This is a genomic window from Streptomyces sp. NPDC127114 (assembly GCF_042677525.1).
Classification (GTDB): domain Bacteria; phylum Actinomycetota; class Actinomycetes; order Streptomycetales; family Streptomycetaceae; genus Streptomyces.
The window spans coordinates 170,696-270,240 of the sequence record NZ_JBHXTJ010000007.1 but is presented as its reverse complement, the minus strand read 5'-3'; the positions used below and the strand labels follow the sequence as shown (position 1 = coordinate 270,240).

Here is a 99,545-nt window from a genome sequence, read left to right as displayed (position 1 = left end):
GGCACCGAGATCGGCCACAACGGCTGGCTCGCCACCGCCTGGTGCCTCGGCCTCGCAGTGCTCGGCTACCTCTGGTCCACGTCGAAGTTCGACGACCAGAAGTGACCGCCGGGACGAGCCGTCCGCGGCAGCCCACAAGCACGAACCGTGCGCACCGACCTCCGAGACGGACTTATGGAAGCCATAAGTCCGTCTTATGGGGCCATAGACCGGGGGCGGGTACTCCTCCGCGATCAGGATTATTTAGGGTGACCTAAGTGGCGGCGCCTTCGCCGCCACGTCGCTTGCGAAGGGAAACCAGTCATGCCCCGCCCCCTCCGGGTCGCGATCGTCGGCGCCGGCCCCGCCGGGATCTACGCCGCTGATGCGCTGCTGAAGTCCGAGGCCGCCGCCGAACCGGGTGTGTCCATCGACCTCTTCGAGCGGATGCCGGCCCCGTTCGGCCTCATCCGCTACGGCGTGGCGCCCGACCACCCGCGGATCAAGGGCATCATCACCGCCCTCCACCAGGTCCTCGACAAGCCGCAGGTCCGCCTCTTCGGCAACGTGGACTACGGCACCGACGTCCACCTCGACGACCTCCGCGCGTTCTACGACGCCGTCGTCTTCTCCACCGGCGCCATGGCCGACCGCGAGCTGAGGATCCCCGGTGTCGAGCTGGACGGCTCGCTCGGCGCCGCCGACTTCGCCTCCTGGTACGACGGCCACCCCGACGTCCCGCGCACCTGGGACCTCTCCGCCGAGAAGGTCGCCGTCCTCGGCGTCGGCAACGTGGCCCTCGACATCGCCCGCATCCTCGCCAAGACCGCCGACGAGCTGCTGCCGACCGAGATCCCGCCGAACGTCTACGAGGGCCTCAAGGCCAACAAGGCCGTGGAGATCCACGTCTTCGGCCGCCGCGGCCCGGCGCAGGCCAAGTTCAGCCCGATGGAGCTGCGCGAGCTGGACCACTCCCCCAACATCGAGGTCATCGTCAACCCCGAGGACATCGACTACGACGAGGGCTCGATCGCCGAGCGGCGCAAGAACAAGCAGACCGACATGGTCGCCAAGACCCTGGAGAACTGGGCGATCCGCGACGTCGGCGACCGCCCGCACAAGCTCTTCCTGCACTTCTTCGAGTCCCCGGTCGAGATCCTCGGCGAGGACGGCAAGGTCGTCGGCCTGCGCACCGAGCGCACCGAGCTGGACGGCACCGGCAACGTCAAGGGCACCGGCCAGACCACCGACTGGGACGTCCAGGCCGTCTACCGCGCCGTCGGCTACCTCTCCGACGAGCTGCCCAAGCTGCCGTGGGACACCGTCAGCGGCACCGTCCCGGACGAGGGCGGCCGGGTGATCGAGGAGGGCGGCGAGCACATGGCCTCCACCTACGTCACCGGCTGGATCCGGCGCGGCCCGGTCGGCCTCATCGGCCACACCAAGGGCGACGCGAACGAGACCGTGGCCAACCTGCTGGACGACTTCGCCAACGGCCGACTGCTCACCCCCGAGACCCCGGAGGAGGACGCGGTCGTGTCCTTCCTGGAGGGCAAGGGCATCACGTACACGACGTGGGAGGGCTGGTACGCGCTCGACGCCGCCGAGAAGGCGCTGGGCGAGCCGCAGGGCCGCGAGCGCGTGAAGATCGTCGAGCGCGAGGACATGCTGCGCGCGAGCGGCGTCGACCTCGCCTGACACCCGCCTGATGCCGGTCGATCCGGTCGGACACCCGTCTGGTGCCGGCCGGCACCGGCGCCGGTCCCGTACGGGGCCCGACAACCGTCCGGCCAGCCGCGGTTCCCTCCCGGTCCTATTCTGAAAGGGCCGGGAAGGAGCCGTCATGGCCGTTCTGGAGCGGGCCAGGAGCGCGGCGGCCCGCGAGGACTGGGCCGGTGCGTACCGGCTCCTGCACGAGGCCGACCGGCACCCCGCCGGCGCGCTGACCCCCGGTGACCTCGACGCGCTCGCGGACTCCGCGTGGTGGTCGGGCCGGGTCGACGAGTCCGTCGCGGCCCGGCTGCGGGCGCACGCGGCGTACGTGGCCGAGGGCGACTGGCGCGGCGCCGGGCTCACCGCGTGGTGGCTGTCCTTCGAGTACCGCCGCCTCGGCCGGCCGGCCGCCGCCGCGGGCTGGCTGCACCGCGCCCGGCACCAGCTGGAGGGCCGGCCCGACTGCCCCGAGCAGTGCTTCCTCGCCTGGACGGACACGGAGGAGGCCGAGGGGCACCACGACCCGGCCGCGGCCCTCGCCGCCGCCCATCGCATGACCCGCCTCGCCCTGCGCTCCGGCAGCCCCGACCTCCTCGCCCTCAGCCGCCACGCGGAGGCCTCCGTCCTCCTCGCCCAGGGCCGGCGCGCGGAGGCCTTCGCCCTCCTCGACGAGGCGATGGCCTCGGTGACGGCGGGCGAACTGAGCGGCATGGTCACCGGCCGGCTCTACAGCCTGGCCCTCACCCGGTGCATGTCGGCCGCCGACCTGCGCCGCGCGGTCGCGTGGACGGACGCGGCGATGGCCTGGTGCGCGGCCCCCGGCAACCCCTTCCGCGGCCTGTGCCGCATCCACCACGTCGAGGTGCTCGACCTGCTCGGGGAGTGGGCGCGGGCCGAGGAGGCGGCACGGCTGGTGTGCCAGGAGGTGTTCGTCGACTCGCTCGACACGGCGGCGGCCGCCTCGTACGCGGCCGGCGAGATCCAGCGGCGGCAGGGGCGCCTGGAGGAGGCGGCGCGGTCGTACGGCAGGGCGTACGAACTGGGCCGGGTGCCGCAGCCGGGGCTCGCGCTGCTGCGGCTGGCGCAGGGGCGCGCGGACAGCGCGCTCGCGGGGCTGCGGCTCGCACTCGACTGCCAGTCCGACCCGGCGCACGACCTGCTGGGCCGGGCCCGGCTCCTCGCCGCCCTGACCGAGACGAGCCTCGCGCTCGGCGACCCGGCAGCGGCCGCCGAAGCCGCCACCCGGCTCGAACGGCTCGCCTCCCCCGACGTGCCGCTGCTCACCGCGATGGCGGCGACCGCCCGGGGCTCCGTCTCGCTCGCGCCCGCGCCGCTGCGGCGCGCCCTGGCGCTCTGGCTCCGGCTGCGCGTGCCGTACGAGGCGGCGCAGGTGCGGATGCTGCTCGCGGCGGCCGACCGCGCGGCCGGGGACGAGGAGGCGGCCCGCCTCGGTCTGCTCGCCGCCCGCGCGGCCTTCGACCGCCTCGGCGCCGTACCGGATTCCCGCCGCGCCGCCGCCCTGCTGGCCGGCCGGCCGCCGCGGCGGCTGCCCGGCGGGCTGTCCGTGCGCGAGGCGGAGGTCCTGCGGCTCGTGGCCTCGGGCGCCAGCGACCGGGACGTGGCCCGGGAGCTGGTGATCAGCGAGCACACGGTCGCCCGCCACCTGCACAGCGTCTTCGCCAAGCTGGCCGTCTCGTCCCGTACGGCGGCGACGGCGTACGCGTACGCCAACGGCCTCGCGTAGCCCCGGCGAGGCCGCGTCGTGGCCGTCGCGGCCCTCAGCCGACCTTGCGCGCCGTCGCGAGCAGTCGCGCCGTGTCGTCCGCGCACAGCGCGAGCGCGTTGCCGACGGTGGTGAGGACCTCCCGCTCGGCGGGACTGTACGGGCCGTCCGCGAGGGCGATCAGCGCGCCCTGGAGCAGGATCGATTCGCGGCCGGAGGGGGCCAGGTGCGGCGAGAGCGGTTCGAGCGCCTCGTGGAGCTCGATGGCGAGGGCCGCTCCTCCGCTGCTGACGTCGGGCAGGAAGCGGCCGGTGTCGGCGGCGAGCGCCTCCACCAGCTCGACGAGCTGGAGCCCGGTGCAGTCGGCGAACCCGGCCGCCCGCACGCCGCCCACGGCGATGTCGACGGCGGTACGGGAAGACGTGCCGCCGGCCGCGAGGACGGCGAGGGCCACGGTGTGCACGGCGTCGCGCAGCATCCCGGAGAACCGGCTCGTGGTCGGGTGGGCCAGCACGTCCGTACCGAAGTGGGTGTGGCAGGCCGCGCACTCCACGACCGGGCCGGCATGGCCCCGGGGCAGCAGCGGCACGCCCAGGACGGCGAACCGGCGGCGGCCGGTGCGGCGCCGGTAGTTGCGGTCGCCGCCGCACTCCTCGCAGAAGAACTCGCCGTCGCCGATCGTGTTCCACGAGGTGCGAATTCCGCAGAGAACCCTGCTCCGGTCCCGTGACTTCCGCGCTGACCGCACGCCGCACCTCCTTAACGTCCCGGCAACACCGCCGGCGTTGGCGTGATGTTAGCCACATCGATGATGTGGCGTCAGCACCTCGTCAGCAGAACGCCAGGGAGATGGCCGAGACCCGCCGGGCTCCCGCGGGCCTCAGGAGGCCCGCCTGCGCAGCTTCGCGAAGGCCAGAAGGCCGCCACCCAGCACGACCACGCCCGCGGCGACGCCGATCGCGCCAGGTCCGAGGGACGAACCGGTCCGGGCGAGATCACCCTCCGGGGTGGACGACGGCGTGGGCGCGGGCGCCGCGGCCGATGTGGACGCTGAGGGGGTCGGGGCGGAAGTGGCCGGAGTGGACGGCTTCGGGGAGGCGGTGTCGGTGGGGGCCGAGGGGGTCGCGGGGGCCGTCGGCACCGGGGTGTCGGTCGGCTGCGGCTGCTCCGGGGTGACGACCGGGCCGGGCCGCTTCCCGCCGGGGAGGCAGCCGGTGAAGGTCATGTGGTGGGTTTCGGCACCGGGGACGGTGAGCAGGTTCCTGGCGATGACGGAGCCGTTGACGTGGCCGGGGCCGGTGTTCGCGCCGCCCATGGCGACGGTGGCGTTCGGCGCGAGGAGGGTGCCGGGCCAGGAGGTGTGGTTCTTCTTCACGCTGGTGGCCTGCGGAAAGTTCCACAGCAGCTTGGCGCGGATCTGCCGGTAGGCGTCGGCGGGCACGGAGTAGTCGTCGACGACGGGCGCGCCGCCGTCGAGGTTCTTGTAGTAGACGCCGTACGTGCCCGAGCTGCTCATGTCGTACGAGGTGCCGAGCACGTTCACCAGGGTCGAGGCGCCCACGGGGACGTCCAGGGTGATCGCGCGGGCCTTCTCCAGGTCGGCGGCGTTCACGGCGAAGACGTTGAGCCGCTTGTCCGCGCCGGTGAGGAACAGGCCGTCGCCGGAGGCGGCGACGGTGCCGGTGGGGGCGACGGCGGCCCACCCGGCGGACAGGGTGCGCAGGGAGCCGAACTCCTTGCCGAAGTCGACCGGGGACGGGCCTTCCTTGACCTTGTCGCCGTCGACTCCGAAGCCGGAACCCTTGGCGGAGCGGTCGACGACCTTGCCGGCGATGCCGGTGCCCTGGTCGAGGACGACCTGGTTGGCGTGGAGGGTGCCGCCGACGACGAGGCTGTGCCCGCCGGGCAGGGCGGCGAGGTCGGCGGCGGTCAGCTTGTGGCCGACGGAGAAGCCGTGGCCGGTCTTCGCGTCGCCGAAGTGCGCGTCGCCGCCGACCGCGACGGCGCCCTCGGAGTCCGAGTAACGGGTCGAGTCCTGCTCCACGAACTCGGCGTACCGGCCCGCCGTGCCCAGCGGGTCCGTCGCGCATTCCGTGGCGGCGGAGGCGGTGGGGGCCCAGGTGAGGGCGGCACCGGTCACGGCGAGGGCGGCGGCCACGGCGGCGGGCGTGCGCATGCGGAACTCCAGGTCGGGAGTGCGGAGAGGAGGTGTGTCCGAGGGGACGAGCCGACCTTCCGCCAGACCCTGATGTGCCGTCAACACACCTGATATGGCACCGATTCCGGCATGTCCGCACCATCTTCCTTAAGCGAACCTGAAACCGTGACGCACCTCACGAAAGCGGCCGCCCCGCGCTCCTCGGAGGAGTGCGGGGCGGCCGGGGAAAGGGCGTCGCCGCGTGGCGGAAGGGCGTCAGCGCGCGGAGCGGTTGACCGCCGAGACGACGGCCTTCAGCGAGGCGCGGGTCGTGTTGGCGTCGATGCCGATGCCCCACAGGACCTTGCCGTCGATGGCGCACTCGATGTACGAGGCGGCCTGCGCGGACGCGCCCTCGCTCATCGTGTGCTCCTGGTAGTCCAGCAGGCGGGCGTCCACGCCGATCGCCTGCAGCGCGGCGAAGAAGGCGGAGATCGGACCGTTGCCGGAGCCGGTCAGGACGGTGTCGACGCCGTCGACGACCGCCTCGACCTTCAGGGTGTCGGTGCCGTCCGTGTCGGAGGTGGACTGGCCGGAGCGCAGCTGGATGCGGCCCCACGGGTTGTCCGGGTTGGGCAGGTACTCGTCCTGGAAGACGGACCAGATCTCCTTCGGCGTGACCTCGCCGCCCTCGGCGTCGGTCTTCGCCTGGATGATCTTGGAGAACTCGATCTGCATCCGGCGCGGCAGGTCCAGCTTGTGGTCGTTCTTCAGGACGTACGCGATGCCGCCCTTGCCGGACTGCGAGTTGACGCGGATGACTGCCTCGTAGGAGCGGCCGACGTCCTTCGGGTCGATCGGCAGGTAGGGCACCGCCCACTCGATGTCGTCCACCGTCTTGCCCTGGGCGGCCGCGTCGGCCTCCATGGCGTCGAAGCCCTTCTTGATGGCGTCCTGGTGGGAGCCGGAGAAGGCCGTGTAGACCAGGTCGCCCGCGTACGGGTGGCGCGGGTGGACCTCCATCTGGTTGCAGTACTCGCTCGTGCGGCGGATCTCGTCGATCTGCGAGAAGTCGATCTGCGGGTCGACGCCCTGGCTGAACAGGTTCATGCCCAGGGTCACCAGGTCGACGTTGCCGGTGCGCTCGCCCTGCCCGAAGAGGCAGCCCTCGATGCGGTCGGCGCCGGCCATGATCGCCAGCTCGGCCGCCGCCACGGCCGTACCGCGGTCGTTGTGCGGGTGGACGGACAGGCAGACGTACTCGCGGCGGGTCAGGTTGCGGGACATCCACTCGAAGCGGTCCGCGTGCGTGGACGGCGTCGAGCGCTCCACGGTGGCGGGCAGGTTGAGGATGATCTCGCGGCCCGGGCCGGGCTGCCAGACGTCGCAGACCGCCTCGCAGACCTCCAGGGCGAAGTCCAGCTCGGTGTCCGTGAAGATCTCCGGGCTGTACTGGTAGCCGAAGGTGGTCTCCGGGCCCAGCAGCTTCTCGGCGTACTCCATCACCAGGCGGGTGCCGTCGACCGCGATCTGCTTGATGTCGTCCTTCGAGCCGCGGAAGACGACCCGGCGGAAGGTGGGGGCGGTCGCGTTGTACAGGTGCACGGTGGCGCGCTTGGCGCCCTTCAGGGACTCCACGGTCCGCTCGATCAGGTCCTCGCGGGCCTGGGTCAGTACGGAGATGGTGACGTCGTCCGGGATCGCGCCCTCTTCGATGATCGAGCGCACGAAGGCGAAGTCGGTCTCGCCGGAGGACGGGAAGCCGACCTCGATCTCCTTGTAGCCCATGCGGACCAGCAGGTCGAACATCTCGCGCTTGCGGGCCGGACTCATCGGGTCGATCAGCGCCTGGTTGCCGTCGCGCAGGTCGGTCGACAGCCAGCGGGGCGCCTTGGTGATGCGCTGCTCGGGCCAGGTGCGGTCGGGGATGTCGACGGCCTCGTACTGCCCGTACTTGTGCACCGGCATGCCCGACGGCTTCTGCAGGTGCGTCGCGTTGGTGACGGGCGTCGGACGGCTGATGAAGGGCGACTGGGACATTGCGTAGGGCTCCTCGGGGGGTCCTGCGGGAAGGACGGCCGACTGTCGAACGCAACACCGAAACCCGCGGGGAGGGGGTCGGCCTACGACTACAGGCCCTCGCCGCGGCAGCTAAGGAGAAGCAGCCCGAAACGCATGATGTGCGTCACCATAGCCCAGGACCGGCGGAGGCGGACGTCCCGTTTCAGTATGCGGGACGGCTCCCACGTCAAGGGAGAAAGGTGACCCATCACTCCATTTCGCCAATCGCCGTCGCTGCTCGTGACAGGGGGGCCACGCAGTGCCACATTGCAGGGATGACTCCCCACACGTCTGCCGACCGCCCCGTCCTCTGCTCGATCGTGCCGCCGCACATGCTGGAGCGGCTCGCCGAGTCCGACAACCCGGCCTTCGCCGAGGCCGCCCAGCGCACCCTCCTCGTCGACGCCACCCAGCGTTCGGCCCGCGAGGAGGCACCCCCGGCCCCGGCCGGCGGCGAGGCCTCCGACAAGCCGCAGCGGACCGTGTACGACGCCGAGCACGGCACCGCGCTGCCGGGCGCCGAGGTGCGCGGCGAGGGCGAGGCGGCGGTCGCCGACACCACCGTCAACCGGGCCTACGCCGGGCTCGGCGCCACCTTCGACCTCTTCGCGAAGGTCTACGGCCACCGCTCGATCGACGGGGCCGGGATGCCGCTGCTCGCCACCGTCCACTTCGACGAGAAGTACGACAACGCCTTCTGGAACGGCGAGCAGATGGTGTTCGGCGACGGCGACGGCGAGCTCTTCCTCGACTTCACGATCCCGGTCGACGTCATCGGCCACGAGCTGGCCCACGGCTTCACCCAGCACACGGCGAACCTCGCCTACTTCGGCCAGTCCGGGGCGCTCAACGAGTCCGTGTCCGACGTCTTCGGCTCGCTCGTGAAGCAGTACGCGCTCGGCCAGACCGCCGACCGGGCGGACTGGCTGATCGGCGCCGGGCTGCTCGGTCCCGCCATCGACAACGGCGTGGCGCTGCGCTCGATGAAGGAGCCGGGCACGGCGTACGACGACGACGTCCTCGGCAGGGACCCGCAGCCGGCCACGATGGACGACTACGTCCGCACGAGCTCCGACAACGGCGGCGTCCACATCAACTCGGGCATCCCCAACCACGCCTTCTACCTGCTCGCGACCGAGCTCGGCGGCTTCGCCTGGGAGCGGGCGGGCCGGATCTGGTACGACGTGATGACCGGCGGCACGCTGACCGAGGAGGCCCGGTTCTCCGAGTTCGCGCGGGCGACGGTCGCGTCGGCGCGGAGGCTCTTCGGCGACGGCGACGAGCTGGCGGCCGTTCTCAAGGCCTGGTCGCTCGTCGGGGTGCCGGCGAACTGAGAGCCCTGTAGACAGGTCCCATGCGGATTCGAGTACAGCGCACGGGAGGCTTCGCGGGCATCGGACGGTCGGCGGAGGTGGACACCGCCGGCCTGGCCGACGCGACCGAGTGGCACGGCCTGGCCGAGACCGTCCTCAGGGAGGGCGGGGGAGACGGCCGGGCCGTGCCGGACGGCTTCTCGTACGAGATCACGATCGACGGCAGGACGATCCACTGCTGCGACCCGGACCTCACGGACACGCAGCGGGCCCTGATCACGAGGGTCCTGAAGGAAGGCGCCTAGGCCGTTTCTTCCGGACCCGGCCGAGATCCGGAAGAGACGGCCTAGCAGCCCGGACCAGAAGCCCGGCTGCCTGGACTGCCGCTCAGAAGCCCAGCCGGCGGAGCTGCTTGGGGTCCCGCTGCCAGTCCTTCGCGACCTTCACGTGGAGGTCGAGGAAGACCGGGGTCCCGAGCAGGGCCTCGATGTGCTTGCGGGACTTCATGCCGACCTCCTTGAGGCGGCTGCCCTTCGGGCCGATGATGATGCCCTTCTGGCTGGGGCGCTCGATGAACACGTTCGCGTGGATGTCGAGCAGCGGGCGGTCCGCGGGGCGGCCCTCGCGGGGGATCATCTCCTCCACGACCACCGCGATGGAGTGCGGCAGCTCGTCCCGTACGCCTTCGAGCGCGGCCTCGCGGATCAGCTCGGCGACCATGACCTGCTCGGGCTCGTCGGTGAGGTCGCCCTCGGGGTAGAGCGGCGGGGACTCCGGCAGCAGCGGAATGAGCAGGTCGGCGACGAGCTGCACCTGCTTGTCGCCGACGGCGGAGACGGGCACGATCTGGGCCCACTCGATGCCGAGCTCCTTGCCGAGCTGGTCGACGGCGATCAGCTGCTCGGCGAGGGTCTTGGAGTCGACCAGGTCGGTCTTGGTGACGATGGCGACCTTCGGCGTCTTCCGGATCTCGGCGAGCTCCTTGGCGATGAACCGGTCGCCGGGGCCGAGCTTCTGGTCGGCGGGCAGGCAGAAGCCGATCACGTCGACCTCGGCCCAGGTGGTGCGCACGACGTCGTTGAGCCGCTCGCCGAGCAGCGTGCGCGGCTTGTGGAGGCCGGGGGTGTCGACCAGGATCAGCTGGGCGTCCGGGCGGTGCACGATGCCGCGCACGGTGTGCCGGGTGGTCTGGGGCCGGTTGGAGGTGATCGCCACCTTCTGGCCGACCAGAGCGTTCGTCAGGGTGGACTTGCCCGCGTTGGGTCGCCCGACGAAGCAGGCGAAGCCCGCCCGGTGGGGGGCGGTGTTCTCATCGGTCTCAGGGGTGCGAACGCTCATGGGGGCCATTGTCCCCGATGAGCGCCCGCCTCACGTACTCAGTGCCCGCCGTCGGCGCTGCCGCAGGGCGAGGACCCCGCCGGCGGCGCCGGTGACGAGGACGGCCAGCGGCAGCCAGGGCAGCGCCAGGAAGGAGACGCGGCCGGTCTCGCGGACGTCCTTGGCGGTCGCGGTGAGGGTCACGTCGCCCCGGTCGAGCTGCGGCGATCCCGTCCACCGCGCGGTGAGCCGGATCTTCTGCCGGGGCAGCAGCTCGGCGGGCAGCCGGTCCAGGTCGCGGGAGAGCAGGGTGCGGCCGAAGAGGCCGTGGGCGGTGAGGGCGACCTTGGGGCTGAGGGTGACGTTGCCGCGGTTGTGCAGGGTGTAGGAGACGACGGCGCTGCTGGTGCGGGTGCCGGGGACGAGCGGCCGGTCCTGGCTGAGGGTGACGTCCTCGACGGACAGGGCGGGGACGGTGGGGCCGCCGACCCGCAGGTAGACCCGGGCGCCGACCGCCCGTTGCACGCCGAGCGCGACGGAGCCTCCCGCGCCCTCGGCGATCCGTTCGTCGAGGGCGACGACGGCGCCGGGATGGTCGCCGGGCTCGGCGTCGGCGGGGACGGTGAGGGTGTACGGCACGGTGACGGCGGAACGCGCGGGGACGGTGACCCGGTCGCGGGCGGGCCTGATCCAGGCGCCGGCGCCGGTCTGCTTCTCCTGCCGGGTGCGGACGGCGAAGCCGCCGTCGCGTTCGGTGTTGTAGGCGTCGGCGCCGTACAGGAGGAAGGTGAGCGGCGTGGCGGTCTTGTTGGCGACGGTGACCTCGTCGGTGACGGTGGTCCCGGGGTCGGCGGAGAGGTAGAAGTACGGGCGGCTGCCGAGCCGCGACGCGGCCGGGTAGACGGCCCACTCGCCGTTCTCGGCGGCGGAGGCGGGCGCGGCGGCGGGCAGCTGGCCCAGCAGCGCCAGGGCGGTGCACAGGAGGAGGACGTACAGCGTGCGCACGGGTGCGGACCCCTTGAGGTAGGTGGCGGGCCGGCCGGGTGCGCGCCCGGCCCGCTCGACGGTCAGGCCAGGTCAGGCCTGATCCGGCCCGGTCCTGCCTGGTTCGGCCTCTGGTTCGGCCTTGTTCGGCCTGGTTCGGCCTTGTTCGACCTGCTCAGGACAGCGTCAGCGTGAGCACGCCCGCGTACGAGCCCGGCGCGGTGAACGCGGGGACGTCGAGGGACAGGCCCGCGTCGACGGTGAACTCGCCGCCGGTGAGGGTGCCGTTGGGCGTGGAGGCGAGGGTCGCGCCGGTGCTGCCGACGGCGCCCGCGCTGCCGGGCACGCAGGTGCTGGGGCTGCCGGGCTTGGTCGTGCAGGCCGGCGTCCAGCTGAGCTTGCCGGCCCCGATGGCGCCGCCGGGGCCGGTGAAGTCGGTGACCTTGCCGGTCAGGGACCAGCCCGCGGGGCCGCCGCGGAAGTCCTTGACCGTCACCGTCTTCAGCGCGCCGGTGGCCGCGCCGCCCTGCCCGAAGTCGACGGCCGAGAGTTCGACGGCGTCTCCGGCCTGGGTCATCGACAGCTCGCCGGCCCGGACCGACGCGGTGACCTTCTGGCTGTTCGGCGGGGCCGGGGTGTCGTCGATGACCTGGTACGCGACGGGGCCCGCGCCCTTGCCGGGGTCCCATGCCGCGCCCTCGTACGCCACGATCCCGGTGGTCGCCAGGTCGCTGACCCTCAGGCGTGCGGCGAAGCCGCCCTGGCTGTCCGTGGTGACGGTCATCCGGTCTGCGGTCTCGGCCGCTCCGGCCCGGCCGACGACGGTGACCTCGGTGAGCGGCGTGAACTTGCTGCCGGTGACGGTGACCCGGACTCCGGGGGCGCCGGAGGCGTTGTCGAGCTGCAGGGCCCGCTCGTTGGCGCCGGGCTGGGCCGTCGCGGTGACCGTCTCGGAGACGGGCGCGGGCGGGTTGGTCACGGTGCAGGGCGTGTCCAGCTCCATGATGTAGCTGGTGTGGATGTTGTAGTCGCCGGGCGAGAGGTCGATCGCGCCGGGCGCGGTGACCGTGAAGGTGCCCTTCATCGAGAAGGGCGGGAAGGCGCCCTTGCCGGGGACGGGCGGGTTCTTCTTCTCTCCGGTGACGGTGACGGAGCCGGTCTGGGCGCCGCCGAGGGCGACCTTGCCGCTCGGGGTCATGATGTCGGCCGGGAGGGCCAGATCGACCGGGTTGGAGGCGGCGGGCTTGGTGACCGTGTAGGTGACGGTGACCGTGTCGCCGACCTTGGGCGCCGGGTTGTCGACCGTGATCTCGGCGGTGGTGGTGCCGTCGATGGGCGGGATGCCGGCGATCGGCGGCGGGATGCAGTGGGTGGCGAACTCCACGGCCTTGGAGGCGGTGGTGAGTGCGCCGGCCGGCGTGGCGAACGCGCCGCCCGCGGTGAGCGCGAGCGCGGTGGCGCCGAGGGCGGCGGTCCAGCGACGCCGTCTTCGAGCCGCCGCGCGGCTTCGGGTCTGTGCCATGTGGGTCCCCTCCTGAGGGATGAGAGGGCGCCATTGACGGCTGCGGGCCGAGAGAAGTCAATGGAATCGAAATGCACCGACTGATGACCCATCAGATACTGTCAAGATCGGCGATGGTGACGACGTTTCCCCAGGTCAAGCCCGCTCGGACGCGACGGGACAGAGCGATGGCACAGCAAGGACCGGTACCGCCCCGGGCGGTACCGGCCGGCCGTGCGGGAAGGGCTCAGCTGAACACGAAGGGCCCGGGCGACTGCGAGGTGAGCGCGTCACAGTTCACCGTGACGCCGAAGATCACCATCTTGAGCGCGGTGCCCGCGAAGTAGGAGTTGAGGCTGTCGCCGGAGGCGACCGTCCCACCGAGCGGGCCGATGGTGACGGCCTGGTTCGCGGCGAGCGCCGGGTTCTTCTTCCCCGTGAAGACCCGGGTGCCACCGCCGGCCTTGGCCATCGTCAGCGTGGCGCTGATCTGGTCGACGCCGACCGCGATCGGCGTCTTCACCGCGGAGGTGAGCGTGATGGTCGCGGCGGTGCCGCTCTGCGTGGCGGTGAGCGTGGCACCGCCGCCGCCCCACGACCCGCAGTCGTACGTGGCCGTCGCCGAACCCGGCGACACCGCGGCGGCGCCCGGCGCGAGGACGAGACCGGCGGCGGCGAGGGCTCCGGAGAGCACCGCGACGATCCCTAAGCTGCTTCTGCTTCTCATGGCGAGGTCGAACCCCTTCCGTTTCCGATGACAAACGCAGGGGTGCGGACACTGCGTCAGGGAACTCCGCGCGGAGGGCGGAGAACTGACGGCCCGTCGGACCGGTCGCTGCTATTGACGCGCATTCTTCACAAGAGCACAAGGCCCGTGCGGGAGCGGTACCACGAGGGCCCGGCGCGTGGTCCACGCGCCGGGCCCCGGGCTTCGTACGTCACGGGCGTACGGGCGGTTCAGCCCGCCGTGACCGCCACCCGCAGCCGCCCGTCGGGCCCGGCGAGCAGCACCGGGGTCTCCGGCCCGCCCAGGTCACGCACCGCCGCGCGGTCCTCGTCGGACGCGGCCTCCGCGGTGGAGACCACGGCCGCGGCCTCCAGCGACTGCGCGCCGCTGGCCACGGCCATGGCGACGGCGGTCTGCAACGCGCTCAGCTTGAGCGACTCGAGTGCGACGGTCCCGGCGACGTACGTCCGACCGGTCTCGTCCCGTACCGCGGCGCCCTCCGCGACCCCGTTGCGGGCGCGGGCGCTGCGCGCCAGCGTGATGATCTTGAGGTCCTCGGCGCCGAGGTCGTCGTGCTCGCGGTTGATTGTCATGATCCGAGGATAGGTCGGGACCGGTCAGGACCGGGGCTCAGCCCTTGGCGGCCGTGACGAACTTGTCGGTGGCGAGCTTGGAGAGGGAGTCGAAGTCCTTCTTGCCGGCGGCGTCCGCGAGGTGCAGGAAGCGGAGGACACCGGTGCCCTGGCGGGCGACGATCACGTTCGGCTCGATCTTCATGCCGGGCGCGACCTCGATCGCGACCCCGAAGGCGTACGCCTCCTCGACGCCCTGCGGGGCGGGGAGCTTCGTCAGCGTGAGCTTCCACTTGGAGCCCTCCACCTCGGTGGTGAAGCCGGTGCAGCTCTCCAGGGCGGTGCCGATCTTCTTGGTGAAGTCGGCCGCGCCGGTACCCGGGAAGGTCGCGATCGCCTCGTCGACCTCGGAGTCGTTGTTGCCCTTGCTGAAGCCGACCTCGGCACCCTCGGTGCCGCCGTCGATCTTCCCGCTCATCAGATCGGCGATCGCCGCGCACTCGGGCTTGTCGGCCTTGTACACGGTGTCGTCGTCCTCGGCCGTGCTCGCCTTCCAGCCCGACGGCAGGTCCTTGAGCTCCAGGGCGGCCGCCTTCATCTGCGCAGCGGTCAGCGGCGTGGCCGGCGCCTCCGAGGTGGGCGCGGCGGAGGTCGTCGCGCCGGCGGCCGGCTTGTCGGCGCCGTCCTTCTTGGTGTCGTCCTTGGCGCCGCCACCGCACGCGGCGGTCAGCGAGAGCGCGGAGACGGCGAGGGCGGCGGCCAGGCCGCGGCTGATGCGAGTACGCATGGTGAACTGCCTCACGAGGGTGGGTGAACGAGCGGAAACACCTGGTCACCGGGGCCGGTGACCGAACGGCGAGGAGACTATACGGGGCCTGTGACAACGCCTCGCCGCGGGTGCCCCGCTCAGCCCGCCACCGGATACATCGCCCCGCGCCGCCCCTCCGGCGACGTCAGCCATTCCAGCTTCGCCGCCGTGTCGGCCTCCGGGAGCGGGGTGTGCAGCACGATCACCAGGTCGGGACGGGCCGGTACGCGGAGCTGGGTGGCCTCCACGTGCAGGGACCCGACCAGAGGATGGTCCAGGACCTTGCGGGTCTGGCCGCCCGGCATGATGTCCCGCTGCTCCCACAGCTCCGCGAACTCGGCGCTGGCCGCCTTCGCCTCCTCGACCACCGCCCGGAAGCCGTCGTCGTCCGGGCTCTCCGAGCAGGCCGCCCGGAACTGGGCGACGACCTTGGGCGCCAGCTCCGCCCAGTCGTTCGACCGGGCGCGGTAGATCGGGTCGGTGAAGAACGAGATCAGGCAGTTCTGGACGATCTCCGGCCGCATCCCGAGGACGAAGGACGCCGCGTCGTTGTACATGACCGTGTTCCAGTAGACGTCCATGATGTGCGCCGGGAACGGCATCCACGCGTCGATCAGCCGTCGCAGCCCGTGGCACATGTCCGCCGAACGCGGATCGACCTCCGGCGCGGGCGGGTTGAGGCCCGCGAGGACGTACAGATGGCGCCGCTCGGCGGGGCTCAGCCGCAGCACCCGCGCGACGGAGTCGAGCACCTGCGGCGAGACGGTGATGTCGCGTCCCTGCTCCAGCCACTGGTACCAGGAGACTCCGACGCCGGCGAGGACGGCGACCTCCTCGCGGCGCAGCCCCGGCGTGCGGCGCCGGGCGCCGCCCTCGGGCAGGCCGGCCTCGGCGGGCGTCACCCGGGCCCTGCGGCTCATCAGGAACTCGCGCAGTTCGGCCAGTCGGTGGGCCTTGCCGTCGGTACTCTCCAGTGCCGTGGCCACGTGTGCTTCCTCCCCCTGGATGCATGGTGGTGCCTGGTGGTGCCTGGTGGTGCGACCAACAGGATAAGTTCCCGCTCCCCACGGACATTCCCGCGGCACGAGAGTCGTGGCCATGGCAACCGTCACCTCCCCCGAGGCTTCCCCGAACGAGACCTCCCTGGCCGCTCCCGCGCTCACCGGCCGCGCCCGCCTCATCCTCATCGTGCTGTGCGCCGCCCAGTTCATGGTGTCGCTGGACTTCTCCGTCCTGAACGTGGCCCTCCCCGTGCTCGGCGCCGACCTCGGCCTCAGCACCTCCGCCCTCCAGTGGGCGGTCACCGCCTTCGCCCTGCCGTCCGGCGGCTTCCTGCTGCTCTCCGGCCGGATCGGCGACCTGTACGGACGCAAGAAGCTGTTCCTCGCGGGCCTCGCGCTCTTCGGCGCGGCCTCGCTGCTCGCCACCTTCGCCTGGAGCCCGGCCGCCTTCCTCACCGGCCGCGCCCTGCAGGGTCTGGGAGCGGCGGCGATCGTGCCGACCGGCATGGCCCTGCTGACCACGACCTTCCCGGAGGGTCCGCAGCGCGACCGGGCGCTCGGCATCTCCGGCACCATCCTGTCGCTGGGCTTCACCGTCGGCATGGTCCTGGGCGGCGTCATGACCGACACGTTCGGCTGGCGCTCCACCATGGGCCTGCTCGCCCTGTTCAGCGCGCTCGTGCTGCCCTTCGCCCCGGGCCTGCTGCCCGAGTCCCGCACCCCCGAGCGGCCCCGCCTCGACGTGCCGGGCGCGGTGACCGTCACCGGCGGTCTGCTGTCCCTGATCTACGCCCTGTCGACGGCGGCCCAGCGCGGCTTCGGCGGCGCGGACGTCCTGGTCACCCTCGTGGTCGGCGTGGCCCTGCTGGTGGTCTTCGTGGTCGTCGAGTCGCGGCACGAGGCGCCGCTGGTGTCGCTCCCGATGCTGAAGCGGCGCACGGTCGCCTTCGGCAACCTGGGCGGGCTCGTCACCTTCGCGATGATGTCGACGGTCGTCTTCGTCCTGACCCTGTACCTCCAGGAGACGCTGGGCCTGTCCGGCTTCCAGACCGGTCTGGTCTTCGGCGTCCAGGGCCTGCTGTCGATCCTCGCGGGCTCCTTCGCCGCCAAGGTGATCGGCCGGATCGGCGCCCGCCGCACCCTGGTCCTCGGCCTCACCGGCCAGGGCGCGCTGACCGCCGGGCTGCTGGCCGTCGGCTCGGACTCGGGCGCCGTCCTGGCGACGGTCGTGGTCTCGCTGGCCTCCATGTGCCACCTGGCCGCGATCATCTCGTACGGCGTGACCGTCACCTCCGGCGTACCGGACGAGGAGCAGGGCCTGGCCACCGGTCTGGTGACCACGACGCAGCAGGTCGGCCTCACGGTCGGCATCCCGCTGCTCGGCGTCCTCGCCACGACCGGCGACAGCCTGTACGGAGGCGTGCGCACGGTGCTGGCGCTGGACGCGGTGATCGTCCTGGCGACGGCTGTCCTGGTCGCGCTCGGCCTGCGGGTCCGCCGGACAGCCGCCAGGTGAGCTACGGCCGGTCGAGACGAAGCCGTACCGCCTTCGGCAGGCCGGCGACGACGAGATCGTACGAGTCCTCGACGAGCTCCCGGACCATCCGGTCCGGGAGCTCCGGCACGGTCACGGTGTTCCAGTGCCGCTTGTTCATGTGGTAGCCGGGCGCGATCGCCGGGTACTCCTCGCGGAGTCGTACGGCGTCGTCCGGGTCGCACTTGAGGTTGACGCTCAGCGGCTCGGCGTCCAGCCACGACAGCGCGAACATCTTCCCTGCGACCTTGAACACCGAGACGTCCGGGCCGAACGGGAACTCCTCCGTCGCGTCGTTGAAGTCCAGGCAGAACGCGCGCAGCTGGTCGGGCGTCACCTCTCGGCCTCCTCCTCGCCGGTCTTGCCCAGCGGTTCGACGAGCACCGTCACGATCTTGTTCCGGCGGCCGGCCGGGGACTCGGCGGTGAGTCGCAGGCTCCGGCCGTCGGGCAGCTCGACGACGGCGTGGGCGCCGGCGATCGGCACCCGGCCGAGGGCCTTGGCGAGCAGTCCGCCGACGGTCTCCACGTCCTCGTCGTCGTACTCGTCGGGACCGAAGCCGTAGAGCTCGCCGAGGTCGCCGATGTCGAGGCGGGCGGTGACCCGGTAGCGGCCCTCGCCGAGCTCCTCGACGGGCGGCAGCTCCCGGTCGTACTCGTCCGTGATCTCGCCGACGATCTCCTCGAGGATGTCCTCGATGGTGACGATGCCGGCCGTGCCGCCGTACTCGTCGATGACGACGGCGACGTGGTTGCGTTCCTGCTGCATCTCGCGCAGCAGGTCGCCCGCGTTCTTGGTGTCGGGCACGAAGGCCGCCGGGCGCATGGTCGTGGAGACCACGTCCGCCTCGGCGTCCCGGTTGATGTGCGTCTTGCGGACCAGGTCCTTCAGATACACGATGCCGACGATGTCGTCCTCGTTCTCGCCGGTGACCGGGATGCGCGAGAAACCGGAGCGCAGGGCCAGGGTGAGGGCCTGACGGACGGTCTTGTAGCGCTCGATGCAGACGAGGTCGGTGCGCGGCACCATCACCTCGCGCACCAGGGTGTCGCCGAGCTCGAAGACCGAGTGCACCATGCGGCGCTCCTCGTCCTCGATCAGCGACTCCTGCTCGGCCAGGTCGACCATGGCCCGCAGCTCGGCCTCGGACGCGAACGGGCCCTTGCGGAAGCCCTTGCCGGGCGTCAGCGCGTTGCCGATGAGGATGAGGAGCTGCGGGATCGGGCCCATGACCCGGGCCAGCGGCAGCAGCACGTACGCGGCGGCGGTCGCCGTGTTCAGCGGGTGCTGGCGTCCGATGGTGCGCGGCGAGACGCCGACGGCGACGTACGAGACGAGCACCATCACGACGATCGCGACGAGCAGCGCCTGCCAGGTCTCGGAGAACTCCTCCAGGCAGGCGTACGTGACGAGGACGCCGGCCGCCATCTCGCAGGCGACGCGGACGAGCAGCGCCACGTTGAGGTAGCGGGTCGGGTCGGAGGCGACCTGCGTCAGCTTCTCGGCGCCGCGCCGCCCGGACCGCAGGGCCTCGGCGGCGCGGAAGGCGGAGACGCGGGCGATGCCGGCCTCGGCGCAGGCCGCGAGCCAGGCGACGATGACGAGGGCGACGGCCCCGAGGATCAGTTGTGCGCTCATGACCGGCCGGGGGTCAGGAGACGGTCGGCGCCGGTGACGGGCCGGTCAGGCCCTGCTCCGCGCGCCAGCCGTCCACGATGGCGGCCTGGAGGCCGAACATCTCGGCCTTCTCGTCCGGCTCCTCGTGGTCGTAGCCGAGCAGGTGCAGCACTCCGTGGACGGTGAGCAGCTGGAGCTCCTCGTCCATGGAGTGCCGCGTCGGGGCGTCCTCGCCCTGCTTCTTGGCGACCTCGGGGCAGAGCACGATGTCGCCGAGGAGCCCCTGCGGGGGCTCCTCGTCGTCCTTCGACGGCGGGCGCAGCTCGTCCATCGGGAAGGACATGACGTCGGTGGGGCCCGGCAGGTCCATCCACTGGATGTGGAGCTGCTCCATCGCCTCCGCGTCCACGACGATCACCGAGAGCTCGGAGAGCGGGTGGATGCGCATGCGCGCGAGCGCGTAGCGGGCGATGTCGAGGATCGCCTGCTCGTCGACCTCGGTGCCGGACTCGTTGTTGACGTCGATCGACATGTGCGGTTGCTTCTACTTCCCGTTGCGACTCTCGCGACGGCCGTCGTTGCGGCTGTCGTACTTCTCGTACGCGTCGACGATACGGCCGACGAGCTTGTGCCGTACGACATCCTGCGACGTGAGCAGGGAGAAGTGCACGTCCTGGACCCCGTCCAGGATCTCCCGGACCTGACGGAGACCGCTCTTCGTGCCGCCGGGCAGGTCGACCTGGGTGACGTCACCGGTGATGACGATCTTCGAGTCGAAGCCGAGGCGGGTGAGGAACATCTTCATCTGCTCGGGGTTCGTGTTCTGCGCCTCGTCGAGGATGATGAACGCGTCGTTGAGCGTCCGGCCGCGCATGTACGCCAGCGGCGCGACCTCGATCGTCCCGTTCGCCATCAGCTTGGGGATCGAGTCGGGGTCGAGCATGTCGTGCAGCGCGTCGTAGAGCGGGCGCAGATACGGGTCGATCTTCTCGTAGAGCGTGCCGGGCAGGAAGCCGAGCCGCTCGCCCGCCTCGACGGCCGGCCGGGTCAGGATGATCCGCGTGACCTGCTTGGACTGCAGGGCCTGGACCGCCTTGGCCATGGCGAGATACGTCTTGCCGGTACCGGCGGGGCCGATGCCGAAGACGATCGTGTGCTTGTCGATGGCGTCGACGTAGCGCTTCTGGTTCAGCGTCTTGGGGCGGATCGTCCGGCCGCGGCTGGAGAGGATGTTCTGGGTGAGCACCTCGGAGGGCGTCTCGACCGCCGCTTCCCCGTTCTCCTCACGCAGCATCGCGATCGAACGTTCCACGCCATCCTCCGTCATCGGCTGACCGGTGCGGAGCACCAGCATCATCTCGTCGAACAGGCGCTGGATGACGGCGACTTCCCGCGCGTCACCGACCGCACTGATCTCGTTTCCCCGTACGTGGATGTCCGTCGACGGGAACGCGTCCTCGATCACGCGCAGCAGGGAGTCGCCGGAACCGAGCACCATGACCATCGGGTGCTTGGCGGGGACCGTGAACTGGGCGCGTGCCTGCCCCGGCGCAAGGGCGTGGGCTGTGGGTGTCTGAGTCATGGGCCGGCACTGTGGCCTGCACATACCTCCTGTTGCAGGGTTCTCGCTGCTCGACAACCTCTCGGGTACCAAGCCTACGACTCGCCCCGGACATCGCCGAAGCCTTTTACGCGAAGGGGCCCGGCGCATCCCGGTCAGGTGGCGGGGGCAGGCCGGAAGCCGATCGTCGGGACCGCGCGGCGCAGCGGCCAGGGGCGGGCCGGGCGGTCCCGGAGCAGCCGCTCCAGGAAGGCGTAGCGGTCGCGCAGGGCGGCCGGGTCCTGGCACTCGTGGCCCTGGACCTGCTGCCACCAGGCGGCGATCTCGCCCCAGGTCGGCGCGGACAGCGAGCCGCCGAACTCCTGCACGGAGAGCGCGGCGGTGAGTCCGGCGAAGGCGAGCCGGTCGGCGAGCGGCCAGCCGGCGAGGGTCCCGGTGACGAATCCGGCGACGAAGACGTCGCCCGCCCCGGTCGGATCGAGGGCGGAGACCTGGATGGCGGGCACCTCGGCGGTCTCGCCGGTGGCGCCGTCGACGGCGTACGCACCCTCGGAACCGAGCGTGACGACGGCGTACCGCACCTTGTCGGCGAGCGCACGGGCGGCGGCGCGGGGGCAGTCGGTGCGGGTGTACCGCATCGCCTCGGCGGCGTTGGGCAGGAAGGCCTCGCAGTGCTGGAGGTCGGCGAGCCCGGCGAGGTCCCAGCGCCCGGTGTCGTCCCAGCCGACGTCGGCGAAGACCTTGGCGCCGCTGCGGGCCGCCCTGGCGACCCACTCCTCGCTGCGCCCGGGCACCAGGGAGGCGACGGCGGCGCGGGCGTGCGGCGGGTAGGCGGGCAGGGCGCCGTCGAAGGGCGGGGCGGCGTGACCGTGCGACACCATGGTGCGCTCGCCCTCGTAGGCCATCGAGACGGTCACGGGCGAGTGCCAGCCCGGCACGGTCCGCGAGAGCGAGAGGTCGATGCCCTCGCCCTGTTCGAGGGCGTCCCAGCAGTACTCGCCGTAGTGGTCGTCGCCGAACGCGGCGGCGAGCGAGGTGCGCAGGCCGAGCCGGGCGAGGGCGGTGGCCATGTTGGCGACGCCGCCCGGGCTGGAGCCCATGCCGCGGGCCCAGGACTCGGTCCCGCGCACGGGGGCGGAGTCGAGGCCGGTGAAGATGATGTCGAGGAAGACGGTGCCGGTGAGGAAGACGTCGCACTCGGGGTCGGTGGGCTCGCGCAGGCACACCAGGGGGTCGACGTCGGTGTCGCGTTCGGTCACGGCAGGCTCCCCGGTCGTGGTGCGGCGGATCGGCACGTGGTGCTGATCCGGACAGTGTGCCCGAAGGGGGCGGTGAGACGGGCCTGACGCAACGAGATCGCCACGTGATACCCGCAGAATCCCGCCCCAAACCGATCGTGACCCATATCACAGACCGAATCGGGGGAATCAGGGGACAAACACCTTCTCCGCCCACTCGGATGCTTGATACACATGGTGCCGCGACCCCGTGGATCACCGGGCGCCGTCTCATTTCCCCGTTCAGTTCCTGGAACGCCCATGCCGTCGCGCCGCCCGCGTGCCCTGGGGGCGCTCGTCGCTCTCGTCGCCCTGTTCACGGCCGGTTACGTCGCCCCGTACCTGCTGCCGACGGTCGTCGGACGGCTGTCCGCCGGTCTCGGCCTCGGTCCCTCGACAGCCGGTCTCATCGGCTCGATCCTGCTCCTCGGCTCCGCCTCGGCGGGCTTCACGCTGGCCGCGCGCGTCGAGCGGACCGGCCCCCGCCGGGCCGCCCGCCTCGGCCTCACGCTCATGACCCTCGGCTACGGCACGGCCGCGGCGACCGGCCTCGTCCCCCTCGTCGTCGCGGGCGCGGTCGTCGGCGGCTTCGGCTCCGGCACGGCGACGGCGGTGGCAGCGGCGGGCATCGCGGGCCGCCCGGACCCCCACCGCGCCTCGGCCCTCGGCCTGCTGTCGGTCTCGGCGACGGCCGGAGCCCTCTACCTGACCCTGCCGCACCTGGGCGGCGGCCATGCGCTGCCGTTCGCGGCGATCGCGGCCGTGGCCGTCGTGGTGGCACCGTCGACGACATGGCTGCCGGACGGCACCCGGACCTCCGCGCCCGCCCGGACCACCGACGACGCACCGCACCACGGTCCCCTCCCCCACCGCGGCGCCGGAACCGTCCTGGCCGCCGCCATCCTGTGCTGGTCCATGGCGCAGAACGCGCTGTGGGGCGTCAGCGGACGGATCGGCCTGACGCAGGCGGGCCTGTCCGAGGTCACGCTCGGGATGGTGTTCGCCGTGGCGCTCGGCGCCGGGCTGCTCGGCGTCATCGGGGCCGGCGCCCTGGGCGCACGGCTCGGCCGGGCGGTGCCGATCGGCGGGGGCACGGCGCTGATCGCGGGCTGCGTGCTGCTGAGCTCGGCCGCCGAGGGACCGGTGTCCTTCGCGACCGGCGAGATCGCGTGGAACGCGGTCTACCCGGTCGTGCTCTCCTACCTCCTCGGCCTCGCCGCCTCGCTCGACCCGCGCGGCCGCTGGGCGGTCCTGGTCGGCTCGGCCTCCTCGCTGGGCGTGGCCTGCGGCCCGGTCACCGGCAGCCTCCTGTCGGAGGCGGCCGGCTACCCGGGCATGGGCGCGGTCCTCTGCGCCCTGCTCCTCCTGGTCGCCGCACCCATGACCGCCGTCGCCCGCCACGCCTCCGGCCGCCCGCTGGTCCCCGGCTCCGTCCGCCGCCGCGGCGGCGCACCGGCCGCGGTCCTCGCCGCGACGACCCCGCCGAGCGCCCTGGTACCGCAGATGGGCGCCCCGGAACAGGAGATCACCCCGATCCCGGTCAGCGCGGCCCGCCGCCACGTGGCGAAGTCAGCTTTCCGCCTGGCCCGCCCGACGGACCACGCGTAAGGACACCCGCCCCACCCCGACCAGCCCCGCCGGCGGATGCGCGGGGCCCGGGGCCGGAGCCCCGCCTCAGGCGCCCACCCCCGCCAGGCGCCCGAGGCGCCCGGACTGGAGCCCAGCCCCGTTCAGCCCCGCGCCCCGCCTGCGGAGGCGCGGGGTCCGGGGCGGAGCCCCGGCTCAGGCGCCCACCCGACAGGCCCCATCCAGCCCCGCCGGCGCTTGAGGCGCGGGGCCCGGGGCGGAGCCCCGCCTCAGGCGCCCACCCCACGGGCCACATCCAGCCCCGCCGACGCTTGAGGCACGGCGCCCGAGGCGGAGCCCCGGCTCAGGCGCCCACCCCCGCCAGGCGCCCGAGGCGCCGGGACTGGAGCCCAGCCCCGTTCAGCCCCGCGCCCCACCTGCGCCGCCCCGCCGCTACGCCCACCCCACGGGCCACATCCAGCCCCGCCGGCGCTTGAGGCGCGGGGTCCGGGGCGGAGCCCCGGTTCGGGAAGGGGCGGGGTGGGGAATGGCCCGCCGCAGGCGCCCCGCCTCCGCCCCCCCGCTTGCGCCTACGCTCCGCCCGCGCCGAACTCGTACGCCTCGACCTCCGCCAGGTACCGCTCCCGCCGCACCTCGTCGTCCTCCAGGAAGGACGCCAGGAACGAGTTCCGAGCGAGCGTCCTCAGGTCCTCGGGCCCGAGCCCCAACGCCTCGCGCACCGCGTCGAAGTTGTCGCCCGCGTAACCGCCGAAGTACGCCGGATCGTCGGAGTTGACCGTCGCCACGAGCCCGGCCTCCAGCATCGACCGCAGCGGGTGCGACTCGAGCACGTCGACCGCCCGCAGCCGCACGTTCGACAACGGACACAGCGTCAGCGGCACCCGCTCGCGGACCAGGCGCTCGACCAGCGACGGGTCCTCCAGGCAGCGCAGGCCGTGGTCGACGCGCTCGACGCCCAGCACGTCGAGCGCCTCGCGGATGTACTCCGCCGGGCCTTCCTCGCCCGCGTGGGCGACCCGCCGCAGACCGAGCCGCGCGGCCTCCGCGTACACCTCGCGGAACTTCGCCGGCGGATGCCCGACCTCCGCGGAGTCCAGGCCGACCCCGGTGATGCGGTCGAGATACGGCTTCGCGGCGTCCAGCGTGGCCATCGCCGACTCGGCCGGCTCGTCGCGCAGGAAGCACATGATGAGCCGGGTGGAGATCCCGTGCCGCTCCTCCGCGCGGTCGAGCGCCGCGCCGAGCCCCTCCACGACCACGCCCATCGGCACGCCCCGCGCGATGTGCGCCTGCGGGTCGAAGAAGATCTCGGCGTGCCGCACGCCCTGCTGCGCCGCCCGCGCCAGGTACGCGTCGGCGAGTTCCGTGAAGTCGTCCGCGGTGCGCAGCACCGCCAGCACGCTGTAGTACAGGTCCAGGAAGGACTGCAGGTCGCTGAAGCGGTAGGCCTCGCGCAGCGCCGCCGTGTCGGCGTACGGCAGCGTCACGCCGTTGCGCGCGGCGAGCGCGAACGCGAGCTCTGGTTCGAGGGTGCCTTCGATGTGGAGGTGCAGTTCGGCCTTGGGTACAGGCATGGTTCCCGGTCTGTCTGTGCGGTGGTACGGGGGGCTATCTCTTCGGTACGGGGACCCTCATCAGGTCCTGCGCGATGCTCAGCTCCCCCTCGAACCCGGCGGCCCGCGCCTGCCGCTCGAACTCCTCAGGGTCCGCGTACCGCTGCGAGAAGTGCGTCAGGACGAGGTGCCGCACGCCCGCGTCCCGGGCCACCGCCGCGGCCTGGCCGGCCGTCAGGTGCCCGTGGTCCACGGCGAGCTGGACGTCCTCGTCGAGGAAGGTCGACTCGATGACGAGCATGTCCGCGCCCTCGGCGAGCGCGTACACCCCGTCGCACAGCCGGGTGTCCATGACGAACGCGAACCGCTGCCCGCGCCGCACCTCGCTCACGTCCTCCAGCGTGACGCCGTTCAGGACGCCCTCCCGCTGGAGCCGACCCACGTCGGGGCCCGCGATGCCGTGCGCGGCCAGCCGCTCGGGCATGATGCGGCGCCCGTCGGGCTCGGTCAGCCGGTAGCCGTACGACTCCACGGGGTGGGACAGCCGGCGCGCGTCGAGCGTGAACGCGCCGGTGACGGCCAGCGGCCCGTCGGCCGCCACCGGCGCCTCGGTCAGCTTCACCGTCTCGCGATAGGCCGTCGCGTACCGCAGCCGCTCGAAGAAGCGCTGCCCGCTCGCCGGGTAGTGCGCGGTGACCTGGTGCGGCACCTGGTCGAGGTTGATCCGCTGGATCACCCCGGCCAGGCCGAGCGAGTGGTCGCCGTGGAAGTGCGTGACGCAGATCCGGTTCAGGTCGTGCGCCGCGACCCCGGCCCTGAGCATCTGCCGCTGCGTGCCCTCACCGGGGTCGAAGAGGATGCCGTGGCCGTCCCAGCGCAGCAGATAGCCGTTGTGGTTGCGGTGCCGGGTCGGGACCTGGCTGGCCGTGCCGAGGACGACCAGTTCGCGTACGGACAAGGGTTCTGACTCCGTCCGGTCCGTCCGGGTTACCCGGGCGGCCAGTTGAGGCCACGGCCGCCGAGAACGTGCGCGTGGGCGTGGAAGACGGTCTGACCGGCGCCGGTGCCCGTGTTGAACACGATCCGGAACCCGCTGCCGTCGACCTTCTCCTGCGCCGCGACCTCGCCGGCCTCACGCAGTATGTCGGCGGCCACGGTCGGCGCGGCGGCGGCGAGGGAGGCGGCGTCCGGGTAGTGCAGGCGCGGGATGACGAGGACGTGCGTCGGCGCCTGCGGGTTGATGTCGCGGAACGCGACGGTCGTCTCCGTCGCGCGCACGATCGTCGCCGGGACGTCCCCCTCCGCGATCTTGCAGAACAGGCAGTCGCTCTGCGGCTCTCCGGCCATGGCCCGGGCCTCCTCGCCTCCGTCGATCATCCGTACACGCGCATGCTATCGGTGCGGTCGGACAGTGCTCAGGACCACCGTCCCGGCCACGTCCGGGCGGCGTCGCTCACGACCAGCGACCGGTCCGCCCGAGGACGAGCGCCGCGGCCGCCGTGCCCGCCGTGGAGGTGCGCAGAACACTCGGCCCAAGGCGGTACGGCCTGGCGCCGGCCTCCTCGAACAGCGCCAACTCCTCCGGGGAGACGCCGCCTTCGGGTCCGACGACGAGGACGATCGAGCCCGTCGCGGGCAGTTCGGCGGTCGCCAGGGCGCCGCTCGGGTGGTCGCGGTCCTCGTGCAGGACGGCGGCGAAGTCGGCCTCCGCGAGGAACGCGGCGACCTGCTTGCCCGTCATGAGCTCCGCGACCTCGGGGAAGCGGGTGCGACGCGACTGCTTGCCCGCCTCGCGGGCGGTCGCCCGCCACTTCGCGAGGGCCTTCAGGCCGCGGTCGCCCTTCCACTGGGTGATGCAGCGCGACGCGGCCCACGGCACGATCGCGTCGACGCCCGTCTCCGTCATGGTCTCGACGGCCAGCTCGCCGCGGTCCCCCTTGGGGAGGGCCTGGACGACGGTCACGCGGGGCGCGGGCCCGGGCTCCTCGTGGACGGCGGTCACCTCGACCGTCAGCTGGTCCTTGCCCTCGGCGGCGGCGACCACGCACTCGGCCCAGCCGCCCCGGCCGTCGGTGAGCACCAGCTCCTCCCCGGCGCGCAGCCGCTTCACGGACACGGCGTGCCGGCCCTCGGGCCCGTCGAGGAGGAAACCTCCGGGGGCGGGGACGGTGTCGACGACGAAGACGGGTGCGGTCATGTCTGGTTCCTCTGGACGAGATCGTTGAGCGCGGTGGTGAGCTCGGCGGCCAGCACCTCGACGAGCCGGCCGGCCGGCAGCTCGCGGGCGAGGCGGTGGCCCTGCCCGGCCCACAGGGCCATGCCCTGCGGGTCCCCGGCGGTCGCGGCGGCCTTGCGCAGCGGGGCGGTGAGGTGGTGGACCTCGGGGTAGGCGGCGGGGGCGTACGGCCCGTGCTCGCGCAGGAAACGGTTCACCAGACCGCGCGCCGGCCGACCGGAGAAGGCCCGGGTGAGCTCGGTGTGGGTGAACAGCGGGTCGGTCATGGCCCGCTTGTGCAGCGGATGCGCGCCGGACTCGGGGCAGACGAGGAACGCGGTGCCGAGCTGGGCGGCGTCGGCGCCCGCCGCGAGGGCGGCGGCTATCTGCCGGCCGCGCATGATGCCGCCGGTCGCGACGATCGGCAGCCGGACGTGTTCGCGGACCTCGGTCAGCAGCGCGAGCAGCCCCCGGCCGCCGCCGGCGTCGCCGGGCCCGGCGGCCGGGTCGTCGCGGTGGGTGCCCTGGTGCCCGCCCGCCTCGACGCCCTGCACGCAGACGGCGTCCGCGCCGGCCCGCTCGGCGGTCCGGGCCTCCTCGACGGACGTGACGGTGACGATCGTGAACGTACCGGCCCGGGTGAAGGCGTCGAGCGCGTCACGATCGGGGCAGCCGAAGGTGAACGAGACGACGGGCACGGGGTCGTCGAGCAGGATCGCCAGCTTGGCGTCGTACGCGTCGTCACGGCCCTGGTCGGGATCGCCGAGCGCGGTCTCGTACCAGCCGGACTCGCCGGCCAGCTGGTGTCCGTACACCTCGACGGCGGCCCGGTCGGCGGGCAGCCCGCCCGGCGGCATGAAGAGGTTGACCCCGAAGGGCCGTGCGGTGAGTCCGCGGACCTGCTTGATCTCCTGGTAGAGCCCGCCGGCGGTCTTGTACCCGCCGGCCAGGAACCCGAGCGCCCCGGCCTCGCACACGGCACCGACGAGCTCGGGACAGGAGGCGCCACCCGCCATGGGGGCCTGCACGATCGGGAAACGCGAGAGATCGTTCAGTGCGGTGGACATGCAGGCATCGTGTCATGCCGCCACGGCCGGGCCGAAACACGACGGGCGCCCCGCACCAGTGCGGGACGCCCGTCGCTCACGTCCTCGGCTCAGCTGGCCCGGGGGGCGATCCCCGACCCCCGGCAGCGCGACTACCGCCCGTTGAACGCGTCCTTCAGCCGCGAGAACAGCCCCTGCTGACCGGGCTGGAACTGACCCTGGGGGCGCTCCTCGCCGCGGAGCTTCGACAGCTCGCGCAGAAGGCGCTCCTGCTCCGGGTCGAGCTTCGTCGGGGTCTGGACCTCGACGTGGACGATCAGGTCGCCCCGGCCGTTGCCGCGGAGGTGGGTGACACCGCGGCCGTGCAGCGGGATCGACTGGCCGGACTGGGTGCCCGGACGGATGTCGACGTCCTCCGGACCGTCGAGCGTCTGGAGCTGCACCTTCGTGCCGAGGGCGGCCGCCGTCATCGGGAGCGTGACGGTGCAGTGCAGGTCGTCGCCGCGCCGCTGGAAGACCTCGTGCGGGGTCTCGTGGATCTCGACGTACAGGTCGCCGGCCGGGCCGCCGCCCGGGCCGACCTCGCCCTCGCCCGCCAGCTGGATCCGGGTGCCGTTGTCGACACCTGCCGGGATCTTGACCGTGAGCGTGCGGCGGGAACGGACCCGGCCGTCGCCCGCGCACTCGGGGCACGGGGTCGGGACGACGGTGCCGAAGCCCTGGCACTGCGGGCAGGGGCGGGAGGTCATGACCTGGCCGAGGAAGGACCGCGTGACCTGGGAGACCTCACCGCGGCCGCGGCACATGTCACAGGTCTGCGCGGAGGTGCCGGGCGCGGCGCCCTCTCCGGAGCAGGTGGTGCAGACGACGGCCGTGTCGACCTGGATGTCCTTGGTGGTGCCGAAGGCGGCCTCGTCGAGGGTGACCTCCAGGCGGATCATCGCGTCCTGGCCGCGCCGGGTACGCGAGCGCGGGCCGCGCTGGGACGCCGTACCGAAGAAGGCGTCCATGATGTCCGAGAAGTTGCCGAAGCCGCCCGCGCCGAAGCCGCCGGCCCCGCCGCCGCCGGACGAGGAGAGCGGGTCGCCGCCGAGGTCGTAGACCTGCTTCTTCTGCGGGTCCGACAACACCTCGTAGGCGGCGTTGATCTCCTTGAACCGCTCCTGCGTCTTCGGGTCCGGGTTCACGTCCGGGTGAAGCTCACGGGCGAGCCGGCGGAAGGCCTTCTTGATCTCGTCCTGGGACGCGTCTCGGCGCACGCCGAGTACGGCGTAGTAGTCCGTGGCCACTTACGACTCCGCCAGGATCTGTCCGACGTAACGTGCCACTGCGCGTACCGCTCCCATCGTTCCGGGGTAGTCCATGCGGGTCGGTCCGACCACGCCGAGTTTGGCGACTGCCTCGCCGCCGGAACCGTAGCCGACCGAGACGACGGACGTGGAGGTCAGGCCCTCGTGGCCGTTCTCGTGCCCGATGCGTACGGTCATGCCGGATTCCTTGGCCTCGCCGAGGAGCTTGAGGAGCACCACGTGCTCCTCAAGAGCCTCCAGGACGGGCCTGATCGTGAGGGGGAAGTCATGTCCGAAGCGGGTCAGATTGGCGGTTCCGCCGATCACCAGCCGCTCCTCCTGCTCCTCCACCAGGGTTTCGAGCAGGGTCGCGAGCACGGTCGAGACCGTGCCGCGGTCCTCGATGTCCTCGAAGGACTCGGGCAGGTCCTGCACCAGCTGCGGCACGTCCGCGAAGCGGCGGCCGACGACGCGGCTGTTGAGCCGGGCCCGCAGATCGGCGAGGGAGGTCTCGCCGAAGGGTGCCGGGCAGTCGACGACCCGCTGCTCGACCCGGCCGGTGTCGGTGATCAGCACCAGCATCAGCCGGGCGGGCGCCAGCGACAGCAGTTCCACGTGCCTGACCGTCGAACGGGTCAGCGAGGGGTACTGCACGACGGCGACCTGCCGGGTCAGCTGCGCGAGCAGCCGGACCGTGCGGCCGACGACGTCGTCGAGGTCGACGGCTCCGTCGAGGAAGTTGTGGATCGCCCGCCGCTCGGGCGTCGACAGGGGCTTGACGCCGGCCAGCCGGTCGACGAACAGCCGGTAGCCCTTGTCGGTGGGGATGCGTCCGGCGCTGGTGTGGGGCTGGGCGATGTAGCCCTCCTCCTCGAGGACCGCCATGTCGTTGCGGACGGTGGCGGGCGAGACACCCAGCTTGTGCCGCTCGGTGAGCGCCTTCGAGCCGACCGGCTCCTCCGTCCCGACGTAGTCCTGGACGATGGCGCGCAGCACCTCGAGCCTGCGTTCGCTGAGCATCGTGCGCACCTCCAGCTGTCGATCCGGTTCCGGTTGCTCCGGTTTTGGCACTCGCCCTGTTCGAGTGCCAGGAATCCCCCGGCCAGTGTACGGCGGCCCACGTCGCTCCTGGCAAGGAGGCGGGCTCGGAGCGGTTAGCGTCACGCCATGGACTTGGACTGGGAAGCGTACGGGTGGGAACGGCTCGGGAACGGCGTGGGGAGGTGCCGGCTGGCGGGCTGGGACGCCACGTCGGGCCTGGTCATCGGGCGGGACGCGGTCCTGCTGTACGACACGGGCGCCACGCTCGCGCAGGGCGCCGAGCTGCGGTCGCAGGTGGCGGCGCTCACGGGCGGCCGGAGGGTGACGCATGTCGCACTGAGTCACCCCCATTTCGACCATGTGCTCGGCACGGCGGTGTTCGCAGGCGCCGAGGTCTTCGGGGCGGTGGGCATGGACACGCTGCTGCCGCGGGACCGCGAGGCGCTGCGCGAGGACGCGGTACGGCAGGGGGTGGACGAGGGGGCCGCGGCGGAGGCCGCCGAGGTCCTGGTGGCGCCGCGGCACACCGTGACCGGCGAGTGGACCCTCGACCTGGGCGGTCGCCAGGTCCTTCTCGCGAACGTCGGTCCGGGCCACTCGGGTCACGATCTGGCCCTGCTCGTGTCCGGGGAGCGCGAGATCGTCTTCTGCGGGGACCTGGTGGAGGAGTCGGGCGAGCCCCAGGCGGGGCCGGACGCGATCCCGTCGCGCTGGCCGGCCGCCCTCGACCGTCTGCTGTCCCTGGGCGGCGAGGACGCGGTGTACGTGCCGGGGCACGGCGCGGTGGTGGACGCTGACTTCGTGCGACGCCAGCGGGATGAGCTGGCACGCCGCTTCGAGGTGTCGTAACGTCGCCCGAATGCCGGGCGACAGAGGGGATCTGACGCCCCCTCGCCTGCGCTTCCGCCGCCTGACCGGACAGAATCGAGCCCATGCGGAGCTACAACCCCGACCTGACGCCGCCGTGGAAGCGTTCGGCGCCCGTCCCGGAGGTCCCGGCGGACCGTGACCTGGTGGTCGAGGAGGTGACGACGGGCTTCTGCGGGGCGGTGATCCGCTGCGAGGCGGGCACGGTGACCCTGGAGGACCGCTTCGGCAAGCACCGGGTCTTCCCGATGGAACCGCGCGGCTTCCTCCTGGAGGGCCGCACGGTCACCCTGGTCCGCCCCTCGCGCCCGGCACCGGCGCGCCCCGCCCGTACCGCCTCCGGCTCGATCGCCGTCCCGGGCGCCCGGGCCCGGATCGCCCGTGCGGGCCGCATCTACGTGGAGGGCCGGCACGACGCGGAGCTGGTGGAACGGGTCTGGGGCGACGACCTGCGCATCGAGGGCGTGGTGGTGGAGTACCTGGAGGGCGTCGACGACCTCCCGGCGATCGTGGCCGAGTTCGCCCCGGGGCCGGACGCCCGGCTGGGCGTCCTGGTCGACCACCTGGTGACGGGCTCCAAGGAGTCCCGGATCGCCGCGCGGGTCACCTCGCCCGACGTCCTGGTCGTCGGCCACCCCTACATCGACGTCTGGCAGGCCGTGAAGCCCGCCTCCCTCGGCATCCCCGCCTGGCCCACCGTCCCCCGCGGCCAGGACTGGAAGACCGGCGTCTGCCGCGCTCTCGGCTGGCCGGAGAACACGGGCGCCGCCTGGCAGCACATCCTGTCGAAGGTGACCTCCTACAAGGACCTGGAACCGGAACTCCTGGGCCACGTGGAAGAACTGATCGACTTCGTCACGACCCCCTAGCCCCGGGCAGCCCCCGTCAGCCCCCGGGCAGCACCCGTCGCGGACCACCACCCCGCAATGCGGTGCCCACCTGCCCGGGCGACGCCCACCGCCCCCCGTTGTGGGCATCCGTCCTGCAGGCGTGCAACCCCGTGCCCGGGCGACGCCACCGCCACCCCCCGTTGTGGGCATCCGTCCTGCAGGGCGTGCAGCCCCGTGCCCGGGCGACGCCGCCGCCACCCTCCGTCGCAGACCACCACCCCGCAAGGCGGTGCCCACCCGCCCGGGCCAGCGCCCACCGCCCCCCGTTGTGGGCATTCGTCCCGCAGGGCGGGACGGGTGGGCACAACGGGACGGCGCCCCTTGCCGGGCCTAGGCCCCCGCGCCTGGACGGTCACCCGTAGGGCGCGGCGCCCTGGTGGTGCGGGCAGGTGCAGAAGGCGGAGGCGCCCGCCAAGGGCGCCGTCCCGTGTGCCCACCCGTCCCGCCCCAGCGGGACGAATGCCCACACGGAGGATGGGATACGGCGCGGGCCCGGCGGACGGGCGCCGGCCTGCGGGACGCGGGCCCGTACGGGGGTGAGACAGGGCGCGGGCCCGGCGGACGGGCGCCGATGCCGCGGACACGGCCATGGTCCGCCGGACAGGCCCTAGTCCACCAGGTCGCGGACCACCGCGTCGGCCAGGAGGCGGCCGCGGAGGGTCAGGACCGCGCGGCCGTCGGCGTACGGGCCGGGGTCGAGGAGACCGTCGTCCAGGGCCTTCCGGGAGGCGGCCAGGCCCGCCGGCTTCAGCAGGCCCAGCTCGACGCCCTCCCGCAGCCGCAGCTCCAGCAGGACCCGCTCCACCCGCCGGTCCTCGTCCGACAGGACCTCGCGTCCGGCTCCCGGTGACCGTCCCTCGCCCAGCGCCGCGGCATACGCGCCGGGGTGCTTGACGTTCCACCAGCGGACCCCGCCCACGTGGCTGTGCGCGCCGGGCCCGGCACCCCACCAGTCGGCGCCGCGCCAGTACAGCTCGTTGTGGAGGCAGCGGCCGGCCTCCGAGGTGGCCCAGTTGGACACCTCGTACCAATCGAAGCCCGCCCCGGACAGCGCCTCCTCCGTCATCAGGTACCGGTCGGCGTGGACGTCGTCGTCGGTCATCGGTATCTCGCCGCGGCGGATGCGCCGGGCCAGCTGGGTGCCCTCCTCCACGATCAGCGCGTAGGCGCTGATGTGGTCGGGTCCGGCGCCGAGCGCCGCCTCCAGCGACGCCCGCCAGTCCTCGTCGGACTCGCCGGGCGTGCCGTAGATCAGGTCCAGGTTCACGTGCTCGAAGCCCGCCGCCCGCGCCTCCGCGACGCACGCCTCGGGGCGGCCCGGGGTGTGGCTGCGGTCGAGGATCTTCAGCACGTGCTGCCGGGCGCTCTGCATGCCGAACGAGATCCGGTTGAAGCCGCCGGCCCGCAGCTCCTCCAGATACGCGGGGCCGACCGACTCCGGGTTCGCCTCCGTCGTCACCTCGGCGTCGTCGGCGAGCCCGAACTCGTCCCGGATGACCGACAGCATCGCCACCAGGTCCGCCGCGTCGAGCAGCGTGGGCGTGCCGCCGCCGACGAAGACGGTCCGCACCGGCCGCGGGTCGTCGCCGAGCACCTTGCGGGCGAGTCGTATCTCCTCCGCGACCTGCCCCGCGTAGTTCTCCCGGGACGCGAGCACGCCTCCGGCACCGCGCAGCTCGCTCGCGGTGTACGTGTTGAAGTCGCAGTAACCGCACCGCGTGGCGCAGTACGGCACGTGCAGGTAGAACCCGAGCGGACGCTCCCCGGCCCCTCGCAGGGCGCTCGCGGGCAGCGCTCCGTCCTCGGGCATGGGCTCACCATCGGGCAGTACGGAAGGCATGAAGCCATTGTCCCGTACTGCCCGACAGTGCCGGCGAACCTGTGGATAACTCCGCGCCGAACGCGGTGTCCGCAGGTCAGGCCTCCCGCGCTCCCTCGTACATCTCGTCGATCAGGTGCTGGTAGGTCCGCTCGACGACCGGCCGCTTCATCTTCAGGCTCGGCGTGAGCTCGCCGTGCTCGACGTCGAGGTCGCGCGGCAGCAGGCGGAACTTCTTGATCGTCTGCCAGCGCTGCAGGCCCTCGTTGAGGCGGGAGACGTAGCCCTCGATGAGCTTCTCGGTCTGCGGGGCGGCGACGACCTCCGCGTAGGACTTGCCGGCGAGGTCGTGCTCGGCGGCCCAGCTCAGGATGGACGGCTCGTCGAGGGCGATGAGGGCGGAGCAGTAGTTCCGGTCGGCGCCGAGCACCACGATGTTCGAGACGAACGGGCAGACGGCCTTGAACTGGCCCTCGATCTCCGTCGGGGCGATGTACTTGCCGCCGGAGGTCTTGAACAGGTCCTTCTTGCGGTCGGTGATCCGCAGGTAGCCGTCGGCGGACAGCTCGCCGATGTCGCCGGTGTGGAACCAGCCGTCGGACTCCAGGACCTCGGCGGTCTTCTCCGGGAGGCCGTGGTAGCCCTCCATGATGCCGGGGCTGCGGAGCAGGATCTCGCCGTCGTCGGCGATGCGGACCTCGGTGCCGGGCAGCGGCTTGCCGACGGTGCCGGTGCGGTACGCCTCGCCCGGGTTGACGAAGGAGGCGGCGGAGGACTCCGTCAGGCCGTAGCCCTCCAGGATGTGGATGCCGGCGCCGGAGAAGAAGTAGCCGATCTCGGGAGCGAGGGCGACGGAGCCGGAGACGGCGGCGCGCAGCCGGCCGCCGAAGGCCTCACGGAGCTTCTTGTAGACGAGCGCGTCGGCGACCTTGTGCTTGGCGGTGAGGCCGAAGGGCGCGGAGGCGGTGCCGGTGCGGCGGAAGTTGTCCTGGGTGACCTTGGCGTACTCGCGGGCGACCTCCGCCGCCCACTGGAAGATCTTGTACTTGGCGCCGCCGCCCTCGCGGGCCTTGGCGGCCACGCCGTTGTAGACCTTCTCGAAGATGCGCGGGACGGCGGCCATGTAGGTGGGCTGCACGACCGGCAGATTGACGATGATCTTGTCGATGCGGCCGTCGACGGCGGTGACGTGACCGACCTCGATCTGGCCGGAGGTGAGCACCTTGCCGAAGACGTGGGCGAGCGGCAGCCACAGGTACTGGACGTCGTCCTGGGTGACGAGGCCGGTGGCGGCGATGGCCTTCGCCATGTACGACCAGCTGTCGTGCCGCAGCCGCACGCCCTTGGGACGGCCGGTGGTGCCGGAGGTGTAGATGAGGGTGGCGAGCTGGTCGGAGGTGATCGCGCCGACGCGCTCCTTGACGACCTCGGGGTGCTTCTCCAGGTACGCCTTGCCGCGTGCCTCCAGCTCGGCGAGCGTGAGCACCCACTCGTCGGAGGTGTCGGCGCCCTCGGGGTCGATGACGACGACGTGGTGGAGTTCCGGGAGGTCGGCGCGGCGCTCGACGGCCTTGGCGAGCTGGTCGGCGTTCTCCGCGATCAGTACGCGCGAGGCGGAGTCGGAGAGGATGAAGGCCGACTCCTCGGCGTTGGTCTGCGGGTAGACCGTGGTGACGGCGGCGCCGGCGCACATGACGCCGAGGTCGGCGAGGATCCATTCGACCCGGGTCGCGGAGGCGAGGGCGACCCGCTCCTCGGGCTCGACGCCGAGGTCGATGAGGCCGGCGGCGATGGCGTGGACCCGCTCGGCGGCCTGCGCCCAGCTGAGCGACTTCCAGTCGTCGGGACCCTGGCCGGAGGCGGCGGGTACCGGGTAGCGGTAGGCCTCGGCGTCCGGGGTCCGCTCGACGCGCTCAAGGAAGAGCGCCGCCACGGACGGCGGCCGGTTCTCGATCAGGGTCTGTGTGTCGCTCACGACGTCCTCCGGGCGGCGGCGGTGCGGTCAGGCGGGGCGATCGGGCAATGCGTGGGGGCGATGCGTAACGCGTAACTAACTGGCGAGTAACCTGCGGCGGGTTCAGAGTAGAGCGCCGGAGACTGGCGCGTAAGAGCTTGCATATAACGAAACAGGCCCCCGTACCGTCGGTACGGGGGCCTTTCCGTGTGCCTACTTCTTGCTCTTGGCGGAGGACTCGTCACTCGACAGGACGGCGATGAAGGCCTCCTGCGGCACCTCCACCGAACCGACCATCTTCATCCGCTTCTTGCCTTCCTTCTGCTTCTCCAGCAGCTTCCGCTTACGGGAGATGTCACCGCCGTAGCACTTGGCGAGGACGTCCTTGCGGATGGCGCGGATGGTCTCGCGGGCGATGACCCGGGAGCCGATGGCGGCCTGGATGGGCACCTCGAAGGCCTGCCGCGGGATGAGCTCGCGCAGCTTGGCGACGAGCCGCACACCGTAGGCGTAGGCGGCGTCCTTGTGGGTGATCGCCGAGAAGGCGTCCACCTTGTCGCCGTGCAGCAGGATGTCGACCTTGACCAGGCTGGAGGACTGCTCGCCGGTGGGCTCGTAGTCGAGCGAGGCGTAGCCGCGGGTCTTGGACTTCAGCTGGTCGAAGAAGTCGAAGACGATCTCGGCCAGCGGGAGGGTGTAGCGGATCTCGACCCGGTCCTCGGAGAGGTAGTCCATGCCGAGGAGGGTGCCGCGCCGGTTCTGGCACAGCTCCATGATCGAGCCGATGAACTCGGTGGGCGCGAGGATCGTGGCGCGCACGACCGGCTCGTACACCTCGTTGATCTTGCCCTCGGGGAACTCGCTCGGGTTGGTGACCGTGTGCTCGCTGCCGTCCTCCATGACCACGCGGTAGACCACGTTGGGGGCGGTGGCGATCAGGTCGAGGCCGAACTCGCGCTCCAGACGCTCGCGGATCACGTCCAGGTGCAGCAGGCCGAGGAAGCCGACGCGGAAGCCGAAGCCGAGGGCGGCGGAGGTCTCGGGCTCGTAGACCAGCGCGGCGTCGTTGAGCTGGAGCTTGTCGAGCGCGTCGCGCAGCTCCGGGTAGTCCGAGCCGTCCAGCGGGTACAGACCCGAGAAGACCATCGGCTTCGGGTCCTTGTAGCCGCCGAGCGCCTCCTCGGCGCCCTTGGCCTGGGAGGTGATGGTGTCACCGACCTTGGACTGCCGGACGTCCTTCACACCGGTGATGAGGTAGCCCACCTCGCCGACGCCGAGGCCGTCGGCCGGCAGCATCTCCGGCGAGTTGGTGCCGATCTCCAGGAGCTCGTGGGTGGCGCCGGTCGACATCATGCGGATGCGCTCGCGCTTGTTGAGCTGGCCGTCGACGACCCGGACGTACGTGACGACGCCGCGGTAGGAGTCGTAGACCGAGTCGAAGATCATCGCGCGGGCGGGGGCGTCCTTCACGCCCACCGGGGCCGGGATGTCGCGGACGACGCGGTCCAGGAGCGCCTCGACGCCCATGCCGGTCTTCGCGGAGACCTTGAGGACGTCCTCCGGCTGGCAGCCGATGAGGTTCGCCAGCTCCTCGGCGAACTTCTCCGGCTGGGCGGCCGGCAGGTCGATCTTGTTGAGCACCGGGACGATGGTGAGGTCGTTCTCCATCGCCAGGTAGAGGTTGGCCAGCGTCTGCGCCTCGATGCCCTGGGCGGCGTCCACCAGCAGGATCGTGCCCTCGCAGGCGGCGAGCGAACGCGAGACCTCGTAGGTGAAGTCGACGTGCCCGGGGGTGTCGATCATGTTCAGGATGTGCGTACGCCCCTGCTCCGACCCCTCGGTCGGGGCCCAGGGCAGACGGACGGCCTGGGACTTGATCGTGATGCCGCGCTCACGCTCGATGTCCATCCGGTCGAGGTACTGGGCGCGCATCTGCCGCTGGTCGACCACACCGGTCAGCTGGAGCATCCGGTCGGCAAGCGTCGACTTGCCGTGGTCGATGTGCGCGATGATGCAGAAATTGCGGATCAGAGCCGGGTCGGTACGGCTCGGCTCGGGCACGTTGGTAGGAGTCGCGGGCACGCAGGGTTCTCGTCTCGGGCGATGTTCAGAACGGATACGTAGGCTCCATCGTCCCATGACCGCGGGACCTCGGTCGGTTTGGGCGGTGTGGAGAGCGGCTGATATCGTGGACGGCTGTGTCTCGTGTGCCCTCTCAGCTGCGCGGCACATCCTGAAGAAACATCGAACCTGTAAAGGCTCTTTTCGTGGCGAACATCAAGTCCCAGATCAAGCGGAACAAGACCAACGAGAAGGCGCGCCTTCGCAACAAGGCCGTCAAGTCGTCGCTCAAGACCGCGATCCGCAAGGCCCGCGAGGCTGTCGCCGCCGGCGACCTCGAGAAGGCCACCGTGGCCGCTCGTGCCGCTTCGCGTCAGCTCGACAAGGCTGTCTCGAAGGGTGTCATCCACAAGAACGCCGCCGCCAACAAGAAGTCGGCGCTGGCCACCAAGGTTGCCTCCCTCCAGGGCTGAGCTCTGATGTGACCAGGCCGTACGGGACCCAGCGGGCCCTCTAACCGCTCCCGGCCGGCCACCCGGCTCCGTACGCGAGACGCGTTCGCCACGCGTGTACGGGCCACACCAGTTGTACGACGAAGGCCCCGCCGCCCTCCTTCCCCAGGAGGCGACGGGGCCTTCGCCGTCGGTGCTGCGGGGCGGGGCGGCGGGGCGAGTGTCAGCCGCGTCGCATGCGGGCAGCGCGGGCGATGGTGACGACGGCCTTCTCCAGGGCGTACTCGGGATCGTCGCCGCCGCCCTTGACGCCCGCGTCGGCCTCGGCGACCGCGCGCAGCGCGAGGGAGACGCCGTCCGGGGTCCAGCCGCGCATCTGCTGGCGCACGCGGTCGATCTTCCAGGGGGGCATGCCCAGCTCGCGGGCGAGATCGGCGGGGCGGCCGCCGCGGGCCGAGGAGAGCTTGCCGATCGCCCGGACGCCCTGGGCGAGTGCGCTGGTGATGAGGACGGGCGCGACACCGGTCGACAGGGACCAGCGCAGGGCCTCCAGCGCTTCCGCCGCACGTCCCTCGACGGCACGGTCCGCGACGGTGAAGGACGAGGCCTCGGCGCGGCCCGTGTAGTAGCGCCCGACGACCGCCTCGTCGATGGTGCCGTCGACGTCCGAGGTGAGCTGCGCCACGGCGGAGGCCAGTTCCCGCAGGTCGCTGCCGATCGCGTCCACGAGCGCCTGGCAGGCCTCGGGCGTGGCCGAACGGCCGAGCGACCGGAACTCCTGCCGCACGAACGTCAGCCGCTCCGCCGGCTTCGTCGTCTTCGGGCAGGCCACCTCCCGCGCGCCCGCCTTGCGGGCCGCGTCGAGGAGTCCCTTGCCCTTGGCGCCGCCCGCGTGCAGCACCACGAGGGTGATCTCCTCGGCCGGCGCGTCGAGATACGCCTTGATCTCCTTGATCGTCTCCGCCGGCAGGTCCTGCGCGTTCCGCATCACCAGGACCTTGCGCTCGGCGAAGAGCGAGGGGCTGGTCAGCTCGGCGAGCGCGCCGGGCTGCAGCTGTTCGGGGGCGAGGTCGCGCACGTCCGTGTCGGCGTCGGCGGCCCGCGCGGCCGCCACCACCTCGCGCACCGCGCGGTCCAGCAGCAGGTCCTCCTGGCCCACGGCGAGCGTGACGGGGGCGAGGAGGTCGTCGGGGGAAGACTTCTTGGTGGCCATCGCGCTCCAGCATCCCACGCGCCACCGACAGCCGGGCGTCGTCGAGAATGTGCACGTGAGCGATGTGAGACACGTACTGGTCCTGCCCGACCGCGACGCGGCCGAGGAGGTCGCCGAGGAGCTGCCCGACCGCTTCGGCGTCGCCGAGGAGCCCCAGCTGGTCCGGGACGCCCTGGCGGGCGAGGACGACGCCGAGGACGCCCAGTGGCTGGTGGTGGTCGAGGACCCGGAGGGCCGTCTCGACCCGGCGGCGCTCGACGCGCTGGCCGCCGAGTACGAGGGCTGGCTGGAGGCCCCGTAGGGCCGGCTCAGGCCGCCGGTGCGGCCTTGGGGACGATCTGGACGTCCAGGTCGATGGTGATGCTGGAGCCGACCGCCGCGATGCCGCGGGCGAGCAGCGTCTGCCAGGTGAGGGTGAAGTCCTCGCGGTGCAGCTCGGTGGTCGCCCGGCAGGCGCCGCGGGTCTCGCCCTGCAGCCCGTTCCCCAGGCCGAGGTACTGGGTGTCGAGGGTGACCGTACGGCTGACGCCGTGCAGGGTGAGCGCGCCGGTGACGGCCCAGCGGCTGCCGCCCCTGTGGACGAAGCGCTCGCTGTAGAACTCCATCGTCGGGTACGCGCCGACGTCGAGGAAGTCGCCGGAGCGCAGGTGGTCGTCGCGCATCCGGACGCCGGTGTCGATGGAGGCGGCGTCGATGACGACGTGCATCGCCGAGTGCTCCATGCGCTCGGCGATCCGGACCGCGCCCGCGAAGCTGTTGAACCGGCCGTGGATCCGGGCGAGGCCGATGTGCCGCGCGGTGAAGCCGATCTGCGAGTGCGTGGGGTCGATCTCCCAGTCACCCGGCTCGGGCAGGGCCTGCTGGGGTGCGACCTGGAGCCGCACCTCGCCCAGGCCCGCGTGACCGCTCTCCTCGACGACGGCGTTGCCGTGGTACGGGGTGTAGCCCTCGGCCGTGACCGCGAGCCGGTACTCCCCGGCCGGCACCGTCGCGAGGACCGTGCCGTACGGGTCGGTCTCGCCGGCGAGGACCTTGCGGCCGACCGTGTCGGAGAGCGTGAACTCGGCCTGGCGGACCGGCTCGTCGACGGGGTCGAGGACCCGGCAGCTCAGGACGCCCGCCGACGCGGGCAGCGCGATCCCCGCGAACGGGCCGCCCCGAGAGGTTCCCGCCCCACGCCTGCCGAACAGACCGAACACCGCACATACCCCCGGACGAACCGCTCACGTTTCCGTTTGACGAATACTCATTCGATCACTGTTGCGGCGTTCGAGGCAAACGGCGGAAGTGTTACCGGAGGTCCGAATTAAAGGTTCCGGTGACCACCGCCTGATGACGCTTACACAGGCTCGGCCACCGGCGGCCGCTCCGGCAGCTCCCGGAGGCGCGACACCGGCGAGGGCAGCAGCCACAGCACCGCGAACAGCGCGCCCACCGTCGCGATCCAGAGCGTGGGCCGCAACCCCAGCGCCGTGCCGAGCAGCCCGCCGACGAGCGCGCCGACCGGACGGAAACCGTGGTTGAGCATCCGGTAGGCGCCCATCACCCGCGACCGGACGGCGTCGGGTATCCAGGCCATCTGGAGCGATCCGCCGGCGACGTCGGCCAGCATCACGCCGACGCAGGACAGGAACTCGGCGAGGAAGAGCAGGCCGACGACCAGCGGCAGCGGACCGCTCGCGGCCGGTATGAGGAGCAGGGGCAGGGTGAAGCCCACGAAGCCGGTGACGAGCGAAGGTCCGATGCCGATCCGCCTGACGACCGCCCCGCTGAGCGCCGCCCCGATCAGCCCGCCGACGGCCCCGGCCGCGAGCAGCGCCCCCAGCACACCGGCGCTCAGGCCGAGTTGGGTGGTCGCGTAGAGGACGAAGAGGGTGTGGAACATGTAGTTGAAGAACTGCACCGTGCCCGACGCGGCGAACAGCGCGCGCATCGAGGGGTCCCGCAGCACCCAGCGCAGCCCTTCGGTGAAGTGCCCCTTCTCGACGGGCGCGGGAGGCGGCTCGACCGGGCGGATCCTGGCCAGGTAACCGGCCGAGACCAGGTAGGTGAGCGCGTCCGCCAGCAGCGCGAACGGCGCCGTGAGCACCTGAACCAGGACGCCGCCGATCCCCGGCCCGGCCAGCCAGGCCGTCGAACGGCTGCCGTTGACGAGTGAGTTCGCCTGCACATACCGCTCGGCGGGCACGAGCGCCACGAACAGCGTGGTGTTGCACGCCTCGAACAGCACGCTCAGCGCTCCCACCCCGAAGGCCACCGCGTACAGCTGACCGAGCGTCAGCATGCCGAGCAGATGGGCGACGGGCAGGGTCAGCAGCAGCGCCGCCCTGCCGATGTCGGCCGCGATCATCGCGCGCCGGCGGTGGGCCTGGGGATCGGCCCAGGCCCCGAGCGGCAGGTTGAGCAGCAGCGCGGGCAGCAGCTCGGCCGTCTTGAGCCAGCCCATCTCGGCCGCGTCGGCGCCCAGGACGAGCACGGCGGCGAGCGGCAGCGCCATCAGCGAGATCTGGTCGCCGACGAGCGAGACGGTCTGTCCGGTCCAGTACCGCCGGAAGGACCGCTCGCGCAGCAGCGCGGGTATGCGTGCGGCGATCGCCATGGGTCACTCCTCCTCGTCGCTGTCGTGGTTCTCTCGCTGCAGGTAGGCGATCCTCAGGACGCTGACCGGTCGGGCGCCCTCGGGCCGCCGGGCCGCATCGGCGTCGCGGTCCTCGTAGGGCCGCAGCAGCTCCTCCATCCGCCGCCCGAGGTCCGCGAGCTCCTCAGGGGTGAGGTAGAGCAACGAGTCGCCGAACTGTTCGGCCTCCTGCCACTCCCTGGGCAGGGTGCGCCGGTTCTCCACGGCTCGGAGGACGCGCTGGAAGTAGAGCTGGATCGCGGCTCCGCTCAGCGCGTCCGCCGCCTCGGCGACGGCCGGGTCCTCGCTGTGGCCCGGCCACTCGGTGTACCGCGCCGTCGCCTGCCAGGGCTTCTCCCGCCCCTTGCCGCCGGGTGCCTGCTCCACCAGCCCGTACTTGGCGAGTATCCGCAGGTGGTACGAGCAGCTGGCCACCGACTCTCCGGTCAGCTCGGCCGCCCGCGTAGCCGTGAACGGCCCTTCGCTCCGGAGCAGACCCACCAGGGTCATCCGCGTCGGATGGGCGTAGGCGCGCAGGGCGCGGGGGTCGGTGAGCTGGATGCTACGAGGCTGCTCCGTCATGATGAAAACATATCTTTAGAAAGACTCCTTTACAACGCTTTCTTTAGTCGAGCCCTCAGCCGGTGCCGACCACGGAGGTGTGCGCCGTCAGCCCGGCGCCCGCACCGGTGACCGCGATCGCCCCGTCCCGGTCCGTGCTCAGCACGCGCGCCCCGCCCGCCCTGAGCGCCCGCACCGTCCGCGGCGAGGGATGCCCGTAAGGGTTGTCCCGGCCGGCCGACACCAGCGCGAGCCTCGGCCGCACCGCCCGTATCAGCCCCAGGTCCTGATGGGCCGAGCCGTGATGAGCGACCTTGAGCACGTCCACGGGCGGCAACGCCGGGTACGCCCGTAACAGCCCCTGCTGACCCGGAGGTTCGAGATCGCCGAGCAGCAGCACACTCACCCCGCCGGCAGCCCGCACGAACAACGTCACGCTGGCATCGTTGACCCCGGCCTCCCCCGACCCTCCCGAGTCCCCCGATTCCCCCAGCCCTCTCGGCTCCCCCAGCTCCCTCGGCTCCCTCGCCTCTCCCGCTTCTGCCGACCCTCCCGGCTCTCCCAGCCTTCCCGGCTCTCCCAGCCCTCCCGGCTCACCCAGCCCTCCCGGCTCACCCAGCCCTCCCGGCTCACCCAGCCCTCCCGGTTCTCCCGGTTCTCCCGGCTGCCCGGCAGCCGCTGAGCCCTCCGGGCGGCCCGCGCTGCCCGGACCGGCCCGCGGCCACAGCACCCACCACTCCAGCGGGCCCAGCCTGCGTCGCTCGCCCGCCCCGGCCCGCACCAGAGGAACCCCGGCCGCACGCGCCGTCCGCCGCACGAACTCCGCCTGCCCTGGCGGCGCTTCGAGCCCGGTCGTCTGGATCGCCCCGACCGCCCGTCCCCGCAGAACCCCCGGCAGCCCGGCGACATGGTCCGCGTGGAAGTGGGTGAGCACCAGGAGCGGGATCCGGCGCACCCCGAGGTCCCGCAGGCACCGGTCCACCGGCGCCGGATCGGGTCCCGTGTCCACCACGACGGCCGTGTCACCACCGGCCGCGAGCACGATCGCGTCCCCCTGACCGACCTGACACATCGCGAACACCCACCCCGGCGGCGGCCATCCGGACACCAGCCGGACCAACGGCGGCGGCCGCACCACCGCCAGGAGCAACAGCGCCGCACAGGCCACCCCGATCCACCGCCGCCACGGCAGCCCCCGTACGGCCAGGAGCACGAGCCCGGTCAGCAGCGCGAGCAGCAGCCCGCCCCACCAGCCGTCCGGCCAGGACGTCTCCGCGCCGGGCAGCGCCGCACCGGTGCGGGCCACCTTCGCGATCCACCCGGCCGGCAGCCCGGCGAGCCAGGCCACCGCCTCTGCCGCTCCCGGCCAGACGGCCGCCAGGGCCAGCGCGAGGAATCCGAGCACCGTGGCCGCGGCCACGGCGGGCTCGGCCAGCAGATTCGCCGGCACCGCGACCAGGCTCACCCGCGCCGCGAAGACCGCCACGACCGGCGCGCACACCGCCTGCGCCGCAAGCGTCGCCGCCAGCGCCTCCGCGATCCTGCCCGGCACCCTCCGCCGCCGCAGTGCCTCGCTCCAGCGCGGGGCGACCGTGAGCAGCGCTCCCGTGGCCAGCACCGACAGCAGGAAGCCGTAACTCCGCGCCAGCCACGGGTCGTAGAGCACCAGGACCAGCACCACGGCGGCGAGCGCCGGGATGAGCGAGCGCCGTCGTCCGGTCGCGACGGCGAGCAGAGTGACGAGTCCGCAGGCCGCCGCACGCAGCACGCTCGGATCGGGCCGGCACACCACCACGAACGCCAGCGTCAGCGCTCCCCCGGCGAACGCCGTCGCTCGCAGCGGAATACCGAGGCGTGGAGCGAGCCCACCTCGCTCGGCCAGCTGCGCGGTGCCCGGCCTGCCGATGAGAAGCAGCAGCACGAGGGTGAGATTGGAACCCGAGACCGCCAGGAGATGGGTCAGATCGGTGGCCTCGAACGCCTCCTTCAGGTCGGGCTCGATCCTGGATGTGTCGCCGACGACCAGGCCCGGCAGCAACGCCCGGGCATCGGGCGCGAGGCCCTCCGTGGCGTGCCGCAGCCCGGCGCGCAGTCCGCCCGCCGTGCGCTGCAGCGCGCTCGGCGGCCCGGTGACCCGAGGCTCCCCTGAGCCGTCGACCCGCAGCACCGCGGCGAACGGGTCTCCGGAACGCGCCGGGACGGCGAGCCTCCCCGACACCCGCAGCCGGGTCGACGGCAGCAGCCGCAGCCAGGCCTCGCGCTCCTCTCCTGCCGGCACCACGAGCAGCACCGGCGCTCTGGTCCGGTGCACCGCGCCGTCCCGCTCCTCGACCCGTGTCACCTCGCCCTCCACGACCACGGACACCGGCGCCGCCCGGCTCCCGCGCACTCTGGGAGGAGTGACCCTCGGGTCGGACGTGACCACCACCTCCGCCACCACCCGGCCGTCTTCCCGGGCGAGTTCGGGCACCGGCCCCCTGTGCAGATCCGCCGCGTGGAACCCGGCGGACGCAGCCCCGGCCGCCGCGCACAACAGCACACCCGCGAAGGCGGTCGCCCGCAGCCCGCGCCGGGCGGCCGGGACCAGAAGCAGCGCCGCACCCGCCAGACAGAGCAGTACACCCGCTACCGTCCACCAGCCGGCGACGCCCACCGCGAGTGCCGCCCCGCCCCAGGCGGCGAGGGCCGGCGCCACGAGCCGCAGATCGGCCGGACCCTCGTCCCAGGGCGCCGGACGGATGTCCTCGCTCATGGCCGGACCAGGGGCTCGAGGTCCGCGAACCTGCGCGCACCAATCCCGTTGACGTCCCGCAGCTCGGCCACCGACCGGAAACCCCCGTGCTCGACACGGTGTTCCACGATGTGCCGGGCGAGTACCGGGCCGACACCGGGCAGGGCGTCGAGCTGCTCGACGGTCGCCGCGTTGAGGCTCAGCGGGTTGGCGGGGCTCGGCGGCCCGGGCGCGGAACCCGCAGCGCCCGCAGCGCCCCCGGCGCCCCCGGCACCCATGAGCGCGCCGGCGGTCGCGGGGACGGGGAGCCCGACCACGACCTGCTCGCCGTCCAGGAGGACCCGCGCCCGGTTCAGGCCGGTCAGGTCCGTGCCCGGGCGAATGCCGCCCGCCGCGCGTAAGGCGTCGGTGACCCGGGAGCCGGCAGGAAGGGTGAACACTCCCGGCCGGCGCACCTTGCCGCCGACGTCGACCACCACGACCGCACCCGCGCTCGCACGCACGCTCGCGCTCGCGCCGGCGATCGGATCAGGAAGCGAGCCCGACCCCGGAGCCGTCGGCGAAGTCGCCGCAGCTTCCGGGAACGACGCCGCCGTCCCGGGCAGCGGCCGGGCCGCCGCGACCACCTCGGGCGCCCTGACCTGCTCCGGCCGCCCCGCCCAGAAGTAAGCCCCCGCGCCACCCGCCGCGACGGCAAGGACCACCGCGAGCGCGGCCAGCGACCGTCGCTCGAGCCCGCACCGCGACTGGACCCACAGCGGCAGCCGGTCACGCAGCGCGAGCCGGACCATTTCCCCGCGTCGCACGGGCGGTTCGGGCCCGGCCCGCCCTCGCTCCCCCGACGCCACCCCCGTCGGTGGCCCCAACTGCGGCTCCGTCTCCGGTCCTGACGGCCGCGATGGCGATTCGGGCGGCTGTGAGGGGCTCGGCAGGACCGGGGAGACCGCGGAGACCGACGGGCCCTGTGCCGGTCCCGGCGCAGGCGGCGGGGCCGCGGACGGGAACAGCGCCTCGCCCCGCCGGCGTACCGCTGTCGGTCCCGCGAGCGCGCCGGCCGCCCGCCTGCGATGGATCCGGGCGGCCGCGCCCCTCGACCGGGACCTTCCGTCCGAGCCCGGAAGCCGGCCCGGCCCACTGGTCGGTCCACTGGTAGGTCCACTACGACGTGATGCGATGTGTGTGCGAAGAGTCATGACATCGACGGTAGGCCGACCGAGCACCGATCCGCCGAGATCACCGGATTCCCGTGGATAACCGACCAGTTGTGGAAAACTCCGTCACCCTCATGAGGGATGACACGTGCCAATCCCAGTGATCGGCACACGCACAGGGCACCTGCGGCATCGCACCTGCGTCAGCGAGGGGACACGACCACCGCGAGAAGCCCCGGACCGGTGTGGGCGCCGATGACCGCACCGACCTCGGTGACCTGGAGGTCCTCGACGGCCGGCAGACGTTCGCGCAGCCGCTCGGCGAGAGTGGCGGCCCGGTCGGCCGCGGAGAGGTGGTGCACGGCGATGTCGACGGGACCGGCACCGGCCCGCTCGACCGCGATCTCCTCCAGCCGTGCGATCGCCTTGGACGCCGTGCGCACCTTCTCGCGCAGCTCGATCCGGCCGCCCTCGAGTTCGAGCAGCGGCTTCACGGCCAGCGCGGACCCGAGAAGCGCCTGAGCGGTGCCGATGCGGCCCCCGCGGCGCAGATAGTCGAGCGTGTCGACGTAGAAGAAGGCCGAGGTGCTCGCGGCGCGCTTCTCGGCGGCCGCGACGGCCTCGTCGAGCGAGCCGCCCGCGTCCGCGACCTCGGCCGCCGCCTGGGCGCAGAAGCCGAGGGCCATGCCCACCATCCTGGTGTCGACGACCCGTACGGGCACCGGAGCGTCCTTGGCGGCGAGCACGGCGGCGTCGTAGGTACCGGAGATCTCGCCGGACAGGTGCAGCGAGACGATGCCGCCGGCGCCCGCCTCGGCGGCGGCGCGGTAGGTGGCGGCGAAGACCTCGGGAGCGGGTCGGCTGGTGGTCACCAGGCGTCGCTTCTGCAGGGCTTCCGCGAGCGAGCGGGCCGAGATCTCCGTCCCTTCCTCCAACGCGCGGTCGCCGATGACGACGGTGAGCGGAACGGCCGTGATGGCGTGCCGCTCCATCGTCTGGGGTGGCAGGTAGGCCGTGGAATCGGTGACGATCGCGACATGCCGGGACATGAGCGGGAGGTTACCCGCCGGGGCCGCCGCACGGCAGCCCGGGCCCCCGAGACCACCCCAGCGATCGCGGGCGCCTCAAGCGGAACGCCGCCCGGCGCACCTCCAACACGCCGGCAGACCCGGGCCTCACCCTGCCCACCGCACTTCCCCTAGCCGTAGCCGTAGCCGCACTGCCCACAGCCGCGGCCACAGCCACAGCCACAGCCACAGCCACAGCCACAGCCACAGCCACAGCCACAGCCCAGGATCCAGCCGGCCCTCAGGTAGTGGTCTCCGGCCGGGTCGACTTCTCCCACGGGTAGGCCGTGCCGCGCGGGTCGGGCGCGTTGATCGCCTGCGGCCCGACGGACGGGCCCGCCTCTGCGCCCGACCATGCCTGCCCCTGCTCGGCACCCGCCGCCGGAGCCCCGGCCGCCGGCCACCCCTGCTCGGAGCCGCCCGGGCCGCCCCGGCCGGCCGCGCCATGACGCTCGTCGCCGTCATCGACACCGTCCGCACGCGTCCAGTGCCGCAGCGCGCCCGCCTCCATGTCGATCTGGGCACTGAGCGAGGACAGGTCGTCATCGGCGAATCTGCGGGCCCGGTCGCGCGCCGCGAAACGCAGTGCGTCGGCGGAGTGGGTGATCTGCTCGGTGCGCCGGCGCAGCTCCGGCAGCTGGGCCGCGACATGGGCCCGGTCGGGTTCGCGCTCCAGCCTCTTGAGGTCTTCGTCGAGCTCTCGGCCGTGCGCGCTCAGCCGGTGGAAGAGGTCCAGGGACTCCCTCAGCGAGGCGTCCTCGGCCGCGCCCGCGTGGAGTGCGTCCTGAGTGGCGCGCATCGAGGTGCGCAGCGAGAGCCTCAGCTGGGCCAGCTCGCCCGCGACGCCGGTCTGGCCGAAGCTCTTGGCCCTCAGCGTGGTGTCCTCGACCGTGCGCCGCGCATGGTCGATGGTGCGGTCGACGCCGCGCTTGGCCGCCTTGGCCACCTTCACCGTGGCATAGACCCCGAGCGCCATGAAGGCGACGAAGAGCAGCGCCAAGATCGTGATCAAGGCTTCCATGTGGCTCGCCCCTCCGGCCGCGGTTGTGGTTCTTCCACGGTAAACGGAAGGGGCAGGCCGACGGTTCCATTCGAACCCTCAACCTGCCCCTAGCCTCCCCCTAGGGGGACCGCGCCGTCAGGCGCGCTGTGCCCGGGAGGTCAGTCGTCAGCCGGCGACGATGTTCACCAGCTTCGGCGCGCGGACGATCACCTTGCGGATCTCCGCGCCGCCCAGCGCGGCCACCACGTTCGCGTCACCCAGCGCCAGTGCCTCCAGGTCCGCGTCGCTGATCGACGGGGAGACCTCCAGGCGCGCCTTGACCTTGCCCTTGATCTGGACGACGCAGGTCACGGTCTCGTCCACGACGTAGGCCGGGTCGGCGACCGGGAAGTCCTGGTGGACGACCGAGTCGGTGTGGCCCAGGCGGTGCCACAGCTCCTCGGCGATGTGCGGGGCCAGCGGCGCGACCAGCAGCACCAGCTGCTCGGCGACCGGGCGGGACACCGCGCCACCGCTCTTGGTCAGGTGGTTGTTCAGCTCGGTGATCTTGGCGATGGCGGTGTTGAAGCGCATCGCGACCATGTCCTGGGCGACGCCGTCGATGGCCTTGTTCAGCGCACGCAGGGTGTCTTCGTCGGCCGGCTCGTCGACGACCGTGACCTCGCCGGTCGCCTCGTCGACGATGTTGCGCCACAGCCGCTGCAGCAGTCGGTACTGGCCGACGACGGCGCGGGTGTCCCACGGGCGCGAGACGTCCAGCGGGCCCATGGCCATCTCGTACAGGCGCAGGGTGTCGGCACCGTATTCGGTGCAGATCTCGTCCGGCGTGACCGCGTTCTTCAGGGACTTGCCCATCTTGCCCAGGACGCGGCTGACCTTCTCGCCCTCGTAGTAGTAGCCGCCGTCGCGCTCCTCGACCTCGGCGGCCGGCACGGCGATGCCGCGGGAGTCCCGGTAGACGAAGGCCTGGATCATGCCCTGGTTGTACAGCTTGTGGAACGGCTCCGCGGAGGAGACGTGGCCCAGGTCGAACAGGATCTTGGACCAGAAGCGGGCGTACAGCAGGTGCAGCACGGCGTGCTCGGCGCCGCCGACGTACAGGTCGACGCCACCGGTGGGCATGCCCTCGCGCGGGCCCATCCAGTACTGCTCGATGGCCGGGTCGACCAGCTTCTCGTCGTTGTGCGGGTCCAGGTAGCGCAGCTCGTACCAGCAGGAACCGGCCCAGTTGGGCATGGTGTTGGTCTCGCGGCGGTACTTCTTGGGGCCGTCGCCCAGGTTCAGGGTGACGTTGACCCAGTCCTCGTTGCGGGACAGCGGGGTCTCCGGCTGGGTGTCCGCGTCGTCCGGGTCGAAGGTGCGCGGCGAGTAGTCGTCGACCTCCGGCAGCTCCAGCGGCAGCATGGACTCGGGCAGCGAGTGGGCGACGCCGTCCTCGTCGTAGACGATCGGGAAGGGCTCGCCCCAGTAACGCTGGCGGCTGAACAGCCAGTCGCGCAGACGGAAGTTGACGGTGCCCTCGCCGATGCCGCGGTCGGCCAGCCAGGAGGTGATCTTCGCCTTGGCCTCGACGACGCCCAGGCCGTCCAGGGAGACCTCGTCGTTGGCGGAGTTGATCAGCTTCGCCTCGTACGAGCCGAAGGCGTCGTCCCAGGTGGACGGGTCGGTGCCGCGGTCGTCGCTCGGCTCCACGACGCAGCGCATGGGCAGCTCGAAGGCGCGCGCGAAGGCGAAGTCGCGGGCGTCGTGCGCGGGGACGGCCATGATCGCGCCGGTGCCGTAGCCCATCAGGACGTAGTCGGCGATGAAGACCGGAACCTGCTCGCCGCTGACCGGGTTGGTCGCGTACGCGCCGGTGAAGACACCGGTCTTGTCCTTGGCTTCGGCCTGCCGCTCGACGTCGGACTTGGCCGCGGCCTGCTTGCGGTAGGCGTCGACGGCCTCGGCGGGGGTGGCGTGTCCGCCGGTCCACACGTCGTGGGTGCCCTCGGGCCAGGCGGCCGGGACGATCTTCTCGACGAGGTCGTGCTCCGGGGCCAGCACCATGTAGGTGGCGCCGAACAGGGTGTCCTGGCGGGTGGTGAAGACGGTGATGGCGCCGCTGTCGCCGACCTGGAAGTCGACGCGGGCTCCCTCGGAGCGGCCGATCCAGTTGCGCTGCTGCAGCTTGATGGCCTCGGGCCAGTCCAGGCCGTCCAGGTCGTCCAGCAGGCGGTCCGCGTAGGCGGTGATGCGCATGTTCCACTGGCGCAGCTTGGCCTTGAAGACGGGGAAGTTGCCGCGCTCGGAGCGGCCGTCGGCGGTGACCTCCTCGTTGGCCAGGACGGTGCCCAGGCCGGGGCACCAGTTGACCGGGGCGTCGGAGGCGTACGCCAGGCGGTACTCGCCCAGGACGTCGGCGCGCTCGACGGCGCTCAGCTCGCTCCACGCGCGCGTGGAGCCGGGAATCTCACGGGCGCCGCTCTCGAACTGCTCGACCAGCTCGGCGATCGGGCGGGCCTTCTTGGCGTCGGCGTCGTACCAGGAGTTGAAGATCTGCAGGAAGATCCACTGGGTCCACTTGTAGTAGTCCGGGTCGATCGTGGCGAACGACCGGCGCTTGTCGTGGCCCAGGCCCAGCCGGCGCAGCTGGACCTTCATGTTCTCCATGTTGGCCTCGGTGGACACGCGCGGGTGCGTGCCGGTCTGCACCGCGTACTGCTCGGCCGGCAGGCCGAAGGCGTCGAAGCCCAGGGTGTGCAGCACGTTGTGGCCGGTCATGCGCGCGTGGCGGGCGAAGACGTCGGTGGCGATGTAGCCCAGGGGGTGGCCGACGTGCAGGCCCGCACCGGACGGGTACGGGAACATGTCCATGATGAACTTCTTGGGGCGGGCCGCCACGGCCGCGTCCCCGGCCAGGTCACCGCTGGGGTTCGGGGCCTCGTAGGTGCCCTCGGCGTCCCAGGCGTCCTGCCAGCGTGCCTCGATGTCGGCGGCCAGGGCCGCCGTGTAGCGATGCGGGGCCGCCGTCTCGGCAGCCGTGTTGATCTCGGTCATGGTCCTTGAAGCTCCATCGATCGTCTCTGCCCACTGCCAGCACTGCCACGAAATGAAAAATCCCCTCGCACAGGAGGGGACGCCGCGCCGATGCCGACCGGATCTTCATCCGTCGGGACTGATCAGCGCGGCTCGCTAAGCAGAAGGCGTACGGCACGCATGGCGTCAGGGTACCGCAGGGCCCGAGCGGGCCGCACCGGCGTTCCGGGGAGTGGCACACGACGAAGCGGGCCATCCGATCCGGATGACCCGCTTCTCATCTGTGGAGCTAAGGAGAATTGAACTCCTGACCTCTTGCATGCCATGCAAGCGCTCTACCAACTGAGCTATAGCCCCGTGCGAGGGATTCAGAGTACCGCAGAAGCGGTGCGAGCCGGTCCTTCCGGACGGCCCGCTTCCCTTCTGTGGAGCTAAGGAGAATTGAACTCCTGACCTCTTGCATGCCATGCAAGCGCTCTACCAACTGAGCTATAGCCCCTTGCTGCTCGTCACCGCTCCGGCGTGCGTCGCGGCGACGAACAGAACAGTAACCGGCCGTCCGACGGTTCTCCAAATCCGTTTCTCCGGAGCCGTGCGGAGCTTTGGGTAGGGTCGCCGACTGTGTCCGTCTCCGCGCTCCCTCCGACCCGCGCCCGCCGGTGGCCCCTCGCCACCGCCGCGGCGGTCTGTCTGCTCTCGTTCACGGCCTTCTGGGTGGCGCAACGCCTCGCCCACGTGAACATGCTCGACGTGATGGTCTACCGGGCCGAGGCCGAGACGCTGCGGGCCGGCGACGACCTCTACGCGATGCGCGCCACCTCGGCGAACCTCGCGATGACCTATCCGCCGTTCGCCGCCGTGGTGTTCCTGCCGCTGACCCTGGTGAGCGTGCCGCTGATGCGGACGCTCACCACCGCGGGGAACCTGCTCCTGGTGGTGGCGCTGGTCCAGCTCTCGCTCCAGCTGGTCCGTCCCGGGCTCGCGCGCCCGGCGGCGCGCGCCGAGCTGTGGCGCAGGACACTGCTGATCGCCGCGGTCGTCGTCTGGTGCGAGCCGGTCTGGACGACGCTGCGCTACGGACAGATCAACCTGCTCATAGCGGTGGCGGTGCTCTGGGACCTGACCCGCCGCGAGGGAAGCCGCTGGGCCGGCCTGGGCATCGGGCTCGCCACCGCCGTGAAGCTCACACCGGGTCTCTTCGTGGTCCTGCTGCTCGCCGCCGGCGTGCTGCTGTGGCGCCGGGACCGGAGGGTGAACCAGTGGCTGCGGACGGCGCTGACGGCCACCGGCGTGTTCCTGGGGACGACGCTGACGATGGCGGTGGCCCTGCCCGCCGACTCGCGGAAGTTCTGGACGGGGACGCTGTTCGAGACCGGCCGGGTCGGCCACGCCGAGGAGACCGCCAACCAGTCCATCAGCGGGGTCCTCGCCCGGCTGATGCACACCGACGCCCCGGGCCTGTGGTGGGCGGCCACCGCGGCCCTCCTGGGCGGCGCGGCGATGGTCCTCGCGGTACGGGCCGCGCTCCGCGGTGACAAGGCGGTGGCCGTGACCGTCACCGCGTTCACCGCCCTGATGATCAGCCCGATCTCCTGGTCCCACCACTGGGTGTGGTGCGTGCCCCTGCTGATCCTGCTGTACGACCGCTGCACGCGCGCGTGGACGGTGACGGGAGCCGTGGCGCTGGCCTTCGCCTCGTTCGCGCTGTGGTGGGTGCCGCACGACCCGGGTCGCCCCGAACTCGACCAGAACGCCGGGCAGATGCTGCTCTCCGCGGTCTATCCGCTGACGGCGCTCGCGGTGTTCGCGGGTTACGCGCTGATGCGCCGGCGGGCACGCCGTTCACTGCCGGGCGGGCACGCCGCCGCGGACCCGACCGTGGACGCGCGTCGCGACGGATCCCGGACGGGGGCCTCTCAGGCTGACGTGTCGCAGGCGGGCGTCGTCGCGCCCCGGTCCCCCGTGGACGGGCGTCAGGCCGTGGCGAAGGAGTAGAACCGCTTCAGGGTGCAGTGCTCGTCGAGGAGCCGGCCGTAGATCGGCTCCCCTTCGAGCTCGCGGTAGGTCTCGATGGGGTCGCCCTTTATGATCAGCGCCCGCGCGCACTCCTCGCACCAGTACTGGAACTCGGGGTTGACCGGGTCCATGTCCCGGACGATGGGCGTGCCGCTGCCGCACCAGTCGCACTTCCGCCTGTGTGCACCCATCACTCAGCTCCCGCAGTGGGCGCGGGACGTGTGCCGGGTGCGTGACCCGGGAGCGGATTCCGCGACGGCATCGGCATCGATCTCCTCGGCACCGTCCACGGCCATGCGCGCTCCCTCCCGCCCGGACCCGGTTCCCCTCCGGCGGTCCGATTCTGCCATGGCCCCGCAAGGGGGTCAGCGGGCTTCGCCACGTCCGGAGGTGACGGAACGACGAATCCCGCCCCCTACTGGGGACGGGATCCGGTGACTGTGGAGCTAAGGAGAATTGAACTCCTGACCTCTTGCATGCCATGCAAGCGCTCTACCAACTGAGCTATAGCCCCTCGTGTTCCCCGCGCGGTGCGCTGCGAACAAGAAGAACTTTAGCCTGTGACCTGCCGGAAAGTGAAATCCGGGTCCGGCAGCCGGTCGGGGGACCGGCCGGCCGCCGCCGCGGGGCTCGGCCGCAGCCGCCGCGGGGCCTCAGTCGTCGTCGCCGAGAACGGGCTCGGGTAGCGTTCCGGCGTTGTGCTCCAGAAGGCGCCAGCCGCGCGCTCCCTCGCCGAGGACGGACCAGCAGCAGTTCGACAGGCCGCCCAGGCTCTCCCAGTGGCGGGCTTCCAGGTCGAGCAGCCGGCCGATGGTGGTGCGGATGGTGCCGCCGTGGCTGACCACGACGAGCGTGCCGTTCTCCGGCAGCTTCTCGGCATGCGCCAGGACCACCGGGGCGGCCCGGTCGGCCACCTCGGTCTCCAGCTCGCCGCCACCGCGGCGCACCGGCTCGCCGCGCTTCCAGGCGGCGTACTGCTCGCCGTACCGCGCGGTGATCTCGTCGTGGGTCAGGCCCTGCCACTCCCCCGCGTACGTCTCGCGCAGCGCGGAGTCGTGGGCGACGGCGTGACCGGTGATCGCGGAGAGTTCGGCGGCCGTGGCCGCCGCGCGCCTGAGGTCGGAGGCGACGATCGCGTCCGGCTTCAGGGCGGCGAGCAGCCTGGCGGCACGGCGGGCCTGGAGGACACCGGCCTCGGTGAGCTCGATGTCCGTGCTGCCCTGGAAGCGGCGCTCGAGGTTCCAGGAGGTCTGGCCATGACGCCACAGCACGATGCGGCGGCCGGTGCCGCCCTTGCCGCTGGTCAGCTCAGCTCACCGTCCGTCCCGTCGGTGCCCATGAGCCGGGCGTGCTCCTCGGCCTTGCCACGGGTCTTGAGGGCGTCCTCGGGCAGCGGCAGCTCGGGGCAGTCCTTCCACAGCCGCTCCAGGGCGTAGAAGACCCGCTCCTCGCTGTGCTGGACGTGGATCACGATGTCGACGTAGTCGAGGAGGATCCACCGGGCGTCGCGGTCGCCCTCGCGGCGCACCGGCTTGGCGCCGAGATCCTTGAGGAGCCGCTCCTCGATCTCGTCGACGATCGACTTGACCTGGCGGTCGTTGGGCGCGGAGGCGAGCAGGAAGGCGTCGGTGATCGACAGCACGTCGCTGACGTCGTACGCGATGATGTCGTGCGCGAGCCGGTCGGCCGCCGCCTGGGCGGCGGCGTTGACGAGCTCGATGGAGCGGTCCGTGGCGGTCACAAGCAGGCTTTCGTCGGCGGTCAGAGACACCTCAAGGGTCTCATGTACCGCCGACGGCCCCGAAAAGGATTACAGGACGGTCACCGCTTGGCGCCGGGGATCTTGTAGTCCTCGCCGAGAATCACGGTGACCTCGGCGTTTCCGCTGGGCTTGCCCTTGGTGACGGATCCCGCGGGGAGCCCCAGGGTCTTGGCGACCTCTGCGGCGGTCGCCTTCTGGGCGTCGTCCGCGTAGACGACCTGCGACTTCTCCTGCGTGCCGGCCTTGGTGCCGCCGACCACGGCGTAGCCGCCGTTGATCAGGACCACCCGGGCCGCCTCGGTGGCGTCCTCGCCGGTGGCGTCACGGATCGCGACCCGGGTCGCGGCGCCCTGCTCGGGAGCGCTGACCTTGCCGCCGAGGATGTCCTTGACGACGCTGTCGCCGGTGGCGCCGCTGAGGGAGCCGTCGGGCTCGACGGGCAGCAGCGCGGTCTTGTAGTCGCCGACCTTGGCGTGCTCGGCGAGCTTGGCGAGGGAGGCGCCGAGGTCCTTCTCGGGCAGCGACGGGTCGAGGATCTGGGCCAGGGTCTCGATGGTGACCGTGGCTGCCTTGGGGTCGTCGGAGATCTTCCGCAGCACGCCGTACATCACCTGGCCGAAGCGCTGGAGCTGCTTGGCCTCGGCCTCGCCGGGCGCCCGGTAGGTGGCGTAGGCGACGGCGGCGCGCCCGTTGAGGGTCTGGTTCTCGCCCTTCTTGACCAGCGGCTCGGCGCCGGACTTGTCGCCGGGCACATCGGTGTCGGTGGTGATGTCGATGTTGCTGACGAGCTCGACGAGGTTCTCCAGGTACGGGGTGTCGAGCCGCCAGGTGCCGGTGATCTTCGTGCCGAGGAGGTTGCCGAGCGCCTCACGGGTGCCGCTGGAGCCGTCGTCCTCGACGGACTTGGCGAGGGTGGTGGTGGCGCCTTCGTCGTCGGCGACGGCGAGCGCGTTGGGCAGCAGGACGGTGGTGCCCTGCTTGGTGGTGGCGTTGTCGACGAGGAGGGCCGTGGAGGTGCCGCCGCCCTTGGTGTCGTGCAGGTGGACGACGATGGTGTCCCGCTGCTGCGGGCCCGTGGCGGTGTTCTGCGCGGGGCCGTCGCCGCCCATGCCGGGGAGTCTGCCGGCCGACCAGAGGTAGCCGACGCCGCCGACGATGACGACCACGAGGACCACGACGAGGGCGACGACGCGGTTACGGCCGCGACGGCGGGCCTCCTCACGCCGCTCGGACCGGCTCTCGGTGAACTTGAGCCAGTCGATGACGTCCTCGGAGTCCTCGTCAGGCTCCTCGATGAAGGAGAACTGCTCGGTGCGGTAGGCGCGCCCGTCGTCCTCGGGTGCCGGGCGCTGCCCGGGCACGCCGGCGGGCGGTGCCGCCGGGGCGGGGGCCTGGGCCGGCGGCGCGGACTCGGTGCGGACCGCCCACTGCCGGCCCGCGTCGTACTGCTGCCCCGTCTCGTACGGCCGGCCCGTCTCGTACGGGTGGCCCGTCTGCGGGTGGCCGGTCTGCGGGTGGCCGGTGTCGTACTGCTCGTGGTCGTACGACGGCTGCTGGGCGTACGGGTCGTACTGCGGCTGCTGGGGCTGGTGGGGCTGGGGCGTCTGAGCGGGCTGCTGCCCGTACGGGTCGTAGACGTAGCCCTGCTGCTGGTCGTGCTGCTGGTACTGCTGAGGCTGCTGCTGCGCGTACGGGTCGTAGTGCTGCTGCGGGACCTGCTCCTGGTACACCGGCTGCCCGTACGCGTCGTAGCCGATGATCTGCGGCTGCGGACGGTACGGGTCGTACGGGTTCTGCTGATCGTTCACCGGTGCCCCTCCCCGAGGCTCACTCGCCGCGGTACAACTGGCGCTTGTCGATGTAGCGCACCACACCGTCCGGGACCAAATACCAGACCGGGTCGCCCTGTGCGACCCTCGCCCGGCAGTCCGTGGAGGAGATGGCGAGCGCGGGGACCTCGACCAGCGACACGCCGCCCTTGGGCAGGCCGTCGTCGGTGAGGTCGTGACCCGGGCGGGTGACGCCGATGAAGTGGGCGAGCGCGAAGAGCTCCTCGGCGTCGCGCCAGGTGAGGATCTGCGACAGCGCGTCGGCGCCGGTGATGAAGAAGAGATCCGAGTCGCTGTTGAGGGAGCGCAGGTCCCGCAGCGTGTCGATGGTGTACGTCGCGCCGCCGCGGTCGATGTCGATGCGGCTGACGGAGAACTGCGGGTTGGACGCGGTGGCGATGACCGTCATGAGATAGCGGTCCTCGGCCGGCGAGACGGCCTTGTGGCTCTTCTGCCACGGCTGCCCGGTCGGCACGAACACGACCTCGTCGAGATGGAACAGGGCGGCCACCTCGCTGGCGGCCACCAGGTGTCCGTGGTGGATCGGGTCAAACGTTCCGCCCATCACGCCGAGTCGGCGCTTGCCGCGACCGCCAGTAGGCACTTCCTGCTCTCCCATGCGTGCAGAGCCTACTGGCACGGCGGCGAACGCCGGATCAGCGGCCTCGGGGCTCAGCGGTCGCGGTTGAAGCGGGTGGTGATCCACAGGAGCAGAAGGAGCGCGAGCAGGGCGCCGCCACCCGTCACGTACGGGTTGAGGCTTTCGTGGTTGCCGCCGTGCTCGGCACCCTCGTTCGCGAGCGTGACCAGGTTGGCGGCGGTGGCGTGGAGGCTCATCTTCGGCAGGACCTTCGATCGGGGATGGGAGCGGAGACTTCGCGCACATCGTATGCGGCGCGTCGCGGAGCGCTCACGCCGACTCAGGCGTTGGCGTCACCTGGGCCGTTTTCGGTGCGTGCGGCGGCGGCCGCCGGGCTCTTCGCGGCCTTCTCGGTCTCGTTGGTCTCCTTGGTCTCCTTGGTCTCCGCGGGGTCCTCGCCGCCGTTGCCGTAGCCGCGCAGCAGGAACCAGGCGAGGAGGGCGGCGCCGACGATCGAGACGAGCAGGGCGATCCGCAGCGTGTCGCCGGCGCCCTGCTGCTCCGAGGCCGCGGCGAACAGCGGCGTGACGGCGGTGGTCGCGATGTCCGGCATGGTGGTCGTGCTCCTCGGTTGTCCACAGTGCCCGAGTTATCCACAGGCTCCGGCACACGGTAGTCGCCTCGCCTAGTCTGGGTTGAGTCAGGGGGACGAGCACCGACTCGTACGAACAGGGGGTATCCATGACCGATAACCACCAGGGACACCTGCCCGGGCGGCAGCGCAAGCGCTTCCCCGGTATCTCCTCACGGGCCTATGAACACCCGGCCGACCGCTCGGCTTTGGTCGCGCTGCGGAAGCTGAGCGGCTTCGACACGGTCTTCAAGGCACTGAGCGGACTGCTGCCCGAGCGGAGCCTGCGGCTGCTGTTCCTCTCCGACTCCGTGCGGGTGAGCGACGCGCAGTTCTCCCATCTGAACGACATGCTGCGGGACGCCTGTTACATCCTGGACCTGGAGAAGGTTCCGCCGATGTACGTCACGCAGGACCCGAAGCCGAACGCGATGTGCATCGGCCTCGACGAGCCGATCATCGTGGTCACGACCGGCCTGGTGGAGCTGCTCGACGAGGAGGAGATGCGGGCCGTCGTCGGGCACGAGGTGGGCCACGCGCTCTCCGGCCACTCGGTGTACCGGACGATCCTGCTCTTCCTCACCAGCCTGGCCCTCAAGATCGCCTGGATCCCGCTGGGGAACGTGGCGATCATGGCGATCGTCACCGCGCTGCGCGAGTGGTTCCGCAAGTCGGAGCTGTCGGCCGACCGGGCCGGGCTGCTCGTGGGTCAGGACCTGCAGGCCTCCATGCGCGGCCTGATGAAGATCGCCGGCGGCAACCACCTCCACGAGATGAACGTGGACGCGTTCCTCGCCCAGGCCGACGAGTACGAGAAGGGCGGCGACCTGCGCGACTCCGTCCTGAAGATCCTCAACGTGCTGCCGCGCTCGCATCCCTTCACCGCCGTGCGGGCGGCCGAGCTGAAGAAGTGGTCCGAGACCCGCGACTACCAGCGGATCATGGACGGCCACTACCCGCGGCGATCGGAGGACAAGGACACCTCGGTGACCGACTCCTTCCGCGAGTCGGGGCGGCACTACGCGGACCACGTGCGCACCAGCAAGGATCCGCTGATGAAGCTGGTCAGCGACATAGCCGGCGGCGCCGGGGACCTCGCGGGCGACCTGGGCGGGAAGCTCTTCGGCCGGTTCGGCGGTGCCGCCGCCGGCGGCCAGGGCGGCGCGAAGGGATCGCCGGGGTCCGAGGGAGGCTCGCCGGGTGCCGGCGGCGCGGAGCCCGGTCAGAGCGAGGGCTGAGCGCTCGGCGCGAGCGCGCCGCAGAGCGAGGAGGTGGTGGGCCGGCCCGTGGCGTACGGGTCGGTGACCGCCTGACGGCTCGGGTCGGTGGCCCGCTCGCCCGCGAGGAGCGGCCGCAGTGAGCCGGCGGTGTCGGCGTCGCAGGACTGGGGGCCCGCCTCGACGGTGCTGGTCAGCAGTTCGGCGCGGTGCATCCGCAGGTCGTCGCGGTCGAAGCGGAAGTGCAGCTCGCGGTGGACGGTGAACAGCGAGGCCTGCGGCGCCGGGCCGCCGCCCGAGGTGGCGGGCCGGACGGCGTAGGTGAAGGTGTGGTCCGTCGTGACGTCGATCAGGTCGGTGTCGACCTCCGCGAACCGCAGGGTCCCCTGGACGCGGACGGACGGGTCGGCGAGGACGACCTCGCGCGGGTCGAAGCGGGTCAGCCAGCCGGCGGCGGCGTGCCGGCCGTCGTCCTGGGACGACTCGACGCTCCGGTCGAACTGCTCCAGCTGGTCGGGGTCGAGGAGGAGCCGGGGCGGGCGGACGGTGAGTCCGGCCAGGACGTCGGGTTCGAGGGAGGAGGCGACCAGGTAGTCCTTGGCGATGCCGAGGGCGGTGACCACCTGGCTCTCGGAGAAGTGCGTGGTGCGGGCGGCGAGGGGGAGGTTGATGCCGGAGGCGCCGGTGCGGTATTCGGCGACGGGGCTGTGGGCGAAGAGACTCTCCGGAGTACCGCCGGGCACGGGGCCCTGCGGGGCGAGCGGGACCACCGTGGTCCGGAGGGGTTCGGCCCGCTGGTCGACGGGGGCCTGGTACGGGTTGCGGACGCCCAGGTAGACGGCGGTGCCGAAGGCGAGCACGATCAGCAGGACGAGCAGCAGGGCCTGCCGGGAGCCGCTGCGGCCGTCCCAGGACGGGCGGGAGCGGACCGCCTGCGAGTGCTCGCCCATCCGCTCCTCGGCGGAGAACTCCTGGAGGCGGGCAGCGCGGACGAACGCCTCGTCGAAGACGACGGATCGGTACTCGTCCTCACCGCCGGGGACCCCCTCGGGAGTCCCCTCAGGCGGGTCGCCACGCCCTGCCATACCTTCAGGGTAGGTCGGCGGAAGCTTCGGTAAACGCCCAGGTACACGACAACTTCGGAAGAATTCCGACGCGTTGCGGCAAACGGACCAAGCGCTCTCTAAGGAGCGCTCGGAGCAGCGGGAACGGGGGGTGCGGAGGTCGCCGTGGCGGCGGAGGGGACGGCCCGGGGCTTGTCGACGCCGGTGGTGGCCGGCGGGGGCATGCGGTCCTGGCGGTTGGCGGAGGCGCCCCGGTAGACGGCGCTGAAGGCGAGGGCGACCATGCCGACGCCCATGACCAGGGCGAGGACCCAGGCGACGGGGCGGTGCCAGCGGGCGCTGCCGCGGTAGGGGCGCAGGGCGCCGCCGTGGGGGCCGTAGGGGCCGTAGTCGTCGTCGGCGGTGTCCGGGTCGTAGCCGTCGGGGTGGCGGGCGAGGTCGTAGCCGTCCTCGTAGGGCTCCTCGTCGGCGAGGCCGGCGACGGCGCGGGCCCGGGCGGCCTCGGCCTCGGCGCGGGCCTGGGCGGCGGCGAGCAGTCGCTCGACGGCGGTCGGCTCGTGGATCTCGGCGGCCCGCACGAAGTCCTCGTCGAAGACCACGGTGGCGAATTCCTCGTCGGCGCCGCCGCGGTCGACAGAGTCCTCGGGGTCCCCGCCGTCCTGGAACGGCATGCCCCCCACGTCGTCCGGCACGGGTTCAGAGTAGACCGGGAAGGGGGTTTTGGGCAGGGAGAGCGCAAACTGTCCCTGCCCCGATCGGGCGTCCGGCGAGCGGGCGCCGGTTACCGTACGTGACCGTCGCCGGTCACGATGTACTTGGTGGAGGTGAGCTCCGGAAGGCCCATCGGGCCCCGGGCGTGCAGCTTCTGGGTGGAGATGCCGATCTCGGCGCCGAAGCCGAACTGTCCGCCGTCCGTGAAGCGGGTGGAGGCGTTGACGGCGACGGTGGTCGAGTCGACCAGCTGGGTGAAGCGGCGTGCCGCGGCCTGGGAGGTGGTGACGATGGCCTCGGTGTGACCGGAGGACCACAGCCGGATGTGCTCGACGGCCTTGTCGAGGGAGTCGACGACGGCGGCGGCGATGTCGTAGGAGAGGTACTCGGTCTCCCAGTCCTCGGGGGTGGCCGGGACGACGGTGGCCTTGGTGCCTTCGGCGCGGGCGAGGACCCGCTCGTCGGCGTGGACGGTGACGCCGGCCTCTGCAAGGGCGTCCAGGGCGCGCGGCAGGAAGGCGTCCGCGATGTCCTGGTGGACCAGCAGGGTCTCGGCGGCGTTGCAGACGCTGACCCGGTGGGCCTTGGAGTTGATCAGGACCTCCACGGCCATGTCGAGGTCGGCCTGGGCGTCGACGTAGACGTGGCAGTTGCCGGTGCCGGTCTCGATGACCGGGACGATGGACTCCTCGACGACGGTCTTGATCAGCGAGGCGCCGCCGCGCGGGATGAGGACGTCGACGAGGCCGCGTGCGCGCATCAGCTCGCGGACGGAGTCGCGGGACTCGCCGGGGACGAGCTGGATGGCGTCGGCCGGCAGCCCGGCGCCGCCGACGGCGTCGCGCAGCACCCTCACGAGGGCGGTGTTGGAGGAGTACGCGGAGGAGGAGCCGCGCAGCAGGACGGCGTTGCCGGACTTCAGGCAGAGGGCGGCGGCGTCGACGGTGACGTTGGGCCGGGCCTCGTAGATGATGCCGACGACGCCGAGCGGGACGCGGATCTGGCGCAGGTCGATGCCGTTGGGGAGGGTCGAGCCGCGGACGACCTCGCCGACCGGGTCGGGCAGCGCGGCGACGTGCCGCACGTCGGCGGCGATGGCCCGTACCCGCTCGGGCGTGAGGGTGAGCCGGTCGATGATGGCCTCGCTGGTGCCGGCCTCGCGGGCGCGGGCGATGTCCTCGGCGTTGGCCTCGACGATCTCGGCCGTGCGGACCTCCAGGGCGTCCGCCATGGCCAGCAGGGCGTCGTCCTTCGTCGCGCGCGGGAGTGGCGCGATTTCGGCGGCCGCGGCGCGGGCCCGGTAGGCGGTCTGGGTGACCGGGGACATGTTGTCGAAGGGCATGAGCGAGGTCATGCCCGCAGGGTACTGGCACCACTGCGGACATCCCTCACGTATCCCGCTCCTGTCCCGTACTGCGAGACGTCCGCCGACCGCATGCCGAAAGGCCGGAAGCCGTCCGTGGCCGGACGCCGGCGGCGGTCGGGCGGCGTCAGTAGGGGTGGACGCCTACCGGGGCGGCCGGGGGCGGGCCGTAGCCCTCGGCGATCCGCTGGTGGTAGGTCTCCCGGTCGATGACCTCCAGGCCGACGATCTCCCACGGCGGCAGCTTGGCGCTCTGCCGGTGCTCGCCCCACAGCCGCAGGGCGACGGCGGCCGCGTCGTGGAGGTCGCGGGCCTCCTCCCAGTAGCGGATCTCCGCGTGGTCGTTCGCATAGCGGCTGGTCAGCAGGAAGGGGTGGTCGTGGGCCAGCTGTTCGAGGGCCCGGCGCACCTCCTTCAGCGGGGCCTCCGCGCCGGAGACGCTGAGGGTGATGTGCCAGAGCTTGGACACCTCCCGCTGCGGTGCCCCCGTGTCGGCCCCGGAGTCCTCGGGGGACTCGTCGAAGGATTCCTCGTCGAAGTCGGCTCCGGCCTCGACGCTCGTCAGGGCGCGTTCGGCCGTCCCGCGGGGCGATGCCCCTGGGCGCGCTCGTCTCACCGGCGGCCTCCTGTGTGATGCCTGTGCTGCGTGCTGCGATCTGCTGCGCGTGCTGGTGTTCCCCACCCTCTGGTTGCCCCCGAGACAAAGTTGACCAGCCCGCGGCGGCGCATGGGGCGGTTTTGGTAAAGGTCCCTACCGGATGACCAGACTTTCAGCCGTTTCGGTTCACATGACGACGAGGTCGTCGCGGTGCACGACCTCGCGCTCGTACTCCGGTCCGAGTTCGCGGGCCAGCTCGTGGGTGGAGCGGCCGAGCATCCGGGGGATCTCCTTGGCGTCGAAGTTGACGAGCCCGCGGGCGACGGCGCGGCCCGCGGTGTCCCGCAGCTCCACCGGGTCGCCGGCGGTGAACTCGCCCTGGACGGCCGCGATACCGGCCGCGAGCAGCGACTTCTTGCCTTCGACCACGGCCCGTACGGCGCCGTCGTCGAGGGTGAGGTGGCCCTGCGGGGTGGAGGCGTGGGCGAGCCAGAGCAGCCGGTCGGCGGAGCGGCGGCCGGTGCGGTGGAAGTACGTGCCGGTGTCGCGGCCGGCGAGGGCGTCGGCGGCGCGTACGGCGGAGGTGAGCACCACCGGGATGCCGGCGGCGGCCGCGATCCTGGCGGCCTCGACCTTGGTGACCATGCCGCCGGTGCCGACGCCCGCCTTGCCGGCCGAGCCGATCTCGACATGGGCGATGTCGTCCGGTCCGCTGACCTCGGCGATGCGCGAGGTGCCGGGCTTGGACGGGTCGCCGTCGTAGAGCCCGTCCACGTCGGAGAGGAGCACGAGCAGGTCGGCGCGGACGAGATGGGCGACGAGCGCGGCGAGCCGGTCGTTGTCGCCGAAGCGGATCTCGTCCGTGGCCACGGTGTCGTTCTCGTTGACGACCGGCAGGGCGCCCATGGCCAGGAGCTGGTCGAGGGTGCGGTAGGCGTTGCGGTAGTGGGCGCGGCGGCTGGTGTCGTCGGTGGTGAGCAGCACCTGGCCGACGCGTACCCCGTACCGGGCGAAGGAGGCCGTGTAGCGGGCGACCAGCAGGCCCTGGCCGACGCTGGCGGCGGCCTGCTGGCGGGCCAGGTCCTTGGGGCGGCGGGTGAGGCCGAGCGGGGCGAGTCCCGCGGCGATGGCGCCGGAGGAGACCAGGACGATCTCCTTCTCGCCGCCGCTGCGGACCTTGGCGAGGACGTCCACGAGGGCGTCGACGCGGTCGGCGTCGAGGCCGCCGGACGCGGTGGTCAGGGAGGACGAGCCGACCTTCACGACGATCCTGCGGGCTTCCGTCACGTACTGCCTTGCCTCTGTCACCTGCGTCGTCCTCGCCGTCCTGCTCGCCGTCGTGCTCATGTGCCCGTGTCGCGGCCCGTGTTCCGGCCCGGCTTCACGTCCGTACCCGAAGCCCGTGACCGTGGTCTCGCCTCGGCAGGCAATCTACGCGAGCCGGTTCGGGCGCCGCCCGTCTATTCCGCCGGCTGGACCGGGCGCGCGGTGTGTGCCGCCCAGGCCGAGGCGATCATCGAACGGACGTCGTGGCGGGCGGTCCAGCCCAGCTCGGCGGAGATCCGTTCGGCCGAGGCGACCACCTTGGCCGGGTCGCCGGGCCGCCGGGCGACGACCTCGGGTTCGACGTCGTGGCCGGTGACCTCGCGGACCAGGTCGATCATCTCCCGTACCGAGACGCCCTCGCCGCGGCCGATGTTGAGCGTCAGGTCGTGGTGCTCGCCCTTCGCGGCCCGCTCGGCGAGCCGGCGGGCGGCGGCGAGATGGGCGTCGGCGAGGTCGGCGACGTGGATGTAGTCGCGGACGCAGGTGCCGTCGGGCGTCGGGTAGTCGTCACCGAAGATCAGCGGCGGCCGTCCGGCGTCGATCCGCTCGAAGACCATCGGCACCAGGTTGAAGACACCGGTGTCGGCGAGTTCGGGCGCGGCGGTGCCGGCCACGTTGAAGTAGCGCAGACAGGCGGTGGCCATGCCGTGGGCGCGGCCCGCGGCGCGCACCATCCACTCGCCCGTGACCTTGGTCTCGCCGTACGGGCTGAGCGGGGCGCACGGGGTGTCCTCGGTCACCAGGTCGGTGTCGGGCATGCCGTACACGGAGGCGGAGGAGGAGAAGAGGAAGGACCGGACGCCTGCCCCGGCGGCGGCTTCGAGGAGGACCTGGAGGCCGGTGACGTTCTCGCGGTAGTAGAGGAGCGGGCGTTCGACGGACTCGCCGACGGCCTTCTTGGCGGCGAGGTGGACGATCCCGGTGACCGCGTGCTCGCGCAGCACCCGGTCGACGAGGGCCCGGTCGAGGACGCTGCCGCGCTCCAGCGGCACGTCCGCGGGCAGGCGGGCCGGGTCGCCGCTGGAGAGGTCGTCCAGGACGGCCACCCGCTCACCGGCCTCGGTCATGGACTTGACGACATGGGAGCCGATGTAGCCGGCGCCGCCGGTGATGAGCCACGTCATCCGGGCAGCCTAACCCGAAAGGGACGGCGGCCCGGCCGCTCCCCCGAGGGAGCCGCCGGGCCGCCGCACACCCGTCGAAACCGGGCCCGCCGCACACCCGTCGAAACCGGGCCCGCCGCACACCCGTCGAAGCCAGGCCGCCGCACACCCGTGGTTACCGGGCCGGCAGGCCCGGGTTCAGCCGCGCTCCGCCAGCGAGGCGCGGAACGCCAGGCACTCCTCGTAGACCGGCAGGATGCCGGCCTCGCGGGCCTGCGCGAGGGTCGGGCCCTCGGCGTCCTTGGCGGACAGCTCGGGCACCCCGTCGACCGGCCACTCGATGCCGATCTCCGGGTCCAGCGGGTAGACGGTGCGCTCGCGCTCCGGCGCGTATCCCTCGGAGCAGAGGTACGTCACGGTGGCGTCGTCCGTCAGCGCGCAGAAGCCGTGGCCGAGGCCCTCGGAGAGGTAGACGGCCTTGCGGTCCTTGTCGTCGAGGCGCACGGCCTCCCAGCGGCCGAAGGTCGGCGAGCCGACCCGGACGTCGACGATGATGTCGAGGACCGCGCCGCGCACGCACGTCACGTACTTGGCCTGGCCGGGCGGCACGTCGGCGAAGTGGATGCCGCGCACGACACCGGCGGCGGACACCGAGAGGTTGCCCTGCTTCAGGTTCAGCGGGTGGCCGACCGCCTCGGCCATGCGCTCCGCCTTGTACCACTCCAGGAAGAGGCCGCGGGCGTCACCGTGCTGCTGCGGGACGAACTCCCAGGCGCCCTCGATACCAAGGGGGTTGACCTTCATGGAAAGAGCCGTTTCCTCTCTCGGGCCTCAGGCCTGCTCGGCTTCGTACGCCAGCAGGTCGAGCAGGTAGTCGCCGTAGCCGCTCTTGGTCAGCGGCTCGGCGAGGGTGCGCAGGTGGGCGTCGTCGATGAAGCCGGCGCGCCAGGCGGCCTCTTCGAGGCAGCCGATCTTCATGCCCTGGCGCTCCTCGACCACGCGGACGTACTCGGAGGCCTGGACGAGGGACTGGAAGGTGCCGGTGTCCAGCCAGACGGTGCCGCGGTCCAGGACGGAGACCTGGAGCTCGCCGCGGTCGAGGTAGTGCTTGTTGACGTCGGTGATCTCCAGCTCGCCGCGGTCGCTGGGCTTCAGGCCCTTGGCGATCTCGACGACCCGGCTGTCGTAGAAGTAGAGGCCCGGCACCGCGTAGCGGGACTTCGGGTTCTTCGGCTTCTCCTCGATGGAGCGGGCGACGCCGTTCTCGTCGAAGTCGACGACACCGTAGGCGGTGGGGTCGGAGACGGCGTGGGCGAAGACCACACCGCCCTCGGGCGCGCTGTACTTGGCCAGCTGACGGCCGAGGCCGACGCCGTGGAAGATGTTGTCGCCGAGGATCAGGGCGACGGGCTCGTCACCGATGAATTCCTCGCCGATGACGAACGCCTCGGCAATTCCGTTCGGCTTCTCCTGGGTCGCGAACTGGATGTCCAGTCCGAAATCGGACCCGTCGCCCAGAAGGCGCTCGAACTGCGGGCGCTCCTCCGGCCCGGTGATGATCAGAATCTCCTTGATCCCGGCCATCACGAGGGTCGAGAGGGGGTAATAGATCATCGGCTTGTCGAAGACCGGCATCAGCTGCTTCGACACGGCTCGGGTGATCGGCCACAGTCGGGAGCCGGTACCACCGGCAAGCAAAATTCCACGCATGGGCACGCAGCCTACGGCAGCGCCGGGGGCCCGACCGCCACGGCCGCCCTACCCCCTACGTGAGAACGGCCACGGAACGCCGGGCGAACTGGTGTCGGCAACCGAGCCCATAGAATGGTGGCCCTTATGAGGATTCTGGTCACCGGCGGCGCCGGGTTCATCGGTTCACAGTTCGTGCGGGCACTGCTCTCCGGAGAGCTGCCCTCCAGCGAGGGCGCCCAGGTCACCGTCCTGGACAACCTCACCTATTCGGGTAACGAGGCCAATCTCGCCCCTGTGGCGGACAAGCCCGGCTACACCTTCGTCCAGGGCGACATCCGCGACTACGCGACGGTCGACGACGTCATGCGCGGCCAGGACGCGGTGGTGCACTTCGCCGCCGAGTCCCACGTGGACCGCTCGATCCTGGACTCCTCGCCGTTCGTCACCACGAACGTGCTGGGCACCCAGGTGCTGCTCGACGCGGCCAAGCGGCACGGCGTCGGCCGGTTCGTGCACGTCTCCACGGACGAGGTGTACGGCTCGATCTCCGAGGGTTCCTGGACCGAGGACTGGCCGCTCGCGCCGAACTCCCCGTACTCGGCCTCGAAGGCCGGCTCCGACCTGCTCGCGCTGTCGTACCACCGCACGCACGGCATGGACGTCGTGGTGACCCGCTGCTCCAACAACTACGGGCAGTACCACTTCCCCGAGAAGATGATCCCGCTGTTCACCACGAACCTGCTGGACGGGAAGAAGGTGCCGCTGTACGGCGAGGGCCTGAACATCCGCGACTGGCTGCACGTCTCGGACCACTGCCGTGGCATCGAGATGGTGCTGCGCGGCGGCCGCGCCGGTGAGGTCTACCACATCGGCGGCGGCACCGAGGTCACCAACAAGGAGCTCACCGGTCTGCTGCTCGACGCCTGCGGCGCCGGCTGGGACATGGTCGAGCACGTCGAGGACCGCAAGGGCCACGACCTGCGCTACTCCCTGTCGATCGCCAAGATCCAGGAGGAGCTCGGCTACACGCCGCAGGTCACCTTCGAGCAGGGCCTCGCCGACACCGTCCAGTGGTACCGCGACAACCGCGCCTGGTGGGAGCCGCTGAAGGCGAAGGCGGCGCTGGCCTGATGAGCGCCGACGCCCCCGGGGCCGAGGCCCCCACCCGCTGGCTGATCACCGGTGCCGCCGGGATGCTCGGCCGTGACCTCGCCGAGGTCCTGGCCGAGGCCGGCGCCGAGGTCACCGCGCTGACCCGCGCCGACCTCGACATCACCGACGCCGACGCGGTCCGCGCGGCGGTCGACGGCCATGACGTGGTCGTCAACGCCGCCGCCTGGACCGACGTCGACGGCGCCGAGACCGAGGAGGCCGCGGCCACCCGGATCAACGGGGACGGCCCGCGCGCCCTCGCCGCGGCCTGCGCCGCGACCGGCGCGGTGCTGCTCCAGGTCTCGACCGACTACGTGTTCCCGGGCGACGCCACCGAGCCGTACCCGCACGACGCCCCGACCTCTCCGGTGAACGCCTACGGCCGCAGCAAGCTCGCGGGCGAGGAGGCGGTCCTGGAGCTGCTGCCCGAGCGCGGCTACGTGGTGCGTACGGCGTGGCTGTACGGCGCGCACGGCCGGAACTTCGTGGCGACGATGCTGGGCCTGGCGGCGCAGCGCGAGACCCTCGACGTGGTCGACGACCAGCGCGGCCAGCCGACCTGGACCCGGGCGCTCGCGCGCCAGCTGCGGGACCTGGGCCGGGCGGCCGTGCGGGGCGAGGCCCCGGCGGGCGTCTACCACGGCACGGCGTCCGAGACGGCGACCTGGTTCGACCTGGCGCGGGCGGCCTTCGAGCTGACCGGCCTGGACCCGGAGCGGGTGCGGCCGACGACCTCGGAGAAGTTCGTCCGGCCGGCCCGGCGCCCCTCGTTCAGTGTCCTCGCGCACGAGCGCTGGGCCGAGGCGGGCGTGGCGGTGCAGCCGCACTGGCGCGAGCAGCTGACCGAGGCGCTGAAGGTCATGGCTCCGGGCGCGGGCCCGGCTCCGGCTGCGGGCGGACGGTCGGACGCGTGACGGTGCTCGACCGCATCACCACGGCCCTGCCGCGCGGTACCGCGTTCGTCGGCATCGGCACGGCGCTGCTCGGCGGGGCGAACTACGTCCATCTCGCGGCGGCGGGCCACTCGCTCTCCGTCGACGACATGGCGAGCTTCTCGGTCCTGTGGACCGTGGTGGCCTCCATAGGTCTGGGTCTGTTCTTCCCGGTCGAGCAGGAGGTCACCCGCGTGGTGGCCGCCCGGGTGGTGGCCGGCGACGGCGCGCTGCCCGTGCTGCGGCGCGGGGCCGTGCTCTCGTTCGGACTGCTCGCGGCGGTGCTGCTGCCGCTGGCGGTGTGGGCGGGTCCGGTCGCGGACCTCTTCTTCCACGGCGACCGGGGTCTGGTGGCCGCGCTCGGCGGTGCCTTCGCCGCGCTGGCCTGCGCCCATGTGACCCGCGGGGTGCTCGCGGGGCTGGGCCGCTTCGAGTCGTACGGGCTGCAGCTGGGGCTCGACGGGCTGCTGCGGATCGTGTTCTCGGTGGCGCTGGCGCTGGCCGGGGTCTCGTCCGTGGTGACGTTCGCCGCGGTGATGACGGTCGCGCCGCTGGTCTCGGTGCTCGTGACGCTGCCGCCGGTGCTGCGCGGGGCGCGGCCGGGTTCGACCGCGCACTGGCCCGAGCTCATCGAGCACCTCGGGCTGCTCGTCGGCTCGACGCTGCTCGCTCAGGTGCTCGTCAACATCGCGGTGATCAGCACCAAGCTGATCTCGACGGACGACAGCGCGCTGGTCGCGGCGCTGTTGTCGGCGCTGGTGCTGGCGCGGGTGCCGCTGTTCGCGTTCGGTGCCTTCCAGGCCTCGCTGCTCGCGGGTCTGTCGACGGCGCAGGCCGAGGGCGACGCCCAGGGCTACCGCCGGCTGCTGCTGCGGGCGTGCGCGATCACGGGTGGCATGGGCGTGGTGTTCGGCGTCGGCGCGGTGGCGCTCGGCCCGTTCCTGCTGCCGGTGCTGTTCGGTTCGCCGGACGTGCTGGGGCCGGTGGACTTCCTGTGGCTCTCGGTCGGCACGACGCTCTACATGATGGCGATGGTGCTCGGCCAGGCGCTGCTCACGAGTGGCGCCGCACGGCAGCAGCTGGTGTCGTGGATCGTGGGAACGGTCGTTCTTCTGGCGGTCACACTGAGTCCCCTGGAGCTGCGCACCAGGGTCGAGGTGGCCTACGCCGTGGGGTCGCTGGCGGTGGTCACCTGCATGACGCTCCTTCTTCGCCCTCGTGTACGCTACCGTTCGGTGCACTCATAGGAATGATCACCATTCCCTCACTCTCCGTGACCGACGCGACGGACAGTGTGCTGCGGTATCGCGGCCGTCCTTCGCCCCTTTCCCCCGGAAAAAGTAGACAGGCCGTTTCCATGAGTCGTCCGATAGACCGGAGCCCCGCGTGAAGTTGTGGATGCTGACTTCGGTCACCGGAGTCTTTCTTGTCGCGTGCATCGTCGAGCTGCTGCGCCGCCGCAAGCTCAAGGAGAAGTACGCCTTCCTCTGGGTGCTCACCGGACTGGTGATCATCCCGCTCGGCTTCTTCCCGAGCGGCCTCGACTCGGTCGCCCGCGCCGTCGGCGTCCGCTCGGGTGTGAGCCTGCTGCTCTTCCTCAGTGTCGCGTTCCTCTTCATCGTCTGCCTCCAGCTGAGCTGGGAGGTGGGCCATCTCGAGGAGGAGGGCCGCACCCTTTCGGAGGAAGTCGCGCTGCTCCGCATCGACGTACAGGAACTGCAGAAGCAGGTCGCGGAGCACGCGGCGTCCGGGGACGCGGCCGACCGGGCCGGGCAGGGGGGCCTCAAGTGATCGACGGCAAGCGCGTACTCATCATCATGCCCGCGTGGAACGAGGCCGAGGGCGTCGCCGACGTCATCAAGGAGGTCTACGCGACGCTTCCCGGAGTCGACGTCCTCGTCGTCGACGACGGCTCGGCCGACGACACCAGCCGGGTGGCCCGCGCCGCGGGCGCGACCGTGATGACGCTCCCGTACAACCTCGGCGTGGGCGGCGCGATGCGCGCCGGCTACCGCTACGCGTACGACCGCGGCTACGACATCGCCATCCAGGTCGACGCCGACGGCCAGCACGACCCGCGCAACGTGCCCGAGCTGATCGCGCGCCTGGACAAGGGCGCCGACCTCTGCATGGGCGCGCGGTTCGCCGGCACCGGCGACTACGAGACCCGCGGCCCGCGCAAGTGGGCCATGGTCGTGCTCGCCTTCTGGCTGTCGAAGATGGCGAAGACCAAGCTGACCGACGTCACCTCCGGCTTCCGCGCCTCCAACCGCGACCTGATCGACGTCTTCGCGCACTGGTACCCCGTGGAGTACCTGGGCGACACGGTGGAGTCCACCATCGCCGTCGTCCGGGCCGGCTACCGCGTCGAGCAGGTGCCCGTCGCCATGCGCCCGCGCGCCACCGGCACGCCCAGCCAGTCGCCGTGGAAGGCCACGCTCTACCTGGGCCGGATCGGCATGATCCTGCTGCTCGCGCTCAGCCGCCGCTCGGCTCTCGGCCCCAAGGGGAAGGGCAAGTGACGGCGGTGCAGAACCACGACGGCGCCGACCGCAGGGACGGCGCGGCGGACGGCGACCCGCTCGACATCATGCTGCCGCACTACGGCGACACCGGCCTGATGCAGGCCGCCGTGCGCAGCGTGCTGGAGCAGACCGACGGGAACTGGCGCCTGACCGTCGTCGACGACGGCAAGGAGCCCGGCGTACCCGAGTGGTTCGCCTCCCTCGGCGACAGCCGGGTCCGCTACCTGCGCAACGAGCAGAACCTGGGCATCACCCGGAACTTCCGCAAGTGCGTCGACCTCGTCGAGTCCCGCCACTTCAGCATGCTCGGCAGCGACGACCTGCTGCTGCCGGGCTACGTCGCGACCATGCGCGCCGCCATCGCGGCCTTCCCCGACGCGACGATCTACCAGCCGGGCGTCGAGGTCATCGACGAGCACGGCAACCCCTCGACGACCCTCGGCGACGAGGTCAAGAAGCGGCTGTACGCGCCGAAGGACACCGGGCGGCGCCTGGTGCTCTCCGGTGAGTCGCTCGCCGCCAACCTGCTCGGCGGCAACTGGCTCTACTTCCCCTCCATCGTCTGGCGTGCCGACGCCGTCAAGGAGGTCAGCTTCCGGGAGGACCTTTCGGTCATCCAGGATCTGGCGCTGATCATCGAGCTGATCCGGCGCGGCGGAAAGCTGGTCGTCGATCCGACCACCGCGTTCCGCTACCGCCGGCACTCCGGCAGCCTCTCCTCGGCGGAAGCCGTGTCCGGCGCCCGCTTCGGCGAGGCCGTGCGCTTCTTCCACGAAGTGGCCGACGACCTCGACGCGCACGGCTGGCCGAAGGCCGCGCGCGCCGCGCGTCGGCACCTGTCCATGCGACTCCACGCGCTGACAATGGTTCCGGGGGCGCTGCGCCACGGACAGTCGAAGACCATACGCACGCTCCTCGGCTACGCCCTGTCCACGAGCCAGCGCTGACCCGGCGGTCACGCCCCTGTCTCCCACGTCAGATTCCACGGTATTGAGATGACACAGACGCACTCCTCCTCCGGTTCCGAAGTCCCCCTGTTCAGCATCATCGTTCCCACCTTCAAGGTGCAGGCGTTCCTGAGGGACTGTCTGGACTCGGTGCTTGAGCAGTCGTTCGGGGACTACGAGCTCCTGGTCGTCAACGACTGCTCGCCGGACGGTTGCGGCGAGATCATCGACGACTACGCCAAGGCCGACCCGCGCGTCGTGGCGATGCACCTGGAGCAGAACGTCGGTCTCGGCCGGGCGCGCAACGCGGGCATGGCCCGCGCCAAGGGCCGGTACCTGCTCTTCCTCGACAGCGACGACACGATGCTGCCCGGCTCGCTCCAGGCCATCGCCCGCCGCATCGAGGAGGCCGAGAACCCCGACCTGGTCGTCTTCGACTACTCGCGCACCCACTGGGACGGCCGGATCACGCCGAACGCCCGCGCCGACGTGCTGGCCAAGGCCGCGAAGCAGGGCGTCTTCGCGCTGAAGGACCAGCCGGAGCTGCTCAACCTGCTCCAGGTCGCGTGGAACAAGGCGTACCGCCGGGACTTCATCGAGCAGTGGGGCTTCCAGTACCCGTCGGGCTACTACGAGGACACCCCCTGGACCTACCCGGTCATGATCGCGGCGGAGACCATCGCCGTGATCGACCGCGTCTGCGTCTACTACCGCCAGCGGCGCCAGGGCAGCATCCTGCACAGCACCAGCCGCAAGCACTTCGACGTGTTCGACCAGTACGAGCTGGTCTTCAAGTTCCTGGACGAGAACCCGCAGTTCGACGAGTACCGGGGTGCCCTGTACGAGCGGATGGTCAACCACTTCCGCGTGGTCGACGTCTCCCCCGGCCGTCTGCCCGACGACGCGCGCGCCGAGTTCCGCGAGCGCTGGGCCGAGGTCGAGGGACGCCTGCGTCCCGAGGGCCACCCGGCCGCCCCGCGCGGCAAGGGCCAGATGATCCCGGCCAGGCACCGCGACAAGGCCCGCAAGACGGTCCGCTCGCTCAAGAACAAGAAGTCCGTGCCGGCGAAGCTGAAGAAGAAGCTGCGCAAGCGCGTCCTCCAGGCCTACTACCGGGCCCAGCGACTGCTCCCGGTCCAGAAGGACGTCGCCGTCTTCGCGGCGTACTGGAACGGCTCGTACTCCTGCAACCCGGCGGCGATCCACGAGAAGATGAAGGAACTCGCCCCCGGTATGAAGGCGGTGTGGGTCCTCAAGAACGACGCCACCAGCCGTCCGCCGAAGGGCGTGCCGACCGTCCACCCGGGCTCGCTCGGCTTCTGGAAGGCCATGGCGCGCGGCAAGTACTTCGTCAACAACGTCAACTTCCCGCCGTCCGTGGTCAAGCGCCCCGGTCAGGTCCACCTCCAGACCCACCACGGCACCCCGCTCAAGCGCATGGGCGTCGACCTGGCGGAGTACCCGGTCGGCCGTCGCGGGATGAACCTGGTCCGGCTGATGGACCGGGTGGACCGCTGGGACTACAGCCTCACGTCCAACAGCTTCTCCACCGCCGCGTGGGACCGCGCCTACCCCTCGTACTACGAGGCGCTGGAGTACGGCTACCCGCGCAACGACCAGCTCGTGAACGCGTCGGCGGCGGACGTGGCCGCGGCCCGCAAGAAGCTCGGCATCGCCGAGGGCACCAAGGTGATCCTCTACACGCCGACGCACCGCGACTACCACGACGCCCCGAAGCAGATGCTGGACCTGGAGAAGTTCGCCGAGACGATCGGCTCCGAGTTCACCCTGCTCGTGCGCGCGCACTACTTCTACGACCAGAGCCTGCTGGCCTCCGGGTCGACCGGCAGCGCGCGTCTCGTCGACGTGAGCGCCCACCCGTCGGTCGAGGAGCTCTACCTCGCCGCGGACTGCCTGCTCACGGACTACTCGTCGGTGATGTTCGACTACGCGAACCTCGACCGGCCGATCGTCATCTACGCCAACGACTGGGAGGTGTACCGCACCACCCGCGGCACCTACTTCGACATCACCGTCGACTCCCCCGGTCTGACCGTGCAGACCGAGGCCGAGCTGCTCGAGGTCTTCACCTCGGGCCGCTGGAACGGCCCCGAGTCGGACGCGGCCCGCGCCGAGTTCCGCAGGACCTTCTGCGAGTTCGACGACGGCCGGGCGGCCGAGCGCGTGGTCCGCAAGGTGTTCCTCGGCCAGGACGAGGTCCCGCCGGTGCTGCCGATCGGCGAGCGTCCGGTACCGCCGCGTCCGGGGCAGCAGCCGCTGGCCGAGGTGGCCCGGCCGCGTGACCGAGAGACCGTCTGAACCGGCTAACCTGTTCGACTGTCCCGACCGTCCATCCACGATGCCCAGCGGAGCCGAGTTGAAACTCCCGCGCAACGCCTTTCTCAGCAAGCAGTGGGAGAGAATCCCGGAGAAGCGCCGACTGCCCTTCGCGGTCTACGCCACGACGCAGATTCTCTTCCTGCTGTGGTGGGCGGCGTTCTTCCCCGGCGCCCTGAGCTACGACTCGATCACCTACGTGTGGCACGTCACCACCGACAACTGGATGTCGAACCACTCCGTGGTCTACGACTCCCTGGTGTGGCTGGCGCTCAACACCACCGGTGATCTGTGGATCCTGACGCTGGCCCAGACGGTCGCCATGTCGGCGACGCTCGCCTACTGCGCCGTCACCCTGCGGAAGTGGGGTGTACGGCAGCGGTGGGCGGCCGTCGCCGCGTGCGTGCCGGCGCTGCTGCCGCCGACCGCCGTCTTCGTCGTCTTCGTGTGGAAGGACGTGCCGTTCGTCATCGGTTCGATCCTCGCCTTCGGCGCGGCGGGCCGGCTGGCGGCGCGGCGGGCCCGCGGCCGTCAGACCGTCCGGGACCGGGACTTCTACCGCACCGTCGCGCTGCTCTTCACGGGCTTCCTCGCGATGGCGCTGTTCCGCAACAACGGCATGCTGGTCGCCGTCATCGCGGCGCCGATCCTGCTGATCGCGCTGCCGTCGATGCGGCGGTGGGTGCTCGCGGCGACCGCCGTGCCGGTGCTGATCTTCGGCCTGCTGACCAGCGTGGTCTACCCGGCGGCCGGGGTGAAGTCCCCGCCGAAGGACGCGGTGTACGCCTTCTTCTACGCGGACATCGCCGTGGCGTACGGGCAGCGCCCGGGCTTCTTCACCAAGGAGGACAAGGCGCTGATGTCCAGCATCGCGCCGCTGTCCCACTGGAAGGGCCGCGCGGCCAACTGCTACAACGCCGACTGGGCGATGGAGTCCCCGCCGATGAACCGGCCGCTCGCGGCCGAGCGCAACGACGAGCTGATGGCCCTGTGGAAGCGGGTCATGAAGCGCACTCCCGACCTGGTCATCGGTGCGCGGGTGTGCCGGGCGCACATCGCGTGGGCGGTCTTCCCGGGCCCGAAGGAGCTGCGGGCGAACACGCTGCTGAGCGACCCGCAGACCTCCAAGACGCTGTTCAGCTACCTCAAGTGGAACGAGGACATCAAGCACAGCGAGTACCGCCCGAAGCTGAAGATCCGCCCGCTGTCGGAGCCGCTGCACAAGGTCGCGGACTTCTCCTGGCGCGCGTTCAAGGTGCCGCAGCTGCAGTGGCTGCTGTTCCGCGGGGCGATCTGGTGCTACGCGACGTACGCGATCGTGCTGCTGTTCCGCCGCCGCACCAAGCTGAAGGGCACGATGGCGCTGCTGTCGGTCACGCTGGGCCTCCAGCTGACGGTCCTCGCGGCGAACCCGGCGCCGCTGTGGCGCTACATGATCGGCCCGATCTTCATCGGCATCCTGATCCTCCCGCTGCTCCGCGCGAAGCCCGGCTTCGGCCCGCACCCGGACCAGGAACCGACCAGGCCGACCGAGTCCGAGAAGCAGGACTCCGACCCGGAACCGGAACCGGCTCCGGTGGCCTGACGGACACGTGAAAGGGGCCCGGCCTCCTCGCAAGAGGAGGCCGGGCCCCTTTCGTGTACGCGCGGAAGACCACGCGGCCGACGCACTCGGGCCCCCGGCCCGGACGAAGAGTCCGAACCAGGGGCCCGAGTGCGTGTGCGCTGTGGTGCCGGGACCGCTGACGGCGGCCCCTGAATGCCCGCTAGAACGGGTTGAACTCGTCGAACTCCCGCTGCGCCTCGTCGTGCTCCGCCTGCCGGTCGCGGCGGCGCTGGGCGGCGGGGCGCGGGGCCTCCAGGCGGTGGTCCTCGCCTCGGCGGCCCAGCATTTCGGCGCCGGCCATCACCGTGGGCTCCCAGTCGAAGACGACCGCGTTCTCCTCGGAGCCGATCGCGACGCCGTCACCGGCGCGGGCGCCGGCCTTCATCAGCTCGTCCTCGACGCCGAGGCGGTTGAGGCGGTCGGCGAGGTAGCCGACGGCCTCGTCGTTGTTGAAGTCGGTCTGCCGGACCCAGCGCTCGGGCTTCTCGCCGCGCACGCGGTACACGTCCTCGTGCTCGTCGTACGTGACGGTGAAGCCGGCGTCGTCGACCGCCTTCGGGCGGATGACGATACGGGTCGCCTCCTCCTTCGGCTTGGCCGCGCGGGCCTTCGCGACGATGTCGGCGAGCGCGAAGGAGAGCTCCTTGAGGCCCGTACGGGCGACCGCGGAGACCTCGAAGACGCGATAGCCGCGCTGCTCCAGGTCCGGGCGGATCATGTCCGCGAGGTCCTGGCCGTCCGGGATGTCGATCTTGTTGAGGACGACGATGCGCGGGCGGTCGTCGAGGCCGCCGTACTGCTTCAGCTCCTCCTCGATGACGTCGAGGTCGGTGACCGGGTCGCGGTCGGACTCCAGCGTCGCCGTGTCCAGGACGTGCACCAGGACCGAGCAGCGCTCGACGTGGCGCAGGAACTCCAGGCCCAGGCCGCGGCCCTGGCTGGCGCCGGGGATCAGGCCGGGGACGTCGGCGATGGTGTAGACGGTCGAGCCGGCCGTGACCACGCCGAGGTTCGGGACGAGCGTCGTGAAGGGGTAGTCCGCGATCTTCGGCTTCGCGGCCGAGAGGACCGAGATCAGCGAGGACTTGCCGGCGCTCGGGTAGCCGACGAGCGCCACGTCGGCGACCGTCTTGAGCTCCAGGACGATGTCCTGGAGGTCGCCGGGCTCGCCGAGCAGCGCGAAGCCGGGCGCCTTGCGCCGGGCGGAGGCCAGCGCCGCGTTGCCGAGGCCGCCGCGGCCGCCCTGGGCGGCGACGTAGGTGGTGCCCTCGCCGACCAGGTCGGCGAGCACGTTCCCCTTCTTGTCGAGGACGACGGTGCCGTCGGGCACGGTCAGGACCAGGTCCTGGCCGTCCTTGCCGGAGCGGTTGCCGCCCTCGCCGGGCTTGCCGTTGGTCGCCTTGCGGTGCGGCGAGTGGTGGTACTCGAGGAGGGTGGTGACGGACTGGTCGACGACCAGGATCACGTCACCGCCGCGGCCGCCGTTGCCGCCGTCCGGGCCGCCGAGCGGCTTGAACTTCTCCCGGTGGACGGAGGCGCAGCCGTGGCCTCCGTTACCCGCGGCGACGTGCAGCTCGACGCGGTCCACGAAGGTGGTCATGGTTGTGCCTCCAGAGAGCTAAAGCTATGGGTGGGAATGTCTATCTAGTAACACGCGAAAGGCGGACCCGCTTCCCATCCGGGAAGTGAGGTCCGCCTCCGCAAAGTGTCCGATCAGGCGACCGGAACGATGTTCACGACCTTGCGGCCACGGAAGGTGCCGAACTGCACCGAACCGGCCTGCAGGGCGAACAGCGTGTCGTCGCCGCCACGGCCGACGCCCGCGCCCGGGTGGAAGTGGGTGCCGCGCTGGCGGACCAGGATCTCACCCGCGTTGACGACCTGACCGCCGAAGCGCTTCACGCCGAGCCGCTGGGCGTTGGAGTCGCGACCGTTCCGGGTGGACGATGCGCCCTTCTTGTGTGCCATTGCTCAGTCCCTCTTTACTTCGCGGCCGTCGGGATGGACGTGACCTTGATCGCCGTGTACTGCTGACGGTGACCCTGGCGACGGCGGTAGCCGGTCTTGTTCTTGTAGCGCAGGATGTCGATCTTGGCGCCCTTGGTGTGGTCCACGACCTCGGCCTGGACCTTGATGCCCGCCAGGACCCACGGGTCGCTGGTCACGGCGTCGCCGTCGACGACGAGCAGGGTCGAGAGCTCGACCGTGTCGCCAGCCTTGGCGGTGGAAATCTTGTCAACCTCAACGATGTCGCCGACAGCAACCTTGTGCTGGCGACCACCGCTGCGCACGATGGCGTACACGCGGATCTCTCTCTCACTCGGTAACGGGACCTCTGACGCCAGCCGCCCACGCGCGGGCCTGGGGCCTGCGACTGTCCGGGATCGGGCGAGCGGCCTCTCCCGGAGAACCGGGAGGGAGGTGCTCAGAGGCGCGGCGTATCAGTCGACACGCCGACGGTCTAGGTTACGGGCGGGTCCCGTAGGGGGTCAAATCCCGGAGGTTTCGGCGGTCTCGGCGGTCTCGGCGGTCTCGGCGACGAAGGCCTTGAGCCAGGCGCGGAAGTCCGGGCCGAGGTCCTCGCGCTCGCAGGCGAGGCGGACGATGGCCCGCAGGTAGTCGCCGCGGTCGCCGGTGTCGTACCGGCGGCCCTTGAAGACCACGCCGTGCACCGGGCCGCCGAGCTGCTCATCGGCCGCCATCTTCTGCAGCGCGTCGGTGAGCTGGATCTCGCCGCCGCGGCCCGGCTCGGTCTCGCTCAGCACGCCGAAGACGGCCGGGTCGAGGACGTAACGGCCGATGATCGCGTAGTTGCTGGGCGCCTCGGACGGGTCCGGCTTCTCGACGAGGCCGGTGATGCGCACGACGTCGGCGTCGGCGGCCGGCTCGACGGCGGCGCAGCCGTAGAGGTGGATCTGGGCCGGGTCGACCTCCATGAGGGCGACGACGCTGCCGCCGTGCTCGCCGAGGACCTCCAGCATGCGGGCCAGCAGCGGGTCGCGCGGGTCGATCAGGTCGTCGCCGAGGAGCACGGCGAAGGGCTCGTCGCCGACGTGCGGCTGCGCGCAGAGGACCGCGTGGCCGAGGCCCCGGGGGTCGCCCTGGCGCACGTAGTGCATGGTGGCCAGCTCGCTGGACTCCTGGACCCGCGCCAGGCGCTCCTCGTCGCCCTTGCGGACCAGCGCCTCCTCCAGCTCGTAGTTCCGGTCGAAGTGGTCCTCGAGCGGGCGCTTGTTGCGGCCCGTGATCATCAGGACGTCCGACAGCCCGGCCGAGACGGCCTCCTCCACGACGTACTGGATCGCCGGCTTGTCGACGACCGGCAGCATCTCCTTCGGCGTCGCCTTGGTGGCCGGCAGGAAGCGCGTGCCGAGGCCGGCGGCGGGGATGACCGCCTTGCGCACGCGGGGAGCGGGGGTGTTGTTCATCGGGCTGGTTCCTGGTTCCGATCCTGGGTCAATGCCGTGTGGACCGCCCTCGGCGGGAGGACGGTCCACACGGGTCGCGTCGGGGACTGGGTCAGTCCTGCGCGGGGGCGGCGGTCTTCTTGGCGGCCGCCTTCTTGGCGGTCGTCTTCTTCGCCGCGGTCTTCTTGGCCGCCGTCTTCTTGGTGGCGGCCTTCTTCGCGGTGGCCTTCTTGGCGGTCTTGCGGGCCGCCTTCTTGGCCGCCGGGGCGGAGGCCTCGGCGGCCTCCTCCGCGGGCTCGGAACCGGACTCCGCCGGCTCGGCTGCCGGGGCGGCGGACGCCACGACGACCACGGCCGCCTCCTCCGACCCGGTCGGCGAACCGGCCGGGGCGGTGGCCTTGCGGACCACCCGGCGGCGCGCCCGCGGCGGGGCGGCCACGGGGGCCTCCTCGACGGCCGGCTCCACGGCGGGGGCCTCGACGACGGCCGGGGACTCCTCGACGACGGCCGTCTCGACCGCCGCCTCGGCGACGGGCTCGGCGGTGGCGGTCACCGGGGCCGTGGCCTTGCGGGTGGCGCGGCGGCGGGTGCGCGGCGCCGGGGCCTCCTCGACGGCGGGCTCGGCCGCGGGGGCCTCGGCGACCGGGGCCGGGGCCTCGGTCCGCGGCTTCTCCTCGGCCTTCGCCTTCGACTCCGGTACGACGACCTCGAAGGTCTCCGTCTCGGTCACCGCCGGCGAGGCGGCGGGCGCCGACACCCGGCGGGTCGCCCGGCGACGGCCACGGCCGCGCGCGGCGGCCGCCTCGGCCTCGGCGACGCTGCCGTACAGCTCCTCGTCCGGGGCGATCGGCTCGGGCAGCGCCACGGGGGCCGCGAGCTCCGCCGCGACCTCGGCCGCGGTCTCGACCTGCTCGGCCGGGGCCTCGTGGGTCTCGGCCGGGGCCTCGACGGCCTCGTGGGCGTGCTCGTGGACGTCGCCGCCGCGGCCGCGCTTCTTGGCGCGCTTGCCGCCGCCACCGCCGCCGTGCGTGGCGGGCTGCTCCATGTGGACGATGACACCGCGGCCGTTGCAGTGGACGCAGGTCTCCGAGAAGGACTCCAGGAGGCCCTGGCCGACCCGCTTGCGGGTCATCTGGACCAGGCCGAGCGAGGTGACCTCGGCCACCTGGTGCTTGGTCCGGTCCCGGCCCAGGCACTCCAGGAGGCGGCGCAGCACCAGGTCGCGGTTGGACTCCAGGACCATGTCGATGAAGTCGATGACGACGATGCCGCCGAGGTCGCGCAGGCGCAGCTGGCGGACGATCTCCTCGGCCGCTTCGAGGTTGTTCCTCGTCACGGTCTCCTCGAGGTTGCCGCCCTGACCGGTGAACTTGCCGGTGTTGACGTCGACGACGACCATCGCCTCGGTCTTGTCGATCACCAGCGAGCCGCCGGACGGCAGCCAGACCTTGCGGTCGAGCGCCTTCATCAGCTGCTCGTCGATCCGGTACGTCGCGAAGACGTCGACCTCGCTCGTCCACTTGGACAGGCGGTCGGTCAGGTCCGGGGCGACGTGGCTGACGTACCCGTGGATGGTCTCCCACGCGTCGTCACCGCTGACGATGACCTTGGAGAAGTCCTCGTTGAAGATGTCGCGGACGACCCGGACCGTCATGTCCGGCTCGCCGTAGAGAAGGGTCGGCGCGTTGCCGCTCTTCGCCTTCTTCTGGATGTCCTCCCACTGCGCCTGCAGCCGCTCGACGTCGCGGCGCAGCTCGTCCTCGCTCGCGCCCTCGGCGGCGGTGCGCACGATGACGCCCGCGTCCTCGGGGACGATCTTCTTGAGGATGGTCTTCAGGCGGGCGCGCTCGGTGTCCGGGAGCTTGCGGCTGATGCCGGTCATCGAGCCCTCGGGCACGTACACGAGGTAGCGGCCCGGGAGGGAGACCTGGCTGGTCAGGCGGGCGCCCTTGTGGCCGATCGGGTCCTTCGTCACCTGGACGAGGACGGACTGGCCGGACTTGAGGGCGCTCTCGATGCGGCGCGGCCCGTTGGCCATGCCGAGCGCCTCGAAGTTGACCTCGCCGGCGTACAGGACGGCGTTGCGGCCCTTGCCGATGTCGACGAAGGCGGCCTCCATGGACGGCAGCACGTTCTGGACCTTGCCCAGGTAGACGTTGCCGACGTAGGAGGTGGCCTGCTCCTTGTTGACGTAGTGCTCGACGAGCACGTTGTCCTCGAGGACGCCGATCTGGGTGCGCTCGCCGTTCTGGCGGACGACCATCACGCGCTCGACGGCCTCGCGGCGGGCGAGGAACTCGGCCTCGGTGATGATCGGGACGCGGCGGCGGCCCTGCTCGCGGCCCTCGCGGCGGCGCTGCTTCTTGGCCTCCAGACGGGTCGAGCCCTTGATGGACTGCACCTCGTCCGACGGCTCGGCCTTCTCGCGGGCCGGGCGCGGCTCGCGGACCTTGACGACGGTGCGGACGCCGTCCTCGTCGGTGGTCTCGGCCTCGCCGGCGGCGTCACCGCTGCGGCGACGGCGGCGGCGACGGCGACGGGAGCTGCTGGAGCCGGCGGCCTCGGCCTCGTCGGCCTCCTCCGGCTCCTCCTCGCCCTCGGCCTCCTCGGCGTGGAACTCCTCGCCCTCGTCCTCGGTCTCCTCGACCTCGGCGAGCTCGCCGCGGCGACGGCGACGGCCGCCACGACGGCGACGGCGGGACGGACGGTCCTCGTACTCGTCGCCCTCCTCGGCCTCGGCCTCGGCCTCCGCCTCCGCCTCGGGGGTGGACTCGACCTCGGGCTCGTCGGCGACGGTGGCCGGGACGGGCTCGACGGCGACCGGCTCGCCACGGCGACGGCGGCGACGGCGGGCGCGGGGCGACTCCTCGGCCTCGACGGCCTCGACCGTCTCGACGGCCTCGGCGGTCTCCTCCTCCGGCTCCTCCTCCTCAGTGACCTCGGCCGCGGCCATGGCCGCGGCGGTCTCCGGGGTCTGGAACATGGGCTCGGTGAAGACCGGGGCCTGGAAGACGGCGACGGCCGGCCGGGCGGCACGGCGGGAGCGCGGCGCCTCCTCGGCCTCGGACGGCTCGGCGGTGAACTGCGGCGAGGTGGCGCGGCGGCGGGAGCGACCGCGGGTGGCGGCCTGCTCGGCGGCGGCGACCTCGACGGCGTGCGAGGCGATCTCCTCGACGGTGTCCGCGGGCAGCGCCTCGCCGGAGGACTCCGCGGCGAGCTCGGCGGCGACGTCGGGGGTCACCTCGGGCGCGCCGGTCTTACGGGTGGCCCGGCGGCGGGTACGCGGCGCGGGGGCGGCCTCGGCGGCCGGGGCCTCCGCGGCGGGGGTCTCGGCGACGGGCTCCGCGGCCGGGGCCTCGGCCTCGGCCTGGACCGGCTCCGGGGACGTCACGGCGCGCGTGGCGCGGCGACGGGTACGACGGGCCGGGGCGGCCTCCTCGGCCACGGGCTCCTCGGCGGGGGCCTCGGTCTCGGCGGCGGGCTCCTCGGCGGCGGTCTCGGCCTCGGCCTGGACCGGCTCCGGGGACGTCACGGCGCGGGTCGCGCGACGGCGGGTACGACGGGCCGGGGCGGCCTCTGCGGCCGGCTCCTCGGCGACCGGGGCGGCCTCGGCGGCCGGCTCCTCGGCAGGGGCCTCGGCCTGCACCGGCTCCGGAGCGGGCGCGGTGGCCTTGCGGGTGGCGCGGCGGCGCGGACGCGCGGGCGCCGGCTCCTCGGCGGGCGTCTCGGTGACCGGGGCGGGGGCCTCTGCGGCCGCGGCGGCGGTCTCGGCGGTGTCGGCGCTTCCGGCCGTCACCGGCGGGCCGGCCGGCCGGGAAGCGGCACGCCGCCGACGGCGCGGCGGCAGCTTGTCACCGGGTGCGTTGTTCTCGTTCTCTTCGGGCTGTTCGAGCATGCGGGCGGTTCTCCCGTCACGCTCCCGGGCGCCGCGCCTGGTTCCGGTCCGGCGGCACGGACGCGCGTGAAGCGCGGTGCCGCCGCCCGGGGCGCGGGCGCCGCACGGGAGCTTCAGTGTCTGGCTCGCCGGTTCCGTACGCCCTGTGCGGACGGCCTGGCGAAAGTCTCCTGGTCAGTGCGCTGCCCGACCCAGGTGGCTCCCGAGTCCAGGGTGGCGCTGCGACGACCGGTCCTTACGCGGTGCCCGCACCTGGCGCCGTCGCAGAAGCGGTCGCGGCGGCCGTGGGTGGAGCGGCCGTGACTGCCTCGCGGTCGGGCGCGAGCGGGTCGGTCACCGTGCCGGACTCCTCGTCGAAGAGCCCCTGCGCCAGCCTGGTCACCGCAGCGGGGACCGGCGGCGCCAGGTCGGCCACAGCTCGGAGACCGGACAGGACGTCGTCGGGTCGTACGGCAGGTGTCACGTGCCGAACAACCAGCCGCAGTATCGCACAGGCGCTGTCCAGCGGCCTATCACCCTGGGGATCGCCCTGGGCGGGGGCCGCGGTCAGCTCCACGACGGCACCGCGGGTGTCGAAGGTGCGCAGACCGTTCTTGGTCTTGCGCTGTACTTCCACGGTCTCGGCCGCGAGAAACGCGTCGACGGCCTTGCGGGCCGTGGCGACGTCGACGCCGTCGAGCCGCAGCTCCCACACGGAGGCGGTGAGCCGGTCGGCGAGGCCGGAGGTCCGGGCCTCGACGGCGTCGACGATGTCGAGACCGTTCGGCATCGACTCGTCGAGCATGGCTCGCAGCGTCTCCGGATCACGGGACTCGGTGAGCGCGATCTCCAGGTATTCGGCCTCGGAGCCCGTACCCGTAGGGGCGGCGTTGGCGTACGACACCTTGGGGTGCGGGGTGAACCCGGCCGAGTACGCCATGGGCACCTCGGCACGGCGCAGCGCACGCTCGAAAGCGCGCTGGAAGTCACGGTGGCTGGTGAACCGGAGGCGGCCGCGCTTGGTGTAGCGCAGTCGGATGCGCTGCACCGCCGGTGCGGGCGGCGGGCCTTCGGGCTGTCGCTTGCCCAGTGGTTCTTCTCCTCGGTGCGGGGCGGGCGCGGCCGTCCGCGCCGCCCTCGAAATGCGGGTGTGCCCTGGGGGACCCGCCCGGCTCACCCCCGCTTCTGGAGGGAGATCTCGGGTGCGGGCGCCGCGCCGGGGACGTTCGTTGTACTACCCAGAGTACGCGCCCCCGCCACCTGCGGTTCCCCGGCCTCGTCCGTCCCGCTCCCGCCGATCAGCGCGCGCCAGGCATCGCGGCGGGCCTGCCGGACGGTGTCGCGGGCGGAGGCGAGGGCCGCGCGCGCCGCCTGCCGGGCCTCGACGGCGGCCCTGCGGGCCGGGTTCCAGACGGCGTCCCGCACCCAGTGGCCGACGGGGGTGCAGACTTCGCGGTAGACCCAGGCGGCGGGGCGGCGGACCAGGTTGCGGGCGAGCCAGGAGAACGGCCGGGCGACCAGGTTGCGGGCCGCCCACACCAGCGGCCGGGCGACCAGGTTGCGGGCCAGCCAGGCGATGCCGCGGCCCATGGCCCGGGAGAGGTAGCCGGCGGTCCGCCAGCAGATGGCGAGCGCGTCGCGGATCTCACGGCCGAGGGGCGTGAGGACCCGCTGCCACAGCCAGACCGCCGGACGGGCGATCCCGTAGGTGACGACGGGCACGACCAGGTACCGCCACAGTGCGGTGAACGGCCACACCAGGGCCCTGGCCAGCAGCACCGCGCCGGCCGCGAGGCCGCGGCCGAGAGCCGTGAGGACCCAGGTCAGCCCGCGCCACACGCCCGTGAACGCCCAGGCGAGGGCGCGCCCCGAACGGGTGAGCAGCAGGCCGGCCGCGCGGCCCACCGGGACGAGCACCGAGCGGTACAGCCATCCGGCGGGCGCCACCACGCCGTACCGGACGACGGGCACGACGACGTACCGCCAGAGGGCGAGGAGCGGCCATGCGAGGGCCCTGCCGAGCAGCCCGCCGACGGCGGCGAGGCCCCGGCCGAGCCGGGTGAAGACCCAGGCGAGGCCACGCCCGATGCCGGTGAACACCCAGGCGAGCCCGCGCCAGAGGCGCTCGGCGCCCCAGGCCAGCACTCGCCACAGCCCGCCGAAGAACCAGGCCAGACCCCGGCCCACGCCCGTCCCGGCCCAGGCGAGCCCGCGCCAGACGCGCTCGGCGCCCCAGGCCAGCACCCTCCAGAGCCCGCCGAAGAACCAGGCCAGACCCCGCCACAGCCCGCCGAACACCCACGCCAGGCCCCGGCCGACGCCCGTGCCGGCCCAGGCGACGAGCCGCCACGCGCCGCCGAGGAACCAGCCGAGCCCGCGGCCGACGGCCCGCGCCGCCCGGGTCACGGCGCGCCCCGCCGGGGCCAGCACCCGGTGCCCGAGCCAGCGGGCGGGGCGGCGCACCGTGCGGTCGTAGAGCCAGGCGAGACCGCGGCCCGTCGGACGGAGCAGGGCGCGGTCGAGGAAGCGGCCGCCGGCCTTGAGCGCGTCCCAGGTCATGCGGACCGGCAGGACGAGGAGCAGCACGACGATCCGCACCGGGATGCGGATCAGGGCGTGCGGGGCGGGCGGGACCGGCGCCGGGTTTTCCGTGCTCATGACCGACAGGACGCCGACGGCCCGGCGGAGGGTTCACCCTCCGCCGGGCCGTCACCCGACTGATACGCGGGACTACTTGTTCACGACCGACAGCGGCAGCAGCTTCTTGCCGGTCGGGCCGATCTGGATGTGCGTGTCCATCTGCGGGCAGACGCCGCAGTCGAAGCACGGGGTCCAGCGGCAGTCCTCGACCTCGGTCTCGTCGAGGGCGTCCTGCCAGTCCTCCCAGAGCCAGTCCTTGTCGAGACCGGAGTCCAGGTGGTCCCAGGGCAGGACCTCCTCGTAGGTGCGCTCGCGGGTGGTGTACCAGGCGACGTCCACGCCGAACTCGGGCAGCGTCTTCTCGGCGCACGCCATCCAGCGGTCGTACGAGAAGTGCTCGCGCCAGCCGTCGAAGCGGCCGCCGTCCTCGTACACCGCGCGGATGACCGCGCCGACGCGGCGGTCGCCGCGCGACAGCAGGCCCTCGACGATGCCGGGCTTGCCGTCGTGGTAGCGGAAGCCGATCGAGCGGCCGTACTTCTTGTCGCCGCGGATCTTGTCCCGGAGCTTCGCCAGGCGCTCGTCGGTCTCCTCCGCGGAGAGCTGCGGGGCCCACTGGAACGGGGTGTGGGGCTTCGGGACGAAGCCGCCGATGGAGACGGTGCAGCGGATGTCGTTCTGGCCGGAGACCTTGCGGCCCTCGGCGATCACGTTCATCGCCATGTCGGCGATCTGGAGGACGTCCTCGTCGGTCTCCGTCGGCAGGCCGCACATGAAGTACAGCTTCACCTGGCGCCAGCCGTTGCCGTACGCGGTGGAGACCGTCCGGATCAGGTCCTCCTCCGAGACCATCTTGTTGATGACCTTGCGCATGCGCTCGGAGCCGCCCTCGGGGGCGAAGGTCAGACCGGAGCGGCGGCCGTTGCGGGTCAGCTCGTTGGCCAGGTCGACGTTGAACGCGTCGACACGGGTCGACGGCAGCGACAGGCCGACCTTGTCGTCCTCGTAGCGGTCGGCGAGGCCCTTGGCGATGTCACCGATCTCGGAGTGGTCCGCGGAGGACAGGGAGAGGAGGCCGACCTCCTCGAAGCCGGTGGCCTTCAGACCGCGTTCCACCATCTCGCCGATGCCGGTGATGCTTCGCTCCCGCACGGGGCGCGTGATCATGCCGGCCTGGCAGAAGCGGCAGCCGCGGGTGCAGCCGCGGAAGATCTCGACGGACATCCGCTCGTGGACGGTCTCGGCGAGCGGGACGAGCGGCTGCTTGGGGTAGGGCCACTCGTCGAGGTCCATGACGGTGTGCTTGGAGACGCGCCACGGCACGCCGGACTTGTTGGGGACGACGCGGCCGATACGGCCGTCCGGCAGGTACTCGACGTCGTAGAAGCGCGGGATGTACACGCCGCCGGTCTTGGCGAGGCGGAAGAGGACCTCCTCGCGGCCGCCCGGGCGGCCCTCCGCCTTCCACTGCCGGATGATCTCGGTCATGTCGAGCACGGCCTGCTCGCCGTCGCCGATGACCGCCGCGTCGATGAAGTCGGCGATGGGCTCGGGGTTGAAGGCGGCGTGGCCGCCGGCGAGCACGATCGGGTGGTCGACGGTGCGGTCCTTCGACTCCAGCGGGATGCCGGCGAGGTCGAGGGCGGTGAGCATGTTGGTGTAGCCCAGCTCGGTGGAGAAGCTGAGGCCGAAGACGTCGAAGGCGCCGACGGGGCGGTGGCTGTCCACGGTGAACTGGGGCACGTCGTGCTCGCGCATCAGCTCTTCGAGGTCCGGCCAGACGCTGTAGGTGCGCTCGGCGAGGACGCCCTCGCGCTCGTTCAGTACCTCGTAGAGGATCATGACGCCCTGGTTGGGCAGGCCGACCTCGTACGCGTCCGGGTACATCAGCGCCCAGCGGACGTCGGCGGACTCCCACGGCTTGACCGTGGAGTTCAGCTCTCCACCGACGTACTGAATCGGCTTCTGCACGTGCGGGAGCAGAGCTTCGAGCTGCGGGAAGACAGACTCGGCAGCAGACATCTCGAACCTTCGTGAGCTGGCAGGGGGGCGACTCTCAAGCGTACCCCGGTGCTCAGTGGCTCAGCGCCGCCCTGATTTTCCGCGCCGAGGCCCGCTTCCAGAGGTCCTGGAGCTCGCGCTGCAGGGCCTCGCCGGCGGCGGCCTCGCGTTCGTGGAGGACGCCCCATGTGAAGGCTGACTCGCCGGCCGCGTGGGCCCGGTCGGCGAGGTCGCGCAGGGCGGTGCGGGCGACGACACTGTCCTGGTGGTCGCCGAGGCAGCTCTGGACGGCCTTGATGCGTTTCGCGAAGCGCTTGGCCGGCTTGCCGAGGCTCGGTACGGCGGCGTCGCCGGCGTAGCGGGCGCGCTTGGCGGCCTTGCGGGCCTCGTGGAGGGCGAGGTCGCGGTCGTGGCCGGGGTCGAGGTCGAGGGCGTGGCCGACGCGGCGGGAGAGGCGGCGGTAGTCGCGGCGGATGGCCTTGGGCAGCACCTTGGTCGCCTTCTTGCCGGCGTCGGGGAGCAGGGGCGGGTCGGCGAGGAGGGCGTCGAGGCGGTCGAGGAGTGCCAGGTGGCGGGCGGAGTCGAGGGCGTCGAGGGTGTGGCGCCGGGCGTCGCCGGCCTTGGCCGCGCTCCAGGCGCGCAGCCTCCCGCGTACGGGGCCGACGACCAGCTCGTGCGGCAGGGCGTCGAGCGCGGCGTGCAGGTGGGCGTCCAGCACCTCCAGGTCACGGGCCTGGCCGAGCTCTCCGGCGAGCCATTTCAGCTCCTCGCCGACCGGGTCGGTGACGGTCCGGTCGAGCACCTTCTTGTACGTCTTGAAGGCGCTGCGCAGGCGGCGTGAGGCGACCCGCATCTGGTGCACGCCGTCGGGGAGGTCCCGCCGCACGGCGGGGTCGAGCGCGACGAGCGCGTCGGCCTGCTCGCGCACGTAGGCGAGCACGGCGTGTCCGGCGGTCCCTTCGTCGCCCGCTGCTTCCCGCGCGGCGCGGCCCGTGCGGCCCTCGGTCCCCCGGGGTCGCGCGCCCGTCTCGTCCAGGGCCCTGGCCAGCTTGGAGGGGGCGTGGGACGGGTGGATGCCCGCCTTCTCCAGGTGTTTCCCGACCGCGTCGAGGACGGCCTCGTCCACGTCGTCCGCGAGTTCGACCTCGATCTCGGTCCAGGAGGTCTCGGCGCCGGTCGGGAGGTGTTCGGCGTGGACGGTGTCGACGGAGAGTTCGGCGAGGAGGGTGCCGTTCTTCGCGGTGAGGTGGCGGACGTCGCGGGAGGAGCGGAGGCGGACGACGGGGACGACCTCGTGGTGGCGGACGCGGGAACGCAGGAGCCCCGCCAGGGAGCTCGGGAGGCTCTCCGAGAGCGGGGCTCTGATCTCGTCGCGGATTCCGGACGCGACCGGGAACTTCAGGTGCCAGCCGGCGTCCTTGCCGCCGGTGCGGCGGCGCAGGGTGAGGGAGTCGGCCGCGAGGCGCAGGTCGGGCGTGTCGTAGTAGACCGCGTCGAGTTCGGTGATGCCCTCGTCGCGGACGGCTGCCACGCCCCGGACCTTCGTGAGGTCCGGGACCGCCGTCCCCGCACCGGCCTCGTACTTCCGCTCGATCTCGCGCTTGGTCTCCGCGCTGTCCGTCATGCATCGAATCTAGACGGCCGGTGGAGGAAAGGGCAGGGGCCGGCTCAGGCCGTCATCGGTCGCTGCACCCTGATCGACTGGAGCAGTCCGATCGCCACCCACACCGCGAACATCGACGAGCCGCCGTACGAGACGAAGGGCAGCGGCAGGCCCGCGACCGGCATGATGCCGAGCGTCATCCCGATGTTCTCGAAGGACTGGAAGGCGAACCAGGCGATGATGCCGGCCGCCACGACCGTGCCGTACAGCTCGGTCGTCTCCCGGGCGATCCGGCCGGCGCGCCACAGGATCACCCCGAGCAGCGCGAGGATCAGTCCGGCGCCGACGAAGCCGAGCTCCTCCCCCGCGACGGTGTAGATGAAGTCCGTCTGCTGCTCGGGCACGAACTGGCCGGTGGTCTGGTGTCCCTTGAAGAGGCCCGCGCCGTACAGGCCGCCGGAGCCGATCGCGATGCGGGCCTGGTTGGTGTTGTAGCCGACGCCCGCCGGGTCGAGCTCGGGGTTGGCGAAGGCGGCGAAGCGGTTGATCTGGTACTCGTCGAGCATGCCGAGCGTGGTGACCAGGACCGCGCCGAGGACACCCGCGCCGATGAGGCCGAGGACCCAGCGGTTGGAGGCGCCGGAGGCGAGCAGCACGCCGAGCACGATGACCGCCATGACCATGACGGAGCCGAGGTCGGGCATCAGCATGACGATGCCCATGGGCAGGGCGGCGAGGGCGAGGGACTTCGCGACCGTGCCGTGGTCGGGGTGGATCTGGTCGCCGGCGTCGACCTTCGCGGCCAGCAGCATGGCCATCACCAGGATGATCGTGATCTTCACGAACTCGCTGGGCTGGAGCGAGAAGCCGCCGCCGATCACGATCCACGCGTGCGCGCCGTTGATGGTCGCGCCGAGCGGGGTGAGGACGGCGAGGATCAGCAGGATCGAGATGCCGTAGAGGACCGGCACGGCGCCGCGCAGGGTGCGGTGGCCGAGCCAGACCGTGCCGATCATCAGCGCGAGCCCGATGCCGGTGTTCAGGACGTGCCGGAACAGGAAGTAGTACGGGTCGCCCTGGTTCAGCTCGGTGCGCCCGCGCGTGGCGGACCAGACGAGCAGGGCGCCCAGGAGCGAGAGCGCGAGCGAGGACAGCAGGATCGGCCAGTCGAGCCGGCGCAGCACCGAGTCGCGGGCGGTGAGCCTGGCGAGGGCGCCGCGCTCGGGCGCGTAGCGGGAGACGGAGAAACTCGTGCGTGTCGTCATCGGTCAGTCCCTCAGGAAGGGGGGCGGGCCGTGGAGCGGCTCCTGTCCGCCGCGGTTCTCCTCGGCGTTCGGGTCGACCAGCTGCGACGTGGGGTCGTACGGCTTGACGGTGGGCGCCTCGATGGTGCCGTCGGGGAGGATCTTCGGCAGGGTCTTCTGCGGCTGGGGCAGCAGGGCCCGCTTGAGGTCCTGGTTGCCGGCGTCGTCGAGGCCGTAGAGGGCGTCGTAGATGTTGCGCACGGCGGGGCCGGAGGCGCCGGAGCCGGTGCCGCCCTGGGAGATCGTCATGACGATGGTGAAGTCGTCGGTGTAGGTCGCGAACCAGGAGGTGGTCTGCTTGCCGTAGACCTGGGCGGTGCCGGTCTTGGCGTGCATCGGGATCTTGTCCTGGGGCCAGCCGCCGAACCGCCAGGCGGCGGTGCCGCCGGGCTCGACGACGGAGCGCAGGCCCTTGTCGAGGTCGCGGATGGTCTGGGCGTCGACCGGCAGCCGGCCGTGGGCCTTGGGCTCGATCTCGCGGATCCTCTTGCCGTCGGGGCTGATGACGGCCTTGCCGATGGTGGGGTTGTAGAGGGTGCCGCCGTTGCTGATGGCCGCGTAGGCGGTGGCCAGCTGGATGGGGGTGATGAGGACGTCACCCTGTCCGATGGCGAAGTTGATGCTGTCGTAGGCCTTCAGCTGGTTGCCTTCGAGGCAGCTCTCGTAGGCGATCTGCTCGACGTAGCTGCCGCCCTTCTTGCCCTGCTTGCACCAGGCGTCCTTGTTGGCCTCCCAGAAGCTCTGCTTCCACTGGCGGTCCGGGATGCGGCCCTTGACCTCGTTCGGGACGTCGATGCCGGTCTCGGCGCCGAACCCGAACTCGTGGGCGGTCCGGTAGAACCAGTCCTTGGCGTCCTTCTTCGGCTTGAGGCCGCCGTCGCGGGACCACTCCTGGTGGCCCAGGCGGTAGAAGACGGTGTTGCAGGAGAACTTGAGGGCGTCGCCGAGGGTGATGGGGCCGTGGCCCTTGGACTCGAAGTTGGCGAAGCTGCGGTTGCCCATGCTGTACGAGCTGCTGCAGAGGTACTTGTCGTTGAAGTCGTTACCGGCGCGCACGGCCGCGCTCGCCGACACCACCTTGAAGACGGAGCCGGCCGGTGCCTGGCCCTGGATGGCCCGGTTGAGCAGCGGGTAGTTGGAGTCCTTGCTGGTGAGGGCGGCGTAGTCCTTGGCGGAGATGCCGCCGACCCAGGCGTTGGGGTCGTAGTCGGGCTGGGAGGCCATCGCGACGACGCGGCCGGTCTTCGACTCCATGACGACGACGGCGCCGGCGTCGGCCTCGTACCGGCGGCCGGTGATCTTGTCGGTCTCGCCGCGGACCGTCTTCATCGCCTGGGCGAGCTCGTACTCGGCGACGGCCTGCACCCGGGCGTCGATGCTGGTGACGAGGGTGGAGCCGGCCACGCCGGGGTCGGACTTCGTCTGGCCCATGACCCGGCCGAGGTTGTCCACCTCGTAGCGGGTGACGCCGGCCTGGCCGCGCAGCTCCTTGTCGTACGTGCGCTCGATGCCGGAGCGGCCCACCTGGTCGGAGCGGAGGAACGGCGAGTCCGTGTCCTTGGCCTTCGCGATCTCCTCGTCGGTGACGGGCGAGAGGTAGCCGAGGACCTGGGCGGTACGGGCCTTGCCGGGCGCCGGGTAGCGGCGCACGGCGGCGAGTTCGGCGGTGATGCCGGGGAAGTCCTCGGAGGCCTCACGGATCGTCAGCGCCTGCTGGGTGGTCGCCTCGTCGGTCACCGGGATCGGCTGGTAGGGCGAGCCGTTCCAGCAGGGCTTGGGCGTCTGCGAGTCGCAGAGCCGGATCTTGTTCATGACGTCCTGGGGCTTCATGCCGAGGACGCCGGCGAGTCGGGTGAGGACGGCCTTGCCGTCGTCCTTCATCTTCATCAGCTCGGTGCGCGAGGCGGAGACGACGAGCCGGGTCTCGTTGTCGGCGAGCGGGACGCCGCGGGCGTCGAGGATGGAGCCGCGCACGGCGGGCTGGACGACCTGCTGGATGTTGTTGCTCTTGGCCTCGTCGGCGTACTCCTTCCCGTTGCGGATCTGGAGGTACCAGAGGCGTCCGCCGAGGGTGAAGAGCAGGGAGAAGACGAGTACCTGGATGACGACGAGCCGGATCTGGACGCGGGGTGTCCGCCCGGTCTCGGGGATGTTGCTCATGCTGCCGCTGCCCCCTGGGTCACAGTCGCTTGACTCCCTTGATGCGTCCGGCGCGTGCGGCGCGGGTCCGGGCGGCCTTGACGCGCAGACCGCTGCGCTGGGTGCCGATCCTCAGGCCGGTGCCGGAGGAGAGCCAGCCGGAGGCGACGTCGGCTCCGTTGGCGCCGGTGGCCTCGGCCAGCGGGTCGTTGTCCGCGCGCCGGGCGACGGCCATGATGAGCGGCACGGTGAAGGGCGCGAGGAGCAGGTCGTAGAGGGCCGCGGTGAACAGCAGGAAGCCGAGGCCGACATGACGGGCCGCCGTGTCGCCGACGAGGGCGCCGACGCCCGCGTAGAGGAGGGTCGAGCCGATGGCGGCGGCGACGACCACGGCCATGGGCCCGCTGGCGGACTTGAGCCGGCCGTTCTCGGGGCGGGCGAGTCCGCAGAGGTAGCCGACGACGCACAGCACGAGGGCGTAGCGCCCGGCGGCGTGGTCGGCGGGCGGGGCGAGGTCGGCCAGCAGCCCGGCGGTGAAGCCGACGAGGGCGCCGGTCACGTGTCCGTACACCAGGGCGAGGGCGACGACCGTGAGCAGGACGAGGTCGGGGACGGCGCCGGGGAGCTGGAGCCGGGCGAGGACGGAGACCTGGACGACGAGCGCGACGACGACCAGGGTGGCGGAGAGGAGGATGCGGTTGAACTTCACGGTGTCTCCCCCTGGTCCTGCGGCTGGTTCGCGGCGTTCGGCTGCTGGTCCTGGTCCTCCGGCTTCACGCCCTGCTGCTGGTTCTGGTTCTGCCCGGCCTGCTGCCCGTCCGGTGGCGGCGGGGTGACCGTGACGGTGACGGTCGGGGCGGGCTTGGGCTTCGGCGGCAGGACCATGTCGCGCGGGTCGGTGCGCGGGGCCTGGACGACGACGCCCACGATGTCGAGCTTGGTGAAGCCGACGTACGGGCGGACGTAGACGTTGCGGGTCAGGCCGCCGCCCAGGGGGTCGACGCGGACGACCTCGCCGACCGGCACCCCGGGCACGAAGGGCTTGCTGCCCGCGGAGCCGAAGGTGACGAGGCGGTCGCCGGCCTTGACCCTGGCCTTGCCGTTGAGGAGCTGGACGAGCAGCGGGCCGCCGCCCTGCCCGGTGGCGAAGCCGAGTTCGTCGCTCTTCTCCATGCGGGTGCCGACGGTGAAGTCGGGGTCGTTGGCGAGGAGCACGGTGGAGGTGGAGGGGCCGACGGTGGTGACGCGGCCGACCAGTCCGGAGCCGTTGAGCACCGTCATGTCGCGCCGGACGCCGTCGCGGGCGCCGATGTCGATGGTGACGGTCCAGGAGAAGCCCTGAGCGGCTCCTATGGCGATGACCTGGGCGCCCTTGATGCCGTACTGGCCGGCGCCGGCCGTCTTCAGCATGGCGTCGAGTTCGCGCAGCCGGTTGCGGTTGCGGTCGTCGCTGCCGAGCTTCGCCTTGAGGGCGGCGTTCTCCTGCTCCAGGGCGGCGATCCGGTTGTGCCGCTCACCGGAGTCGCGGACCGCTCCTATCGCGTTGCCGATGGGGTCGACCGCCGAGGCGACTCCGTTCTCGACGGGGCCGAAGACCGCGGCCGCGGCCTGTCGGGCACCGTCGACCGGCGACTCCTGGCCTCCTCGGATGTCCACCGTGATCAGTGCGAACGCGATGGCGATCAGCAGTACCAGAAGCAGCCGGCTCTCTCGTGTGTCCCTCACGTGCGGCGGCCGTGCCCTTCCCTCGTGGTTCGTTGTGCAGATGTGCGTACCGTACGGGCCGGAGCCCGGCCCTTACGGTCAGCGGCGCGGCTGGGCGTCGAGGACCTGCTGGAGCGCCTCGAACTCCTCGACGCACTTGCCGGAGCCCAGCGCCACCGAGTCCAGCGGGTCCTCGGCGATGTGGATCGGCATGCCGGTCTCACGGCGCAGCCGCTCGTCCAGACCGCGGAGCAGCGCGCCGCCACCGGTGAGAACGATGCCGCGGTCCATGACGTCACCGGACAGCTCCGGCGGGCACTTGTCGAGCGTGGTCTTCACCGCGTCGACGATGGCGTTGACCGGCTCCTCGATGGCCTTGCGGACCTCGGCGGCCGAGATGACGACGGTCTTGGGGAGTCCCGAGACGAGGTCGCGGCCCCGGATCTCGGTGTGCTCGTCCTGGTCGAGGTCGTAGGCCGAACCGATGGTGATCTTGATCTGCTCGGCGGTCCGCTCACCGAGGAGGAGCGAGTACTCCTTCTTGATGTGCTGGATGATCGCGTTGTCGAGCTCGTCGCCGGCCACCCGGATGGACTGTGCCGTGACGATTCCGCCGAGGGAGATGACGGCCACCTCGGTGGTGCCGCCGCCGATGTCGACGACCATGTTGCCGGTGGCCTCGTGGACCGGAAGGCCCGAGCCGATGGCCGCGGCCATGGGCTCCTCGATGATGTGCACCTGGCGGGCACCGGCCTGGGTGGAGGCCTCGATGACGGCGCGGCGCTCGACTCCGGTGATGCCGGAGGGGACGCAGACCACGACCCGGGGGCGGGCCAGGTAGCGACGCTTGTGGATCTTGAGGATGAAGTAGCGCAGCATGCGCTCGGTGATCTCGAAGTCGGCGATCACCCCGTCCTTGAGCGGACGGACGGCGACGATGTTGCCGGGCGTGCGGCCGATCATCTTCTTCGCCTCGGCACCGACCGCGAGGATCCCGCCGGTGTTGGTGTTGATCGCGACGACGGACGGCTCGTTCAGAACGATGCCTCGACCCCTGACGTACACCAGCGTGTTGGCGGTCCCGAGGTCGACAGCCATGTCACGGCCGATGAACGACATTGAGTTCCCCTTGTTTCCCATGAGGATGCGTCGGGCCTTCCCTAGCGGAGCGTTGACGGCTTCTCAGGTCGGCGAGGTGGTGACTGAAGGTGGTGCGGCGTGGAGTTTTCCCATCGTAGTGCCGCCCGCACGGATACCGCGCGGCGGACCGCCCCAGTCCACCTCTGTATAGGTGACGGTATGACGCGGCGATCCGTTCCCGGGATCCACGTTCATATGCCTGGGGGCGACCGAATTCCTTCGGTCGCCCCCAGTGATGGCGCTGATCGGCTGACGCCAGGTCAGAGCCGGTGTCAGACGAGGCCCGGGAAGAAGATCTTCAGTTCCCGAATGGCGGACTCCTCGGAGTCCGAGGCGTGGATCAGGTTCTCGCGGACGATGGTGCCGTAGTCGCCGCGGATGGAGCCCGGGGCGGCGGCGATCGGGTCGGTCGGGCCGGCCAGGGTGCGCAGACCCTCGATGACCCGCTCGCCCTCGACGACGAGCGCGACGACCGGACCGGACTGCATGAAGCCCATCAGCGGCTCGTAGAAGGGCTTGCCCTTGTGCTCGCCGTAGTGCTGCTCCAGCGTCTCCTGGTCCAGCTCGCGCATCTCCAGGGCCGTGATGGTCCAGCCCGCCTTGCGCTCGATACGGCCGATGATCTCGCCGATCAGACCACGGCGGACGGCGTCGGGCTTGAGCAGGACGAGCGATCGCTGGCTCACGGGGGAACTCCTTCGGAACAACGGTGTGCGGGGCTAGGGCCTGTCCGGCGGATCAGGGCCGGATAGGCCGCGGCGTCTGGTGCGGTACATCGCAAGGCGCCGGAGCGTCGCGACAGCGGAGCTATCGGGGCGTTTCGGCAACGCGGCGAGGTGCCGTGCCAGGCGTCGCGGACCCGGCCATGGTCCGCCGGACAGGTCCTACGAATCTACAGGGCCCGCAGGAGGCGTCGTCACGCAGCGTCAGGCCTTGCGGAGCCCGGGACCTGGGCTGCGGACGGGCGGTCCTCGCCTAGGCCCCGGCCGACTCCGCCTCCTGGCGGGCGGCCCAGTCGGCCTTGACGGCGTCGATCTTCCGGCCGTAGTGCACCGAGGCCCACCACAGGACGGCGAAGACCGCGCCGAGGAAGAACATGACCGGCACCACGAAGCCGCTCGCGACCAGCGCGATCTGCAGGGCCCAGCCCAGCTGGACGCCGCCCGGACGGGTGATCATCCCGCACAGCAGCACCGACAGCACCATGGCGATCCCGCAGACCCACCACACCGTGGACATCGCCAGCGAGTCGTCCTTCATGGCGACCAGACCGGCGAACCCGATGACGAAGAACTCGCCGATCAGCGTCGAGGAACACAGCACCCGCATGGGTCAGCCCTTCTTGAGCAGCAGCCGGGCGTCGCCGACCGTGAAGATCGAACCCGTCACGAGGACGCCCGCGCCCGCGTACTCGCCCTCTTCCTCGGCGAGCGTGATCGCCGTCTCCAGGGCGTCGTCGAGCCGCGGCTCGACGACCACCCGGTCCTCGCCGAAGACCTCGACCGCGATCGCCGCGAGCGCGTCGACGTCGGTGGCCCGCGGGTTGGAGTTGGCCGTGACCACGACCTCCGCGAAGATCGGCTCGAAGGCCTCCAGGAGGCCCTTCGCGTCCTTGTCGCCGCTGGTGGACACGACGCCGATGAGCCGGGAGAAGCCGAAGGCCTCGCTGACGCCCTCGGCGGTGGCCCGTGCGCCGTGCGGGTTGTGCGCCGCGTCGAGGATGACGGTCGGCGACTTGCGGACCACCTCCAGGCGGCCCGGAGAGGCCACCTGGGCGAAGGCGCGGCGGACCGTGTCGATGTCCAGGGTGCGGGCGTGCTGCGCGCCGATGCCGAAGAAGGCCTCGACGGCGGCGAGCGCCACGGCCGCGTTGTGCGCCTGGTACGGGCCGTGCAGCGGCAGGAACACCTCGTCGTACTCGCCGCCGAGGCCGCGCAGGGTGAGGAGCTGGCCGCCGACCGCCACCTCGCGGGAGACGACGCCGAACTCCATGCCCTCGCGGGCCACGGTCGCGTCCACGTCGACGGCCTTCTTCAGGAGCACCTGGGCGGCGTCGACCGGCTGCTGGGCGAGGATCACGGTCGCGCCCTGCTTGATGATCCCGGACTTCTCGCCGGCGATCTCGGCGGGCGTCCCGCCGAGCCGGTCGGTGTGGTCCAGGTCGATCGGGGTGACGACGGCGACGGAGGCGTCGATGACGTTCGTGGCGTCCCAGGTGCCGCCCATGCCGACCTCGACGACGGCCACGTCGACCGGGGCGTCGGCGAAGGCCGCGTACGCCATGCCGGTCAGCACCTCGAAGAAGGACAGCCGGTACTCCTCGCGGGCGTCGACCAGCTCCACGTACGGCGCGATGTCCCGGTACGTCTCGACGAAGCGCTCCGG

General features: G+C 72.0%; 86 protein-coding genes, 3 tRNA genes and 1 pseudogene (1 of these 90 cut by a window edge). 21 read left to right on the top strand and 69 right to left on the bottom strand.

Translation table 11 applies throughout. From position 1 onward, the window contains the following. The 3 genes and pseudogenes from ACFVGS_RS10595 to ACFVGS_RS10585 all read left to right on the top strand — a co-directional run. Positions 1-105 (top strand): annotated as a pseudogene (locus tag ACFVGS_RS10595) (ABC transporter permease); the annotation flags it as partial. Positions 106-303: 198 nt separating this feature from the next. After that, positions 304-1,677 (top strand): FAD-dependent oxidoreductase, encoded by a 1,374-nt coding sequence (locus ACFVGS_RS10590; RefSeq protein WP_384416822.1) that lies wholly within the window; start codon positions 304-306, stop codon positions 1,675-1,677. 145 nt (positions 1,678-1,822) lie between these two features. Then, entirely contained in the window at positions 1,823-3,436 is a 1,614-nt protein-coding gene (locus tag ACFVGS_RS10585) for a LuxR C-terminal-related transcriptional regulator (RefSeq protein WP_384416819.1), read from the top strand. Positions 3,437-3,470: 34 nt separating this feature from the next. On the opposite strand, the gene ACFVGS_RS10580 is transcribed toward ACFVGS_RS10585, so the two are convergent. The 3 genes from ACFVGS_RS10580 to leuA form a co-directional block, all read right to left on the bottom strand. Beyond that, positions 3,471-4,163, bottom strand: coding sequence for a TerB family tellurite resistance protein (locus tag ACFVGS_RS10580; protein ID WP_384416816.1), 693 nt, complete (start codon positions 4,161-4,163; stop codon positions 3,471-3,473). Positions 4,164-4,295: 132 nt separating this feature from the next. Beyond that, positions 4,296-5,591: a choice-of-anchor A family protein gene (locus ACFVGS_RS10575; protein WP_384416813.1), complete on the bottom strand. Its 1,296-nt coding sequence runs from the start codon at positions 5,589-5,591 to the stop codon at positions 4,296-4,298. Positions 5,592-5,828: 237 nt separating this feature from the next. Further along, positions 5,829-7,592 (bottom strand): 2-isopropylmalate synthase, encoded by a 1,764-nt coding sequence (gene leuA / locus ACFVGS_RS10570; protein WP_384416810.1) that lies wholly within the window; start codon positions 7,590-7,592, stop codon positions 5,829-5,831. Between the two features lie 296 nt (positions 7,593-7,888). Between leuA and ACFVGS_RS10565 the strand changes: the two genes are divergently transcribed. Beyond that, the gene (locus ACFVGS_RS10565; RefSeq protein WP_385692180.1) at positions 7,889-8,947 is read left to right on the top strand and encodes a M4 family metallopeptidase; all 1,059 of its coding nucleotides are present in this window, start codon (positions 7,889-7,891) and stop codon (positions 8,945-8,947) included. Between the two features lie 20 nt (positions 8,948-8,967). Beyond that, the gene (locus ACFVGS_RS10560; RefSeq protein WP_384416804.1) at positions 8,968-9,231 is read left to right on the top strand and encodes a protealysin inhibitor emfourin; all 264 of its coding nucleotides are present in this window, start codon (positions 8,968-8,970) and stop codon (positions 9,229-9,231) included. A gap of 82 nt (positions 9,232-9,313) precedes the next feature. Here ACFVGS_RS10560 and era read toward each other — a convergent pair whose 3' ends face one another. From era to ACFVGS_RS10525, 7 genes are all read right to left on the bottom strand, one after another. Beyond that, positions 9,314-10,273, bottom strand: a complete 960-nt coding sequence (gene era / locus ACFVGS_RS10555) for a GTPase Era (RefSeq protein WP_384416801.1) — start codon at positions 10,271-10,273, stop codon at positions 9,314-9,316. Positions 10,274-10,294: 21 nt separating this feature from the next. Beyond that, positions 10,295-11,248 (bottom strand): WxL protein peptidoglycan domain-containing protein, encoded by a 954-nt coding sequence (locus ACFVGS_RS10550; protein WP_384416798.1) that lies wholly within the window; start codon positions 11,246-11,248, stop codon positions 10,295-10,297. Positions 11,249-11,402: 154 nt separating this feature from the next. Further along, a complete protein-coding gene (locus ACFVGS_RS10545; RefSeq protein ID WP_384416795.1) occupies positions 11,403-12,749 on the bottom strand; it encodes a beta-xylosidase in 1,347 nt (448 codons plus the stop codon). 226 nt (positions 12,750-12,975) lie between these two features. Further along, positions 12,976-13,455: a hypothetical protein gene (locus ACFVGS_RS10540; protein WP_384416792.1), complete on the bottom strand. Its 480-nt coding sequence runs from the start codon at positions 13,453-13,455 to the stop codon at positions 12,976-12,978. 230 nt (positions 13,456-13,685) lie between these two features. Next, a complete protein-coding gene (locus ACFVGS_RS10535; protein ID WP_384416789.1) occupies positions 13,686-14,048 on the bottom strand; it encodes a cytidine deaminase in 363 nt (120 codons plus the stop codon). Positions 14,049-14,085: 37 nt separating this feature from the next. Further along, complete coding sequence (locus ACFVGS_RS10530) at positions 14,086-14,814, bottom strand: hypothetical protein (protein ID WP_384416786.1); 729 nt, start codon at positions 14,812-14,814, stop codon at positions 14,086-14,088. Positions 14,815-14,933: 119 nt separating this feature from the next. Next, complete coding sequence (locus ACFVGS_RS10525; protein WP_385692177.1) at positions 14,934-15,821, bottom strand: helix-turn-helix transcriptional regulator; 888 nt, start codon at positions 15,819-15,821, stop codon at positions 14,934-14,936. A 112-nt stretch (positions 15,822-15,933) separates the two neighbouring features. On the opposite strand from ACFVGS_RS10525, the gene ACFVGS_RS10520 reads away from it, so the two are divergent. Further along, positions 15,934-17,352, top strand: coding sequence for an MFS transporter (locus ACFVGS_RS10520; RefSeq protein WP_384416783.1), 1,419 nt, complete (start codon positions 15,934-15,936; stop codon positions 17,350-17,352). A gap of 1 nt (position 17,353) precedes the next feature. On the opposite strand, the gene ACFVGS_RS10515 is transcribed toward ACFVGS_RS10520, so the two are convergent. The 5 genes from ACFVGS_RS10515 to ACFVGS_RS10495 form a co-directional block, all read right to left on the bottom strand. After that, positions 17,354-17,707 carry an MmcQ/YjbR family DNA-binding protein gene (locus ACFVGS_RS10515; protein WP_384416780.1) on the bottom strand — a complete coding sequence of 118 codons (354 nt, stop codon included), beginning with the start codon at positions 17,705-17,707 and terminating at the stop codon, positions 17,354-17,356. Continuing rightward, on the bottom strand, positions 17,704-19,008 hold the full coding sequence (locus tag ACFVGS_RS10510) for a hemolysin family protein (protein ID WP_384416777.1): 1,305 nt from the start codon (positions 19,006-19,008) through the stop codon (positions 17,704-17,706). Before ACFVGS_RS10510 ends, ACFVGS_RS10515 begins: the two co-directional genes overlap by 4 nt. A gap of 13 nt (positions 19,009-19,021) precedes the next feature. Beyond that, positions 19,022-19,519 carry an rRNA maturation RNase YbeY gene (gene ybeY / locus ACFVGS_RS10505; RefSeq protein ID WP_356067895.1) on the bottom strand — a complete coding sequence of 166 codons (498 nt, stop codon included), beginning with the start codon at positions 19,517-19,519 and terminating at the stop codon, positions 19,022-19,024. A 12-nt stretch (positions 19,520-19,531) separates the two neighbouring features. Continuing rightward, a complete protein-coding gene (locus tag ACFVGS_RS10500; protein ID WP_384416774.1) occupies positions 19,532-20,569 on the bottom strand; it encodes a PhoH family protein in 1,038 nt (345 codons plus the stop codon). A gap of 134 nt (positions 20,570-20,703) precedes the next feature. Further along, complete coding sequence (locus tag ACFVGS_RS10495; RefSeq protein ID WP_384416771.1) at positions 20,704-21,807, bottom strand: carbohydrate kinase family protein; 1,104 nt, start codon at positions 21,805-21,807, stop codon at positions 20,704-20,706. A gap of 279 nt (positions 21,808-22,086) precedes the next feature. Between ACFVGS_RS10495 and ACFVGS_RS10490 the strand changes: the two genes are divergently transcribed. After that, positions 22,087-23,433 carry an MFS transporter gene (locus ACFVGS_RS10490; RefSeq protein ID WP_385692174.1) on the top strand — a complete coding sequence of 449 codons (1,347 nt, stop codon included), beginning with the start codon at positions 22,087-22,089 and terminating at the stop codon, positions 23,431-23,433. 548 nt (positions 23,434-23,981) lie between these two features. Here the strand turns inward: ACFVGS_RS10490 and ACFVGS_RS10485 are convergent. The 7 genes from ACFVGS_RS10485 to hrcA all read right to left on the bottom strand — a co-directional run bounded on the left by ACFVGS_RS10485 (position 23,982) and on the right by hrcA (position 30,535). Next, positions 23,982-24,986 carry an adenosine deaminase gene (locus ACFVGS_RS10485; RefSeq protein WP_384416767.1) on the bottom strand — a complete coding sequence of 335 codons (1,005 nt, stop codon included), beginning with the start codon at positions 24,984-24,986 and terminating at the stop codon, positions 23,982-23,984. A 34-nt stretch (positions 24,987-25,020) separates the two neighbouring features. Beyond that, the gene (locus ACFVGS_RS10480; RefSeq protein WP_384416764.1) at positions 25,021-25,923 is read right to left on the bottom strand and encodes a ribonuclease Z; all 903 of its coding nucleotides are present in this window, start codon (positions 25,921-25,923) and stop codon (positions 25,021-25,023) included. Positions 25,924-25,952: 29 nt separating this feature from the next. Further along, a complete protein-coding gene (locus ACFVGS_RS10475) occupies positions 25,953-26,312 on the bottom strand; it encodes a histidine triad nucleotide-binding protein (RefSeq protein WP_384416831.1) in 360 nt (119 codons plus the stop codon). Positions 26,313-26,418: 106 nt separating this feature from the next. Continuing rightward, positions 26,419-27,162, bottom strand: a complete 744-nt coding sequence (locus tag ACFVGS_RS10470) for a 16S rRNA (uracil(1498)-N(3))-methyltransferase (RefSeq protein ID WP_385692172.1) — start codon at positions 27,160-27,162, stop codon at positions 26,419-26,421. Continuing rightward, the gene (locus ACFVGS_RS10465; RefSeq protein WP_385692170.1) at positions 27,159-28,247 is read right to left on the bottom strand and encodes a nitronate monooxygenase; all 1,089 of its coding nucleotides are present in this window, start codon (positions 28,245-28,247) and stop codon (positions 27,159-27,161) included. Before ACFVGS_RS10465 ends, ACFVGS_RS10470 begins: the two co-directional genes overlap by 4 nt. Positions 28,248-28,378: 131 nt before the next feature. Beyond that, positions 28,379-29,515 (bottom strand): molecular chaperone DnaJ, encoded by a 1,137-nt coding sequence (gene dnaJ / locus ACFVGS_RS10460; protein ID WP_384416756.1) that lies wholly within the window; start codon positions 29,513-29,515, stop codon positions 28,379-28,381. After that, positions 29,516-30,535, bottom strand: coding sequence for a heat-inducible transcriptional repressor HrcA (gene hrcA, locus ACFVGS_RS10455; RefSeq protein ID WP_384416753.1), 1,020 nt, complete (start codon positions 30,533-30,535; stop codon positions 29,516-29,518). 147 nt (positions 30,536-30,682) lie between these two features. Here hrcA and ACFVGS_RS10450 point away from each other — a divergent pair, with 147 nt between their 5' ends. Together ACFVGS_RS10450 and ACFVGS_RS10445 are read left to right on the top strand one after the other, a co-directional pair. After that, a complete protein-coding gene (locus ACFVGS_RS10450; RefSeq protein ID WP_384416750.1) occupies positions 30,683-31,405 on the top strand; it encodes an MBL fold metallo-hydrolase in 723 nt (240 codons plus the stop codon). 83 nt (positions 31,406-31,488) lie between these two features. Further along, positions 31,489-32,292, top strand: coding sequence for a DUF3097 domain-containing protein (locus ACFVGS_RS10445; RefSeq protein ID WP_385692168.1), 804 nt, complete (start codon positions 31,489-31,491; stop codon positions 32,290-32,292). A gap of 628 nt (positions 32,293-32,920) precedes the next feature. On the opposite strand, the gene hemW is transcribed toward ACFVGS_RS10445, so the two are convergent. The 3 genes from hemW to lepA all read right to left on the bottom strand — a co-directional run bounded on the left by hemW (position 32,921) and on the right by lepA (position 38,168). Then, a complete protein-coding gene (gene hemW / locus ACFVGS_RS10440; protein ID WP_385692166.1) occupies positions 32,921-34,153 on the bottom strand; it encodes a radical SAM family heme chaperone HemW in 1,233 nt (410 codons plus the stop codon). A gap of 76 nt (positions 34,154-34,229) precedes the next feature. Beyond that, positions 34,230-36,107 carry an AMP-dependent synthetase/ligase gene (locus ACFVGS_RS10435; RefSeq protein ID WP_384416741.1) on the bottom strand — a complete coding sequence of 626 codons (1,878 nt, stop codon included), beginning with the start codon at positions 36,105-36,107 and terminating at the stop codon, positions 34,230-34,232. Between the two features lie 192 nt (positions 36,108-36,299). Next, a complete protein-coding gene (lepA, locus tag ACFVGS_RS10430; RefSeq protein ID WP_384416738.1) occupies positions 36,300-38,168 on the bottom strand; it encodes a translation elongation factor 4 in 1,869 nt (622 codons plus the stop codon). A 185-nt stretch (positions 38,169-38,353) separates the two neighbouring features. Between lepA and rpsT the strand changes: the two genes are divergently transcribed. After that, a complete protein-coding gene (gene rpsT, locus ACFVGS_RS10425; RefSeq protein WP_030211082.1) occupies positions 38,354-38,620 on the top strand; it encodes a 30S ribosomal protein S20 in 267 nt (88 codons plus the stop codon). A gap of 202 nt (positions 38,621-38,822) precedes the next feature. Here rpsT and holA read toward each other — a convergent pair whose 3' ends face one another. Next, positions 38,823-39,812, bottom strand: a complete 990-nt coding sequence (gene holA / locus ACFVGS_RS10420) for a DNA polymerase III subunit delta (RefSeq protein ID WP_384416736.1) — start codon at positions 39,810-39,812, stop codon at positions 38,823-38,825. Positions 39,813-39,867: 55 nt separating this feature from the next. Here holA and ACFVGS_RS10415 point away from each other — a divergent pair, with 55 nt between their 5' ends. Beyond that, a complete protein-coding gene (locus ACFVGS_RS10415; protein ID WP_384416733.1) occupies positions 39,868-40,113 on the top strand; it encodes a hypothetical protein in 246 nt (81 codons plus the stop codon). A gap of 7 nt (positions 40,114-40,120) precedes the next feature. Here ACFVGS_RS10415 and ACFVGS_RS10410 read toward each other — a convergent pair whose 3' ends face one another. The 10 genes from ACFVGS_RS10410 to ACFVGS_RS10365 all read right to left on the bottom strand — a co-directional run bounded on the left by ACFVGS_RS10410 (position 40,121) and on the right by ACFVGS_RS10365 (position 52,456). Further along, a complete protein-coding gene (locus ACFVGS_RS10410; protein WP_384416731.1) occupies positions 40,121-41,011 on the bottom strand; it encodes a YceI family protein in 891 nt (296 codons plus the stop codon). A gap of 140 nt (positions 41,012-41,151) precedes the next feature. After that, positions 41,152-42,411, bottom strand: coding sequence for an MFS transporter (locus ACFVGS_RS10405; protein WP_385692163.1), 1,260 nt, complete (start codon positions 42,409-42,411; stop codon positions 41,152-41,154). A 3-nt stretch (positions 42,412-42,414) separates the two neighbouring features. Next, a complete protein-coding gene (locus ACFVGS_RS10400; protein ID WP_384416724.1) occupies positions 42,415-43,011 on the bottom strand; it encodes a winged helix-turn-helix domain-containing protein in 597 nt (198 codons plus the stop codon). A gap of 55 nt (positions 43,012-43,066) precedes the next feature. Then, positions 43,067-45,742, bottom strand: coding sequence for a ComEC/Rec2 family competence protein (locus ACFVGS_RS10395; protein ID WP_385692161.1), 2,676 nt, complete (start codon positions 45,740-45,742; stop codon positions 43,067-43,069). Continuing rightward, complete coding sequence (locus ACFVGS_RS10390) at positions 45,739-46,527, bottom strand: helix-hairpin-helix domain-containing protein (RefSeq protein WP_385692159.1); 789 nt, start codon at positions 46,525-46,527, stop codon at positions 45,739-45,741. Before ACFVGS_RS10390 ends, ACFVGS_RS10395 begins: the two co-directional genes overlap by 4 nt. Before the next feature lie 548 nt (positions 46,528-47,075). After that, positions 47,076-47,921, bottom strand: coding sequence for a DegV family protein (locus ACFVGS_RS10385; RefSeq protein ID WP_384416715.1), 846 nt, complete (start codon positions 47,919-47,921; stop codon positions 47,076-47,078). Between the two features lie 259 nt (positions 47,922-48,180). After that, entirely contained in the window at positions 48,181-48,960 is a 780-nt protein-coding gene (locus ACFVGS_RS10380) for a hypothetical protein (protein ID WP_384416712.1), read from the bottom strand. A gap of 147 nt (positions 48,961-49,107) precedes the next feature. Continuing rightward, positions 49,108-51,978, bottom strand: coding sequence for a leucine--tRNA ligase (gene leuS, locus ACFVGS_RS10375; RefSeq protein WP_384416709.1), 2,871 nt, complete (start codon positions 51,976-51,978; stop codon positions 49,108-49,110). Positions 51,979-52,241: 263 nt separating this feature from the next. After that, positions 52,242-52,314, bottom strand: a tRNA-Ala gene (locus ACFVGS_RS10370). Between the two features lie 69 nt (positions 52,315-52,383). After that, positions 52,384-52,456: transfer RNA gene (locus ACFVGS_RS10365), tRNA-Ala, on the bottom strand. 122 nt (positions 52,457-52,578) lie between these two features. Between ACFVGS_RS10365 and ACFVGS_RS10360 the strand changes: the two genes are divergently transcribed. Then, positions 52,579-53,952, top strand: coding sequence for a glycosyltransferase 87 family protein (locus ACFVGS_RS10360; RefSeq protein WP_385692157.1), 1,374 nt, complete (start codon positions 52,579-52,581; stop codon positions 53,950-53,952). On the opposite strand, the gene ACFVGS_RS10355 is transcribed toward ACFVGS_RS10360, so the two are convergent. The 8 genes from ACFVGS_RS10355 to ACFVGS_RS10320 all read right to left on the bottom strand — a co-directional run bounded on the left by ACFVGS_RS10355 (position 53,931) and on the right by ACFVGS_RS10320 (position 58,757). After that, on the bottom strand, positions 53,931-54,164 hold the full coding sequence (locus ACFVGS_RS10355; RefSeq protein ID WP_005317760.1) for a hypothetical protein: 234 nt from the start codon (positions 54,162-54,164) through the stop codon (positions 53,931-53,933). The genes ACFVGS_RS10360 and ACFVGS_RS10355 overlap by 22 nt on opposite strands. A gap of 250 nt (positions 54,165-54,414) precedes the next feature. Beyond that, positions 54,415-54,487: transfer RNA gene (locus tag ACFVGS_RS10350), tRNA-Ala, on the bottom strand. 139 nt (positions 54,488-54,626) lie between these two features. After that, positions 54,627-55,280: a histidine phosphatase family protein gene (locus tag ACFVGS_RS10345; RefSeq protein WP_385692194.1), complete on the bottom strand. Its 654-nt coding sequence runs from the start codon at positions 55,278-55,280 to the stop codon at positions 54,627-54,629. Next, a complete protein-coding gene (rsfS, locus tag ACFVGS_RS10340) occupies positions 55,277-55,714 on the bottom strand; it encodes a ribosome silencing factor (protein WP_384416825.1) in 438 nt (145 codons plus the stop codon). The genes ACFVGS_RS10345 and rsfS overlap by 4 nt, the downstream gene beginning before the upstream one ends. An 80-nt stretch (positions 55,715-55,794) precedes the next feature. Continuing rightward, positions 55,795-57,543: an LCP family protein gene (locus ACFVGS_RS10335; RefSeq protein ID WP_385692154.1), complete on the bottom strand. Its 1,749-nt coding sequence runs from the start codon at positions 57,541-57,543 to the stop codon at positions 55,795-55,797. A gap of 19 nt (positions 57,544-57,562) precedes the next feature. Then, positions 57,563-58,183: a nicotinate-nucleotide adenylyltransferase gene (gene nadD, locus ACFVGS_RS10330; protein ID WP_128979797.1), complete on the bottom strand. Its 621-nt coding sequence runs from the start codon at positions 58,181-58,183 to the stop codon at positions 57,563-57,565. A 53-nt stretch (positions 58,184-58,236) separates the two neighbouring features. Then, entirely contained in the window at positions 58,237-58,401 is a 165-nt protein-coding gene (locus ACFVGS_RS10325) for a hypothetical protein (protein WP_384416701.1), read from the bottom strand. A gap of 83 nt (positions 58,402-58,484) precedes the next feature. Then, positions 58,485-58,757 (bottom strand): hypothetical protein, encoded by a 273-nt coding sequence (locus tag ACFVGS_RS10320; RefSeq protein ID WP_385692196.1) that lies wholly within the window; start codon positions 58,755-58,757, stop codon positions 58,485-58,487. Positions 58,758-58,885: 128 nt separating this feature from the next. On the opposite strand from ACFVGS_RS10320, the gene ACFVGS_RS10315 reads away from it, so the two are divergent. Continuing rightward, entirely contained in the window at positions 58,886-60,013 is a 1,128-nt protein-coding gene (locus ACFVGS_RS10315; RefSeq protein ID WP_384416700.1) for a M48 family metallopeptidase, read from the top strand. On the opposite strand, the gene ACFVGS_RS10310 is transcribed toward ACFVGS_RS10315, so the two are convergent. The 8 genes from ACFVGS_RS10310 to rfbA all read right to left on the bottom strand — a co-directional run bounded on the left by ACFVGS_RS10310 (position 59,998) and on the right by rfbA (position 67,867). Next, entirely contained in the window at positions 59,998-61,077 is a 1,080-nt protein-coding gene (locus tag ACFVGS_RS10310) for a hypothetical protein (RefSeq protein ID WP_385692152.1), read from the bottom strand. The genes ACFVGS_RS10315 and ACFVGS_RS10310 overlap by 16 nt on opposite strands. A 98-nt stretch (positions 61,078-61,175) precedes the next feature. Further along, positions 61,176-61,748, bottom strand: a complete 573-nt coding sequence (locus ACFVGS_RS10305) for a hypothetical protein (RefSeq protein ID WP_384416695.1) — start codon at positions 61,746-61,748, stop codon at positions 61,176-61,178. An 89-nt stretch (positions 61,749-61,837) separates the two neighbouring features. Beyond that, a complete protein-coding gene (locus ACFVGS_RS10300; protein ID WP_384416692.1) occupies positions 61,838-63,121 on the bottom strand; it encodes a glutamate-5-semialdehyde dehydrogenase in 1,284 nt (427 codons plus the stop codon). Positions 63,122-63,257: 136 nt separating this feature from the next. After that, positions 63,258-63,746 carry a hypothetical protein gene (locus tag ACFVGS_RS10295; RefSeq protein WP_384416689.1) on the bottom strand — a complete coding sequence of 163 codons (489 nt, stop codon included), beginning with the start codon at positions 63,744-63,746 and terminating at the stop codon, positions 63,258-63,260. Between the two features lie 168 nt (positions 63,747-63,914). Continuing rightward, complete coding sequence (gene proB / locus ACFVGS_RS10290; RefSeq protein WP_384416686.1) at positions 63,915-65,036, bottom strand: glutamate 5-kinase; 1,122 nt, start codon at positions 65,034-65,036, stop codon at positions 63,915-63,917. Positions 65,037-65,188: 152 nt separating this feature from the next. Beyond that, positions 65,189-66,178: a UDP-glucose 4-epimerase GalE gene (gene galE / locus ACFVGS_RS10285; protein ID WP_385692149.1), complete on the bottom strand. Its 990-nt coding sequence runs from the start codon at positions 66,176-66,178 to the stop codon at positions 65,189-65,191. 177 nt (positions 66,179-66,355) lie between these two features. Further along, complete coding sequence (gene rfbC, locus ACFVGS_RS10280; RefSeq protein ID WP_384416680.1) at positions 66,356-66,961, bottom strand: dTDP-4-dehydrorhamnose 3,5-epimerase; 606 nt, start codon at positions 66,959-66,961, stop codon at positions 66,356-66,358. 27 nt (positions 66,962-66,988) lie between these two features. After that, entirely contained in the window at positions 66,989-67,867 is an 879-nt protein-coding gene (gene rfbA / locus ACFVGS_RS10275; protein ID WP_384416678.1) for a glucose-1-phosphate thymidylyltransferase RfbA, read from the bottom strand. 126 nt (positions 67,868-67,993) lie between these two features. On the opposite strand from rfbA, the gene rfbB reads away from it, so the two are divergent. From rfbB to ACFVGS_RS10235, 8 genes are all read left to right on the top strand, one after another. Continuing rightward, complete coding sequence (gene rfbB, locus ACFVGS_RS10270; protein ID WP_384416675.1) at positions 67,994-68,980, top strand: dTDP-glucose 4,6-dehydratase; 987 nt, start codon at positions 67,994-67,996, stop codon at positions 68,978-68,980. Further along, positions 68,980-69,915: a dTDP-4-dehydrorhamnose reductase gene (rfbD, locus tag ACFVGS_RS10265; protein ID WP_384416671.1), complete on the top strand. Its 936-nt coding sequence runs from the start codon at positions 68,980-68,982 to the stop codon at positions 69,913-69,915. The genes rfbB and rfbD overlap by 1 nt, the downstream gene beginning before the upstream one ends. After that, the gene (locus tag ACFVGS_RS10260) at positions 69,912-71,180 is read left to right on the top strand and encodes a hypothetical protein (RefSeq protein ID WP_384416668.1); all 1,269 of its coding nucleotides are present in this window, start codon (positions 69,912-69,914) and stop codon (positions 71,178-71,180) included. Before rfbD ends, ACFVGS_RS10260 begins: the two co-directional genes overlap by 4 nt. A gap of 151 nt (positions 71,181-71,331) precedes the next feature. Further along, a complete protein-coding gene (locus tag ACFVGS_RS10255; RefSeq protein ID WP_384416665.1) occupies positions 71,332-71,724 on the top strand; it encodes a DUF2304 domain-containing protein in 393 nt (130 codons plus the stop codon). Next, positions 71,721-72,455, top strand: a complete 735-nt coding sequence (locus ACFVGS_RS10250) for a glycosyltransferase family 2 protein (RefSeq protein WP_384416662.1) — start codon at positions 71,721-71,723, stop codon at positions 72,453-72,455. The genes ACFVGS_RS10255 and ACFVGS_RS10250 overlap by 4 nt, the downstream gene beginning before the upstream one ends. Next, on the top strand, positions 72,452-73,405 hold the full coding sequence (locus ACFVGS_RS10245) for a glycosyltransferase family 2 protein (RefSeq protein ID WP_384416659.1): 954 nt from the start codon (positions 72,452-72,454) through the stop codon (positions 73,403-73,405). Before ACFVGS_RS10250 ends, ACFVGS_RS10245 begins: the two co-directional genes overlap by 4 nt. Before the next feature lie 48 nt (positions 73,406-73,453). After that, on the top strand, positions 73,454-75,724 hold the full coding sequence (locus tag ACFVGS_RS10240; RefSeq protein ID WP_385692146.1) for a CDP-glycerol glycerophosphotransferase family protein: 2,271 nt from the start codon (positions 73,454-73,456) through the stop codon (positions 75,722-75,724). 40 nt (positions 75,725-75,764) lie between these two features. Then, positions 75,765-77,327: a hypothetical protein gene (locus ACFVGS_RS10235; protein WP_384416654.1), complete on the top strand. Its 1,563-nt coding sequence runs from the start codon at positions 75,765-75,767 to the stop codon at positions 77,325-77,327. Between the two features lie 181 nt (positions 77,328-77,508). On the opposite strand, the gene obgE is transcribed toward ACFVGS_RS10235, so the two are convergent. The 17 genes from obgE to ACFVGS_RS10150 form a co-directional block, all read right to left on the bottom strand. After that, positions 77,509-78,948, bottom strand: coding sequence for a GTPase ObgE (obgE, locus tag ACFVGS_RS10230; protein ID WP_384416651.1), 1,440 nt, complete (start codon positions 78,946-78,948; stop codon positions 77,509-77,511). Between the two features lie 113 nt (positions 78,949-79,061). Further along, positions 79,062-79,316: a 50S ribosomal protein L27 gene (gene rpmA, locus ACFVGS_RS10225; RefSeq protein ID WP_010476314.1), complete on the bottom strand. Its 255-nt coding sequence runs from the start codon at positions 79,314-79,316 to the stop codon at positions 79,062-79,064. A 14-nt stretch (positions 79,317-79,330) separates the two neighbouring features. Then, positions 79,331-79,651, bottom strand: coding sequence for a 50S ribosomal protein L21 (rplU, locus tag ACFVGS_RS10220; RefSeq protein ID WP_265862363.1), 321 nt, complete (start codon positions 79,649-79,651; stop codon positions 79,331-79,333). A gap of 186 nt (positions 79,652-79,837) precedes the next feature. Then, the gene (gene galU, locus ACFVGS_RS10215; RefSeq protein WP_385692143.1) at positions 79,838-80,776 is read right to left on the bottom strand and encodes a UTP--glucose-1-phosphate uridylyltransferase GalU; all 939 of its coding nucleotides are present in this window, start codon (positions 80,774-80,776) and stop codon (positions 79,838-79,840) included. Positions 80,777-80,867: 91 nt separating this feature from the next. Further along, on the bottom strand, positions 80,868-84,650 hold the full coding sequence (locus ACFVGS_RS10210) for an Rne/Rng family ribonuclease (RefSeq protein WP_385692141.1): 3,783 nt from the start codon (positions 84,648-84,650) through the stop codon (positions 80,868-80,870). Positions 84,651-84,885: 235 nt separating this feature from the next. Then, complete coding sequence (locus tag ACFVGS_RS10205) at positions 84,886-85,677, bottom strand: TIGR03936 family radical SAM-associated protein (RefSeq protein WP_384416643.1); 792 nt, start codon at positions 85,675-85,677, stop codon at positions 84,886-84,888. Between the two features lie 125 nt (positions 85,678-85,802). Next, positions 85,803-87,287 carry a hypothetical protein gene (locus ACFVGS_RS10200; protein ID WP_385692139.1) on the bottom strand — a complete coding sequence of 495 codons (1,485 nt, stop codon included), beginning with the start codon at positions 87,285-87,287 and terminating at the stop codon, positions 85,803-85,805. Between the two features lie 72 nt (positions 87,288-87,359). Beyond that, positions 87,360-89,291, bottom strand: coding sequence for a TIGR03960 family B12-binding radical SAM protein (locus ACFVGS_RS10195; RefSeq protein WP_384421630.1), 1,932 nt, complete (start codon positions 89,289-89,291; stop codon positions 87,360-87,362). A 52-nt stretch (positions 89,292-89,343) separates the two neighbouring features. Then, on the bottom strand, positions 89,344-90,894 hold the full coding sequence (locus ACFVGS_RS10190; protein ID WP_385692136.1) for a CHAD domain-containing protein: 1,551 nt from the start codon (positions 90,892-90,894) through the stop codon (positions 89,344-89,346). 44 nt (positions 90,895-90,938) lie between these two features. Then, complete coding sequence (rodA, locus tag ACFVGS_RS10185; RefSeq protein WP_384421634.1) at positions 90,939-92,138, bottom strand: rod shape-determining protein RodA; 1,200 nt, start codon at positions 92,136-92,138, stop codon at positions 90,939-90,941. A gap of 3 nt (positions 92,139-92,141) precedes the next feature. After that, positions 92,142-94,337, bottom strand: a complete 2,196-nt coding sequence (mrdA, locus tag ACFVGS_RS10180; RefSeq protein WP_384421636.1) for a penicillin-binding protein 2 — start codon at positions 94,335-94,337, stop codon at positions 92,142-92,144. Positions 94,338-94,356: 19 nt separating this feature from the next. Continuing rightward, the gene (mreD, locus tag ACFVGS_RS10175; protein WP_384421638.1) at positions 94,357-95,025 is read right to left on the bottom strand and encodes a rod shape-determining protein MreD; all 669 of its coding nucleotides are present in this window, start codon (positions 95,023-95,025) and stop codon (positions 94,357-94,359) included. Further along, positions 95,022-96,041: a rod shape-determining protein MreC gene (gene mreC, locus ACFVGS_RS10170; RefSeq protein WP_384421640.1), complete on the bottom strand. Its 1,020-nt coding sequence runs from the start codon at positions 96,039-96,041 to the stop codon at positions 95,022-95,024. Before mreC ends, mreD begins: the two co-directional genes overlap by 4 nt. Positions 96,042-96,119: 78 nt before the next feature. Then, positions 96,120-97,139, bottom strand: a complete 1,020-nt coding sequence (locus tag ACFVGS_RS10165; protein ID WP_046905593.1) for a rod shape-determining protein — start codon at positions 97,137-97,139, stop codon at positions 96,120-96,122. 293 nt (positions 97,140-97,432) lie between these two features. Continuing rightward, a complete protein-coding gene (gene ndk / locus ACFVGS_RS10160; protein ID WP_384421642.1) occupies positions 97,433-97,846 on the bottom strand; it encodes a nucleoside-diphosphate kinase in 414 nt (137 codons plus the stop codon). A gap of 289 nt (positions 97,847-98,135) precedes the next feature. Further along, positions 98,136-98,489, bottom strand: a complete 354-nt coding sequence (locus ACFVGS_RS10155) for a DUF4233 domain-containing protein (RefSeq protein WP_384421644.1) — start codon at positions 98,487-98,489, stop codon at positions 98,136-98,138. Positions 98,490-98,492: 3 nt separating this feature from the next. Further along, positions 98,493-99,545: the 3' portion of a bifunctional folylpolyglutamate synthase/dihydrofolate synthase gene (locus ACFVGS_RS10150; RefSeq protein ID WP_384421688.1), read on the bottom strand. Its footprint extends 420 nt past the window's final position; only the last 1,053 of its 1,473 coding nucleotides appear in the window; its start codon lies beyond the right edge, outside the window; it ends in the stop codon at positions 98,493-98,495.

Bases quoted from the DNA above. Each gene is read 5' to 3' on its own strand.
- ACFVGS_RS10590 (WP_384416822.1), top strand. From the start codon at position 304: ATGCCCCGCCCCCTCCGGGTCGCGATCGTCGGCGCCGGCCCCGCCGGG.
- ACFVGS_RS10585 (WP_384416819.1), top strand. From the start codon at position 1,823: ATGGCCGTTCTGGAGCGGGCCAGGAGCGCGGCGGCCCGCGAGGACTGG.
- ACFVGS_RS10575 (WP_384416813.1), bottom strand. From the start codon at position 5,591: ATGCGCACGCCCGCCGCCGTGGCCGCCGCCCTCGCCGTGACCGGTGCC.
- leuA (WP_384416810.1), bottom strand. From the start codon at position 7,592: ATGTCCCAGTCGCCCTTCATCAGCCGTCCGACGCCCGTCACCAACGCG.
- ACFVGS_RS10565 (WP_385692180.1), top strand. From the start codon at position 7,889: ATGACTCCCCACACGTCTGCCGACCGCCCCGTCCTCTGCTCGATCGTG.
- ACFVGS_RS10560 (WP_384416804.1), top strand. From the start codon at position 8,968: ATGCGGATTCGAGTACAGCGCACGGGAGGCTTCGCGGGCATCGGACGG.
- era (WP_384416801.1), bottom strand. From the start codon at position 10,273: ATGGCCCCCATGAGCGTTCGCACCCCTGAGACCGATGAGAACACCGCC.
- ACFVGS_RS10545 (WP_384416795.1), bottom strand. From the start codon at position 12,749: ATGGCACAGACCCGAAGCCGCGCGGCGGCTCGAAGACGGCGTCGCTGG.
- ACFVGS_RS10540 (WP_384416792.1), bottom strand. From the start codon at position 13,455: ATGAGAAGCAGAAGCAGCTTAGGGATCGTCGCGGTGCTCTCCGGAGCC.
- ACFVGS_RS10535 (WP_384416789.1), bottom strand. From the start codon at position 14,048: ATGACAATCAACCGCGAGCACGACGACCTCGGCGCCGAGGACCTCAAG.
- ACFVGS_RS10530 (WP_384416786.1), bottom strand. From the start codon at position 14,814: ATGCGTACTCGCATCAGCCGCGGCCTGGCCGCCGCCCTCGCCGTCTCC.
- ACFVGS_RS10520 (WP_384416783.1), top strand. From the start codon at position 15,934: ATGGCAACCGTCACCTCCCCCGAGGCTTCCCCGAACGAGACCTCCCTG.
- ACFVGS_RS10510 (WP_384416777.1), bottom strand. From the start codon at position 19,008: ATGAGCGCACAACTGATCCTCGGGGCCGTCGCCCTCGTCATCGTCGCC.
- ybeY (WP_356067895.1), bottom strand. From the start codon at position 19,519: ATGTCGATCGACGTCAACAACGAGTCCGGCACCGAGGTCGACGAGCAG.
- ACFVGS_RS10500 (WP_384416774.1), bottom strand. From the start codon at position 20,569: ATGACTCAGACACCCACAGCCCACGCCCTTGCGCCGGGGCAGGCACGC.
- ACFVGS_RS10490 (WP_385692174.1), top strand. From the start codon at position 22,087: ATGCCGTCGCGCCGCCCGCGTGCCCTGGGGGCGCTCGTCGCTCTCGTC.
- ACFVGS_RS10485 (WP_384416767.1), bottom strand. From the start codon at position 24,986: ATGCCTGTACCCAAGGCCGAACTGCACCTCCACATCGAAGGCACCCTC.
- ACFVGS_RS10475 (WP_384416831.1), bottom strand. From the start codon at position 26,312: ATGGCCGGAGAGCCGCAGAGCGACTGCCTGTTCTGCAAGATCGCGGAG.
- ACFVGS_RS10470 (WP_385692172.1), bottom strand. From the start codon at position 27,162: ATGACCGCACCCGTCTTCGTCGTCGACACCGTCCCCGCCCCCGGAGGT.
- ACFVGS_RS10465 (WP_385692170.1), bottom strand. From the start codon at position 28,247: ATGTCCACCGCACTGAACGATCTCTCGCGTTTCCCGATCGTGCAGGCC.
- hrcA (WP_384416753.1), bottom strand. From the start codon at position 30,535: ATGCTCAGCGAACGCAGGCTCGAGGTGCTGCGCGCCATCGTCCAGGAC.
- ACFVGS_RS10450 (WP_384416750.1), top strand. From the start codon at position 30,683: ATGGACTTGGACTGGGAAGCGTACGGGTGGGAACGGCTCGGGAACGGC.
- ACFVGS_RS10445 (WP_385692168.1), top strand. From the start codon at position 31,489: ATGCGGAGCTACAACCCCGACCTGACGCCGCCGTGGAAGCGTTCGGCG.
- hemW (WP_385692166.1), bottom strand. From the start codon at position 34,153: ATGCCTTCCGTACTGCCCGATGGTGAGCCCATGCCCGAGGACGGAGCG.
- holA (WP_384416736.1), bottom strand. From the start codon at position 39,812: ATGGCCACCAAGAAGTCTTCCCCCGACGACCTCCTCGCCCCCGTCACG.
- ACFVGS_RS10405 (WP_385692163.1), bottom strand. From the start codon at position 42,411: ATGGCGATCGCCGCACGCATACCCGCGCTGCTGCGCGAGCGGTCCTTC.
- ACFVGS_RS10400 (WP_384416724.1), bottom strand. From the start codon at position 43,011: ATGACGGAGCAGCCTCGTAGCATCCAGCTCACCGACCCCCGCGCCCTG.
- ACFVGS_RS10395 (WP_385692161.1), bottom strand. From the start codon at position 45,742: ATGAGCGAGGACATCCGTCCGGCGCCCTGGGACGAGGGTCCGGCCGAT.
- ACFVGS_RS10385 (WP_384416715.1), bottom strand. From the start codon at position 47,921: ATGTCCCGGCATGTCGCGATCGTCACCGATTCCACGGCCTACCTGCCA.
- ACFVGS_RS10380 (WP_384416712.1), bottom strand. From the start codon at position 48,960: ATGGAAGCCTTGATCACGATCTTGGCGCTGCTCTTCGTCGCCTTCATG.
- leuS (WP_384416709.1), bottom strand. From the start codon at position 51,978: ATGACCGAGATCAACACGGCTGCCGAGACGGCGGCCCCGCATCGCTAC.
- ACFVGS_RS10355 (WP_005317760.1), bottom strand. From the start codon at position 54,164: ATGGGTGCACACAGGCGGAAGTGCGACTGGTGCGGCAGCGGCACGCCC.
- nadD (WP_128979797.1), bottom strand. From the start codon at position 58,183: ATGGGAGAGCAGGAAGTGCCTACTGGCGGTCGCGGCAAGCGCCGACTC.
- ACFVGS_RS10325 (WP_384416701.1), bottom strand. From the start codon at position 58,401: ATGAGCCTCCACGCCACCGCCGCCAACCTGGTCACGCTCGCGAACGAG.
- ACFVGS_RS10320 (WP_385692196.1), bottom strand. From the start codon at position 58,757: ATGCCGGACATCGCGACCACCGCCGTCACGCCGCTGTTCGCCGCGGCC.
- ACFVGS_RS10315 (WP_384416700.1), top strand. From the start codon at position 58,886: ATGACCGATAACCACCAGGGACACCTGCCCGGGCGGCAGCGCAAGCGC.
- ACFVGS_RS10310 (WP_385692152.1), bottom strand. From the start codon at position 61,077: ATGGCAGGGCGTGGCGACCCGCCTGAGGGGACTCCCGAGGGGGTCCCC.
- ACFVGS_RS10300 (WP_384416692.1), bottom strand. From the start codon at position 63,121: ATGACCTCGCTCATGCCCTTCGACAACATGTCCCCGGTCACCCAGACC.
- galE (WP_385692149.1), bottom strand. From the start codon at position 66,178: ATGACGTGGCTCATCACCGGCGGCGCCGGCTACATCGGCTCCCATGTC.
- rfbC (WP_384416680.1), bottom strand. From the start codon at position 66,961: ATGAAGGTCAACCCCCTTGGTATCGAGGGCGCCTGGGAGTTCGTCCCG.
- rfbA (WP_384416678.1), bottom strand. From the start codon at position 67,867: ATGCGTGGAATTTTGCTTGCCGGTGGTACCGGCTCCCGACTGTGGCCG.
- rfbB (WP_384416675.1), top strand. From the start codon at position 67,994: ATGAGGATTCTGGTCACCGGCGGCGCCGGGTTCATCGGTTCACAGTTC.
- rfbD (WP_384416671.1), top strand. From the start codon at position 68,980: ATGAGCGCCGACGCCCCCGGGGCCGAGGCCCCCACCCGCTGGCTGATC.
- ACFVGS_RS10255 (WP_384416665.1), top strand. From the start codon at position 71,332: ATGCTGACTTCGGTCACCGGAGTCTTTCTTGTCGCGTGCATCGTCGAG.
- ACFVGS_RS10240 (WP_385692146.1), top strand. From the start codon at position 73,454: ATGACACAGACGCACTCCTCCTCCGGTTCCGAAGTCCCCCTGTTCAGC.
- ACFVGS_RS10235 (WP_384416654.1), top strand. From the start codon at position 75,765: ATGCCCAGCGGAGCCGAGTTGAAACTCCCGCGCAACGCCTTTCTCAGC.
- obgE (WP_384416651.1), bottom strand. From the start codon at position 78,948: ATGACCACCTTCGTGGACCGCGTCGAGCTGCACGTCGCCGCGGGTAAC.
- rpmA (WP_010476314.1), bottom strand. From the start codon at position 79,316: ATGGCACACAAGAAGGGCGCATCGTCCACCCGGAACGGTCGCGACTCC.
- galU (WP_385692143.1), bottom strand. From the start codon at position 80,776: ATGAACAACACCCCCGCTCCCCGCGTGCGCAAGGCGGTCATCCCCGCC.
- ACFVGS_RS10210 (WP_385692141.1), bottom strand. From the start codon at position 84,650: ATGCTCGAACAGCCCGAAGAGAACGAGAACAACGCACCCGGTGACAAG.
- ACFVGS_RS10200 (WP_385692139.1), bottom strand. From the start codon at position 87,287: ATGAGCACGGAAAACCCGGCGCCGGTCCCGCCCGCCCCGCACGCCCTG.
- ACFVGS_RS10195 (WP_384421630.1), bottom strand. From the start codon at position 89,291: ATGTCTGCTGCCGAGTCTGTCTTCCCGCAGCTCGAAGCTCTGCTCCCG.
- ACFVGS_RS10190 (WP_385692136.1), bottom strand. From the start codon at position 90,894: ATGACGGACAGCGCGGAGACCAAGCGCGAGATCGAGCGGAAGTACGAG.
- rodA (WP_384421634.1), bottom strand. From the start codon at position 92,138: ATGACGACACGCACGAGTTTCTCCGTCTCCCGCTACGCGCCCGAGCGC.
- mrdA (WP_384421636.1), bottom strand. From the start codon at position 94,337: ATGAGCAACATCCCCGAGACCGGGCGGACACCCCGCGTCCAGATCCGG.
- ACFVGS_RS10165 (WP_046905593.1), bottom strand. From the start codon at position 97,139: ATGTCGTTCATCGGCCGTGACATGGCTGTCGACCTCGGGACCGCCAAC.
- ACFVGS_RS10155 (WP_384421644.1), bottom strand. From the start codon at position 98,489: ATGCGGGTGCTGTGTTCCTCGACGCTGATCGGCGAGTTCTTCGTCATC.